Origin of the sequence: Herbidospora cretacea, from assembly GCF_001570605.1 — a bacterium.
Lineage (GTDB): Bacteria > Actinomycetota > Actinomycetes > Streptosporangiales > Streptosporangiaceae > Herbidospora > Herbidospora cretacea.
In genome coordinates, this window is the sequence record NZ_BBXG01000002.1 from 367,129 (window position 1) to 464,471 (window position 97,343).

The 97,343-nt window shown below is 69.7% G+C and carries 103 protein-coding genes and 2 tRNA genes (1 of these 105 running past the window's edge); 59 read left to right on the forward strand and 46 right to left on the reverse strand.

Annotation, left to right across the window (positions count from 1 at the left end):
• Together AW270_RS04280 and AW270_RS04285 are read right to left on the reverse strand one after the other, a co-directional pair.
• Positions 1-534: the 5' end (the start) of a WD40 repeat domain-containing serine/threonine protein kinase gene (locus AW270_RS04280; protein ID WP_061290824.1), read on the reverse strand. 1,443 nt of this gene lie to the left of the window's left edge; only the first 534 of its 1,977 coding nucleotides appear in the window; it begins with the start codon at positions 532-534; the stop codon falls past the left edge of the window.
• 36 nt (positions 535-570) lie between these two features.
• Entirely contained in the window at positions 571-2,535 is a 1,965-nt protein-coding gene (locus AW270_RS04285) for an ATP-binding protein (RefSeq protein ID WP_061290826.1), read from the reverse strand.
• Between the two features lie 124 nt (positions 2,536-2,659).
• On the opposite strand from AW270_RS04285, the gene AW270_RS04290 reads away from it, so the two are divergent.
• The 5 genes from AW270_RS04290 to AW270_RS04310 are packed head-to-tail and all read left to right on the forward strand — an operon-like array spanning position 2,660 to position 6,467.
• Positions 2,660-3,046 (forward strand): rhodanese-like domain-containing protein, encoded by a 387-nt coding sequence (locus AW270_RS04290; protein WP_061290828.1) that lies wholly within the window; start codon positions 2,660-2,662, stop codon positions 3,044-3,046.
• A 15-nt stretch (positions 3,047-3,061) separates the two neighbouring features.
• Entirely contained in the window at positions 3,062-3,277 is a 216-nt protein-coding gene (locus AW270_RS04295; protein ID WP_061290830.1) for a tautomerase family protein, read from the forward strand.
• Between the two features lie 25 nt (positions 3,278-3,302).
• The gene (locus AW270_RS04300) at positions 3,303-5,096 is read left to right on the forward strand and encodes a tetratricopeptide repeat protein (protein ID WP_061290832.1); all 1,794 of its coding nucleotides are present in this window, start codon (positions 3,303-3,305) and stop codon (positions 5,094-5,096) included.
• Between the two features lie 13 nt (positions 5,097-5,109).
• On the forward strand, positions 5,110-5,901 hold the full coding sequence (locus tag AW270_RS04305) for a class I SAM-dependent methyltransferase (RefSeq protein ID WP_061290833.1): 792 nt from the start codon (positions 5,110-5,112) through the stop codon (positions 5,899-5,901).
• The gene (locus AW270_RS04310) at positions 5,901-6,467 is read left to right on the forward strand and encodes a carboxymuconolactone decarboxylase family protein (protein WP_063819089.1); all 567 of its coding nucleotides are present in this window, start codon (positions 5,901-5,903) and stop codon (positions 6,465-6,467) included. Before AW270_RS04305 ends, AW270_RS04310 begins: the two co-directional genes overlap by 1 nt.
• Here the strand turns inward: AW270_RS04310 and AW270_RS04315 are convergent.
• From AW270_RS04315 to AW270_RS04330, 4 genes are all read right to left on the reverse strand, one after another.
• On the reverse strand, positions 6,464-7,747 hold the full coding sequence (locus AW270_RS04315; RefSeq protein WP_061290835.1) for a condensation domain-containing protein: 1,284 nt from the start codon (positions 7,745-7,747) through the stop codon (positions 6,464-6,466). The genes AW270_RS04310 and AW270_RS04315 overlap by 4 nt on opposite strands.
• Before the next feature lie 24 nt (positions 7,748-7,771).
• Entirely contained in the window at positions 7,772-11,458 is a 3,687-nt protein-coding gene (locus AW270_RS04320) for a condensation domain-containing protein (RefSeq protein ID WP_082801290.1), read from the reverse strand.
• Positions 11,455-12,909: a class I adenylate-forming enzyme family protein gene (locus AW270_RS04325; RefSeq protein ID WP_245674560.1), complete on the reverse strand. Its 1,455-nt coding sequence runs from the start codon at positions 12,907-12,909 to the stop codon at positions 11,455-11,457. Before AW270_RS04325 ends, AW270_RS04320 begins: the two co-directional genes overlap by 4 nt.
• Positions 12,910-13,065: 156 nt before the next feature.
• A complete protein-coding gene (locus AW270_RS04330) occupies positions 13,066-13,656 on the reverse strand; it encodes an acyl-CoA-like ligand-binding transcription factor (RefSeq protein WP_245674561.1) in 591 nt (196 codons plus the stop codon).
• 51 nt (positions 13,657-13,707) lie between these two features.
• Between AW270_RS04330 and AW270_RS04335 the strand changes: the two genes are divergently transcribed.
• Complete coding sequence (locus AW270_RS04335) at positions 13,708-15,162, forward strand: MDR family MFS transporter (RefSeq protein WP_061290843.1); 1,455 nt, start codon at positions 13,708-13,710, stop codon at positions 15,160-15,162.
• A gap of 4 nt (positions 15,163-15,166) precedes the next feature.
• Here AW270_RS04335 and AW270_RS04340 read toward each other — a convergent pair whose 3' ends face one another.
• Positions 15,167-16,195 (reverse strand): NAD-dependent epimerase/dehydratase family protein, encoded by a 1,029-nt coding sequence (locus AW270_RS04340; RefSeq protein WP_061290845.1) that lies wholly within the window; start codon positions 16,193-16,195, stop codon positions 15,167-15,169.
• Between the two features lie 33 nt (positions 16,196-16,228).
• Positions 16,229-16,975, reverse strand: coding sequence for an MBL fold metallo-hydrolase (locus AW270_RS04345; RefSeq protein ID WP_061290847.1), 747 nt, complete (start codon positions 16,973-16,975; stop codon positions 16,229-16,231).
• A gap of 80 nt (positions 16,976-17,055) precedes the next feature.
• Between AW270_RS04345 and AW270_RS04350 the strand changes: the two genes are divergently transcribed.
• From AW270_RS04350 to AW270_RS04385, 8 genes are all read left to right on the forward strand, one after another.
• Positions 17,056-17,442 (forward strand): YciI family protein, encoded by a 387-nt coding sequence (locus AW270_RS04350; RefSeq protein WP_061290849.1) that lies wholly within the window; start codon positions 17,056-17,058, stop codon positions 17,440-17,442.
• Positions 17,439-18,629, forward strand: a complete 1,191-nt coding sequence (locus tag AW270_RS04355; protein ID WP_061290851.1) for an RNA polymerase sigma factor — start codon at positions 17,439-17,441, stop codon at positions 18,627-18,629. The genes AW270_RS04350 and AW270_RS04355 overlap by 4 nt, the downstream gene beginning before the upstream one ends.
• A gap of 56 nt (positions 18,630-18,685) precedes the next feature.
• Complete coding sequence (locus AW270_RS04360; RefSeq protein WP_061290853.1) at positions 18,686-19,288, forward strand: DUF998 domain-containing protein; 603 nt, start codon at positions 18,686-18,688, stop codon at positions 19,286-19,288.
• Positions 19,289-19,307: 19 nt separating this feature from the next.
• Positions 19,308-20,129, forward strand: coding sequence for an alpha/beta fold hydrolase (locus tag AW270_RS04365; protein ID WP_061290855.1), 822 nt, complete (start codon positions 19,308-19,310; stop codon positions 20,127-20,129).
• Positions 20,122-20,676 carry a TetR/AcrR family transcriptional regulator gene (locus AW270_RS04370; protein WP_061290857.1) on the forward strand — a complete coding sequence of 185 codons (555 nt, stop codon included), beginning with the start codon at positions 20,122-20,124 and terminating at the stop codon, positions 20,674-20,676. Before AW270_RS04365 ends, AW270_RS04370 begins: the two co-directional genes overlap by 8 nt.
• Positions 20,677-20,688: 12 nt before the next feature.
• The gene (locus AW270_RS04375) at positions 20,689-21,411 is read left to right on the forward strand and encodes a dienelactone hydrolase family protein (RefSeq protein WP_061290859.1); all 723 of its coding nucleotides are present in this window, start codon (positions 20,689-20,691) and stop codon (positions 21,409-21,411) included.
• An 84-nt stretch (positions 21,412-21,495) separates the two neighbouring features.
• Positions 21,496-22,026: an EF-hand domain-containing protein gene (locus AW270_RS04380; RefSeq protein WP_061290860.1), complete on the forward strand. Its 531-nt coding sequence runs from the start codon at positions 21,496-21,498 to the stop codon at positions 22,024-22,026.
• A gap of 18 nt (positions 22,027-22,044) precedes the next feature.
• Positions 22,045-22,689 carry a pentapeptide repeat-containing protein gene (locus tag AW270_RS04385; protein WP_061290862.1) on the forward strand — a complete coding sequence of 215 codons (645 nt, stop codon included), beginning with the start codon at positions 22,045-22,047 and terminating at the stop codon, positions 22,687-22,689.
• Here the strand turns inward: AW270_RS04385 and AW270_RS04390 are convergent.
• The 3 genes from AW270_RS04390 to AW270_RS04400 are packed head-to-tail and all read right to left on the reverse strand — an operon-like array spanning position 22,633 to position 25,142.
• Positions 22,633-23,496 (reverse strand): PrsW family intramembrane metalloprotease, encoded by an 864-nt coding sequence (locus tag AW270_RS04390; RefSeq protein ID WP_061290864.1) that lies wholly within the window; start codon positions 23,494-23,496, stop codon positions 22,633-22,635. The two genes, AW270_RS04385 and AW270_RS04390, sit on opposite strands and share 57 nt — an antisense overlap.
• Positions 23,493-24,050 carry a hypothetical protein gene (locus tag AW270_RS04395; RefSeq protein ID WP_157521689.1) on the reverse strand — a complete coding sequence of 186 codons (558 nt, stop codon included), beginning with the start codon at positions 24,048-24,050 and terminating at the stop codon, positions 23,493-23,495. Before AW270_RS04395 ends, AW270_RS04390 begins: the two co-directional genes overlap by 4 nt.
• Positions 24,051-24,101: 51 nt before the next feature.
• Positions 24,102-25,142 carry an acetate/propionate family kinase gene (locus tag AW270_RS04400; RefSeq protein ID WP_061290868.1) on the reverse strand — a complete coding sequence of 347 codons (1,041 nt, stop codon included), beginning with the start codon at positions 25,140-25,142 and terminating at the stop codon, positions 24,102-24,104.
• Between the two features lie 39 nt (positions 25,143-25,181).
• Between AW270_RS04400 and AW270_RS04405 the strand changes: the two genes are divergently transcribed.
• Complete coding sequence (locus tag AW270_RS04405; protein ID WP_061290870.1) at positions 25,182-27,479, forward strand: phosphoketolase family protein; 2,298 nt, start codon at positions 25,182-25,184, stop codon at positions 27,477-27,479.
• Here AW270_RS04405 and AW270_RS04410 read toward each other — a convergent pair.
• Entirely contained in the window at positions 27,425-28,840 is a 1,416-nt protein-coding gene (locus AW270_RS04410; RefSeq protein WP_245674562.1) for an MFS transporter, read from the reverse strand. The two genes, AW270_RS04405 and AW270_RS04410, sit on opposite strands and share 55 nt — an antisense overlap.
• A gap of 63 nt (positions 28,841-28,903) precedes the next feature.
• On the opposite strand from AW270_RS04410, the gene AW270_RS04415 reads away from it, so the two are divergent.
• On the forward strand, positions 28,904-29,332 hold the full coding sequence (locus AW270_RS04415) for a winged helix-turn-helix transcriptional regulator (protein WP_061290874.1): 429 nt from the start codon (positions 28,904-28,906) through the stop codon (positions 29,330-29,332).
• On the opposite strand, the gene AW270_RS04420 is transcribed toward AW270_RS04415, so the two are convergent.
• Positions 29,310-30,473, reverse strand: a complete 1,164-nt coding sequence (locus AW270_RS04420) for an AbeC-like domain-containing protein (protein ID WP_157521690.1) — start codon at positions 30,471-30,473, stop codon at positions 29,310-29,312. The genes AW270_RS04415 and AW270_RS04420 overlap by 23 nt on opposite strands.
• 101 nt (positions 30,474-30,574) lie before the next feature.
• Here AW270_RS04420 and AW270_RS04425 point away from each other — a divergent pair, with 101 nt between their 5' ends.
• A complete protein-coding gene (locus AW270_RS04425) occupies positions 30,575-31,543 on the forward strand; it encodes a zinc-dependent alcohol dehydrogenase family protein (protein WP_369408973.1) in 969 nt (322 codons plus the stop codon).
• Here the strand turns inward: AW270_RS04425 and AW270_RS38470 are convergent.
• Together AW270_RS38470 and AW270_RS04435 are read right to left on the reverse strand one after the other, a co-directional pair.
• The gene (locus AW270_RS38470) at positions 31,485-32,885 is read right to left on the reverse strand and encodes a hypothetical protein (protein ID WP_061290881.1); all 1,401 of its coding nucleotides are present in this window, start codon (positions 32,883-32,885) and stop codon (positions 31,485-31,487) included. The genes AW270_RS04425 and AW270_RS38470 overlap by 59 nt on opposite strands.
• Positions 32,882-34,246 (reverse strand): hypothetical protein, encoded by a 1,365-nt coding sequence (locus AW270_RS04435; protein WP_157521691.1) that lies wholly within the window; start codon positions 34,244-34,246, stop codon positions 32,882-32,884. The genes AW270_RS38470 and AW270_RS04435 overlap by 4 nt, the downstream gene beginning before the upstream one ends.
• A gap of 187 nt (positions 34,247-34,433) precedes the next feature.
• Here AW270_RS04435 and AW270_RS04440 point away from each other — a divergent pair, with 187 nt between their 5' ends.
• From AW270_RS04440 to AW270_RS04460, 5 genes are all read left to right on the forward strand, one after another.
• The gene (locus AW270_RS04440; protein ID WP_061290884.1) at positions 34,434-35,306 is read left to right on the forward strand and encodes an ABC transporter substrate-binding protein; all 873 of its coding nucleotides are present in this window, start codon (positions 34,434-34,436) and stop codon (positions 35,304-35,306) included.
• Positions 35,267-36,151, forward strand: a complete 885-nt coding sequence (locus AW270_RS04445; protein ID WP_245674563.1) for an amino acid ABC transporter permease — start codon at positions 35,267-35,269, stop codon at positions 36,149-36,151. The genes AW270_RS04440 and AW270_RS04445 overlap by 40 nt, the downstream gene beginning before the upstream one ends.
• Positions 36,148-36,873, forward strand: a complete 726-nt coding sequence (locus tag AW270_RS04450) for an amino acid ABC transporter ATP-binding protein (protein WP_061290885.1) — start codon at positions 36,148-36,150, stop codon at positions 36,871-36,873. Before AW270_RS04445 ends, AW270_RS04450 begins: the two co-directional genes overlap by 4 nt.
• Positions 36,874-36,943: 70 nt before the next feature.
• Positions 36,944-37,471 carry a cysteine hydrolase family protein gene (locus tag AW270_RS04455; RefSeq protein WP_061290888.1) on the forward strand — a complete coding sequence of 176 codons (528 nt, stop codon included), beginning with the start codon at positions 36,944-36,946 and terminating at the stop codon, positions 37,469-37,471.
• Entirely contained in the window at positions 37,468-38,352 is an 885-nt protein-coding gene (locus AW270_RS04460; protein ID WP_061290891.1) for a GlxA family transcriptional regulator, read from the forward strand. The genes AW270_RS04455 and AW270_RS04460 overlap by 4 nt, the downstream gene beginning before the upstream one ends.
• Here the strand turns inward: AW270_RS04460 and AW270_RS04465 are convergent.
• Together AW270_RS04465 and AW270_RS04470 are read right to left on the reverse strand one after the other, a co-directional pair.
• Positions 38,327-38,971 carry a response regulator gene (locus tag AW270_RS04465; RefSeq protein ID WP_061290893.1) on the reverse strand — a complete coding sequence of 215 codons (645 nt, stop codon included), beginning with the start codon at positions 38,969-38,971 and terminating at the stop codon, positions 38,327-38,329. The two genes, AW270_RS04460 and AW270_RS04465, sit on opposite strands and share 26 nt — an antisense overlap.
• On the reverse strand, positions 38,968-39,897 hold the full coding sequence (locus tag AW270_RS04470; protein ID WP_061290895.1) for a sensor histidine kinase: 930 nt from the start codon (positions 39,895-39,897) through the stop codon (positions 38,968-38,970). The genes AW270_RS04465 and AW270_RS04470 overlap by 4 nt, the downstream gene beginning before the upstream one ends.
• A 182-nt stretch (positions 39,898-40,079) precedes the next feature.
• Between AW270_RS04470 and AW270_RS04475 the strand changes: the two genes are divergently transcribed.
• Entirely contained in the window at positions 40,080-40,523 is a 444-nt protein-coding gene (locus AW270_RS04475) for a CBS domain-containing protein (RefSeq protein WP_061290897.1), read from the forward strand.
• A 125-nt stretch (positions 40,524-40,648) separates the two neighbouring features.
• Entirely contained in the window at positions 40,649-41,932 is a 1,284-nt protein-coding gene (locus AW270_RS04480) for an ArsB/NhaD family transporter (protein WP_061291449.1), read from the forward strand.
• Here AW270_RS04480 and AW270_RS04485 read toward each other — a convergent pair.
• The 3 genes from AW270_RS04485 to AW270_RS04495 all read right to left on the reverse strand — a co-directional run bounded on the left by AW270_RS04485 (position 41,923) and on the right by AW270_RS04495 (position 45,195).
• Positions 41,923-43,077, reverse strand: a complete 1,155-nt coding sequence (locus AW270_RS04485; protein ID WP_061290899.1) for an esterase-like activity of phytase family protein — start codon at positions 43,075-43,077, stop codon at positions 41,923-41,925. The genes AW270_RS04480 and AW270_RS04485 overlap by 10 nt on opposite strands.
• Positions 43,078-43,178: 101 nt before the next feature.
• The gene (locus tag AW270_RS04490; RefSeq protein ID WP_174549840.1) at positions 43,179-43,838 is read right to left on the reverse strand and encodes a potassium channel family protein; all 660 of its coding nucleotides are present in this window, start codon (positions 43,836-43,838) and stop codon (positions 43,179-43,181) included.
• Positions 43,831-45,195: a TrkH family potassium uptake protein gene (locus AW270_RS04495; protein WP_061290901.1), complete on the reverse strand. Its 1,365-nt coding sequence runs from the start codon at positions 45,193-45,195 to the stop codon at positions 43,831-43,833. Before AW270_RS04495 ends, AW270_RS04490 begins: the two co-directional genes overlap by 8 nt.
• Before the next feature lie 74 nt (positions 45,196-45,269).
• On the opposite strand from AW270_RS04495, the gene AW270_RS04500 reads away from it, so the two are divergent.
• The gene (locus tag AW270_RS04500) at positions 45,270-45,740 is read left to right on the forward strand and encodes a MarR family winged helix-turn-helix transcriptional regulator (RefSeq protein ID WP_061290903.1); all 471 of its coding nucleotides are present in this window, start codon (positions 45,270-45,272) and stop codon (positions 45,738-45,740) included.
• 10 nt (positions 45,741-45,750) lie between these two features.
• Here AW270_RS04500 and AW270_RS04505 read toward each other — a convergent pair whose 3' ends face one another.
• Positions 45,751-45,975 (reverse strand): hypothetical protein, encoded by a 225-nt coding sequence (locus AW270_RS04505; protein WP_061290905.1) that lies wholly within the window; start codon positions 45,973-45,975, stop codon positions 45,751-45,753.
• Positions 45,976-46,089: 114 nt separating this feature from the next.
• Positions 46,090-46,278, reverse strand: coding sequence for a hypothetical protein (locus AW270_RS04510; protein ID WP_157521693.1), 189 nt, complete (start codon positions 46,276-46,278; stop codon positions 46,090-46,092).
• A gap of 77 nt (positions 46,279-46,355) precedes the next feature.
• Between AW270_RS04510 and AW270_RS04515 the strand changes: the two genes are divergently transcribed.
• Both AW270_RS04515 and AW270_RS04520 read left to right on the forward strand, forming a co-directional pair.
• Complete coding sequence (locus tag AW270_RS04515; RefSeq protein ID WP_061290907.1) at positions 46,356-46,925, forward strand: TetR/AcrR family transcriptional regulator; 570 nt, start codon at positions 46,356-46,358, stop codon at positions 46,923-46,925.
• A 15-nt stretch (positions 46,926-46,940) separates the two neighbouring features.
• The gene (locus AW270_RS04520; protein WP_061290909.1) at positions 46,941-47,879 is read left to right on the forward strand and encodes an AraC-like ligand-binding domain-containing protein; all 939 of its coding nucleotides are present in this window, start codon (positions 46,941-46,943) and stop codon (positions 47,877-47,879) included.
• On the opposite strand, the gene AW270_RS04525 is transcribed toward AW270_RS04520, so the two are convergent.
• On the reverse strand, positions 47,797-50,775 hold the full coding sequence (locus tag AW270_RS04525) for a tetratricopeptide repeat protein (RefSeq protein ID WP_061290911.1): 2,979 nt from the start codon (positions 50,773-50,775) through the stop codon (positions 47,797-47,799). The genes AW270_RS04520 and AW270_RS04525 overlap by 83 nt on opposite strands.
• 1 nt (position 50,776) lies before the next feature.
• The gene (locus AW270_RS04530; protein WP_061290913.1) at positions 50,777-51,196 is read right to left on the reverse strand and encodes a hypothetical protein; all 420 of its coding nucleotides are present in this window, start codon (positions 51,194-51,196) and stop codon (positions 50,777-50,779) included.
• A gap of 79 nt (positions 51,197-51,275) precedes the next feature.
• Between AW270_RS04530 and AW270_RS04535 the strand changes: the two genes are divergently transcribed.
• The 9 genes from AW270_RS04535 (at position 51,276) to AW270_RS04575 (ending at position 55,814) form a co-directional block, all read left to right on the forward strand.
• The gene (locus tag AW270_RS04535; RefSeq protein WP_082801294.1) at positions 51,276-52,223 is read left to right on the forward strand and encodes a BtrH N-terminal domain-containing protein; all 948 of its coding nucleotides are present in this window, start codon (positions 51,276-51,278) and stop codon (positions 52,221-52,223) included.
• Between the two features lie 339 nt (positions 52,224-52,562).
• On the forward strand, positions 52,563-52,979 hold the full coding sequence (gvpJ, locus tag AW270_RS42270; protein WP_245674564.1) for a gas vesicle protein GvpJ: 417 nt from the start codon (positions 52,563-52,565) through the stop codon (positions 52,977-52,979).
• A 1-nt stretch (position 52,980) separates the two neighbouring features.
• On the forward strand, positions 52,981-53,730 hold the full coding sequence (locus AW270_RS04545) for a GvpL/GvpF family gas vesicle protein (RefSeq protein ID WP_245674565.1): 750 nt from the start codon (positions 52,981-52,983) through the stop codon (positions 53,728-53,730).
• Positions 53,730-53,957 (forward strand): gas vesicle protein GvpG, encoded by a 228-nt coding sequence (locus AW270_RS04550; protein ID WP_061290920.1) that lies wholly within the window; start codon positions 53,730-53,732, stop codon positions 53,955-53,957. Before AW270_RS04545 ends, AW270_RS04550 begins: the two co-directional genes overlap by 1 nt.
• A 3-nt stretch (positions 53,958-53,960) precedes the next feature.
• A complete protein-coding gene (gene gvpO / locus AW270_RS04555; protein ID WP_061290922.1) occupies positions 53,961-54,218 on the forward strand; it encodes a gas vesicle protein GvpO in 258 nt (85 codons plus the stop codon).
• A gap of 5 nt (positions 54,219-54,223) precedes the next feature.
• Positions 54,224-54,559 carry a gas vesicle protein gene (locus AW270_RS04560; RefSeq protein WP_061290924.1) on the forward strand — a complete coding sequence of 112 codons (336 nt, stop codon included), beginning with the start codon at positions 54,224-54,226 and terminating at the stop codon, positions 54,557-54,559.
• Positions 54,552-55,316, forward strand: a complete 765-nt coding sequence (locus tag AW270_RS04565; protein WP_061291455.1) for a GvpL/GvpF family gas vesicle protein — start codon at positions 54,552-54,554, stop codon at positions 55,314-55,316. The genes AW270_RS04560 and AW270_RS04565 overlap by 8 nt, the downstream gene beginning before the upstream one ends.
• On the forward strand, positions 55,306-55,521 hold the full coding sequence (locus AW270_RS04570; protein WP_061290927.1) for a gas vesicle protein: 216 nt from the start codon (positions 55,306-55,308) through the stop codon (positions 55,519-55,521). Before AW270_RS04565 ends, AW270_RS04570 begins: the two co-directional genes overlap by 11 nt.
• Positions 55,518-55,814, forward strand: a complete 297-nt coding sequence (locus AW270_RS04575; protein ID WP_061290929.1) for a gas vesicle protein K — start codon at positions 55,518-55,520, stop codon at positions 55,812-55,814. Before AW270_RS04570 ends, AW270_RS04575 begins: the two co-directional genes overlap by 4 nt.
• Here the strand turns inward: AW270_RS04575 and AW270_RS04580 are convergent.
• Positions 55,768-56,691: a LysR family transcriptional regulator gene (locus AW270_RS04580; protein WP_061290931.1), complete on the reverse strand. Its 924-nt coding sequence runs from the start codon at positions 56,689-56,691 to the stop codon at positions 55,768-55,770. The genes AW270_RS04575 and AW270_RS04580 overlap by 47 nt on opposite strands.
• Before the next feature lie 119 nt (positions 56,692-56,810).
• Between AW270_RS04580 and AW270_RS04585 the strand changes: the two genes are divergently transcribed.
• Positions 56,811-57,209, forward strand: coding sequence for a VOC family protein (locus tag AW270_RS04585; RefSeq protein WP_061290933.1), 399 nt, complete (start codon positions 56,811-56,813; stop codon positions 57,207-57,209).
• 189 nt (positions 57,210-57,398) lie between these two features.
• Here the strand turns inward: AW270_RS04585 and AW270_RS04590 are convergent.
• Positions 57,399-57,484: transfer RNA gene (locus AW270_RS04590), tRNA-Leu, on the reverse strand.
• A gap of 131 nt (positions 57,485-57,615) precedes the next feature.
• On the opposite strand from AW270_RS04590, the gene AW270_RS04595 reads away from it, so the two are divergent.
• The 3 genes from AW270_RS04595 (at position 57,616) to AW270_RS04605 (ending at position 61,664) form a co-directional block, all read left to right on the forward strand.
• Complete coding sequence (locus AW270_RS04595; protein ID WP_061290935.1) at positions 57,616-58,914, forward strand: M20/M25/M40 family metallo-hydrolase; 1,299 nt, start codon at positions 57,616-57,618, stop codon at positions 58,912-58,914.
• Positions 58,915-59,143: 229 nt separating this feature from the next.
• Positions 59,144-59,548: a hypothetical protein gene (locus tag AW270_RS04600; RefSeq protein WP_245674566.1), complete on the forward strand. Its 405-nt coding sequence runs from the start codon at positions 59,144-59,146 to the stop codon at positions 59,546-59,548.
• A 196-nt stretch (positions 59,549-59,744) separates the two neighbouring features.
• Positions 59,745-61,664, forward strand: coding sequence for a chaplin family protein (locus tag AW270_RS04605; protein WP_082801295.1), 1,920 nt, complete (start codon positions 59,745-59,747; stop codon positions 61,662-61,664).
• 138 nt (positions 61,665-61,802) lie between these two features.
• On the opposite strand, the gene AW270_RS41015 is transcribed toward AW270_RS04605, so the two are convergent.
• A complete protein-coding gene (locus tag AW270_RS41015) occupies positions 61,803-61,970 on the reverse strand; it encodes a DUF5703 family protein (RefSeq protein ID WP_439649040.1) in 168 nt (55 codons plus the stop codon).
• A gap of 211 nt (positions 61,971-62,181) precedes the next feature.
• On the opposite strand from AW270_RS41015, the gene topA reads away from it, so the two are divergent.
• The 9 genes from topA to AW270_RS04655 all read left to right on the forward strand — a co-directional run bounded on the left by topA (position 62,182) and on the right by AW270_RS04655 (position 74,113).
• Positions 62,182-64,917 (forward strand): type I DNA topoisomerase, encoded by a 2,736-nt coding sequence (gene topA, locus AW270_RS04615; protein WP_061290943.1) that lies wholly within the window; start codon positions 62,182-62,184, stop codon positions 64,915-64,917.
• Between the two features lie 201 nt (positions 64,918-65,118).
• On the forward strand, positions 65,119-66,369 hold the full coding sequence (locus AW270_RS04620) for a metallophosphoesterase (protein ID WP_061290945.1): 1,251 nt from the start codon (positions 65,119-65,121) through the stop codon (positions 66,367-66,369).
• 164 nt (positions 66,370-66,533) lie between these two features.
• The gene (gene tmk / locus AW270_RS04625; RefSeq protein ID WP_061290948.1) at positions 66,534-68,564 is read left to right on the forward strand and encodes a dTMP kinase; all 2,031 of its coding nucleotides are present in this window, start codon (positions 66,534-66,536) and stop codon (positions 68,562-68,564) included.
• A 9-nt stretch (positions 68,565-68,573) separates the two neighbouring features.
• A complete protein-coding gene (locus AW270_RS04630; protein ID WP_061290950.1) occupies positions 68,574-69,755 on the forward strand; it encodes a DNA polymerase III subunit delta' in 1,182 nt (393 codons plus the stop codon).
• A gap of 38 nt (positions 69,756-69,793) precedes the next feature.
• The gene (locus AW270_RS04635; protein ID WP_061290952.1) at positions 69,794-70,321 is read left to right on the forward strand and encodes a SigE family RNA polymerase sigma factor; all 528 of its coding nucleotides are present in this window, start codon (positions 69,794-69,796) and stop codon (positions 70,319-70,321) included.
• Positions 70,318-71,652, forward strand: coding sequence for a hypothetical protein (locus AW270_RS04640; RefSeq protein ID WP_061290953.1), 1,335 nt, complete (start codon positions 70,318-70,320; stop codon positions 71,650-71,652). The genes AW270_RS04635 and AW270_RS04640 overlap by 4 nt, the downstream gene beginning before the upstream one ends.
• A 65-nt stretch (positions 71,653-71,717) precedes the next feature.
• Positions 71,718-72,533, forward strand: coding sequence for a PSP1 domain-containing protein (locus AW270_RS04645; RefSeq protein WP_245674579.1), 816 nt, complete (start codon positions 71,718-71,720; stop codon positions 72,531-72,533).
• The gene (locus AW270_RS04650; RefSeq protein ID WP_245674567.1) at positions 72,530-73,981 is read left to right on the forward strand and encodes an alpha/beta hydrolase; all 1,452 of its coding nucleotides are present in this window, start codon (positions 72,530-72,532) and stop codon (positions 73,979-73,981) included. Before AW270_RS04645 ends, AW270_RS04650 begins: the two co-directional genes overlap by 4 nt.
• 58 nt (positions 73,982-74,039) lie before the next feature.
• Positions 74,040-74,113 (forward strand) — tRNA-Thr (locus AW270_RS04655).
• Positions 74,114-74,189: 76 nt separating this feature from the next.
• Here AW270_RS04655 and AW270_RS04660 read toward each other — a convergent pair.
• From AW270_RS04660 to AW270_RS04685, 7 genes are all read right to left on the reverse strand, one after another.
• On the reverse strand, positions 74,190-75,401 hold the full coding sequence (locus tag AW270_RS04660; protein WP_061290957.1) for a site-specific integrase: 1,212 nt from the start codon (positions 75,399-75,401) through the stop codon (positions 74,190-74,192).
• Entirely contained in the window at positions 75,398-75,583 is a 186-nt protein-coding gene (locus AW270_RS04665) for a helix-turn-helix domain-containing protein (RefSeq protein ID WP_061290959.1), read from the reverse strand. Before AW270_RS04665 ends, AW270_RS04660 begins: the two co-directional genes overlap by 4 nt.
• Positions 75,580-76,953 (reverse strand): replication initiator, encoded by a 1,374-nt coding sequence (locus AW270_RS04670; RefSeq protein WP_061290961.1) that lies wholly within the window; start codon positions 76,951-76,953, stop codon positions 75,580-75,582. Before AW270_RS04670 ends, AW270_RS04665 begins: the two co-directional genes overlap by 4 nt.
• Before the next feature lie 95 nt (positions 76,954-77,048).
• A complete protein-coding gene (locus AW270_RS41720) occupies positions 77,049-77,171 on the reverse strand; it encodes a hypothetical protein (RefSeq protein WP_275477746.1) in 123 nt (40 codons plus the stop codon).
• Between the two features lie 17 nt (positions 77,172-77,188).
• Positions 77,189-77,815: a DUF2637 domain-containing protein gene (locus AW270_RS04675; protein WP_061290963.1), complete on the reverse strand. Its 627-nt coding sequence runs from the start codon at positions 77,813-77,815 to the stop codon at positions 77,189-77,191.
• A gap of 15 nt (positions 77,816-77,830) precedes the next feature.
• On the reverse strand, positions 77,831-79,144 hold the full coding sequence (locus AW270_RS04680; RefSeq protein ID WP_061290965.1) for an FtsK/SpoIIIE domain-containing protein: 1,314 nt from the start codon (positions 79,142-79,144) through the stop codon (positions 77,831-77,833).
• Entirely contained in the window at positions 79,137-79,475 is a 339-nt protein-coding gene (locus AW270_RS04685) for an SCO3933 family regulatory protein (protein ID WP_061290966.1), read from the reverse strand. Before AW270_RS04685 ends, AW270_RS04680 begins: the two co-directional genes overlap by 8 nt.
• A gap of 106 nt (positions 79,476-79,581) precedes the next feature.
• Between AW270_RS04685 and AW270_RS04690 the strand changes: the two genes are divergently transcribed.
• Complete coding sequence (locus AW270_RS04690) at positions 79,582-79,950, forward strand: winged helix-turn-helix domain-containing protein (protein ID WP_061291460.1); 369 nt, start codon at positions 79,582-79,584, stop codon at positions 79,948-79,950.
• Between the two features lie 180 nt (positions 79,951-80,130).
• On the opposite strand, the gene AW270_RS38475 is transcribed toward AW270_RS04690, so the two are convergent.
• The gene (locus AW270_RS38475) at positions 80,131-80,343 is read right to left on the reverse strand and encodes a hypothetical protein (RefSeq protein ID WP_157521694.1); all 213 of its coding nucleotides are present in this window, start codon (positions 80,341-80,343) and stop codon (positions 80,131-80,133) included.
• 150 nt (positions 80,344-80,493) lie between these two features.
• Between AW270_RS38475 and AW270_RS04700 the strand changes: the two genes are divergently transcribed.
• Complete coding sequence (locus AW270_RS04700) at positions 80,494-81,234, forward strand: DUF5919 domain-containing protein (RefSeq protein ID WP_061290969.1); 741 nt, start codon at positions 80,494-80,496, stop codon at positions 81,232-81,234.
• 2 nt (positions 81,235-81,236) lie between these two features.
• Complete coding sequence (locus AW270_RS04705; RefSeq protein WP_061291462.1) at positions 81,237-81,713, forward strand: NUDIX hydrolase; 477 nt, start codon at positions 81,237-81,239, stop codon at positions 81,711-81,713.
• On the opposite strand, the gene AW270_RS04710 is transcribed toward AW270_RS04705, so the two are convergent.
• Genes AW270_RS04710 through AW270_RS04720 form a run of 3 tightly spaced genes read right to left on the reverse strand, consistent with a single transcriptional unit; the run spans position 81,654 to position 83,143 of the window.
• The gene (locus AW270_RS04710; RefSeq protein ID WP_061290971.1) at positions 81,654-82,247 is read right to left on the reverse strand and encodes an HD domain-containing protein; all 594 of its coding nucleotides are present in this window, start codon (positions 82,245-82,247) and stop codon (positions 81,654-81,656) included. The two genes, AW270_RS04705 and AW270_RS04710, sit on opposite strands and share 60 nt — an antisense overlap.
• Positions 82,248-82,302: 55 nt before the next feature.
• Positions 82,303-82,776, reverse strand: a complete 474-nt coding sequence (locus AW270_RS04715) for a GntR family transcriptional regulator (RefSeq protein WP_245674568.1) — start codon at positions 82,774-82,776, stop codon at positions 82,303-82,305.
• 10 nt (positions 82,777-82,786) lie between these two features.
• Positions 82,787-83,143, reverse strand: coding sequence for a hypothetical protein (locus tag AW270_RS04720; protein WP_061290975.1), 357 nt, complete (start codon positions 83,141-83,143; stop codon positions 82,787-82,789).
• A gap of 151 nt (positions 83,144-83,294) precedes the next feature.
• Here AW270_RS04720 and AW270_RS04725 point away from each other — a divergent pair, with 151 nt between their 5' ends.
• The 4 genes from AW270_RS04725 (at position 83,295) to AW270_RS04730 (ending at position 88,152) form a co-directional block, all read left to right on the forward strand.
• Positions 83,295-84,014: a hypothetical protein gene (locus AW270_RS04725; RefSeq protein ID WP_061290977.1), complete on the forward strand. Its 720-nt coding sequence runs from the start codon at positions 83,295-83,297 to the stop codon at positions 84,012-84,014.
• Between the two features lie 278 nt (positions 84,015-84,292).
• Positions 84,293-85,939 (forward strand): DUF262 domain-containing protein, encoded by a 1,647-nt coding sequence (locus tag AW270_RS37490; protein WP_082801297.1) that lies wholly within the window; start codon positions 84,293-84,295, stop codon positions 85,937-85,939.
• Positions 85,926-87,164, forward strand: coding sequence for a type II toxin-antitoxin system HipA family toxin (locus tag AW270_RS37495; RefSeq protein ID WP_082801298.1), 1,239 nt, complete (start codon positions 85,926-85,928; stop codon positions 87,162-87,164). Before AW270_RS37490 ends, AW270_RS37495 begins: the two co-directional genes overlap by 14 nt.
• Before the next feature lie 160 nt (positions 87,165-87,324).
• Positions 87,325-88,152 carry an IS5 family transposase gene (locus tag AW270_RS04730; protein WP_061290979.1) on the forward strand — a complete coding sequence of 276 codons (828 nt, stop codon included), beginning with the start codon at positions 87,325-87,327 and terminating at the stop codon, positions 88,150-88,152.
• A gap of 919 nt (positions 88,153-89,071) precedes the next feature.
• Here the strand turns inward: AW270_RS04730 and AW270_RS04735 are convergent.
• The 3 genes from AW270_RS04735 to AW270_RS38480 form a co-directional block, all read right to left on the reverse strand.
• Positions 89,072-90,124 (reverse strand): fatty acid desaturase family protein, encoded by a 1,053-nt coding sequence (locus tag AW270_RS04735; RefSeq protein ID WP_061290981.1) that lies wholly within the window; start codon positions 90,122-90,124, stop codon positions 89,072-89,074.
• Positions 90,125-91,198: a ferredoxin reductase gene (locus AW270_RS04740; RefSeq protein WP_061290983.1), complete on the reverse strand. Its 1,074-nt coding sequence runs from the start codon at positions 91,196-91,198 to the stop codon at positions 90,125-90,127.
• 88 nt (positions 91,199-91,286) lie between these two features.
• Complete coding sequence (locus tag AW270_RS38480) at positions 91,287-91,496, reverse strand: hypothetical protein (RefSeq protein ID WP_157521695.1); 210 nt, start codon at positions 91,494-91,496, stop codon at positions 91,287-91,289.
• A gap of 1 nt (position 91,497) precedes the next feature.
• On the opposite strand from AW270_RS38480, the gene AW270_RS04745 reads away from it, so the two are divergent.
• The 3 genes from AW270_RS04745 to AW270_RS04755 are packed head-to-tail and all read left to right on the forward strand — an operon-like array spanning position 91,498 to position 93,460.
• The gene (locus AW270_RS04745; RefSeq protein WP_061290985.1) at positions 91,498-91,932 is read left to right on the forward strand and encodes a DUF5994 family protein; all 435 of its coding nucleotides are present in this window, start codon (positions 91,498-91,500) and stop codon (positions 91,930-91,932) included.
• 44 nt (positions 91,933-91,976) lie between these two features.
• Entirely contained in the window at positions 91,977-92,711 is a 735-nt protein-coding gene (locus AW270_RS04750) for an ANTAR domain-containing protein (protein ID WP_157521696.1), read from the forward strand.
• A 14-nt stretch (positions 92,712-92,725) separates the two neighbouring features.
• The gene (locus AW270_RS04755) at positions 92,726-93,460 is read left to right on the forward strand and encodes a GAF and ANTAR domain-containing protein (protein WP_061291464.1); all 735 of its coding nucleotides are present in this window, start codon (positions 92,726-92,728) and stop codon (positions 93,458-93,460) included.
• Here AW270_RS04755 and AW270_RS04760 read toward each other — a convergent pair.
• From AW270_RS04760 to AW270_RS39415, 5 genes are all read right to left on the reverse strand, one after another.
• Positions 93,457-93,831 (reverse strand): STAS domain-containing protein, encoded by a 375-nt coding sequence (locus tag AW270_RS04760; RefSeq protein ID WP_061290989.1) that lies wholly within the window; start codon positions 93,829-93,831, stop codon positions 93,457-93,459. The genes AW270_RS04755 and AW270_RS04760 overlap by 4 nt on opposite strands.
• 146 nt (positions 93,832-93,977) lie before the next feature.
• A complete protein-coding gene (locus AW270_RS04765) occupies positions 93,978-94,976 on the reverse strand; it encodes a sensor histidine kinase (protein ID WP_061290991.1) in 999 nt (332 codons plus the stop codon).
• Positions 94,976-96,448 carry a circadian clock protein KaiC gene (kaiC, locus tag AW270_RS04770; RefSeq protein ID WP_061290993.1) on the reverse strand — a complete coding sequence of 491 codons (1,473 nt, stop codon included), beginning with the start codon at positions 96,446-96,448 and terminating at the stop codon, positions 94,976-94,978. The genes AW270_RS04765 and kaiC overlap by 1 nt, the downstream gene beginning before the upstream one ends.
• The gene (locus AW270_RS04775) at positions 96,445-96,750 is read right to left on the reverse strand and encodes a circadian clock KaiB family protein (protein WP_061290995.1); all 306 of its coding nucleotides are present in this window, start codon (positions 96,748-96,750) and stop codon (positions 96,445-96,447) included. Before AW270_RS04775 ends, kaiC begins: the two co-directional genes overlap by 4 nt.
• 144 nt (positions 96,751-96,894) lie before the next feature.
• On the reverse strand, positions 96,895-97,343 hold a 449-nt coding region (locus AW270_RS39415), incomplete at its 5' end, for a hypothetical protein (RefSeq protein WP_218009084.1).

Here is a 97,343-nt window from a genome sequence, read left to right on the forward strand (position 1 = left end):
GGGGGCCATGTAGCCGGGCGTGCCGATCGAGCCCGACATCGTCGCGGTGTGGTCGAGGGCGCGGGAGATGCCGAAGTCGATCACGACCGGGCCCTCGGGGCCCATCAGCACGTTGCTCGGCTTGAAGTCGCGGTGGACGATCCCGGCCCGGTGGATCGCCGCCAGCGCGGTGGCGGTGGCCACGGCGAGGCGTTCGAGGCCTCCCCCGGTCCTCGGGCCCTCCTTCTGCACGACGTGGTGCAGCGACGCCCCCGGCACGAACTCGCTCACGATGTAGGGCCGGTCGCCGAAGACGCCCACGTCGAGCACGCGGGCGGTGCAGAAGGGGGCCACCCGGCGGGCCAGCTCGACCTCGCGGAGGAACCGCCGCCGGTGATCGGGATCCTTCGACAGCTCGTCGTGGATGACCTTGAGCGCGACCGGGGTGCCGTGGGGGTCCTCGGCGCGGAAGACCGCACCCTGACCGCCGTGTCCGATGCGGTGGAGGATGCGGTAGTCGTCGATCTGCGCCGGTATGCCAGGCTCCGCGTTCACGACATCATGATAGGAGCGGTCCTCGGCCACGCACGGTCACGATTCGGCCAGCCCGCGCCGGCAACGATCGGCACAGCGCAGATCGCCGATCCGCTCGAACTCGGGCAGTAAGCGGGCGTAGGAGGCGCGGGCCCCCTCCGGGTCGAGCAGGGAGGCGCGGAAGACCTGGGCGTGCAGCCGCTCGTGGTCGTTGTCGTTGGCCGCCGCGAGCTTCTCCGCCTCGTCGAGCCACCCGGCGACCTCGTCGAGGCGGACGCCCGACTCGATCGCCCGCAAGGCCATGTGGTTGAGGGAGTTGGCCCGTTTGACCTGGTCGCCGAGGCGGCCGAAGAGCTCGGCCGCCAGGGCGGTCCGGTCGATCGACTGGGCGGCGTGACCTTCGGCGGCCAAGGCCAGGGCGCGGTGCCACGTGTCGCCCGTCTCCGCGTAGCGGGCCGCCGCGTCGGCCAGATGGGGCAGGGCGGCCTCGCGGTCGGCGTACATGAGACACCAGCCCAGACCGAGCGAGGCCAGGGCCCGGTCTTCGGGTGAGACGGCCAGGCCGGCGGCTCGCCGGGCGAAGGCCAGGGCCTTCGGGACGTCCTGGAAGCAGTGGACGATCGCGGCCGTGGTCAGCGCGGGCACCGTCGGGGGCGGGTCGGCGAGCCAGTCGAACAGGTCGGCGCGGGCGCCGATGATCTCCCAGGCGGTGCCCACCCCGGCCAGGAACGGCCAGGGGTCGTCGACGTGCCGGACCGCCTGGCGCAGGTCGGGCCAGTGCTGGTTGAACCAGCGGTGCGCCCTGGCCTGGTCGGCCCCCCGCAGCGCCCCGACCAGCGAGACCGCGTGGGTCAGGTGGAAGGAGGCGTGCCGGTCGCGGGCCTCCCCTGCCCGGTCGCCCAGCCGCGCGGCGGCGAACTGCCGCACGCTGTCGAGCAGCCGGTAGCGGGTCGTCTCGCCCACCCGGCGGCGGGACAGCAGCGAGCGGTCGAGCAGGCGGGGGAACAGCCGGGTCATCGCCGGGCGGTCGAGCGGCGGATAGGCCAGCACTTCGGTGGCGGTGTCGTAGTCGAACTCGCCGGGGAAGACCGACAGGCGGCCCAGCAGCAGGCGTTCGTCGTCGCCCAGCAGGTCGTAGCTCCAGCGCAGCGCCTCTTCGAGGGTGCGGTGGCGGCCGATCGGACCATCGGTGAGCAGGGTGAACCTGCTGTCGAGCAGGCTGACCAGCTCGGCCGGGGTGAACGCGCGCACCCGTGCGGCGGCCAGTTCCAGCGCCAGTGGCAGGCCGTCGAGGCGGCGGCAGACCCTGGCCACGTCGCGGGCGTTGCCGGCGGTGACCGTGAAACCGGGTGAGACCGACGCGGCCCGGTCGGCGAACAGCCGGGTCGCGGCGGCGGCCAGGACCTCCTCCGGCCCGGCCGACTCGGGGGGCAGCGGCAGCGGGGCGATCTCACAGACCCGTTCACCCGGCACGCCCAACGGTCCGTGTGAGGTTGCCAGCACCCGCAGACCGGGCATGGTCCGCAGGAGACCGGTGAGCAGCGGCGCGACCGGGACGTGTTCGCAGTTGTCGACCACCACCGTCCGCGCCCCGGCCCCGCGCAGCACGTCGTCGAAGGCGGCCGTCACGTCGTCGCCGGGTGCCAGCGGCGCGAGGTCGACCAGGACCGCCCGCGGCAGCCCGGCCGCGACGTGCAGGGCCAGCCGGGTCTTGCCGGTGCCGGCCGGGCCGGTCAGGGTGACCAGCCGGTGGGCCGCCAGCAGCTCGCCGACCAGCGCGATCTCGGTCTCGCGGCCCACGAACGACGACAGCGCGGCCGGGAGGTCCTGGCGGGTCAGCCGGTCGGCGTGGGCGATCAGGTCGAGCCGGTTGCCGCCGCCCAGCTTGCGCAGCAGCGCCGACACGTGGCTCTCCACGGTCCGCTCTGACAGGTGGAGGCGGCGGGCGATCTCGCGGTTCTGCAGACGCTCGCCGACGAGCCGGAGGATCTCCAGCTCGCGGGGGGTCGGCTCCGTGGTCATGGCACCGAGTATCTCCGTACTGACCACGGATGTGGGGATCGGCGAAAACGCACACGCTGGTTCACACGGCCCTGCCGAATAGTCGGGGTCGTACGAAGACGACGATGTCCATAGGGGGACAAACATGAGCGAGTCAGTCAAGGAACTGATCGCCCAGGCGCGAGCCGAGATCAGCAACCTGTCGGCCGACGACGTGGCCAAGGCGGTCGAGGCCGGCGACGTCACGCTGGTCGACCTGCGGGAGCCGGGGGAGATCGAGAAGGAGGGCACCATTCCGGGGGCCGTCCTGGCTCCCCGGGGGATGCTGGAGTTCTACGCCGACCCGGGCAGCCCGTACCACCGGGCCGAGTTCGACCCGGCGCGGCCCACCATCCTGTTCTGCGCCTCGGGCGGGCGTTCGGCGCTGGCGGCGCGGACGCTGAAGACGCTCGGCTATCAGGAGGTGGCTCACCTCGACGGTGGGCTCAAGGCCTGGAAGGACGCCGGCCGTCCCACCACCAATCAGAACTGAAGTGGAGCTAGGCCGATGCCACTCATCAATGTGAAAGTGATCGAAGGCGTCTTCTCCGACGAGCAGAAGACGGAGATCGTGAAGTCGCTGACCGAGGCGATGGTGACCATCGAGGGCGAGAACATGCGCCAGGTCACGTGGGTCGTCATCGACGAGGTCAAGAGCGGCGACTGGGCGATCGGCGGTCAGCCGCTGACCACCGACGACGTCCTGCGGCTGGCAGCCGGTTAAAAGGCCGGGAAGGGAGTGCGGGCTCATGGTGTCGATCCGGCTGCTCGGACCGCCCGCCGTCGAAATCGGCGGCGGTCCGGCGAAGCCGCCGCGCGGCCGTAAGGCGTGGGCCCTGCTCGCCTATCTGCTGCTGGCCGAACGGCCGCCCAGCCGTAAACGCCTCGCCGAGCTGCTGTTCGGCGACGCGGACGACCCGCTGGGGGCGCTGCGCTGGACCCTGGCCGAACTGCGCCGCTCCCTGGGCCTCCGTGAGGCCCTCGGGGGCGACCCGGTCAGGACCGATTTCGGGCCCGGCGTCACGGTCGACGTGCGGATCCTCCTCGATCAAGATGGAGATCCCGCGCCGCTGCTCGATCTGGGGGGAGAACTGCTGGAGGGCGTGCACCTGGCGTCCTCGCTGGAGTTCGAGTCGTGGCTGCTGGTGGCCCGCCACCGCGTCTCGTCGATGATCGAGGGCCGGTTACGGCAGGCCGCCGCCCGGCTGCTCGCCGAGGGCCGGGCGAAGGAGGCGGTCCGGTACGCCGCCAGGGCGGTCGAGCACAACCCGCTCGAAGAGGGCAACCACGAGCTGCTGGTCCGCGGCCTCACCATGGCCGGGGACCGGGCCGCCGCGCTGAAACAGGTCGCCGTGTGCGAGGACCTGATGCGGCGGGAGCTGGGCGTGAAGACGTCGCCCGCGCTGCGGGAGGCGGCCATGGTGAGTTCCGACTCGCCGATGCTGCCCCCGCTCAGCGGGCGGGCGGCGGCGATCAGCCAGCTCCACGCCGGGCGGGCCGCCATCGCGGCCGGGGCCGTCGCGGCGGGCGTCCAATGTCTGCGGACGGCGGTCGCCGAGGCGTCCAGGACCGGGGACGCCGCGCTCAAGGCGCGGGCCTACTGCGCGCTCGGCAGCGCGCTGGTGCACGCCCTCCAGGGGCGCGACGAGGAGGGCTCGCTCGCGCTGCACGAGGCGATCGTCATGGCGACCGCCTCGGGTGACCGCTCTGTCGCGGTGACCGCCCACCGGGAGCTCGGCTTCGTCGAGGTCAAGGCGGGCCGCCGGACCGCGGCCACGACGTGGCTGACCAAGGCCGCCGCGATGGCGCAGACCGACGCCGAGATGGCGGCGATCTGCGGCGTGCTCGGCCAGAACACCTCCGACCAGGGCGACTACCGGGCCGCGATCGGCCACCTGGAGGAGTCGGTCGAACGCGCCGCCCGCTGCGGCGACCACAAGCAGCACGCGTGGTCGCTGTCGATCCTGGGGCGCGTCCACCTGATGCGCGACGAGCGCTCGCAGGCCCGCACGGTGCTCAGACGGTCGCTGGAACTGACCGAGGAGCAGCGCTGGATGGCGTTCCTGCCGTGGCCGACCGCGCTGCACGCCGAGATCGACCTGCGGATGGGCGACGTGGACGCCGCCGCCGACGGCCTCGAACGGGCCTGGGTGCTGGCCTGCCAGGTCGAGGACCCGTGCTGGGAGGGGACCGCCGCACGGGGGCTCGGTCTGCTCAGCCGCGACCGGGGCGACCACGCGGCGGCCGACCGCTGGTTCGGCCAGGCGTCCAGCAGCTGCAACCGGCTGCCCGACCGCTACCAGTGGGTGTCGGCCAACGTCCTCGACGCGACGATCACCTGTGCGATCGAGATCGGCGACGACGAGCGGGCCCGACCGCTCGTCGCCACGCTCGCCGCGCTGGCCGCCCGCTGTGACATGCGGGAATGGGTGGTCCGCGCCCATCTGCACAACGCCCGTCTCGGGGACCGGACGGCGCTCGCCTCCGCGCGGCTGCTCGGGGCCGGGATCGACAATCCCGCCCTGGCCGCGCTGCTTCGTTAAGAGATCAGGGGATATGTACGATTCGACGGCCTGGACGCTGGTCGACGAGGGGTGGGGCCGCCGGGCGGTCGACTTCGCGACACTCAGCGAACCGGGGAACTGCAGAGAATACGTCGCGGTGCACCAGCATCTGGGCATCGGCGACGGCGACCGACTGCTGGACATCGCCTGCGGCGCGGGGCTGGCCCTTGAGCTGGCCGCCGCCCGGGGCGCCGAGATCGCCGGGATCGACGCCTCGCCCCGGCTGGTCGCGGTGGCCCGCGACCGCAGCCCCGGCGCGGACATCCGCGTCGGCGACATGCACGACCTGCCCTGGGACGACGCGTCCTTCGACGCCGTGACGAGCTTCCGCGGGGTCTGGGGGACCACGCCGATCGCGCTCCAGGAGATCCACCGGGTGCTCAAGCCCGGTGGACGGGTCGGGCTGACCGTGTGGGGGCACATCAAGAAGTCACCCGGCGCGTGGGCGCTGGGGCCGTTCCGGCTGGCCGCCCCGCCGAAGGTGGACAACCAGCGGGACATGGTCTCCCTCGGGCGTCCCGGCGCGGGGGAGGAACTGCTGGAGAAGTTCGGGTTCACCGGGGTCCGGCGGGTGACCGTGCCGTTCGCGTGGGAGTTCGCCGACCCGGCGACCTACGCGCGGGCGCTGGCCTCCACCGGGCCGGCGTACGAGGCGATCCAGAACATCGGCGAGGACGCCTTCGCCGCCGCCGCGATCGAGGCGGCCACGGAGCGGACGCGCGCGGGCCTGCCCCTGCGGGCGAGCGTCGACGTGGTCGGCTACCTGGCCCGGAAGGAGGCGTGATGCACTTCCTGGAACCCGTCGACGCCACGCCCGAAGAGGCCGAGGTCGACCTCAAGGCGTTCGGCTACGTCATGAACGCCACCCGCTTCTGGGGCTACCGGCCCGAGGTGGCCGAGGCCGTCATCGGGACCTCCCGGCAGATCACGCGCGGGATGCCGCTGCGCCTGCGGGGGATCATGGTGACCGCCTGCGCCGCCGCGTTCGGCAACTCCTACTGCGCGCTGTCGTGGGGGAACCGGCTGTCCGAGTGGTCCGACCCGGCCACGGTCGTGTCGGTGCTCAGGGGCGACGACGCCGAACTGACCGACGACGAGCGCGCCGTGGCCGCCTGGGTACGCAAGATCACGAAGAAGCCCAACTCCACGACCGAGGCCGACGTCGCGAAGCTGCGGGCGGCCGGGTTCACCGACGCGCAGATCTTCGACATCACCGCCTTCGTGGCGCTGCGCATGGCGTTCTCCGTGGTCAACGACGCGCTGGGCCTCCAGCCGGACGCCCAGCTCCGCGCCACCACCCCCCGCGAGATCCTCGGCGCGGTCGACTTCGGCCGGCCGATCGCCGGTTAGACCCGGGCCGACCCGACCAGCAGGGCCTCCACCCCTCGCAGCATCGACTCCGCCTTCTCCCTGGAGAGGTAGGCGGTGTCGGCGATGATGCCGAGCTGGCCTGCGCCGATGGCCGTCCCGACGGTGAAGAAGACCTTGAACCTGACCCCGGGCCAGGCGTTCTCCGTGTACGTCCTGGTCTCCGCCACCGACAGGTCGGCGTCCGGCAGGAGGGCGGGCCAGCCCGGGATCGGGCGGCGGTCGTTGAAGAAGGCGTCGAGGTCGTGCTCCCCGCCTTTCCGCGCGCCGACCTCCCGGCGCATCAGCGTCATCGCGTCCGGGTCGTACTGGGCGTTGCGGTAGGCCTGGAGCGCGGCCCGGTGGGTGGTCAGGCAGAACTCGGGGAAGTCCGGCGAGATCTCCAGGACGATCAGCGCGTCCTGGCCGACCGTGCCGACCATCTCCCGGGTCCTGGCGTCGCGGCGGTTGCTGTGCACGAGCTGCATGACCACCCGGGGCCGCGCGCTGGCCTCCGACAGCGCGGTGGCGCAGGCGGCGAGCAGGACGCTGGTGGTGCTGACCGCGAGCCGCTCCGACAGCCGCAGGGCGGCCACCGCCAGCGCCGTCGACTCCATGCCGACCTCGATGAACCGGGGGTCCTCGGGCTCCCCGGGGGCGTGGTCGAACACGTCGAGCGGGGCCTCCTCCAGCACGCCCCGCCAGTAGGCGATCGACCTGGCCGAGCGGGCCTGCCAGGCGTCCGACGCCTCCAGGCCCGCCTGGTCCCTGGGCTGCCAGGCCACCGGCGGCAGGGCGCCGCCGCGCAGCAGCGTCTTCCACTCCTCGGCCAGCAGCGCGAGGGCCTGGTAGTCAACCGCCAGATGGGTGAAGACGCAGGCCAGCGCGGACGGTCGGCCGTCCTTGACGACCACCGCGCAGCGCAGCGGCAGGTCGGCGGAGTGGTCGAAGACCGTGTGGGCCATCGCGGCGGCCACCCGCTCGGCCACCTGGAGGCCGCGTTCGGCCCCGGCCTCGACCAGCTCGATCTCCAGCACGCCGTCCCGGCTGACCCGCTGGCCGGCGGAGGAGAAGGTCGTCCGGAGGGTCTCGTGGCGTTCGACCAGCACCCGCAGGGCGTCGAGCACCGCCGGGAGCTCCCGGCGGCCGTAGACGGGGAACACGAAGGGGCAGTTGAGGTAGGTCTGGCTGTCGCCCATCAGGTGCACGGCCCGCCACATCAGCCGCTGCCCCCAGGTCAGCGGCGCCTCCCCCTCGGTGGCCCCCTTGAATTCGATCTTCATTTCGGTGCTTTCATTTCAGGGTTTTCATTTCAGTGCCGCGACCAGCGTGTCGACGTCCTCGAACGACGAGAGGTCGCCGCCGAGGTCGATCTCCAGGTCGAAGACGTCCTCGATGGTGTCGATCAGGCTGATGCGGGCCAGCGACGTCAGCCCGAGGGCCGACAGCGTGTACTCCCCCGCCAGGACGTCGGCCTGGCTGATCGCGCCGCCGGACGCGGTCGCGATCATGCCCGCCAGCCGGACCCTGAGTTCCTCGGTCATGCCATCTCCATCAACGTTGGTGATCACGGGCAGGCGGGAGATCGGCTGCCCGGGGTCGTCGGCGATGCCCTCCAGCAGGACGGTGAACTCCCGGGAGAGCTCCTCGACCGTCTCTACGCGCAGCAGCGTCGCGTCGTAGCCGAAGGCCGCCAGCAGCCCGTCTTCCCTCCGCCACGCCTCCAGCGCGAAGCCGAACCTCGCCCGGTGGCAGCCGGCGTCGAACGGCTCCACCCGCAGGTCCCCGACCCGCTCGGGCGGTTCGCCGCCGCCCGAGCGGCCGTGCAGGGCGACCATTGTCCGGAGCAGGTCTCCACCGACCTCCTCCAGTGGCACGGTGCCGTGGGTCCGCGCCGCCCGCACGGCCGTCTTCGCCGCCGTCACCAGGTCGGCGAACACGGGGTCGCCGGTCAGGTCGCCGCGCAGGATCAGCGTGCCGGTGAGACAGCCGATGACCGGCTCCGACCCGGCGTGGTCGCGGCCGGCCCAGGGCGTGCCGACGACGATGTCCCGCTGACCCGACAGGCGGGCCAGGAAGACCTGGTAGGCCGCCGCCAGCACGGTGGACAGCGGGCCGTCGAGCCGTTCGAGCCGCCGGACGACCTCTTCCGGGACGTGGAACCGGTGGAGGGCCCCGACCGGGGTCCCGCCCCCGGGCAGATCGGCCGGCAGCTCCGGCCGGGGCGCGCCCGCGAGCTGGGCCCGCCAGAAGCCGGCCGAGGGCTCCGGCAGCCCCGACGCCACGTCACCGCACTGAAGAGCCAGGTCAGGTGGCTCTTCACCTTGGTAGAGCGCGAACAGGTCGTCCAGCAGAATTCCGAGTGACCACTCGTCGGCGACGATGCGGTGCAGCACGAGGCAGAGCACGTGGTCGTCGGCGCCGAGCTCGACCAGGGTCACCCGGAACGGCGGCTCGGTCAGGTCGAAGGGCGCGTCGATCCGCTCGCCGACCAGGTCCACGTCGCGGGAGTGCTCAATCAGGACCGGGGCGGGGGGACGCACCCGCGCGACCGGCCCGTCGTGGAACGAGGTGCGCAGGCTGTCGTGCCGGGCCACCACCGCGTCCAGCGCGCCCCGGAGCCGGTCGCGGTCGAGCGGCCCGCGTAATCGCAGCGACAGGTGCAGGTGGGACGAGGCGTCCGCCGGATCCGACCGGTGCAGGGACCACAACCGCCGCTGGGCGGGGGTCAGCGGCGGCTCGTCCGGCTCGATCCGGTCGCGGGCCCGTCCGAGGAGCTCGATCGTGCCGTCCTCGTGGTGGCGGGCCAGGTCGCCGGTCCGGTAGAGCCGCTCGCCCGGCGCGCCGAACGGGTCGGCCACGAAGCGTTCGGCCGTCAGCTCCGCCCGCCACCGGTAGCCCGCGGCCACCCCCGCGCCGCCGACGCACAGCTCGCCCGGCGCCCCGATCGGCACCAGCCGGAGGTCCTCGTCGAGCAGGCGGACGCGGGTGTTGGCGATCGGCCGCCCGATGGAGCCGTCGAGGCTGAAGGTGCTCCAGACGGTCGTCTCGGTGTGGCCGTAGACGTTCACCACCGTCGAGAACCGCTGCCGGAGCTCGGCGGGAAGGCCCTCCCCGTCGATCAGGGCCGTCGTCCCGGTGATCCCGCCCGCCAGCAGCGACCGCCACACCGAGGGCGTGGCCTGCACGAACGTCACCTCTTCGGCGGCGGCCAGCGCCGCGAGCGCCGCCGGTCTCCGGACCGCCCCGGACGGCGCGATCACCACCCGGCCGCCGGTGATCAGCGGGAGATACAGCTCCAGCGCCGAGAGGCCGGACGCCGGGGAGGCCAGCGCGAGCCACCCGTCGCCGGGGCCGGACGACAGGAGGTCCCGCATCGACAGCAGCAGGTTGGCCAGGTTGCCGTGGGTGATCTCCACGCCGTCCGCCGAGGTGTAGATCACGCAGGCGAGGTCCTCCGGCGAGATCAGCCGCAGGTAGCCCTCGTGCTCCTCGGTCCGCGCCTCCGTCAGCACCATCTTCGGCTGGGCGTCCGCCACGATCAGGTCGAGGCGCTCGGCCGGATGGTCCGGGTCGAGCGGCAGGTACGCCGCGCCCGCCCGCTGCACCGCCAGCAGCGCGATCAGCAGATCGTCGGAGCGGGGGATGTCGACCGCCACGAGGTCGCCGGGCCCGACCCCGAGCCGCCGCAGCCGCCCGGCCAGCCGCCCGGTGGCCATGTCGAGCTCCGCGTAGGTCAGCGTGCGGTCCCCACAGCGGACGGCGACCGCGTGGGGCGTCGCCCTGACCTGGGCGGCGAACAGCTCCGGCAGGGTGCGGGGCGGGTGGGTGACGTCGGTGTCGTTCCAGGTGACGAGGAGTTTCTCCCGGTCGGCGGCCGGGATGACGTCGAGATCGCCGAGGGCCGTGCCGGGCTCGGCGGCGGCGTGGGCGAGGAGGGCGCCCAGGGCGTCCCAGAACCGGACGACCGTCGCGGGGTCGAGCGCCTCGGGGTCGTAGCGGAGCCAGGTTTCGAGGCCGTCGACCACCTGGAGGTGCAGCGGGCCGCGCACCCCTCCGGCGAACACGGCCGGCTCGACGGTGACCTTGAGCCCGGGGAACTTGGGGGCCGGGCCGCTCCGCCGGTAGCTCAGCGAGACCGGGGTGGCCAGGGCGCGCGTCGGCCGGGCCGTCCGGTCGAGGCCTCTGACCTGGGCGCGGACCTCGCGGGCGAAGTCGTGGAAGGTCAGCGTCTCCCGAGGCCAGGTGACGACCGGGAGTTCGTTCACGTAGGGGCCGATGCGGTCGCGCGCCTCCGGGCCCCGGGTGGTCACCTCGACCAGGACGGCGGGGGTCTCGGCGCCGTACCGGAACAGCAGGGCGTGCACCCCCGCCAGCAGCGCCTCGAAGGTCGTCACCCCGGCCGCCCCGGCCACCGCGGCGGCGGCCGTGAGGACGGCGTCGTCGCCCGCGATCTGGTCGCCCTCGCCGAACCGGCCGGTCGGGCGCTGGCCGGGCAGGCTGAAGTCGATCGCGGGGACCATCAATGGGGTCCCGGTCCGCGGCTCGAAGGGCAGCGGCTCCCAGGAGGCCCCGACGTCGGTGTAGTGGTGGGCGAGGTCGCGGACGAGGACGTCCTTGGACAGCCCGTCGAAGACCAGCCGGTGGGCCACGAACAGCAGCAGATAGCGGCCCGGCCCGGCGGGCGCGAGCGTGAAGCGCGCGAGCGGGCCGTTCACCAGGTCGAAGGGCCGGGTGACCTCCTGCTCGACGAGCGCGGGCGTCGCCCCGTCGGCGACCATGATCGACGGCGACGCCCCCTCGACGATCTCCCCGGCGCTGTCGACCAGCGTCGACAGCACCGGGTGCCGGGCCACCACGGCCGCGCAGGCCGCCAGCAGCGCGGGCACGTCGAGGTCGCCGTCGAACCAGAGCGCCACCGGCAGGTGGTAGGCGGTCCCCGCGCCGAGCTGCGCGGCGGCCCACATGCCCTGCTGGGCGGGTGTCGCCCTCATCGTCGTCCCCGGAAGGTGTCGGCCGGCCCGATCAGGTCGCGCAGGCGGGGCTTCACCACCTTGCCGAGGTGGTTCTTGGGGAGCTCGGCCACGAACACGAGCCTGCTGGGCAGTTCGTGCGGGGCGAGCCGGTCGAGCAGGAAGTTGCGCAGCTCGGCGGGTGTCACCGGGGCGCGGGTCACCACGGCCGCGCCGGTCACCCGGCCGAGCACCGGATGCGGCAGCCCGGTCACGGACGCCTCGGCGATCGCCGGGTGTTCGTGCAGGACCGCCTCGACCTGGATCGTCGACACCTTGTGGGCCCCCGACCTGATGACGTCGCTCTCCCGGTCGACCAGGTAGAGGTAGCCGTCGTCGTCGAGGTAGCCGAGGTCGCCCATCCGGACCCAGCCGTCGCGGAAGACGCGGTCGGTGGCCGTGCGGTCGCCGTAGTAGACGCGGCTTCCGGCGGGGGACCGCAGCCAGACCTCGCCGGTCTCGTTCGCTTGGGCGGGAGTGCCGTCGTGGCGGAGGATGCGCAGGTCGCCGCCTTGCGTGGGGCGTCCGGCCGAGGCGGGGCGGGCCAGGTCGACGACCATCTCGGTCTGCGCGGGGGCCGCCTCGGTGGAGGTGTAGCAGTTGACGATGGTCGCCTTCGGGAACGCCTCGGCCATCCCGGCGGCCACGCAGGGCGGCAGGCTCGCGGCGGTCGAGGCGAGCAGCCGTACCGAGGAGAAGTCGTGCCGTTCGTGCACCGCCGCGTTGAGGAGTTGGATCGCCATCGCCGGGACGACGAAGACGGTCCCGACCTCGTAGATCTCGATGAGCCGGGCGAACCGTCCCGGCGTGAACATCGGCGGGGTGAGCGCGGCCGTGGCGGTGTCGAGGGCGTTGACCAGCATGTTCTGGCCCGCGTTGGAGCCGATCGGGAAGGCGTGCAGGAAGTGGCGGGAGTGGGTGAGCTCGCGGTGGCGCGGGTCGGCGCCGAAGGCCAAATTGGCGTGGGTCGCGCCGACGCCCTTGGCCCGGCCGGTCGTGCCGGAGGTGTAGATGATCTGCGCCAGCGCGTCGGGCCGGAGGTCCCGCCTGACCGGCTCGCCGTCGCCGCGGCCGAGGTGGGCGAGGGTCTCCTTGGAGATCGTGTGGACGACGCCGCAGTCCCGGAGGGCGTGGTCGATCTCCGCCGGGGATAATCGCTCCGAGAGCGGCACCGCCACGCAGCCCGCTCGGAGCACCCCGCACCAGGCGACCGCGTAGTCGATCCAGTCGCGCTCCCCGAAGACCAGGGCCACCCGGTCGCCGGGTGACAGGCCGTGGTCGACGAGGGCACGGGCGGTGGCGTCGGCCCGCCGGTCCCATTCGCCGAACGTGATCTCCCCGACGTCGGCCACCACGATCGCCGTCTTCCCGCCCTGTTCGGCGCCCCGGAGCATGAGCAGGTCGGGGAGCATGAGGTGTCGGTCAGTGCGCACGGCCACCACCGTTCCGAAATATTTCGAGCCACCATGATGCAGGTAAGGCCGGAAGACCTACCAGGCCCGGTAGGTTCAGAAATGTCTCGCATCGGCAGAATAGGCAACCGGGCCACGAAACGACAGAGAAATGTTTGTCTCGTTACCCCGAAACTTTCAACGTGCCGGGGTGAAGTCCTCGCCCATCTCCGCGAGGCTGGCCCGCAGGACCTCGTCCAGGGGGCGTGACTCCCGTTCGTCCAGCCAGACCAGGGTCGCCAGCCGGACCGCCGCCAGGAACGCCGCCGCCAGGATGCGCGGTCGCAGCGCGTCGGCGTCCAGGCCCTCCCGGGACGCCACCTCGACGGCGAGCTCGTGTTCCAGCAGCGCCTGGTTGCCGAGCTGCCGGGCGAGCAGCGCCGGATGCCGGCGGGCCACGCGGGTGCGCATGGCCCACTCGCGGTCGGCCGCGACGCCCTGCTCCTCGTAGAGCTCCAGGGCCGCGCCGCAGAGGGCGGCCCAGCCGGGTTCGCCCGCCGGGCGGCGGCGGATGTGTTCGACCAGCTCCTGGATGCGCTGCTCCTCGCCGTAGAGGACGGCGTCCTCCTTGGCGGCGAAGTAGTTGGAGAAGGTGCGCCGCGAGATGTTGGCGGCGTCGGCGATGGCCTCGACCGTCACGGCGTCGAAGCCCAGCTCGACGGTCAGCCGCAGGGCGGCCTGGTGGACCGCCTGCCGGGTCTCGGCCTTCTTCCGCTCTCTCAGTCCCACAGAGGGCACCCTACTGTGCGCGCAAATTTGCGCAGTGGGTAAAGTTGCCATGTGAGCAAAAATCACCGCCAAATCTTGGAGGCCCTGAGCGGGCTCCTCCTCGTGCTCTTCGTCGCGATGATCAGCAGCACGATCGTCTCGGTCGCGCTCCCGCAGATCATCACCGCCCTGAAGGGGACGCAGTCGCAGTACACCTGGGTGGTCACCGCCTCCCTGCTGACCGCGACCGCCTCCACCCCGATCTGGGGCCGCCTCGCCGACCTCTACAACAAGAAGACCCTTCTCCAGGTCGCCGTCGTGCTCTTCCTGGTCGGCTCGGTGGCCTGCGGATTCGCGCAGAACACCGCCCAGCTGATCGGCTTCCGGGCCGTCCAGGGGCTCGGCATGGGCGCGCTCCAGGTGCTGGTCCAGGTGATCATCGCGGCGATCATCCCGCCCAAGGAGCGGGGCAGGTACAACGGCTACCTCGGCGGCGTGATGGCCGTCGCGACCGTCGGCGGCCCGCTGCTCGGCGGCCTCATCGCCGACACCGACTGGCTCGGCTGGCGCTGGTGCTTCTTCATCTCGGTGCCGTTCTGCGTGGTCGCCTGGGCGCTGCTGTTCAAGACCCTGAAGATCGAGACCGTCCGCCGCGAGGGCGTGGTCATCGACTACGCGGGGGCGACCCTCATCGCGGCCGGGGTCAGCCTGCTGCTGATCTGGATCACCTTCGTCGACAACTCGTTCGCCTGGATCTCCTGGCAGACCGGCGTCATGGTCGGCGGCGTCGTGGTCATCCTGAGCGCGGCCCTGTGGGTCGAGTCGCGGGCCAAGGAGCCGGTCGTCCCGCTCCACGTGATCAGGCAGCGCACGCCCGCGCTGGCCATCCTGGCCAGCCTCGCGGTCGGCATGGCCATGTTCGGCGGCGCGGTGTTCCTCGGGCAGTACTACCAGGTCGGCCGGGGCTTCTCGCCCACCGAGGCCGGGCTGATGACCATCCCGCTGATGGTCGGCGTGCTGCTCTCCTCGACCATCTCGGGCCAGGTCATCTCCCGCACCGGCCGGGTCCGCCCCTGGATCATCGCGGGCGCGGGCATCCTCACCGTCGGCTTCCTGGGCCTGTCGCTGATCGACCACAACACGTCGATCTGGCTGATCATCCCGTCGATGGTCCTGGTCGGCACAGGGGTCGGCATGGCCATGCAGAACCTCGTGCTCGCCATGCAGAACACCGTCGCCCTGCACGACCTGGGCGCGGCCAGCGGCGCGATCACGTTCTTCCGCTCCCTCGGCGGCACCATCGGCGTGTCGATCCTGGGCGCGATCCTGGCCAACCAGGTGGCGGCCGGGGTCCGCGAAGGACACCCGCTCCCCGTGGCGTTCGCCGACGCCACCGGCCACATCTTCCTGGTCTCGGCCGGCATCGCCGCGCTCGGCGTGATCGCCACCCTGTTCTTCCGCCCCGCCCCGCTGCGCGAGACGGTGGAGAAGGAGGACGCCCCGGTCCCCGCCGGGGTCGGCGGCTGAGCGCTCAGGGCCGCTGGCCGATGCCCGTCGTCACCTCGCGGGCGCGGCCCTTCAGGCCCTCCTCCGGTCTGAGGGGCGCGGTGTCCGTTCCCGCCCCCTCACGGAGGCCGGCCACGAACGCGAGGATCGCCTCCTGGGCGTCGTACCGGGGCTTCCAGCCCAGTTCCTCGCGGGCCCGGGAGGTGTCCATGACCGGGATGGTGAGGGCGATCTCCAGCATCCCCGGCGTCATCGGGATCAGCCGGAGCCGGTAGGCGGCGGCCATGAAGGCCCGTGCCAGCGGGGCCGGCACCGGCACCAGCCGTGCTTCGAGCAGGTCGGCCACCATGCGCATGTCGAGCACCGGCTCGGCGGCGATGTTGAAGGCGCCCTTCACCGGGCGGGTGGCCGCCAGGTGGTAGGCCTGGGCGGCGTCCTCGGTGTGCAGGATCTGGAGGTGCAGGCCGTCGATGTCCGGCACGATCGGGATCCGGCCAGGCTGCGGCGCGAACGGGCCGACGAACAGCCGTCGCTGCTGCGTGGAGGCCTCGCGCTTGAAGATGAACCCGGGCCGCATCCGCACCACCCGGATGCCGGGGTGGTCGCGCTCGAAGACGTCCAGCACCCGCTCCAGGTAGGCCTTCTCGCGGCCGTAGGGCGCGCCGGGCCAGCCGTCGGTGGGCCAGTTCTCGTCCACGAGGGCGCCGGGTGAGTAGGCGCCGACGGACGAGGCGTAGACCAGCGCGGGGACCTTCGCCTCGGCGACCGCGTCGAAGACCCGGATCCCGCCCAGGACGTTGTTGCGCCAGGTGCGGACGGGGTTGCGCATCGGGTGGAACAGCCAGCCGAGGTGGATGACGACGTCGGCGCCGGAGAAGATCTCCACCAGGTCGTCGGTGGAGATGTCCGCCGCGCGGTAGGTGGTCTTCTCACCCCGCGATCCGGGCAGCCGCCGGGCCACCCCCACGATCGAGGTGATCTTGGGATCCGATTCCAGCGCCTTGACGACGCTGGTTCCGACGTTGCCGGTCGCCCCTACCACGATTACTCGCATATCGGGCGAATGCCCCAGATGTATGCCGCGAAACTAGACCTCCACCGTCAGCGGCTCGCCCATGGGGAACCAGGTGACCGGCACCCGCGCCTGGACGATCCCCTCCCGGCCGTCCTTGAAGTGCGACCAGCCCTCCCAGTGCACCGCGAACACGTTGGCCGGATCCATGTCGCCGAGCAGGGTCGCCGCGTCGCGCCCGGTCATCGTGTAGCGCAGCGGCCCGGTGATCGGGAACCGCACGCCGCCGAGATGGAGGACGACCGTGCCGGGCTTCAGTCTGCGGGCGGTCTCGCGCACGGGGGCGTACAGGACCGTGTCACCGGTGATCCACAACGGGCCGTGCGTCTGGCCCGGCCATTCGAGGGCGAAGCCGATGACGTCGCCGACGATGGGGTGGCTCAGCGGCGGCCCGTGGCGGCAGGGGGTGGCGGTGATCGTGACGCCGTTCAGGGTGGTCGACCGGCCGGGAGTGAGCCCGGTCCCGCCGATCCGGGTCGCCCCCGAGGCGGTGGTGACGACGAGCGGGACGTCCTTCAGGAAGGCGCGTCCGGCGGCGTCGAGGTTGTCGTCGTGGTGGTCGTGGGTGAGCAGGACCGCGTCGACCGGGCCGATCTCCTCGGGAGAGAGCGCGGGGCCGGCGACCTTGGTCGACGAGGTGCCCCAGCCGAAGTTGTAGGTCCGGCCGGGCGCGTCGAAGGTCGGATCGGTGAGCAACCGGAGACCCTCGAACTCGATGAGTAACGTCGGGCCGCCGACATGGGTGAATGTGACCTCCGTCATGCCCCGTATTTTGTCGTCAGGACGTGTCCGGCGGCAGCCCCCGGCTCCGACGTATCCGGTGAGCGAAGGGAGAACAGATCATGAAATACATGATCATGCTGTACGGCTCACAGCGTGACTTCGACGCCATGGCGACCGGCGGCCCCGAGGTGGCCGAGATGCACGCGTTCATGGAGAAGTGGAACAACGACCTGATCGAGTCGGGCGAGTTCGTCGACGCCAAGGGCCTGTCCGCGCCGGTCCACGCGCGGCGCATCTCGCTGAAGGGCGGGGTTCCTGTCGTCACCGACGGCCCCTATCCGGAGACCCAGGAGGTCCTGGTCGGCTACACGATCGTCGAGACGGCGAGCTTCGACCGGGCCACCGAGATCGCCGCGCGGCTCGCCGACACCCCCGGCCCGGAGGGCGAAGGGCAGTACGTCGACGTGCGGCCGATCATGGAACACTTCGACGACATGGTCGAGTGAGCTCGCCGCGAGACGTGGAGGACCTGCTGCGCGACCACGCGCCGCAGGTCCTCGCCGCCCTGGTGCGCCGGTACGGCCACTTCGACACCGCCGAGGACGCCGTCCAGGAGGCGCTGCTGGCCGCCTCCACGCGGTGGCCCGCCGACGGACTGCCGGACGACCCGAAGGCGTGGCTGATCACGGTCGCGTCCCGGCGGCTGACCGACCTGCTGCGCAGCCAGCAGGCCCGCCGCGAACGCGAGGAGGCGGTGGCCCGCTGGACCCCCGTCCCGGCCGACCCGCCCGCCGCCGGCGACGACACCCTGGTCCTGCTGTTCATGTGCTGCCACCCCTCGCTGTCCCCGGCGTCCCAGATCGCGTTGACGCTGCGCGCGGTCGGCGGCCTGACCACGGCGGAGATCGCCCGCGCCTTCCTGGTGCCCGAGGCGACCATGACCCGCCGCATCACCCGCGCGAAGCAGACCGTCAAGGGCCAGAGTTTCGGCCTCCCCCGCGACCGGGCCGAACGCCTGGGCGCGGTCCTGCACGTCCTCTACCTGATCTTCAACGAGGGCTACGCGACCACCTCGGGCCCCGACCTGCAACGGGTCGAACTGGCCGGGGAGGCGATCCGGCTGGCCCGCATGCTCCGCCGCACCCTCCCGGGCGACGGCGAGGTGGCCGGCCTGCTGTCCCTGATGCTCCTCACCGACGCCCGCCGCCACGCCCGCACCGGGCCGGGCGGGGTCCTGATTCCCATGGACGAACAGGACCGCGCGAAGTGGGACCGCGACCAGATCGCCGAGGGCGTGGCGCTGCTGGAGGAGGCGCTGCCCCGCGGCGACACCGGCCCCTACCAGCTCCAGGCCGCCATCGCCGCCCTCCACGACGAGGCCCCCACGGCGGGGGACACCGACTGGCCCCAGATCCGCGCCCTGTACGACCTGCTCCTCCGGATCGCCCCGACCCCGGTCGTGGCGCTGAACCGGGTGGTGGCGGTGGCCATGAGCGAGGGCGCCGAGGCCGGTCTGGCGGCGCTGGCCTCGATCGAGCCGGTCGACCACCGGGTGACGGGCGTGCGGGCGCACCTGCTGGAGATGGCCGGCGATCTCGCGGCGGCGCGGGCGGCCTACCTGGAAGCGGCGGAGGCCTCGACGAGCCTGCCGCGACAGCGCTACCTCCAGAGCCGGGCCGCCCGCCTGACCTGATGTCCGGTCAGGGGCGGCGGCTCCGACGTCTCCTCCCACTCATCCAAGGAGGAGACATGTCCACCAGAGGACTCCTGATCTGCGGGATCGCCGCCGGGCCGCTGTTCGTCGCGGTCTGCCTGATCCAGGCTGTCACCCGCGAGGGCTACGACCTCGGCAGGCACCCGATCAGCCTGCTCAGCCTGGGCCCGGCGGGCTGGGTCCAGATCGCCAACTTCGTGGTCACCGGCGCGCTCTTCGTCGCCTGCGCGGCCGGCCTGCGCCGGACTTCGGGTGGGACGTGGGGCCCGATCCTGGTCGGCCTGCTCGGCGTCGGCCTGATCATCGGCGGCGTCTTCCCGACCGACGCGGGCGCGGGGTTCCCGCCCGGGGCCCCCGAGGGCGCGCCCGAGATGAGCTGGCACGGCCTGGTCCACACCCTCGGCCCGGTCGTCGCCTTCGGCGCGCTGACCATCGCGTGCCTGGTCCACCTGCGCCGGTTCGCCCGGGAACGGAACCGGCTCGCCGCCGCGACCTGCGCGGGGGCGGCCGTCGCGATCGTGGCGCTGAACGCGTGGCCCGACCCGGCGGGGCTGAGCGTCCGGCTGCTGGCCGCGTCGGCGGTGGCGTTCGCGTTCGTCGGGTGGCTGTCGGTCCGGGCACTTGACTCGGCTGGCTAATGACATTAGCTTTAAAGCTATGAACATTAGCTATGTGGAGCACGACGGCGGCCGGATCGCGTACGAGATCGAGGGCGAGGGCCCCCTGGTGGTGCTGGCCCACGGGATGGGCGACAGCCGCAGGGCCTTCCGGTTCCTGGCGCCGGAGCTGGTCGCGGCCGGATACCGGGTCGCCTCGGTCGACCTGCGCGGACACGGCGACTCGTCGACCGGGTGGGCCTCCTACTCGCGTACGGACACGGCGGGGGACCTGCTCGCGGTCGTCCGCGCGCTCGGCGGCCCGGCCGTGATCGTGGGGCACTCGTTCGCCGGTGGGGCGGCCACCATCGCGGCGGTCGACGCGCCCGACCTGGTCAGGGCGGTCGTGCTGGTCGGGCCGTTCACCCGGGCGCAGAAGGTCGACTTCGGGGCGCTGCTGCGCGACGGCCACCACCGGCGCGGGATGATGCTGCTCATGGGCACCGCCGCCTTCCGCAGCGTGCGCCTGTGGAAGAAGTACCTCGCCCACGCCTACCCGGGCGTGAAGCCCGCCGACTGGCAGGCCTACCTGACTGCGCTGGAGCCGACCCTGCACATGGACGTCGTCGCGAAGATGGGCATGAGCGCGCCCCTGGACGCCGACAAGAAGCTGCCGCTGCTCAAGGCGCCGGCCCTCGTCGTCATGGGCGACCGCGACCCCGACTGGACCGACCCGAGGGCCGAGGCCGACGGCATCGTCGCCACGATCCCCAGTGGGAGCGTCGCCATGATCCCCGGCGCGGGCCACTACCCCCACGCGCAGTTCCCCGGCCTGGTCGCCGACGCCGTGCTGCCGTTCCTCGCGGAGCACACGCGTGGCTAGGGCGGGCCTGACGCCCGAGATCGTCGTCGACCTCGCCCTGGCGATCGTCGACGAGCACGGCCCGGCCGCCGTGACCCTGTCGGCGGTCGCGGCCAGGGCGGGCGTCGCCACGCCCTCGCTCTACAAGCACGTCCGCAACCTGGCCGAGCTCGCCGAGCTGGTGTCGATCAGGGTGATGGGCGAGCTCGCCGACCGGGGCTACGCCGCGGTCGCGGGCCGGTCGGGCGAAGACGCGCTGCGCGCCTTCGCCGACGCCTGGCGCGGCTACGCCCACGAGCACCCCGGCCGGTACGCCGCCATGATCCAGACCGCCTCGCCGAACCTGTCGAAGGCCGGCCAGAGACTCGTCGACATCGCCCTGGCCACGCTGCGCTCCTACGGCCTGGAAGGCGAGCAGGCCATCCACGCCACCCGCGCGCTGCGGGCCGCCATCCACGGTTTCGTCACCCTGGAGGCCGCCGGGGGTTTCGGCCTGCCCTACGGCATCGACGACAGCTTCCACCAGCTGATCGGGATGGTCATCGGCGGCCTGCCGAAACCCGTGTGACAAGATCGCCCCATGTGTCACAGCACCGACAGCAGGCCGCCTGCGCCGCCGGTGGCCGGGGCGGTCGCCTCTCATGAGCAGACCACGCTGACCAGCGAAGACGGCACCCGCGTCCTGGCCTACCGGGCCGAACCGGCCGAGCTCAACGGGCGCTCGATGATCATCCTGCCGGACATCCGCGGGCTCCACCCCTACTACCGGGACCTGGCCGTCCGCTTCGCCGAAGCCGGTTTTCACACCATCGCCATCGACTATTTCGGCCGTACGGCCGAGACCGACGACCGCGGCGAGGACTTCGACTGGCAGCCCCACGTCGCCCAGGTGACGCCTGAGCAGGTCGACATGGACGTCGCCGCCGCCCGCGCGCAGCTGCCCGCGCCCGTCTTCACCACCGGCTTCTGCTTCGGCGGCTCCCACTCGTGGCGGCTGGGCGCCCACGGCAGCGGCCTGGCCGGCGCGATCGGCTTCTACGGCGCGATCCGCCGCGTCGGCGAGGTGCCGGCGACGCCGGGGGCTCCCATCCTGCTGCTGCGCGGCGGCGCCGACACGGCCTCGACCGAAGAGGAGTTCGACGGTTTCACCGCCGCCCTCGACGCGGCGGGCACACCCAACACGTCTGTCATTTATGACGGCGCCCCTCACTCGTTCTTCGACCGCTCGTTCGCCGAATGGGCCGAGGCCTGCGCCGATTCCTGGCGCCAGATCATGGACTTCACCGCGAATCACTCGCAGTAAGAGAACTGTCACTGAGGGTGTCATCGTGGCCGCTCGCCCGGGTTGGTGACCATCAAGGTCCCCCACCCGTGAAGGGAGTGGCCGATGGCTACCAAGTTTCAGTACCGCAAGATCACAGGTGTCTTCCGCGCGATGGACGTCGACGGCGACGGTTTTCTGACCGAGGCCGACTTCGAGGCGCTGGCGAGCCGGTGGGCGGCCATCCAGGGACAGCCGAAGGGACGCATCCACTCGATCATGATGGGCTGGTGGGGCACCCTCCTCACCGCCGACCGCGACGGCGACGGCCGGGTGACCCTCGACGACGTGATGCTGATCGTCGACCGCCTCGACCAGATGCCCCACGCCATGGCGACCACGGCCCTGTCGATGTTCGACGCGGTCGACGTGAACGGCGACGGCCTGATCTCCGCACGGGAGTACAACCAGCTGGTCGTGGGGTGGGCCGGCGTGCCGATCGACACCGACGACGTCTTCGACGAGATCGACGGCGACGGCGACGGCTACCTGTCCCGGACCGAGTTCGGGGAACTGTGGGCGGAGTTCTGGTCGGGCGACAACCCACGGGCGTCGGGCTCGCTGGTCTTCGGACGGCTCGACGTGGTGGCCCGCTGAGGTTGCGAGAATGGCGCGATGCCGCGCGAACTCCGTGATCTGCCCTATGCCGACTACCTCGAACCCCTCACCGGCGAGCTCGGGCGGGAGGGCGACTACGACGGCGTCCACCTCCGCGACGTGACGTTCGACGGGGTCGACACCGTCGGGGCCCGGTTCATGGAGACGGTGTTCCAGCAGGTCACCCTCAACGACAGCCGCATGGACCGGAGCCGTTACAACGACGTCTGGTTCCACACCGTGCGGTGGATCGGGGTGAACCTGGCCGAGACCGACTGGTTCGACGCCGAGATCATCTCCTCGGCCATGTCGGGGGTGCCGATGTTCGGCTCCCGGGTCCACCAGGTCACCTTCCACAACTGCAAGCTCGACTCGGTCAACCTGCGGTCGGCGACGCTCAGGAACGTCACTTTCGAAGACTGCCTGCTCCGCGAGGTCGACTTCGCCGGCGCCACGCTCAAGGAGGTCCGTTTCCCGGGGTCGGAGCTGGAGGACGTCAGGTTCGACAAGGCCCAGCTCACCAAGGTCGACTTCCGGGAGGCGCGCAGCATGGGGATCGCCGACGGCCTCGAATCGCTCAAGGGCGCCACGATCTCGACGCGGCAGCTACTCGACCTGGCCCCACGAATGGCTCACGCGCTGGGGATCTCGGTACGCGACTGACCGCCGGTCGAGGTGCCGGGCCGCGATGAACACCACGATCGCGATGACCAGCAGCGGGACTCCCTTGCCGAAGGTCGAGTCGGGGAGCAGCGGCGAGTCCCACCAGGCGTGCATCAGCATCGCCACCACCCAGGCCGTCACCGCAACCGTCACCCGGGTGCCCAGCGGGCGGTCGGTGCGGGCGATCGCGTAGCCCAGCCCGGCCCCGGCCACCGCCGTCATGGCCCAGTGGCTCCACCAGGCCGAGTAGACCAGCCGGGCGAACAGGGAGGCGATGGTGTCCTCGCCCTGCTGGATGCCGCCGGTCGCGATGATGGTGTTGAAGACGTACAGGAAATCTTCCATGATCTGGAAACCCAGGCCGACGATCGCGCCGTAGCCGAAACCGGCCAGCGCGCCCGTCATGACCCACGGGGCGATCAGCGCGATCAGGGCGACCCCGGCGAGTTTCGCCGTCTCCTCGTCGAGGGGGGCCGCGATGGCGTCGGCCCAGCGGTCGGCGAAGAGCGGGCCGGTCGTCTTGGTGAGGATCGCGCTGAACGCCGTGTTGGCCAGGAACGCCACTCCGAAGGCGGCCAGGCCGCCCCAGGCCAGCGCCATCCACGAATAGCCCGTCGGCGCGGCGCGCACCGGGCGGATCCGGGTGAACAGCCAGAACGCGAGCAGCAGGACCGGCACCAGCACGCCCAGGGCGATCAGGGTCCCGGCGAGGAACACCCGGGCCTGCGGGACCAGCGTCGTCCACACGGTCAGGACGCCGAGCACGACGCCGAGCAGCCAGACCCAGAAGGCGGGGCGGCGGGTCACTGCTTCACCCCGGCGAACTGGATGGACGAGATCATCTGGCTGATGTCGTCGGTGTGCGAGGCGATGGCGCCCGGGGCCCCCGCGACCAGCACGCTGGCCCCCTGGTCGGGAGCGGCGAAGACGGCCTGGGTGCCGATGTGGTCGTCCATGGTGATCATTCCGGCCAGGCCGGGCACGCCCTGCTCGGTGGTGATCGGGGTGGGCTCCTCGGTCACCACGGGGACGCCCTGCGCCTTGAAGATCAGGTGCTGGCCGGTCCAGAGCTGCTGCGGGGTGGCCGCCCGCACGTCGATGACGCCGAGTTGGACCGTCGCGCCACCGCTGACCAGGGTCACCGCCTCCGACAGCGACGACGCGCCCTCGTCGAGCGACCACCCGCCGGGGACCAGCATCGAGACCGGACGGCGGCCGCCGTCGAACTCCTGGCCGACCTGGACGACCGTGCCGGCCTTGAGCGGCACGACGTCGTCGACGAGTCCGGCGTTGGCCAGCGGCAGGCCGATGGCCAGGAAGCCGAGTATCAGCAGGATCGCGATCGATCCGGGCCAGCCCATGCGCGCCATGAGTCCCCTCACCAATTGGGGGGATTCCCGACTCATAACCGCCTACGTCAGAACAAAACCTGCCTCCCGGGCGAGCTGGAGCTCCTCCCGCGTCTCGACGACCAGGACCGGCACGCCGTCCGTGCTGATCACGCCGTCGTCGGCACGGTTCCCGCCCGCCGGCGCCCGCACCCCCAGCAGGCCCAGGCGGCGGCAGACCCCCTCGCGCACCTCCGGCTGGTCCCAGCCGATCTCGCCGGTGAAGACGAGGGCGTCGAGGCGGTCGAGGGAGGTCGCGGCGGCGGCGATCTCCCGGGCCACCCGGTGGCAGTAGACGTCGAGGGTGAAGGTGTCACCGGCCTTGACCAGGTCGCGGGTGTCGCCGGAGAGCCCGTTCGAGAGGCCGAGCAGGCCGGAGTGCCGCTCCAGCCCGTCGCGCAGGTCGGACAGGGAGAGGCGGCCGTCGAGGAGCCACAGCAGCATGCCGGGATCGACGCTGCCCGACCGCTTGCTCATCGGGACGCCCTCCAGAGGGGTGAACCCCATCGAGGTGTCCATCGACCGGCCGTCCCGGACGGCGCAGACCGACGCGCCGCCGCCCAGGTGGCACAGGACCATATGGGAGGCGTCGATCAGTTCACCGGTCCGGCGCAGGGCGTGGGCGTAGGAGAGGCCGTGGAAGCCGTAGCGCCGCAGGCCGAACCGGTCCCGCCAGTCGAGGGGAATCGGGTAGGTCGCGGCGACCTCGGGCATCCCGGCGTGGAACGCGGTGTCGGGGCACAGGACCTGGGGGACGTCCGGCAGCGCCTCCAGCGACGCCCTGACCAGCTTCAGCGCGGGCGGCAGGTGCAGCGGGGCCAGGTCGGAGATCTCCGACAACCGGTCGACCAGCTCGATCGAGGCCCGCACCGGCTCCCGGACGATCGGGCCGCCGTGCACCAGCCGGTGGGCCACCGCGTCGGGCCTCTCGTCGAGGAACTCCAGCAGGGCGTCCGCCGACGTGGGCGCCTGTTCCACGTGGTGGGTGGCGAGGACCTCCTCCCCGCGGACCAGGTTGAGGCGCAGACTCGATGACCCGGCGTTGACCGTCAGAACCTTCACCATCCGGAGACTTCCCCACAAACGGGGGTAGAGACCTCGAATATGGACGCTTTGCAGCAGGTCTCCGCCTACTGGCGCGCCGCCAACTATCTTTCGGCAGGGCAGATCTATCTGCTGGACAACCCGCTGCTGACCGAGCCGCTGCGCCCGGAGCACATCAAGCCGCGCCTGCTCGGCCACTGGGGCACGACCCCGGGCCTCAACTTCCTCTTCGCCCACCTCAACCGGATCATCACCGAGCGCGACCAGGACATGATCTACGTCTGCGGTCCCGGGCACGGCGGCCCGGCCGCGGTGGCGCACGCGTGGCTGGAGGGCACCTACAGCGAGATCTACCCCGAGGTCTCCCAGGACGCCCGGGGCATGCGGCGCCTGTTCCGCCAGTTCTCCTTCCCCGGCGGCATCCCCAGCCACGTCGCCCCGGAGACCCCCGGCTCCATCCACGAGGGCGGTGAACTGGGCTACTCGCTCGCCCACGCCTACGGGGCCGCGTTCGACAACCCCGACCTGGTCGTGGCCTGCGTGATCGGCGACGGCGAGGCCGAGACCGGGCCGCTCGCCGGGAGCTGGCACTCGAACAAGTTCCGCAATCCCCGCAAGGACGGCGTCGTCCTGCCGATCCTCCACCTCAACGGCTACAAGATCGCCAATCCGTCGTTCCTGGCCCGCATCCCGCCGGCCGAGCTGAACCGGCTGATGGAGGGGTACGGCTACCGCCCCTACGTCGTCGAGGGCGACGACCCCGACGAGGTCCACCCGCTGATGGCGAGCACCCTGGACGCCGTCTTCAACGAGATCGCGACCCGCCCCGAACACCTCCCGATGATCATCCTGCGCACCCCGAAGGGGTGGACCGGGCCGAAGGAGGTCGACGGGAAGCCCGTCGAGGGGACGTGGCGGGCCCATCAGGTGCCGCTCTCGGGGGTGCGCGCCAACGCCGAGCATCTGGAGCAGCTCCAGGAGTGGATGCTGTCGTACAAGCCCGAAGAGCTCTTCGACGACCAGGGCAGGCCCTATCCCGAGGTGGTCGGGCTGGTCCCGAAGGGGCCGCGGCGGATGAGCGCCAACCCCCACGCCAACGGCGGGGAACTGCTGCGGCCGCTCGTGCTGCCGGACTTCCGGGACTACGCCGTGCCGATCGGCAAGCCCGGCACGGAGTCGACCGAGCCGACCCGGATCCTCGGCGAGTTCCTGCGCGACGTCATCGCCGCCAACCCCCACACGTTCCGCCTGATGGGCCCCGACGAGACGGCGTCGAACCGGCTCCAGGCGGTCTACGAGGCGTCCGGCAAGGCGTGGCAGGCGGGGGTGCTCCCGGTCGACGAGAACCTCCAGCCCGACGGGCGGGTCATGGAGGTGCTCTCGGAGCACCTGTGCCAGGGCTGGCTGGAGGGCTACCTGCTGACCGGCCGGCACGGGCTGTTCAACTGCTACGAGGCCTTCATCCACATCGTCGACGCCATGTTCAACCAGCACGCCAAGTGGCTCGACACCGCGCGGGAGATCCCGTGGCGGCGGCCGGTGGCCTCGCTCAACTACCTGCTGTCGTCCCACGTCTGGCGGCAGGACCACAACGGGTTCACCCACCAGGACCCGGGCTTCCTCGACGTCGTGCTGAACAAGAAGGCCTCCGTCGTGCGGGTCTACCTGCCGCCGGACGCCAACACGCTGCTCTCGGTCGCCGACCACTGCCTCCGCTCGCGTGACTACGTCAACGTGATCGTCGCCGGGAAGCAGCCGGTCCTCGACCTGTTCGACCGGGACGAGGCGGTCGTCCACTGCACGCGCGGTCTCGGCATCATCGACTGGGCCTCCAGCGACGCCGGGCACGAACCCGACGTGGTGCTGGCCTGCGCGGGCGACGTGCCGACGCTGGAGACGCTCGCCGCCGCCTCGATCCTCCGCGAGAGACTGCCCGACCTGCGGGTACGCGTCATCAACGTCGTCGACCTGATGCGCCTGCAACCGCCGGGGGAGCACCCCCACGGTCTGTCGGACCAGGAGTTCGACGCCCTCTTCACCACCGACAGGCCGGTCATCTTCAACTTCCACGGCTATCCATGGCTGATCCACCGGCTGACCTACAAGAGGACCGGCCACGACAACTTCCACGTGCGCGGCTACCGCGAGGAGGGCACCACCACGACGCCGTTCGACATGGCCATGCTCAACGGCATCGACCGGTTCCACCTGGTCAGAGACGTGATCGACCGGGTGGAGGATCTCGGCGTCCGGTACGCCGGGCTGCGCCAGGAGATGACCGACGCCCGCCTGCGGGCGCGTGCCTACACCCGGGAGACCGGTGAGGACGTCCCCGAGATCCGCGACTGGGTCTGGTAGCCCACCAGGGCGGCGGCCAGCACCGCTCCGGCGACCGGGATCAGCAGCGCGGCCTGGAGCGACCCGGTGGCGTAGACGGCGGTGGCGGCCGAGACGCCCAGCGCCATGCCGAACTGGACGCACGTGTAGAGCAGCCCTCCGGCCAGCCCGTGCTCCCGTTCGGCCACGCCGTCGGTGGCCGCGATCGTGTAGGGCCCGTAGGCCAGCGCGAACGCCACCCCGACCAGCAGCAGCGCGGGCAGCATCACCAGGGCGGCCCGGTCGATCCCGGTCGGCAGGAACAGCAGATAGGCGGCCGCGCCGACGACCGCCCCGGCGAGGATCACCCGGACGGTGCCGTACTTCCTGATCAGCCAGGGCGTCACGGTCGGCCCGAGGATCGCGTCGACGCCCATGGTGGCCATGATCAGCCCGGTCTCCAGCGTCGACCAGCCGCGCTCCTCCTGGAGGTGCAGCGTGACGAGGAACTGGAAGGCCGAGAACGACGCCATGAACAGGGTCGCCGAGACGTTCGTGCGCGAGACCGTCTTCAGCAGCCCGAGCCGGACCAGCGGGTAGGACGCCCGGCGCTCGATGGCCACGAACCCCGCCACCAGGGCGAACCCGGCGGCGAAGATCGGCACCGCCCAAAGGTCGGGGTCCTCCAGCCGGACCACCCCGTAGATCAGCAGCAGCATCGCGGCGGTCACGGTGACCGCCCCGGCCAGGTCGAAGCGGCCCCGGGTGCGTTCGCCGTTGTCGCGGATGAGCGGGATCGCCGCCGCGAGCAGCAGTGCCGCGAAGATCACCGGCGCGAAGAACACCCACCGCCAGCCGAACGAGGTCAGCACGCCCCCGGCGACCATGCCGAGCGAGTATCCGGCCCCGCCGACCGCGCCGTAGATGATCAGGGCCCGGTTGCGCATCGTGCCCTCGGCGAAGTTCGCCGTGATCAGCGACAGCCCGGCCGGGGCGATGAACGCCGCCGCCAGCCCGGTGACGAACCGGGCGAGCAGCAGCATCCACCCCTCGGTGGCCAGCCCGGCCGGGGCGATGAACGCCGCCGCCAGCCCGGTGACGAACCGGGCGAGCAGCAGCATCCACCCCTCGGTGGCCAGCCCGCCCAGCCCGCTGAACAGCACGAAGATCGCCAGCCAGGTCAGGAACATCCGCCGCCGGCCCAGCATGTCGGCCGCCCGCCCGCCGAGCAGGATGAACCCCCCGAACCCGAGCACGTAGGCCGAGACCACCCCGCTCAGCATCGCCGTCGACAGCCCCAGGTCGGCGCGGATGGCGGGCAGGGCGACGTTCAGCAGGGCGACGTCGACGCCCTCCATGAAGATCGTCCCGCATAAGACGAAAAGCACACCCCAGGTGCGCATGTGCAGCCCCCTGTCATGGTTACCCCTTGTAAGCGACTCCATCTTGGGTAACCATCGAGGGCTATGGAAGACGGGACTTTACCGACACCGGGGGACTGCGGGGATACCGGCGCTGACTACGACGTATTCCAGTGGGACAGCAGGGAGGACTGCGAGGTCCGGCAGATCCTCGACCGGATCGCCGACAAGTGGTCGCTGCTGGTGATCGCGCTCCTCGACAACAAGAAGATGCGCTTCACCGAGCTGAAGCGCGAGATCGACGGCATCAGCCAGCGCATGCTCGCCCGCACGCTGCGCCATCTCGAACGCGACGGCCTGGTCAACCGGACCGTGTTCCCGGTCGTCCCGCCCCGGGTCGACTACGAGCTGACCCCGCTCGGCGAGAGCCTCCACGAGACGATCAAGGCCCTGGTGACCTGGACCGAGGCCCACCAGCAGGAGATCGCGAAGGCACGGGAGAGATACGACCTCAGTGGATCTTCTCAGGGATGATCCGGGACAGCCGCGGGCGCTGCTGCAGACGCTCCCTCAGCAGGGTGACCTGCCGCTGCACGTCGAGTTCCTGCAGGCAGGTGAGGGGTCCTGACCCCAGTTCCCGTACGGAGACACGGGCCCCGTAGTCGTAGGTGACCCCCGGCTTCCTGGGTCTCGTCGTGGCGAGGCGGCAGAGCCGGGGGACCGCGAGGAGGACGTCCACGGCGAGATCGGCGCGGCGGACCGACAGCACCCCTTTGGCGATCTTCACCAGGCCTTCCGGCAGCAGGTCGGCCAGCCGGTAGACGTCGGCCACCGGCGGCAGCACGGTCACCACGACCTCGCCGTAACGGCCCTCGGCGCGCAGGAACGCGGTGACGGTGATCTCGTCGTCCTGGAGCACCACCCGGCGGTAGCCGCGCGGCCCCTCGGCGACGGTGATGGCCGGACGGGCGTGGTCGAGCAGCGGGGACGCGGGTTCGAGCACCCCTGACGCCACGAAGACGTCGTCGCCTTCGGGCAGCTCCAGACCGGGCGAGGGCCAGGTCTCGTGGACGTGGCCCGCCCCGATGAACGGCCGCTTCGACAGCGTGAGGTTGCCGTGCTGCGCCCGGCTCAGGTAGTCGAGCCGGGGACTGTCGATCGGGGGCGTCCCGGCGCCGGCCCGCAGGCGCCGGGCCAGGATCGTCCCGGCCCTGACCCGGAAACCGACCACGACGATCAACGTGACCGCGATCGCCGACATCCCGAGCGGTATCGCGCCCAGCTCGACGGGCTGCCCGCTGATCAGCGCCTCCAGCCACGGCACCTTGGTCATCACCAGCACCCCGACGACCATCACGACCACCGGCCCGCCCCGGCGGGAGTGCTGGAACCAGACGAACCCGCCCAGCACGACGAGCCAGCTCACCATCCGCCAGAAGTCGACGACCAGCCCCGCCGCGATCACGAGGGAGACCAGCAGATCCCGGTACGCCATCAGCCGCCGCGCCCGCAGGCAGTGCTGGACCACCGGGACCACGTCGAAGTCGCCCGCCGAGGGGGCCACACCCCGGTAGGGGTCGCGGACCAGTTCCCCGAGCACCGCCTCGCGGAACCGGGTGTCGAGATATCCGGCCGCGCAGAGATAGCGCGTCGTGTTCGACATAGTTGTGGCCACATCATGATGGTAAGGACGCGCTATTTGGTTACCTGTCAGCAAATGCGGCTATTGGCGAGCTTTTATCAATTCCTGGCGGGACGACGCCTATCGTCGGAATCATGGATATGAACGCCTGGGTGGTGGCCCGGCCGGGGACGCTGGAGCTCACCCGACTGCCGGTTCCCATGCCAGGGCCGGGCGAGGTGCTCGTGAAGGTCGAGGTGTGCGGCGTGTGCCGTACCGACCTGCATCTTCTCGCCGGTGAGCTGGAGCCCCACCGGCCCAGGACCGTGCCCGGCCACCAGGCGGTCGGCCGGATCGCCGAGACCGGCGAACGGGTCGGCGTGGCCTGGCTCCGGTCGACGGACGGCACCTGCCAGTACTGCCGGAGGGGCAATGAGAACCTCTGCCCGAATTCGACGTACACCGGCTGGGACGCCGACGGCGGTTACGCCGAATTCATGGTGGCGCCCAGCGATTATGTCTATCCACTGCCCGACGACTATCCGGCGGAGAAACTCGCGCCGCTGCTGTGCGCCGGAATCATCGGCTACCGCTCGCTGCTCCGGGCCGAGGTCCCGCCCGGCGGACGGCTCGGCATCTACGGCTTCGGCGCGTCGGCCCACCTGACCGCCCAGATCGCGATCAAGCGGGGCGCGACCGTCCACGTGCTGACCCGGTCGGAGGAGGCCCGCAAGCTCGCCCTCTCCCTGGGCGCGGCGAGCGCGGGAGGCGCCTACGACCGGCCGCCCGAGAAACTCGACTCCGCGATCCTGTTCGCCCCGGTCGGCGACCTGGTGCCGACCGCCCTGGAAGCCCTCGACCGGGGCGGCACGCTGGCCGTGGCCGGCATCCACCTGACCGACATCCCGGTCCTCAACTACGACACGCACCTGTTCGAGGAGCGCGGCCTCCGGTCGGTGACGGCCAACACCCGCGCCGACGGCCACGCCTTCCTGGAACTCGTCGCCGAACACCCGCTGACGGTCGAGACCACGCCCTACCCCTTCGACCAGGCCGACCGCGCCCTCACGGATCTGGCGAAGGATCGGGTGAACGGGGCGGCGGTTCTCCATATCGCCACGTGACCCAGGCCCCGCCCGCCGCCGCGACCGAGCTGAGCACCACGGCCAGGACGGTGGCCTGCGCGTACGTGGGCACGTAGCCCGCGCGCCAGGCCACGAACGGCAGCATGATCAGCGACCACACGAGCCCGCCGACGGCCCACCCGACGGGCCAGATCCATCGCGGAGGGGCCGCCCGGCCGGCCGAGACCGTCATCACCACGACCGCGGCCGGGATGCCGAGGACGAGCAGCATCGGGAAGTCGAGGTTGACGATGCCGTAGCTCCGGTGGTCCCGCTCCATCAGCACTCCCCAGCAGCCCAGCCAGCCCGCCAGCGAGGCCCAGGCGAAACTGGTCCGGCGCACCCCCACGGTCAGGGCCAGCAGCGCGGCGGCGATGGCGACCAGCAGGGCGTTCTTCGGGAGAACGCCGTCGTAGTCGGCCGTGACGTCCAACGGCAGGGCGTTCTCCTCGCGGAAGCCGTTCTCGCCGAGGCCCACCCGACGCCAGACTCCCGAGGTGTCTCTGACGGCGATGCCGTCGCCGCCGTTCGCGACCACCACGACCCCGTTGACCGCCGCGACGCCCAATGACTCGGTCGCCTCGCGGTCCTCCCGGTACTGCGGCGGGTTGGCGCGCGCCAGCCGGTCCTGCGCCTCGACGGAGACCTCCCAGGCGGTGGTCCAAGCGCCTCCGGTCGACTCCTCGACCGCCAGCCTGCCGGGCACGATCCGGTAGCAGCGATCGCCGTCGCAGTCCGAGGGCGACGGCACGGCCGCCGGGGCGGGGGACAGCACGACGGACCAGGTCCGGCCGTCCGTGGAGACGTAGACGGGTTCGTCCGTGTCCCAGTAGCCCCAGCCGCCGCGGGTGTGGACGACGATCGTCCCGTTCCGTTCCGCCACGTTGTAGGCGCTGTAGGCGTACCAGGTCTGCTCCGCTGAGGTGGCGGTCACCGCCAGCACGGCGGGCGGGATCAGCAGGACGACCACGGTCCGGCCCACCGGCACCGGGTTGCGGGCGGCCCACCAGGCGGCGCACAGGGCGGGAAGGGCGAGCAGGTCGGTGAGGTCGGCGAGGATCACCGACGGCCCCCACACCAGCGACCACGCCTCCGACGCCAGCCACGCCCCGGTCTCGGTGGCCTTGACCAGCGTGAACCCGACGCCGGTGACGGCGATGGAGACCTTCGCGTTCCGGAGCACCAGGTCGAGCAGGGCGGGCGCGACGATCAGCCCGGCGACGTCGCTGAGCTTCCCGGTGACCACCCCGGGCCAGGTGAACTTCAGCAGATGGTCGTTGACGACCAAGACCACCAGGGCCAGCACGGTCAACGGATGGGCGATCCACGAATGCCGGTTCATGCGCTTCTCCCCGCGCTTGCTTTGAACGAGGCGGCCATCCCGGCCAGGGTCACGAGCAGGAAGGCGGTGACCGCCAGGTCCTTCGCGTCGGAGTAGAGCCCGAGCAGGCCGCCGCCCCAGGCGGCGTAGGGGGCCCACGCCACCGCCCCGGCCAGCAGCCCCGCGAGCAGGCTCAGCACCGGCAAGGGCCAGGGCGGCCGGGCCCTGCTGTACCCGAAGCCCAGCAGCCCGGCCCCCGGGAACAGCAGGAAGAGCAGCGCCAGGAACGGCACGGCGAGAAGCGTCGACTCCGCGGTGAGATAGGACAGCCACAGGCCGCCGACCAGCATCGTCCCGCCGATCAGGATCAGGGGTTCGCGGGCGCCCGCGAACAGCACCAGCAGCGCGGCGGCCGCCGCCGCGAACCCGACGGGGGCCGCCACGTCGTAGCGGCCCGGCACGGTCATCGGCAGCGCCCTGGCCGGGTCGAAGCCGTCGGGCCCGAGACCGAGCCGGTGCCAGGTCCCCCGGACGTCCCGCAGGGCGATGCCGTCGGCGCCGTTCGCGACCACCACCAGCCGCTCGGTCACGGCCACGGACATCGACTCCACCGGCTCCTTCGGATCGATGTTGGTCCGGAAGGTGTTCCGCTCGGGATAGGCCCGGAACAGGCGGTCCCGGGTGGCGTCGGAGATCTCCCATGCGGTCGTCCACACCCCGGCCCGGGACTCCTCCACCCGCAGGTGACCCGGGACGATCCGGTAACACGTGGCTCCCCGGCAGGCGTGGGACTCGCCACTGACCCTCTCGTGCTGGATCCACTTGTCCCAGGTGAGCCCGTCACGGGTCCGGTAGACGATCCGGTCGTACCCGTGTCCGTATCCGCCGCTGGTGTGGACGACGATCTCGTCCCCGTCCGACTCGACGGCGTAGGCGGTGTAGGGCCAGTCCCACGGCGCGATGCTCGTCGCCGCCACCGCCAGCACGGTGGGCGGCACGAGCAGGAACACCACCGCCTTGCGCACCGGAACCTGGTGCCGGTAGGCCCACCACGCCACCCAGAGCGCGGGCAGCGCCAGCAGGTCGGCCGGATCGGCGAGCACCACCGACGGCCCCGCGAGGGACGTCAACGCCTCAGAGGCCAGCCACGCACCCGTCGAGGTCGCCTTGACCAGCGTGAACCCGACGCCGGTGACCGCGATCGAGACCACGGCGTTCCGGACCACCAGGTCGAGCAGCGCCGGCAGCAGCACGAGCCCGGCGACATCGCTCAGCTTTCCGGTCACCAACCCGGGCCACGCCTGTTTCAGCACGTGGTCGTTGACGACCAGCACCACCAGGGCCGCCACGGTCAGGGGATGGCCGATCCACGTATGCCGCACACCCCAAGAGAAAGCTCTGTGCGCGCCGATGCCGAGAGTCCGTGATCATCTTGGGATCGGATCGTGCGGCCCCCGACGCCACATCACCTGAATGTGATGACATCGGTACGTCTTTGTGTATTTGCCGAGGTCGGACATTTCCGACATCATCGGGGGGTTGCACCCGCACGACCCCGGAGGCTCTTTCATGCACCGTTCCTCGCTTCTTCTGGCGGCCGGTGTGCTCATCCTCGCGACCGCCTGCGCGCCCCAGGAGACGGCCACGCCTCCGGCGGCGGCGCCCAGCGGATCGGCCTCGGCCGTGGACGCGTGCGCCAAGGAGAGCCTCAAGCTGATCACGCCAGGCAAGCTCACCATCGGGACCGACAAGCCGGCGTACGAGCCGTGGTTCAAGGACGACGACCCCGCCAACGGGCAGGGCTTCGAGGGCGCGGTGGCGGCGGCCGTGGCCAAGGGGCTCGGGTTCGCGCCGGGCGAGATCGTGTGGGAGACGGTGCCGTTCGACTCGTCGTTCGCGCCGGGGCCGAAGAAGTTCGACTTCGACGTCAACCAGATCTCCATCACGCCCGAGCGGGCGAAGGCGGTCGACTTCTCCGACGGCTACTACACGGTCAAGCAGGCCGTCGTCTCGCTCGGCGACTCGGAGTTCGCCTCCGCCGCCAACCTCGCGGCCCTCAAGGGCGCGAAGATCGGCGTACAGGCCGGCACGACCGCGTTCTCGGCGGTGCGGGAAGTGATCCAGCCCGAGGACGACCCGAGCGTGTTCAACCAGCAGATCGACGCCGTCAACGCGCTGAAGAACAAGCAGATCGACGCCATCGTGGTCGACCTGCCGACCGCCTTCTACGTCACCGCCGCGCAGGTCGAGGGGTCGAAGATCGTCGGGCAGTTCGCCGCGTCGGGCGGCGCCCCCGAGGAGTTCGGGCTGCTCTTCGAGAAGGGCAACACCCTCGTGAGCTGTGTCAACAAGGCGCTGGCCGGGCTGAAGTCCTCCGGTGAGCTGGCCGCGATCGAGAAGCAGTGGCTGACCTCGACCGCGGGCGCGCCCGAACTGTCGTGACGACCACCTGGGTCAAGAGCGACCGCCAGAAGGAGCGCGAGAAACTCCTCAAGGCCCAGGGGCGGCGGTCGCTGTCGGCGGCGACGCTCTCGACCGTGGTCGTCATCGTGGTCATCGTGGTGGGGCTGCTCGCCTCGCCGGGGTGGCCGCGCGTGCGGGAGCTGTTCTTCAACTGGGACGCCTTCGTCACGTCGCTGCCCGACGTGCTCCGGGGCTTCCTGCTGAACGTGGCGATCTTCATGGTGGCCGAGCCGATCGTCCTGGTGCTCGGGCTCGGGGTGGCGCTGGTGCGCGGGTTGCGGTCGCCGGTGTTCTTCCCGCTGCGGGCGCTGGCCGTGCTCTACACCGATGTCTTCCGCGGCATCCCGACCATCCTGCTGGTCTACCTGGTCGGGTTCGGCATCCCCGCGCTCCAGCTCCAGGGCACGCCGAGCGATCCGGTCGTGCTCGGCACGATCGCGCTGATCCTGTCGTACACCGCCTACGTCGCCGAGGTGTTCCGATCCGGGATCGACTCCATCCACCCGAGTCAGCGGTCCGCCGCGCGGTCGCTCGGGCTGTCGCACGGGCAGACGATGCGGTACGTCGTCGTCCCGCAGGCCGTCCGCCGGGTGGTTCCACCGTTGCTGAACGACTTCGCCTCGCTCCAGAAGGACACCGCGCTCGTGGCCGCGCTCGGCCCGCTCGAAGCGCTGCGGCAGGCGCAGATCCACGTGGCCAGCCTCTTCAACTACACCCCCTACCTCGTCGCCGCGCTGCTGTTCGTGGCGCTGACGGTGCCGATGGCCCGTTTCGCCGACCACCTGGCCGCCCGCGCGGCACGTCAGCGCGGAGGCGCGTCATGACCCTCCTCACGATCGACGGGGTCTGGAAGCGGTACGGCGACCACGACGTCCTCAAGGGCGTCGACCTCACCGTCGACACCCACGAGGTCGTCTGCCTCATCGGGGCCTCCGGCTCGGGGAAGTCGACCCTGCTGCGCTGCGTGAACCTGCTGGAGACCGTCGACGACGGCGCGATCACCCTCGACGGTGTCGAGATCACCGACGTCCGGGCCGACGCCGACGACGTGCGGAAGCGGATCGGGATCGTCTTCCAGGCCTACAACCTGTTCCCGCACATGACCGTGCTCGACAACATCACCCTCGCGCCCCGCAAGGTGCACGGCGTCGGCCGGGCGAAGGCCGAGGAGCAGGCGGTGGAGCTCCTCACCCGGTTCGGGCTGGAGTCCAAGGCGCGCGACTACCCCGACCGGCTGTCCGGCGGCCAGCAGCAGCGGGTGGCGATCATCCGGGCCATCGCGACGCAGCCCCGGCTGCTGCTGCTCGACGAGGTGACCTCGGCGCTCGACCCGACGCTGGTCAACGAGGTGCTCGGGGTGATCCGCGAGCTCAAGCAGTCGGGCATGACGATGATCCTGGCCACCCACGAGATGGGCTTCGCCCGCGACATCGCCGACACGGTCTGCTTCCTGGCCGACGGGGTGCTGCTGGAGCGCGGGCACCCCGACCAGATCTTCGGGGCGCCGCAGCATCCGCGCACCCGGGAGTTCCTGTCGCGCACGTGACCGGATCGGTCCGGCCCGGGACCCGATCCGGCCTGTTCTCCAGGCGTTCGGCGAGGTCAGACTCAGAGGCATGAGCCGAGCGCTGATCGTCATCGATGTCCAGGAATCCTTCCGCGCCCGCCCCGAGTGGGACCGGATCGGCAACCCCAAGATCGCCGAACCGGTCAACCGGCTGGTCCGGGCCGCCCGGTCGAGAGGTGACCGGGTCGTCTGGGTGCTGCACGCCGAAGAGGGCAGCGGCGGTGTGTTCGACCCCGCGTCCGGCCACGTGAGGTTCCTGGCCGAGCTCGACGAGCCGGTGGCCGGGGAGCCGATCCTGTACAAGTCCTCCCACAACGCGTTCACCACGACCAACCTCCAGCAGCGGCTCGTCGAGGCCGGGGTGCGGGAGCTGGTGGTGTGCGGGATCCGTACCGAGCAGTGCGTGGAGACCACCGCCCGGGTGGCCAGTGACCTGGGCTATCAGGTCGTCTTCGTGACCGAGGCGACCACCACCGAGGGCGTCGGCGGCTTCACCGCCGAGGAGATCACGGCCCGCACCGAGGCCGTGCTCCGCGACCGCTTCGCCCGCATCGCGACGGTGGCCGAACTGGAATGACACTGGTCGTCTTCGCCCTGGTCGACGGGGTGCACCTGCTCGATCTGGCCGGTCCGGCGCAGGTGTTCGACACGGCGGGCTACCGCCTGGCCTACGTCGCCGACCGGCCGCAGGTCATGAGCGCCCAAGGGCTGCCGGTGGTGGCGGGCCAGGTCTGGCCGTCGCCGTCCCCCGGCGACCTGGTGCTGGTGCCCGGCTGGCGCGGCGAGAGAGCTCTGTCCGAGGAACTGCTCGCCCGGCTCAGACGCCACCACGACAGCGGCGGCGTGGTGGCGAGCGTCTGCTCCGGAGCCCGTGCGCTCGGCGCGGCCGGTCTGCTCGACGGCCGCCGCTGCACCACCCACCACGAGCTCCAGGACGACCTGGCCCGCCGCTTCCGCCGGGCGACGGTCGTGAAGGACGTGCTGTTCACCGTCGACGACCGGGTGATGACCTCCGCCGGCATCGCCAGCGGCGTCGACCTCGCCCTGCACGTCGTGGCCACCCGCGAGGGCCCGGCCAGAGCCGCCCAGGTGGCCCGCGAGATGGTCGTCTACGCCCGCCGCAACGGCACGGAGCCGCAGGCCAGCGCCATGCTCAGGCACCGCGACCACCTCGACGACACCGTCCACCAGGTCCAGGACCTGATCGACGCCCGCTTCACCGAACCCCTGCCGCTGACCCGGCTCGCCCTGGCGGCGGGCGTCAGCGAACGCACCCTGACCAGGCTCTTCACCCGCGCGACCGGCCTCACCCCGCTCCGCTACCAGCAGTCGCTCCGGCTGGAGCACGCCGAACACCTCATCGGCCACGGCACGACGGTCGAGGCGGCGGCCCGGGAGGCGGGCTTCGACGACGCCCGGATGCTGCGCCGGCTCAGGGCTCGATCAGGCCGGCCCTGATCGCGTAGCGGGTCAGGTCGAGCCGGTCGCTCATGCCGAGTTTGGCCAGGATGTTGGCGCGGTGGCGGTCGACCGTCTTCGGGCTGATGAACAGGGTCTCGGCGATGGCCTTGGTCGAGTTGCCCTCGGCGATCAGCTTGACGATCTCCTCCTCGCGCGGGGTCAGTATCTGGTCGGGCAGCGGGTCGCCCTGGCGGTGGCGGCGCAGGTAGTCGCGGATCAGCGCGGTGACCGCGCCCGGGTAGAGGAACGGCTCGCCGCGCACCGCCGCCCGGCACGCCTCGATGAGGTCGCGGTCGGCGACCGACTTCAGCACGTATCCCGACGCGCCCGCCTTCAGCGACTCGAAGAAGTACTGCTCGTTGTCGTACATCGAAAGGATCAGGATGCGGATCTCCGGGCGGCGCCTGGAGATCTCCCTGGCGGCCTGGAGGCCGGTCATGCGGGGCATCGCGATGTCGAGGATGGCCAGGTCGACGCTCGCGTCGCGGCAGGCCTCGACCGCCTCGGCCCCGTCGGCGGCCTCGGCGACGACCTCCAGGTCGGGTTCGGCGTCGAGGATCAGGCGCACCCCCCGCCGGACCAGCGCGTGGTCGTCGGCCAGCAGGATGCGGGTCATCTGATCACTCCGGGAATCGTCAGCCTGATCTCGGTCCCCCGCTCCGAGGCGACCCTGAGACGGGCGCCGATCAGCAGCGCCCGTTCCTGCATACCCCGCATTCCGGCCCCTTCGGCGCGGACGCCGCCGATTCCGTCGTCGGCGATCGTCAGCACCAGGTCCCGGCCGGAGGGCCGGAGCGAGAGCTCCACCTTCGTGGCGTTCGCGTGCCGCACCACGTTGGTCAGGCTCTCCTGCGCGATCCGGTAGATGACCAGTTCGGCCTCCGGGGAGAGCGGCGGCAGGGGGTCGATCCGCCGGGTGACCTCCACGGCCGGGGCGATGTCGGCGGTCAGCGCGGTCAGCGCGCTGTGCAGGCCGAGGTCCTCCAGCACGCCGGGACGCAGCCGCCGCGCCACCTGCCGGACCTCGTCGAGGCTGCCCCGGATGGCGTCCCTGACCAGGTCGAGCTCCTCGGCCAGGTCGTCGGGGGCGCGGTCGACCGCCCGTTTCAGGCCTAGCAGCGCGACGGTCAGGCTCTGGCCGATCTCGTCGTGCAGTTCGCGGGCGATGCGCTGGCGTTCGCCCTCCTGGGCGGCGAGGGCGTGCGCGCTGGCGGAGGTGCGCTCGTGTTCCAGGCGCTCCAGCATCGTGTTGAAGCTGTCGATCAGGTGGGTCAGGTCGCCGTTGCCCCGGTCGACCGCGCGGTCGTGGGTGTGCAGGTCGACGCGGTGCATGAGGTCGGTGAGGGTGGTCAGCGGTGCGAGGCTGGTGCGCAGCAGCAGCGCGTTGGTCACCAGGATGATGGCCAGCCCGGCGCCCAGGACGAGGATCTCGCGGAGCAGGACCGGTGAGGACACCGTGGCCGGAGACAGCGCCAGCGCGAGGGTGCCGACGGTGAAGACCGCACCGTTGATCACGCACAGTCGCCAGAACAAGGGTCCCATGTTCCCAGATTGGCAATCTTCGCCTGGTCTGTCCATGCAGGATGTGCGTCACCCAAGATGGGTGTCAGCCCCCATAGCCGGACAAAAGACCAATAGGCAGACTGAAGGAGTTCCCAATCCGGAGGTGACAGGCCGTGACCGAAACCTACGCGACCTACCGTCCGGCGCGAGTGGATGGTGACATGCAAGCGCGCGACATCGCCGCGACCCTGCCGACCGTGACGTCGACCGACTCGGTCGTCCGCGCGGTCCGGATCATGGTCCTGAACCGGCTCCCCGGCCTGATCGTGGTCGACGGGCACGGCCGGCCCTGGACGGTGCTGCCGGGCACCCAGGTGCTCCGGCTGGCGATACCGCTGAGCATCCACGAGGACCCCGCCCTGGCGCGGACGCTGGATGAGATTCACGCCGATGTGTTCTGGCAGGAGATCGGCAACCTGACCGTGGGCGACTGCCTGCCCAAACCCGTGGCCCGACCCGTGACCGTCCCGATGGGGGCGACCCTGCTGGAGATCTCCGCGCTGATGGCGCGGGCCCGCAGCCCGTTGGTGGCGGTGGTCCGCGACGACGGCACACTGCATGGCGCGATCACGCTCGAACGACTGCTGATCAGCCTGTCCATCTGAGGCCTGACCTTTTCTGACTTGGGCGCCGGCGGCCGCGACTGTGCGGGCGGTCCCCGCCGGCGCCCAACCCCTCACCTGCTCGGAGGTCGTTTTCGCATGCCCACGCTTCGATGGGTCAGGCCAGGATGAGTGCGATCCTCGCCGTCGGCGTGTTCGTGATCGCGTTCTTCTTCATCGCCACGGAGAAGGCGAACAAGGTCAAAGTCGTTCTCATCGCCGCCGGGGTCATGACCGTCCTCGGTTTCGCGCCCGGAGCGGAAGTGTTCTTCTCCGAGCACTCCGGCGTCGACTGGAACGTCATCTTCCTGCTGCTCGGCATGATGGTCATCGTCGGAGTGGTCAAACAGACCGGTCTGTTCGACTACCTGGCCATCTGGGCGGCGAAACGCTCGATGGGCCGGCCCTACCGGCTGATGGTGATGCTGATGGCCATCACGGCCGTCGCCTCGCCGTTCCTCGACAACGTCACCACGATCATGCTGGTCGCCCCGGTCACGGTGATGGTCTGCCAGCGGCTGCGGATCCCCGCGCAGCCCTATCTGATCGCCGAGATCATGGCCTCGAACATCGGCGGCGCGGCCACCCTGATCGGCGACCCGCCCAACATCATCATCGGCAGCCGCGCGGGCCTGACCTTCAACGACTTCCTCATCCACATGGCCCCGGCCGTCGTCGTCATCTTCGCGGCGTTCGTGCTGCTCACCTACCCGCTGTTCCGCAAGTCCTTCGAATACCACCCCGAGCACGTCGCGGCCGTCATGGCCCTCCAGGAGAAACGCGCCATCACCGACAAGGGGCTGCTGGTCAAGTCGCTGATCGTGATGGGCGGCGTGGTCGTCGCCTTCGGCCTGCACGCGGTCGTGCACGTCCAGCCGTCGATCATCGCGCTCGTGGGCGCCGGCGTCATGCTGCTGGTCACCAAGGTCGACCTGTCCGACGTGCTCAAAGAGGTCGAATGGCCCACGCTGGTCTTCTTCATGGGCCTGTTCGTGATGGTCGCCGGCCTCACCCACACCGGGGCGATCCGGGCGATCGGCGAGTGGACCGTCGACCTGTTCGGCCAGAACCACTTCGCCGCCGCCACGTCACTGCTGTTCGGCTCGGCCGTGCTCGGGGCGTTCTTCGACAACATCCCGTACGTCGCCACGATGGCCCCCGTCGTCGAGGGCATGGCCGCCGCCGCCCCCGACCCGCAGACCTCGCAGGCCCTCTGGTGGTCGTTCGCCTTCGGCGCCGACTTCGGGGGCAACGGCACGGCCGTCGCGGCCAGCGCCAACGTGGTCGCCATCGGCATCGCCGCCCGGACCGGTAACCCGATCTCCTTCTGGCAGTTCACCCGCTACGGCATCGTGGTCACGCTGCTCAGCACGACCATGGCCTGGGCGTACATCTGGCTGCGTTACTTCTGATCGATCACGCGCGGGCAGCCCTTGGCCGCGTACAGCAGGAAGTGGGTCGACTCCTGCGGCGAGAAGTTGTCGTCGGAGCCGATGACCAGGGTGCACTCGCCCGTCTTCAGCCGCGGACCCCACGCCAGGCTCTCCAGGTTCTGGGTGGGTTCCGGCTGGTTGATGTCGAGGATCAGGTGCTTGCGGACCGGCCGGTAGAACATGCGGGTCATCAGGCTGTCACGGTGCAGGATGTTGGTCGCGCCGCGCAGGTCGATCTCGTAGAGCCGCACCCGGTAGTTGACGCCCTCGATCCACGACCGCTCCAGCGCCAGGTAGCGGTGGTCGTCGATGGCCAGCAGCTCGGACACGCCGCTGTCGGTCGCGCCGGTCGGCGGGATCGGCGCGGCGGGCAGCTTCTCGATCTGGTAGGCGTACTGGGCGCGGACCCGGCCGTTGCGGTTCCACACCGTGATCCGGGCGGGGGCGCCCGCCTCGACGCTCGGCGGGGTGCCGTCCTCGAAACGGGGTCCTTCGACGATCGCGGCGATCCGGTGCTTGGTCAGCGTCAGGCCCTCGATGCCGAAGTTGCGGCGCGGCCCCCGGTTCTCGTTCGTCAACAGCAGGTTGTGGGGCAGGTGGAGGCTCTTGACGTGCTCGCCCTCCCGGTTGGCCCAGCGGATGAACTGCTGCGACATCGGGATGGCGGTGTTCTGCGGGTCGGGCCGGTCACCCTCGCTCGACCAGACGAGCTTGCGGGTCAGGGGGTCCCAGCGGATGCTCTCCGGGTCGGCGGAATCGGGCTGGGCGTACGGAGGATAGGGCGAGCCGTCGGGCCGCTTCAGCGTGTGCACGCCCTTGACGCTCACCCCGCGGAACTCGCCGGTCCGCTTGTTGATGTCGAGTTTGCCGGTGTAGAAGCGGGCCGGCTGGTAGCGCCAGCGGTCGTCGGAGATGAAATACCAGGTCCCGGTGAGCGGGTCGCGGTCGATCCCGGACAGTCCGCCGAGCGTGGTGCCCTCGACCTGGGTCAGGTGCGGCAGCCGCTGGTCACCGAGGAACCGGGTGATCCGGAAGTCCGGCCGGTCGGCGGCCAGCGCGGGCTGGGCGGCCGGCGCCATCGCGGCCAGCGCCACCAGGGCGATGCGGGCAAGATGGTGTCGCACGATTCTCCTCGTCCCCCGAACAATTCGATCGGGGTTCATGAGATCGCTTAAGGCGCTCCGAGTCACGGCTGGCCGGACCTGCCGCGGCACTCATGGGGGAATTATGGGAGTTCGGCGAACCGCTCCACGTCATCGGTTCGCCCGGAGATGAGGATCACGTCGCCGTAGGACAGTTCGGTGTCCGCCGTCGCGTACGTGAAATCCTCGTTCGGGCTCTTCACGGCCACCACCGTGACCCCGTATTTGCGCCGCAGGTTCGACTCGCCCAGCGGGCGGCCCACGTATTCACGCGGCGGCCGGGTCTTGCACAGCGCGAAGTCGTCGTCGACCTGCATGTAGTCGAGCATCCGCCCGCTCACCAGCCGCGCCACCCGCTCGCCCATGTCGTTGTCGGGGAAGACCACGTGGTGGACCCCGATGCGCCGCAGGATCTGGCCGTGCTGCTTGGTGATGGCCTTGGCCCAGATGTCCTCGATCTCCATCTCGACCAGCAGCGACGCGGTCAGGATGCTCGCCTCCAGCCCGGTCCCGATGGCCACGACCGCGCGGTAGAAGTCGGGCACGCCGAGCTGCCTGAGGGCCTCCACGTCGGTCGCGTCGGCGGTCGCGACGTGGGTGATGTGCCCGGCCAGGTGCTGGACCGTCTTGGCATTGCTGTCGATGGCCAGGACCTCGGTCCCGCGCCTGGTCAGTTCGAGAGCCAGCGAGCTGCCGAACCGGCCCAGCCCGATCACCACGACGGCGTCGCTCTTGTCAGCCAACGATCACACGCTCCTCGGGAAGTTCGTAACGGCGGCCGCGTTCCTTCAGCGCCAGCGCCGATCCAAGAGTGAGGGGCCCGATGCGCCCGATGAACATCAGGATCAGCAGCAGCACCTGCCCCGCCTGGGGCAGGTCAGCCGTGATGCCGGTCGACAGCCCGACCACGCCGGTGGCCGACACGACCTCGAAGAGCACCTTCTCCAGGTCGTGCGGGCTGATCAGCAGCAGCAGGTACGTCGACACCACCACCAGCGCCGCGCTCATCGCGGTGATGACGACCGCCTGGCGCTGCACCGGCGACGACAGCCGCCGGTGGCCGACGTTGACGTGGGTCTCGCCGCGCATCTCGGCCCACACGATCAGGATGATCAGCCCGATCGTGGTCACCTTGACGCCCCCGGCCGTGCCGGCGCTGCCGCCGCCGATGAACATCAGCAGCTCGGTCACCAGCCAGCTCGACGGCTCCATCGACGCGATGTCGATGCTGTTGAACCCGCCCGACCTCGGCATCACGGCGGCGAAGAACGCCGCCAGCAGCTTCCCGGGGTCCTCCAGCGCGCCCAGCGTCTTCGGGTTGTGCCATTCGACCGACAGGAAGATGAGCGTCCCCCCGGCCAGCAGCACGGTCGTCATGAACATGGTCACCCGGGTCAGCACCGACCAGCGGCCGGGGTGACGCCACAGCCGGACGAGCTCGAAGATGACCGGGAACCCGAGGCCGCCGATGATGACCGCGACGGCGATGGTCAGGCAGATCCACGGGTCGGCGGCGAACCGGATCAGCCCGTCGGGCCACAGCGCGAAGCCCGCGTTGTTGAACGCCGAGATCGCGTGGAAGAACCCCAGATACGCGGCCCGCCAGAACGTCTCGTCGTAGGCGACGATGAATCGGACGGTCAGAATCGTGCCCGCGACCGTCTCGCAGAGCAGGCTGAACAGCACGACGTTGCGGACCACCCGGCGCACGTCGCTCATGTTCATCGCGCGCGTCTCGACCTGCGCGATCATCTGGGTGCGCAGCTTCAGCCGCCGGGCGATCAGGACCGTGAACAGGGTGGCCAGGGTCATGATCCCGAGGCCGCCGATCTTGATGAGCGCGGCGATCACGATCTCGCCGAACACCGACCAGTGGGCCGCCGTGTCGACCATGACCAGCCCGGTCACACAGGCCGCCGACGTGGCCGTGAACAGGGCGGGCATCAGCCCGGGAGAGGTCCCGGCGGTGGTCGCGACGGGCAGCGACAGCAGCAGGGTGCCGACCAGGATGGCGAACCCGAACCCGCCGACGACGACGCGTGCGGGATGGTGAAATATCGACGGGCGGCGGACACGCCGCGCCGTTAACAACCCTGCCATTGGAGAAACGCCTCCGCGGAGCGCGCGAGATCGGGCCCCACGGTAACAGCAACGGCCGGGTTAGGGTGGATCGCATGGCTCCCCGGCATGCCGCCAATTTCGGCTGGTCCATCAGCATGGTCCTGCGCCGCTGGCAGGAGTTCGCCGAGGAGGCGTTCCGAGACCTCCCTCACGGCAGCCGGGGGTTCCTCCTCCTGTCGGTGGTCGTCCACGAAGACGTGCCGACGCAGGGCGCCCTGGCGACCCGGCTGGCGATCGACCGGACCGTCCTCACCTATGTCATCGACGACCTGGAGAAGGCCGGCCTGATCGAGCGCCGGCCCGACCCCCGCGACCGCCGCGCGCGCCGGATCGTGGCGACCGAGACGGGCCGGAAGGTCCAGGCCGAGGGCGAGAAGCGGATGGCCGACGCCGAGGCGAGCGTGCTCGGCGGCCTCCCGGAAGACCAGCGGGAGGCCTTCCGCGACTACGCCGACCGGGCCGCCGAAGCGATCTTCAAGGCGGCCCCCGGCACCAACCCCTGCATGGCGGTGGAGAGCCTCTAACCCGGGGAGGTCAGGCGTAGAGGAACCAGAACCACTGCTGCCCGCCGTGGGTCTCCCACGAGCAGCGGTAGCTGGTCCACCAGCCCCACTGGATGCCCAGGTTGCCGCCGTTGTAGCAGTCTGACTGCATGTAGTAGGCGTACCGGATGCTGTCGGCCTGCGCGGGGGCGGCGGTGCCGGTGACGGCGAGGAACACGCCGCTCAGGAGAGCGGCGGAGACCAGGAGTTTGCGCACGGCGATCCTCCACGGGAGTCGGGGGTGGCTACCCGGAATATCGCACCGCGCCCGGTTCCCGCCCAGCGCCGCCCGCCGCCTTGGGAGGGCGACCTGCGCCCGCCCGTGAAAGCTTCATGTGCGATTCCTGGCCCCCCATCCCGCCAGGGCGATCCCGGCGATCGTGATCACGACGTAGACCGCGATCCGGGCCGCGAACCCGCCCGGCAGCCACCCCAGCAGCCCCGCGTCGTCGTGGTCGACCAGCATCCGGATCGCCCCCTGTGCCCCCAGGATCAGTAGCACCATGCCGATGATCTTCATGAGCCCCTTCTCACGTTTGTGGTACGACCGCATCATAAACCGAGTTGGTACGATCGAACCACAAAAGAGGGGGGCCGATGCCACGTCAGGTCGACCATGCGCGCCGCCGCCGCCAGATCGCCGAGGCCGTCTGGCGGCTCGCCGGCCGGGGCGGCCTGGAAGAGGTGACCCTGCGCCAGGTCGCGGCCGAGGCCGACGTGTCCGTCCGGCTGGTGCAGTACTACTTCGGCACCCGCGACGACCTCCTCCTGGGCGCCCTGGAGATCATCAACGCCGACGCCGGAGAACGGGCCAGGGAGCGCGTCGAGGCCCAGGGGCCGGGCCTGCGGGAGATCGTCCGGGCGGTCCTGCTGGAGCTGCTCCCGCTCGACGAGGAACGCCGGGCCCGCCATGTCGTGTACGCCGCCTACTTCGTCCGCTTCCTCGCCGACGCCGGCCTGCGGGCGGCGATCCAGGACGACCCCGACGCCCTGGAGACGATGGTGGCCGCGCTGCTCGCGGACGTGACCGAGTCACCCGGCGACGAGGCGGCCTTCCTGGTCGCCGCGGCCGGCGGCCTGCAGGGCCAGATCCTCCTGGGCCACCGCACCGAGGCCGACGCGGTCCGGCTGATCGACCGGCAACTCGACCGCGTCTTCAGGGTGTGACATATCGTCCGAAAGATGCAGACCACCGTCATCACGCTGGACCACTTACCAGCCGATGAGCGCTTCGACTTCTGGTGGGAGGCCGTCGGCCAGTCGGTGGTGTCGGTGGACGCCGCCAGCGACCACGCGGCCGACTTCTGGGCCCGGATGACCGCCGTCGACCTGGGCCTCGTGCAGGTCTCGCGGGTGCGCTCGGCGTCGTTCGAGGCGCGCCGGACCGTCCGGCGCATCCGCCAGTCAGACCCGGAGTTCTACCAGCTCAACTACACCCTCATGGGCAGGTCGGGCCTGGAGCAGAACGGCCGCCAGTGCACCCTGGTCCCCGGCGACTTCACCCTCTACGACACCTCGCGCCCCTTCCACGCGTGGTCGAGCGCCACCCCCGTCGCGGCGGAGGGGATGATCGTCCAGTTCCCCCACCAGGCGCTGCCGCTGCCCGCGAGCACCGTCGGGCCCCTGCTGTCGACGCGGCTCCCCGGCGTCGGCAGCCTCCTCGCCGACCTGCTCCTCCACCTCGCCGAACAGGGCGCCCGACCAGCCCTGACCGCGACCATCCTCGAACTGATCACCGACGTGCTGGCGGCCCACGCCGGGGTCGGCGTGCCCGGCCCGCCGTCGCTGATCCAGATCCAGGCCTTCATCGAAGACCACCTCCACGAACCGGCCCTGTCCCCGGCCGCCGTCGCGCACGCCCACCACGTGTCGCTGCGGCACCTCCAGCGGATGTTCGAACGGCAGGGGCTGAGCGCCGCGACGTGGATCCGCGAGCGGCGGCTGACCCGGGCGCGGCGGGATCTGGCCGACCCGCGCTTCGACGGGCTGGCGGTCCGGGCCATCGGGGCGCGCTGGGGGTTCCACAACGACGCCCACTTCAGCCGGACGTTCCGGACCGCCTTCGGGGAGTCGCCGGGGGCCTACCGGACGGGTCGGAGCCGGAGCGCAGGGCGGCCCTGAGGGCGACCGCCTGGGCGTGGTCCGGGCCGTGGACGGTCTCGGCCAGCGTCAGCGCGCGTTCGAGGAGAGGGACGGCGTCTTCGGGCCGTCCCCGGCCGCGCAGGGCCGCGGCGAGGTTGTTCAGCCGGACCACGACGTCTGGATGGTCGGGGCCGTAGGCGGCTTCGGTGATCGCCAGCGCGCGTTCGAGGAGCGGGACGGCCTCCTCCGCCCGTCCCGCGTCGTTGAGGGTGGTGCCGAGGTTGTTCAGCCGGACGGCGGTGTCCGGGTGGTCGGGACCGCAGGCCTCCTCGGTGATGGCGAGGGCGCGTTCCTGCAACGGCGTCACCTCCTCCAGCCGTCCCAGATCAGCGAGGATCACGGCGAGGTTGGCCAGGTGGACGCCGACGCGTGGGTGGCCGGGCCCGAGGAGGGTCTCGGCGACGGCCAGGGCGCGCCGTTCCATGTCGGCCGCCTCGTCCAGCCGCCCTGTCTCGCGCAGGATCACGGCGAGGTTCCCCAGTTCGCTGGCGTACTGGGGATGGTCCGGCCCGTAGGCGGCCTCGGTGATGCTCAGGCAGCGTTCGAGCAGCGCGAGGGCTTCGGCGGACCGTCCCGTGTCGCGCAGGCCGAGCGCCAGGTTGTCCAGCAGGACGGCCAGGTCGGGGTGGTCGGGGCCGAACGCCTTCTCCGTGACGGCGATGGCCCGCTCGGCGAGGGGGATGGCCTCGCGGGGCCGGCCCAGGGCCAGGAGGCTGTGCGCCCGGTTGTTCAGCCAGGTCGCCATGGCCGGATGGTCCGGGCCGAGGGCGGTCTCGACGATGGCCGACGCACGCTCGAACAGCGGCAGGGCCTCGCCCGGACGTCCGAGGTTGTGCAGCGTGGCGGCGAGGTTGCCCAGGCGCAGGGCCATCTCGGGATGACCGGGACCGAGGGCGGCTTCGACGATGGCCAGCGCGCGCTCCTCCAGCGGGAGGGCCTCGGCCGGCCGGCCCAGACTCGAGAAGCCCAGGGCGAGGTTGCCCAGCCGGGCGGCGACGTGGGGATGGTCGGGCCCGTAGGCGGCCTCGGTGATGGCCAGGGCGCGCTGTTCGAGCGGGAGGACCTCTCCAGGGTGGCCCGCCACGCGGAGGGCGGCGGCGAGATTGCCGAGCGGGGTGGCGGTATCGGGATGGTCGGGGCCGAACGCGCTCTCGCTGACGGCCAGGGCCTGGCGGAACAGCGGGACGGCTTCGGCCGCTCGTCCGAGAGTTTGCAGCGTGACGCCCAGGTTGCTCAGCCGCAGGGCGACGCGAGGGTGGTCGGCCCCGTAGGAGGCCTGGGTGATGGCCAGGGCGCGCCGCGCCAGCGGGACGGCCTCCGCCGACCGGCCGAGGTCATGGAGGATCTGGGCCAGATTGCCCAGGCGGTTGGCGATCTCGGGGTGATCGGGCCGGTGGGCGGCTTCGGCGATGGCCAGCGCGCGTGCTTCCAGGGGGAGGGCCTCTCCGGGCCGGCCGAGATTGCTGAGCGCGCCGGCGAGGTTGCCCAGGAACGTCGCGATGGTGGGGTGGCCGGGGCCGTGGCCGCGTTCGGCGATGGCCAGCGCGCGGACGGCGAGGTCGTGCGCGCGCTCGTGCCGGCCCTGGACCATGAGGAACACCCCCGCCCTGGCGAGGAGCAGGCTGAGATCCGTGTGTTCGTCGCCCTCCCGGCAGCGGGAGGCGAGCGCGTCGATGTGCGGCAGCAGGTCCCGCCAGGCCGCCCAGCTGCTCACATCGGTGGCGGGGTCGCCGGGGAACGCGCCCATCAGGGCCGAGAGCGCGGTTGCCCGCGCCCGCTCCTGGCGCGGATCGTCGTGGTCGAGCCCGTGGCGGATCACCGACTGGAACAGCCGGTGCATGCTGATCGTCTCGGTCTCGTCCCGCCCCGACCGGGTGATCATGCTGTACGAGGCCAGGACCGCCAGGCCGTCGTCCCACGCGTCGCCGAACAGCGACCGGGGCACGTCGTCGGGGGCCAGGCAGGCCAGCACCCGCAGCAGATGTTCGTGCTCGCCCAGCGCGGTGACGTGGTGGTTCCACAGCCGGGCGATGATCCGCTCCGCGTCGCCGCCCTGGGGAGACCGCGCGTGGGCCCGCGCCGGGTCTGCGCGCAGCTCCCGCAGATAGCGGGCGGGGCCACGTCTCTCCTGGCGCATGTACGCCGCCGCCTGCTCCAGCGCCAGCGGCAGATGCCCCAGCTCCGCCGCGATCTCCGCCAGCACCTCGCCGGGCGGCTCCCCGGCGATCGACCGCAGCAGCTCCAGCGCCGCCGGTCCGTCGAGAACCGGCAGGGACAGGGCGGTCAGCCCCGGCCAGAACACGTCCCGCCGGGTCGTGATCACCAGGTGTCCGCAGGAGAGCCGGTCGACGCAGGCCCGCACGTCGGCGGGGTCGTCGACGTTGTCCAGCACCACCAGCCAGCCAGGGTGGGACTGGAGCCAGTCGAGCGCCCAACCGGCGGCCATGGCCGCGTCGCCGACCAGGCCGATCGGCGGATGGAGCGCCGCCGCCAGCCCGGACAGCCCGAGTTCGAGGTTCTGCGGCGAGTCGGCGGTGATCCAGCAGGCGACCGGATATTCGTCGCGGTAGGCGTGGGCGTACTGCCGGACCAGCTCCGACTTCCCCACCCCGGCCATGCCGTGGACGACCTGCCGGACCGCCGGCGCCCGGGTGAGCAGCGCGCGGAGCCCGTCGAGGTCGCGCCCGACGAAGGTCCCGGCCCGGGGAGCCTCCAGCCGGTGGACCGGCGCGTCCGGCGAGACCCGGACCTGCCGGGCGGCCAGCACCTGACCGACCTCGACGCGGACGTCTCCGGTGATCACCGTGCCGCTGACGCCGCCGCCCACCGCCACGGACCGCGCGCCCGGGGCGGCGACGGGCGGCGTGTCGGCCATGTCAGCGCCCGGCGATGAAGGCGTCGTCGCCGGTGGCGATCACCCCGGTGTTGTCCCCGCCGACGGCGACCGAGCGGTCGCCCGACGCGGTGACGGCCGGCCCCTGGGCCCGCGCCTGGTCCAGCATGGCCCGCACGTCCGCCGCCAGTTCGGGATCGGTGCTCAGCAGCCTGCGGATCTGGACCCGCAGCGCCGCCTGAAGATCGGGGTCGTCCGGGTCGGCGGCCAGTTCGGCGACCGCTTCTGGGGTCTCCTCCGGGGCGGTGCCGAAGATGCGCCGCAGCAGCCCGCGGCCCCACCCGACGGTCGCGTCGGCGGCGTCGTCGTTGGCCCTGGCCAGGACCGCCGCCCCATATGCGCTGATCGCCGCCGTGACGTACGGCGACACCTCTTGTGCCAGTTGCGCCAGTTCCGCACTCACCCGCCCGACTCTAATCGTCGTATGCGCGCATGGCGTCGTGATTGGACTCTCTCCCCGTGTGAGACCTCACGCTGGACGCGTGACCATCCTGAACGGCATCGAGCCCCGCGGCACCCACCACTGTGAGACGACGACGCTCGGAGTGCTGTTGCGGCACGAAGGCCTCGACCTGTCCGAGCCCATGCTTTTCGGCCTCGGTTCAGGGCTGTCCTTCGTTTATTGGGAAAGCAGGGCGATGGCGTTCCCTTTTCTCGGCGGCCGGGTCAAGCCGTTCGAGCTCACCAGGAATCTGACGGCCCGGCTCGGCCTCACTCTGCGGGTGGCGGAGACCACGTCCCGGCGCAAGGCCTGGGACAACGCCGCCGCCTCCATCGACGCCGGCCGGCCGGTCGGCCTCCAGCTCGACTGCCACCACCTCGACTACTTCACGACCAAGGTCCACTTCGGCGGCCACGTCGTCGCCATGTACGGCTACGACGAGCATGACGTCCACCTGATCGACACCGCCGGGCAGGGCGGCGCGGTGCGCACCGGCAGGGAGAGCCTGGCCGCGGCCCGGGCCGAACGCGGCCCGATGACCGCCAGGAACCGCTCGTTCACCATCACCCTGCCGGAGCGCGTGCCGCGATGGCAGGACCAGATCGTCCCCGCTATTAGAGAATGCGCCCGGACCTTTCTCACACCGCCTATCGGGAACCTCGGATGTCGCGGCATCGATAAAGCGTCCCTCCGCATCCCGAAATGGCGGCTCCCCGAAGAAGACCTCCGGCGAATCGCCTTCCTGATGGAGAAAGGCGGCACCGGCGGAGCGCTGTTCCGCGCCCTCTATCGCGACTTCCTCGGCGAGTGCGCCGAGCTGGTCGACGACCCCGCCATAAGCACGGCTCACACGCTGTTCACCGAGGCCGCGGCCGGATGGACCGAGGTGGCCGCCCTGGTCGCCGAAACGCGCCTCGCCGAGGCCGGCGCCATTCTTCATGAGCTTTCCATTGTCGAGAAGAACGCAATGATGGCTTTATCTCAGTAAAGATTCCCTCTTGTGTGTGGATATGTGGTTATTCGCCGAGTCGGCGGGGATGGGGGTCGTGTTCGGGAAGGGATGAGCGTGATGGCCACAGGACAGCCCGAAGCAGTGTCACCGCTCCAGCGGCTCGTCCGGGAACTGCGGAACCTCCTGGAGGTTCTCGTCGAACGCGCCGCGCTCCCCGCCGCAGCACCCCCCGTCGTCGTCCGGGAACGGCCGCAGGCCAACGTCGAACGCCCGGTACGGCGCCTACCCCGACCCGAAGGAAGGACCGGCGGAACCGACCATCAGTGAGAGGTACCCATGACGGTGCAACCTGTGGGAAGCCGCGCGGGCGGCGGGATGCAGAAATCGTCCGGGGGAGGCAGCCTGGCCGACGTCATCGACACCATCCTCGACAAGGGGCTCGTCATCGACGCCTACGTCAGCGTGTCGCTGATCGGCATCGAGATCCTCAGCATCGACGCCCGGATCGTCATCGCGAGCGTCGACACCTATCTGCGCTTCGCCGAGGCGACGAACCGGCTCGACCTCACCAAATCCAGGAAGCCCGGACTGCCGGAGGTCGTGCAGACCGCGATGTCGGGCGGCGGAGGCGGCCAGCAGGCGCAGCAGCTCGACCCGGAGCAGATCGAGCAGATCGAACAGCTTCAGCAGACCAAGGAACGCAGCCCACTGGAGGCCGCGGGCGACAAGCTGAACGACTTCTCCGGCGAGCGCGAGCATGCCGCTCCTCGCAAGAACAGCCAGGAGGGCTGACATGAACGAGTCCGCGACCTACATCTACGGAGTCGTCCCCGAGGACATCGAGATCGACGAGAAGGCCGAGGGCGTGGCGGACGCGCCGGTCCTCTCCGTCCGCCACGGCAAGATCGCCGCGCTGGTGAGCGAGATCGTCATGGACCGTCCGCTCGGCACGCCCAAGGACCTGCGCGCCCACGAGCAGCTGCTCAACGCCACCGCCGCCGAGGTGCCCGTGCTGCCGATCCGCTTCGGCGCCGTGCTGGCCACGCGTGACGCCGTGGTGGAGGAGTTCCTGGCCCCGTACCACGACGAGTTCGTCGCCGCGCTGAACGAGCTCGAAGGCCGCGCCCAGTTCGTGATCAAGGGACGCTTCGAGGAGGACGCGGTGCTCGCCGAGATCCTCACCGAGAACGCCGAGGCCGCCCAGCTCCGCGAGGAGATCAGCGCGCTGCCCGAAGAGGCCGCCCGGGACCACAACATCCGGCTGGGCGAGATCATCAACAACTCGATCGAGGCCAAACGCGACGCGGCCACCGCCGCGATGTGGGACGAGGTCGAGCCCATCGCCGTCATGTCGACCGTCCGCCCGCCGTCGCACGAGTGGGACGCCGTGCACATGGCCGTCCTGGTCGAGAACGACCGGCAGGGCGAACTGGAGCAGGCCGTCGAGGGCCTGGCCAAGAAGTGGGCCGACCAGGTCGAGATCCGTCTCCTCGGCCCGATGGCGCCCTACGACTTCATCGTGTCCCAGGAACAGGCGGAGTGATGGGCCTGTTCACCACCCTCCTGGAACTGCCGCTGGCACCGGTCAAAGGGGTCATCCGGCTGGGCGAACTGCTGCGCGACGAGGCGGAGCGCAAGCTGCACGACCCCACGGTGATCAGGCGCGAGCTGGACGAGATAGAAGCGGCCCAGGCGGCGGGCGAGCTCACCGAGGAGGAGGCGGAGGAGGCCATGACCGAGATCCTGCAGCGGATGACGGGAGGCGACTGACCCATGGGCGACCTGACGGCCGTCACCGCCGGCGAGGTCGGGGTGAAGCTCATCGCCGGGCTCACCTCGAAGGACGCGGAGGGCGTCACCCTGGTGGAACCCGCCAAGGACGGCTGGGTGGTGGTCGTCGAGGTCGTCGAGGACCGCCGCATCCCCTCCTCGGGCGACATCCTGGCGCTCTACGAGGCCGATCTCGACGCGGACGGCAACCTTCTTTCGTACCGGAGAAAGGCGCGATACCGGCGAGGCAGCGGAGGTTAGACGACATGACGGACGGCTCACGATACGCACCGGCCGTACGTTCGGGCTCCCCGCCCGCCCAGTCGCGCCGGGAGCCCGCCAACCTCGGCGACATCCTGGAGCGCGTGCTCGACCGGGGCGTGGTGATCGCCGGGGACATCAAGGTCAACCTGCTCGACATCGAACTGCTCACGATCAAGCTGCGCCTGGTGATCGCCTCGGTCGACACGGCCAAGGAGATGGGCATCGACTGGTGGGAGCACGACCCGTGGCTGACCGGCGACAGCAAGGCCCTCCAGGAGGAGAACCGCAGGCTCCGCGCCCGCCTGAACGCCCTGGAAGCGGGTGACCCACGTGACTGACACCGGAACCTACCTGTACGCGGTCACCCAGGAGTCCCCGTCACCCGGCCCCGAGGGCCTGCGCGGCGTCGCCGGCACGGCGGTCCGCACCATCGTGGACGAGGGCCTGGTCGCGTACGTGAGCACCGTCCCGCTCGACGAGTTCGGCGCCGAGCCGCTGCGCCGCTCGATGGAGAACCTCGAATGGCTGGGCGAGACCGCGGGAGCCCACCACAACGTGGTCGAGGAGGTCGCCGAGCAGCGCCCGACCGCGCCGGTGCGGCTGGTCACCGTCTACCGGGGCGACGACCAGGTCAGAGAGCTCCTCCACGAGCGTCATGACGACTTCCTGGACGTCCTGGCCCACATCGCCGGCCGCCGCGAGTGGGGCGTGAAGGCGTACATCGACCTGTCCGTCACCGAAGCCGCCCCGGCCAAGTCGGCGGGCGGCCCCGGAACGGCCTACCTGAAGAAGCGCCAGGCGGGCCTGCGCAGCCGCGAGGAGGCCTGGCGCCAGGCCGCCGCCCGCGCCGAGGAACTCCACGTCACGCTGTCGTCCGTGGCCGCCGCGAGCCACCGCCACCGCGCCCAGGACCCAGAGTTGTCCGGCCGCAAGGAGCCGATGATCCTCAACGGCGCCTACCTCGTCGACGGCGACCGCGACGAGGTCTTCCTCCGCGCCGTCGAGAAGCTCCGGGGCGAAGGGGTGGACGTGGAGCTCACCGGCCCGTGGGCGCCCTACTCGTTCACCGACCTGGAGGTTCGCGGTGACGGTTGAGCACGCACCACGCGGAGCCGCCCTGGCCGAGCAGGGCCGCCTGCCCTCGGAGCGGGTCGCGCTGGTCGACCTGCTCGACCGGCTGCTGGCGGGCGGCGTGGTCGTCAGCGGCGACCTGGTCCTGTCGATCGCCGACATCGACCTCGTCCGCATCTCCCTGCGCGTTTTGATCATGTCCGTACGAGAGAACCTGGGGGAGCCGTGACAGAGCCAGTCCGGACCACCCGGATGCGCATCCAGACCGACCCGGAAGCGATGGAGCGAGACCTGTCGCGGCTGGTCCTGACCCTGGTGGAGCTGGTCCGGCAGTTGGTGGAGAGGCAGGCCATCCGCCGCATGGAACAGACCGACCTGACCGACGACCAGATCGAGACACTCGGCCTGACCCTGATGAGACTGGAGGAGGCGATGACCGAGGTCTGCGAACGCTTCGGCCTGGCCCCCTCCGACCTCAACCTCGACCTGGGCCCCCTGGGGACACTGCTGCCACAGGAGTGACCACGGCGTCCGTCGCCGCCCGGACGAACTCCTGGACGCGGGCGGTCGTCTTCGCCGCCGGCCAGATCGCCCCCCGCTCGATCGGCGGGGCGTCGTGGATCGGCACGTAGACGATGTCGGGCCGGGGGTGGTAGCGCTCCGTCAGCTCGCCCACCGGCAGCACACCCCGGCCCAGCGCGACGAGCGACAGCATCTCCGAGAAGGTGCCGCCGTGCGGTCCCTTGGGAACCGGCCGGCCCGACGGCGTGCGCTCAGGCGTGCGGTCACGCTTGAACTCGGCCGAGGTCACCGCCGGATACTGGACGACCGGATGGTCGCCGAGCGCCTCCAGCGACACCGACTCCCGCTCGGCCAGCGGATTCGTGGCGGCCACGGCCAGCACGCGCCGCTCCACCATCAGCGCGGGTCCGCAAGCCATCCCGTCGAACGGGAACGAGGCGACGAGGAGGTCGATCGAGCCGTCGAGCAGGCTGGCCCGCGAGTTGTACAGCTGCACCTCACGCACCTCGACCTCGCAGTCGGGATGCCGGGCGGTGAACAGGTTGACCGCCTTGAGCAGCACCGGCGCGACGTACTCACCGAGGAACGCGACCCGAAGCCGTCCGGTCACGCCACGGCCGGAGCTGATCGCCCTGCGCAGGGCCGCGTCCATCTGGGCGGCCAGCGGGGCCAGGTCGTCGGCCAGCCGCCGCCCGATGGGCGTGATGCGCACGACCCGGCTGGTGCGCTCGAACAGCGGAGCGCCGATCCGCCGCTCCAACTTCTTGATCACGTGGCTGACCCGGCCGGTGGTCACCCCCAGACGTTCGGCGGTGCGGCCGAAGTGCATCTCCTCGGCGAGCGTCAGGAACGTCTCAAGCTCGTGCCGCTCCAGCATGCCGCCTACCTTTCGTTTAATTTCGGTAAACGATCGTAGTGCGATGACGGCTTGGTCGCCGCCGCCGATTCGCGAATGCTTGTGGAGGTGTCACCGGCTCTGAAACGACAGGAGAAATCATGAAGAAGACGGGTGCCGTGCGGGTCAGGGAGTTCGACCACCTCGTCCTCAACGTCGAAGACGTCGAACGGTCGCTGGCCTTCTACTGCGAAGTGCTCGGCCTCGAACCCGTGCGGGCCGAGGAATGGCGAGCCGGGAAGGTCCCGTTCCCCTCGGTCCGGGTCACCTCTGACACCATCATCGACCTGGTCCGGCGTCCCCGGGGCGAGTCGAACGTCGACCACATCTGCCTGGTGGTCGACCCGCTGGACTGGGACGAGGTCGTCGCGTCCGGTGTGTTCACGGTCTTGGAGGGACCGGTGGGCCGGTTCGGCGCCCGGGGCGAGGCCGTCTCCCTCTACGTCCAGGACCCGGACGGCAACACGGTCGAACTGCGCTGGTATCCGGCGGACGCGTAACCGTGATCGCGGTGGTCACTTCGCGCAGTTCCAGATCGGGCGCGGTTATGACATCGCGAACGTCGTCACGTCCGTGCCGTGGACCATGGCTAGGCACCGCGAGTCCGACGCGGGAGGCCATGCCTGTCCGGACAAAACAAAGTCCTGGTCGCCTTTTCGGCTGACCAGGACTCCATGGGGTAAAGCTTGTGTCCGAGGGGGGACTTGAACCCCCATGCCCATCACTGGGCACTAGCACCTCAAGCTAGCGCGTCTGCCTATTCCGCCACCCGGACCGGTGACCACACGCGGAATTCGTCATCCCGCGTCGGCTGTTAAAGGTTAGCACTCCCCGCCCCGTGGTTCATCCCGAGATGCAAGCGGCAGGATGGGACCCGCAAGCCGAACCCCGCTCTGGAGGAACGCCATGACCGCCGTCACCGGCGAGAACGACGTCGTCACGCTGTGCCAGGAACTGATCCGCATCGACTCCACGAACGCGGGCGACAACCGCGGCCCCGGCGAACGCGCGGCGGCGGAGTACGTGGCGGAGAAGCTGGCGGAGGTCGGGATCGAGGCCACGATCCTGGAAAGCGATTCGAAGCGGGCGAACGTCGTCGCGCGGATCGAGGGCACCGACAGCTCGCGGGACGGGCTGATCCTGCACGGGCACCTCGACGTCGTCCCCTTCCGGGCCGAGGACTGGCGGCATCATCCCCTGTCGGGGGAGATCGCCGACGGCTGCGTCTGGGGGCGGGGGGCGGTGGACATGAAGGACATGGACGCCATGATCCTCGCCACCGTCCGCAAGCGACTCAGTGAGGGCCGGCGGCCCGAACGGGACATCGTCCTCATCTTCACCGCCGACGAGGAGGCCGGGGGCTCCTACGGCGCTCAGTGGCTCGTCGACAAGCACCCGCACGTCTTCGAGGGGGCCACCGAGGCGATCGGGGAGGTGGGCGGGTTCAGTGTCACCGTGGCGGAGAACAAGCGTCTCTACCTCATCGAGGCGGCCGAGAAGGGCATCGCCTGGATGAAGCTGACCGCCACCGGGCGGGCGGGCCACGGGTCGATGCTGAACCACGAGAACGCCATCACCGAGCTGTCGGAGGCCCTCGCGCGTCTCGGCCGCTACGAGTGGCCCATCCGCATCACGCCGACGGTCCGGTCGTTCTTCAAGGAGGCCTTCGACATCGAGATCGAGGCCGAGAGCGCCGAGGCCGCGGTCGCCAAGCTGGGGCCGCTCGCCCGGATGGTCGGGGCCACGCTCCGCAACACCACCAACCCGACGATGCTGGAGTCGGGGTACAAGGCCAACGTCATCCCGCAGACCGCCACGGCCCGGGTCGACGGACGATTTCTGCCCGGCGAGGAAGAGGACTTCTTCCGGACCATCGACGAGCTCCTCGGGCCCAACGTCACCCGCGAGTTCGACTATCACGACATCGCCGTCGAGACCTCGTTCGACGGACGGCTGGTCAAGGCCATGGCCGACGCGCTCGAACAGGAGGATCCGGGCGCGCGGGCCGTTCCCTACATGCTCTCGGGCGGTACGGACCTCAAGGCGTTCACCCGCCTGGGAATTCGCGGATTCGGTTTCGCTCCGCTCAAGCTCCCCGCTGACCTGGACTTCTCTGGGATGTTCCATGGCGTGGACGAGAGGGTGCCGGTCGATTCGCTCCAGTTTGGGGTGCGCGTGCTTGATCGGTTCCTGGACTACTCCTGAGTATCCGGTTGCGATCACTTGGTGTGGCTGTAAAGTTACCCAGCGTTGAGGGGTTGATCCGCACTGGGCGGCTCGACGGCACCTGGGAGGTCGCGTGTTCCGCATGCCGCGTGTTCAGCGAGGGGCGTTCGCGTCCGTCGTTGACCGGCATGAGGGCGCGGCCGTCCCGGCCGGGGGCCGGGAAGCTCGGATGGCGCGGTTCGCGGCCGTTTCCTGGCTGAGTCGCCTGTTGGCCGTCGGTGGTCTGATCACCGTCGGCTGGGTGCTCGGAGTGGTCTTCGGGTTCGCCGGTGAGGCACACGCCTCCACCGGCCCCGCCCCCTCACCTGTCGTCGCCGGGTCGGTGCAGATCGCCGACGGGTTCCCCACGGCGGGCGACGCGCAGGCCATGGCCGGGCGCAATGTCGACGGGCTGACCAGCTCGTCCGCGCCGGTCGCGCCTCCTCCCGCCTCCGCCGAGCATTCTCAGGGCAACGGTCTCGTTCCCCCGAACGGCGGCGGCTCGATCCATTTCGGGGATGTCACACGGTCCTTCGCGGGGCCGCGTCCCGCGGCTCCGCCTGTTCCCCTGGCGGCCGTGGTTCCCCCGGTCGTCCGCACAGCGGCGGACGACCCGTCTTTCTCCCCTGACTGATCCCGCGATCCGGCGATCGGTCTGGCCTGTGTCCTGGCTCTCAGCCGGGCGGGCATCTCTTCTCTCCGCGCTGTAGTCGCGGAATTCCCCAATCCTCGTGACGCTCCGAGGCACCGCTGTGGCACCTCTGTGTCTTCGGCCTGGAGTCCTTCAGTCGCGAGTTGTCAGGTACCCCCAGAACAAATGGAGCTTCATCATGCGAACGTGGACGAAGGGCACTGCCCCCGCGGCACTTCTCGCGGTCGGCGTCATGGCCCTCGGCACGGGCACCGCTGTCGCCGACACCGACGGGCAGAGCTCGGTCGGCGGCGGCAACCAGATCAACCTGCCGGTGTCCCTCCCGATCGACCTGAGCGGCAACGCCGTCGGAGTCGCGGGCGGTTCGACCGCGACGTCCAAGGGTGGCGCGTCGGTCGACAACAGCGGCACCGCCGGCAAGGGCATCCAGGGCAGCACCTCCGGCAAGAGCAGCGTCCTGGGCGGCAACCAGGTGAACGCGCCGGTCAGCGCGCCGATCAACGCCTGTGGCAACGCGATCGCGCTGTTCGGCAACTCCGACGCCGGGTGCAAGGGCGGCTCGGAGGTCAAGACGTCCGGTCAGGGCGGCGCGGGCAAGAACACCACCAGCGGCGCCAACAGCCTGCTGGGCGGCAACCAGGTCACGGCGCCGATCAGCGCCCCCGTCAACGCCTGCGGCAACGCCGTGGCGATCTTCGGTGACGCGGTCGCCGGCTGCAAGGGCGGCGCGGCGGTCAAGAACACCGGAGCCGGCCCCGGCGGCAACAGCACTTCGGGCCGCTCGGCCGCGCTCGGCGGCAACCAGGTCATCGCGCCGGTCAGCGCGCCGATCAACGTCTGCGGGGTCACCGTCGCGGTCTTCGGCGACGCGTTCTCGGGCTGCAAGGGCGGCTCGACCTCGACCAACGGCAACCCCGGTCCGAAATACCAGCACGGCCCCGGCAAGCCCGGCTCGACCGGCAACGACACCGACGGCCGGTTCGGGGCCGGCAGCGGCAACCAGGTGATCGCCCCGGTCAACCTGCCCGTCAACGTCTGCGGCAACGCCATCGGGGGCGCGCTGGCCGGATGCAAGGGCGGCAGCGAGTCCACCAACACCACGCCGGGCACCGGCGCCGGCGGCAACTCCACCGACGGCCGTTCGGGGGTCGTCGCGGGCAACCAGGTCATCGCGCCGATCACCGCGCCGATCAACATCTGCGGCAACGCGGTCGCCCTGTTCGGCGAGGCGTTCGCCGGGTGCAAGGGCGGCGCGTCGGTCAAGAACGGCGGCAAGGGCGCCGGCGGCAACACCACCTCCGGCCGTTCGGGGGTCGTCGCGGGCAACCAGGTCATCGCGCCGATCACCGCGCCGATCAACGCGTGCGGCAACGCCGTCGCCGCCGCGGGGGCGGCCGAGGCCCACTGCACCGGCGAGGTCTCCGCCGACGGCGGGCCCGGGGGCGGCGGCAACCGCACCGATGGGAAGTCCGGCGTGCTCGCCGGGAACCAGGTCATCGCGCCGATCACGGCGCCGATCAACGCCTGCGGCAACGCCGTCGCGGGGCTGGGCGACGCCGCGGCCGGGTGCCTCGGGGGCAGCCGGGTGGGCCGTTCGGTCCACCACACCAGCGGCGACGGCTACGACAACCTCACCAAGAGCTGGGGCAAGGTCGACGCGGCGGAGGCCTCCGGCCCGCTGCCCGCCCTGCCCTCGATGAGCTCGGCCCGCCAGCTCACCAAGATGAGCGCCGCCGGTCTGCCGCTGGTCGGCGACCTGCCCGGCATGCTCGGCCTCCCGGCCCTGCCCGGTCTGCCCGGCGCGCCGGCCGTCCCGGCCGCCACCGGTGGCAAGAAGGCTCCCGGTAAGAACGCGCAGGCCAGCCCGCTCGCCCCGGTCACCGGTGCGGCCCAGGGGCTGCCGGTCGCCGGTTCGCTCGGTTCGGCCGCCTCGGCCCTGCCCGTCGGCGGCCTCGGCCTGATGAGCGCCGCCCAGCCCGACTCGATCACCGGCATGAACTCCGGTTCGCTGGCCGCTCTGCTGCTGGGCGCGATGTTCGCCGCCTCCGCGACCCTGTTCGCCGGCGCCCGCCGCCTGCGGTTCGGCCGTCGCAAGTAGGTCGCTGTAAGAGAACGTGCCGCCGCTGACTGAGCGGCGTGCGATCAGGTGTCTCCCCCAGCCGGGCGGTTCCCGCTGGGGGAGGCGGGAAAGCTTTGCCCGTCTCGGGGGCGCGGCCCGGGGCGGGCAAAGCCATGTTTACAGGGTGCTGACCACGCGTATGATCTTCCGTCGCAGCCAGACCCTGCGGCTGCCGTCGGAATAGAGACGTAGGCGATCGAGTTCCCAATGCCCGTATTCGGCGTGCTCCGTCAGGAGCCGACGAGCCGCTTCACGCGATGTGCCGCGTGGAAGGAACAGCTCCATGTAGGAGTAGTCGAGCACAGCGATTAGTCTCCCGTTGGGGACGGCGGAGTCCGATGGGCTCTATTGTGCGTCCTCGTGGGATAACGGGTCCAGGTGGTTACAGACCGGGGCCCACCCGGGTAGCCCGAGGGGGAGGGCCGCTCGTGACGGGTTACCGTGAAAGGCCCACACCGACGGGGATAAGACAGCGAACAGCGAGGTAGGTAGCAGCGTGCCAGCGAACAACGGCAACGCCGGCGGAACCCGCCTGGTGATCGTCGAGTCGCCCGCGAAGGCGAAGACGATCGCCGGGTACCTCGGGCGCGGTTACGTCGTCGAGTCCAGCATCGGCCACATCCGCGATCTTCCGGGCAAGGGCGACACGATCCCGGAGGAGTACGCGAGCCAGGCCTGGGCCAAGCTCGGCGTGAACGTCGACGACGACTTCGAACCGCTCTACATCGTCAACAGCGACAAGAAGTCGCAGGTCTCGAAGCTGAAGCAGCTCCTGAAAGAGGCCGACGAGCTCTACCTCGCGACGGACGAGGACCGCGAGGGCGAGGCCATCGCGTGGCACCTGCGCGAGGTCCTGAAGCCGAAGGTGCCCGTCCACCGGATGGTGTTCCACGAGATCACCCCGCAGGCGATCCGCGACGCCGTGGCCAACCCCCGCGACCTCAACCTGCGCCTCGTCGACGCGCAGGAGACCCGGCGCATCCTCGACCGTCTCTACGGTTTCGAGGTCAGCCCGGTTCTGTGGAAGAAGGTCAAGCAGGGGCTGTCGGCCGGTCGCGTCCAGTCGGTCGCGACGCGTCTGGTGGTCGAGCGGGAGCGTGACCGCATCGCGTTCACGAGCGCCTCCTACTGGGACCTCTCCGCCGTTTTCGACACCGGGCTGGACAGTGACGATCCCAGCCGGTTCGGTGCGACCCTGCTGTCCGTCGCGGGCAAGCGGGTCGCCCAGGGCCGAGACTTCGGCTCTGACGGCCGTCTGACCAGGCAAGACGTGCTTCACCTCGACCAGGCGGCGGCTACGGCCCTGGCCGGTCGGCTCGACGGGGCCTCTTATTCCGTACGGTCGGTCGAGCGCAGGCCGTACACGAGGAAGCCCTATGCGCCCTTCCGGACGACCACCCTCCAGCAGGAGGCCAGCCGGAAGCTGGGGTTCTCGGCGAAGTTCACCATGCAGGTGGCCCAGAAGCTCTACGAGAACGGGTTCATCACCTACATGCGTACCGACAGCATCACGCTGTCGGAGACCGCCGTGGCCGCGGCGCGCAGCCAGGCGATCAAGCTCTACGGCGCGGCCTACGTGCCCGACAAGCCGAGGGCCTACGCGAGCAAGGTCAAGAACGCGCAGGAGGCCCACGAGGCGATCCGCCCGTCGGGTGAGGAGTTCCGCACCCCCGGCGAGACCGGCCTGTCCGGCGACATGTTCCGCCTCTACGAGCTCATCTGGCAGCGCACCGTCGCCTCCCAGATGAAGGACGCCGAGGGCGAGTCGGTCTCGGTCAAGGTCCTGGCCGACCGCGAGCAGGCCGAGTTCAGCGCGACCGGCCGCACCATCACCTTCTACGGCTTCCTGAAGGCCTACGTCGAAGGCGCCGACGACCCGTCGACCGACCGCGACGACTCCGAGAAGCGGCTGCCCAACCTCGCCGAGGGCCAGGCGGTCAACGTCCTGGAGCTCGCCCCGGCGGGCCACTCGACCAAGCCGCCGGCCCGCTACACCGAGGCGTCGCTGGTCAAGGAGCTGGAAGACCGCGAGATCGGGCGGCCGTCGACCTACGCGTCGATCATCGGGACGATTTTGGAACGCGGCTACGTGTTCAAGAAGGGCACCGCGCTGGTGCCGTCGTTCCTGGCGTTCGCCGTGGTCAACCTGCTGGAGCAACACTTCGGCAACCTGGTCGACTACGACTTCACGGCCGAGATGGAGAAGGTCCTCGACGACATCGCCAACGACCGCGCCGAGCGGGTGCCGGAGCTGCGGCGCTTCTACTTCGGCGACGGCGGCGACGGTGACGAGGGCCTGAAGGACCTGGTCAGCGACCTGGGCAACATCGACGCCAAGGAGATCAGCTCGTTCCCGATCAAGGGAACCGACATCGTGATCCGGGTCGGCCGCTACGGCACCTACCTCGACCGCGAGGGCTCCAAGGTCAACGTGCCGAGCGACGTCACGCCCGACGAGCTGACCGCCGAGAAGGCCGAAGAGCTGTTCGCCCAGCCCTCCAGCGCCCGCGAGCTGGGCGTCGACCCGGTCACCGGCCACTCGATCTGGGTGCGCAACGGGCCCTACGGCCACTACGTGACCGAGGTGCTCCCCGAGGAGCCCCAGCCCGCCGACGGCCCGAAGAAGCGCGTCAAGAAGGCCGACCAGCCGAAGCCGCGCATCAGCTCGCTGTTCAAGACGATGGACCCCGAGGAGATCACCCTCGACGACGCGCTCCGGCTGCTGACGATCCCCCGCGTGGTCGGGGAGATCGACGGCCAGGAGGTCGTCGCCCACAACGGCAAGTTCGGTCCCTACATCAAGAAGGGCACCGACTCCCGGTCGCTGACGACCGAGGAGGAACTGCTCACGATGACGATCGAGCAGGCCAAGGAGGTGTTCGCACAGCCGAAGCAGCGGGGCCGCAGGGCCGCCGCCGCGCCGCTGCGCGAACTGGGCGAGGACCCCGGGTCGAAGAAGCCGGTCGTGGTCAAGGAGGGCCGGTTCGGGCCCTACGTGACCGACGGCGAGACGAACGCGTCGCTGCGCAAGGGCGACACGGTCGAGGAGATCACCATCGAGCGCGCGGCCGAGCTGCTCGCCGAGCGGCGGGAGAAGGCCCCGGTCAAGAAGGCGCCGGCCAAGAAGGCCCCGGCGAAGAAGACCACGGGCACCGCGGCCAAGGCCAAGACGGCGGCGGCGAAGTCGACCACGACCAAGCCGACGGCGCGAGCCAACACGAAGGCGAAGTAGCCGTCTGACGGTACCGGCCGATACCGGCCGGTACCGATCACGACCGGCGGCGGAGCAGGCGTTTTACAGCTTGTCAGCCTGCGCGGTCCGCCGCGCAGGCTGAGGTTGTCCACAGGCGCCAAGTTGTCCACAGGCGGTCTCCCCGGCCGCGCCTCACGAGGTTTTTGCTCGTAGCATGAGCGCGGTCGACAGGGGGTATCCGTGGGTTTTTTCGTCGTCGTGTTCGGTGTGATCCTCGCCGTCCACGTCTACCTCTATCGGCGGCTGGTCCGGCAGACGACGCGGCCGGGGTGGGCCCGGTGGGTGCTGACCGGGGTGCTGGTCCTGCTGCTGGTGCTGCTGCTCGTGGCGCTGGTCGGCAGCCGGATGTCGTCGTCGTGGATCGTCCACGTGCTGGCCTGGCCCGGGTTCATCTGGGTCGCGGTCATGTTCTACCTGACGCTGATCTGCCTGGCGCTGGAGATCCCCCGGCTGATCCTCAACCGCGTCTTCAAGGGTGACCCGGTCAAGGTCGCGCCGCCGCCCAAGGTCGTCCCGGCCACGGTGGGCTCGACGTTCGGGCCGAAGAAGATCGAGATCCACGTCGAAGACGTCGTCGAGCCGCCCAAAAGGCCCGACCGGCGGCTGTTCATCAACCGCACGGCCGCCGTCGTCGCCGGGGTCGGGGCGGGCACGATCGTCGGGTTCGGGATCGAGACGGCCCTGGGCGATCCGGTCCGCGAGTCCGTGAAGATCAAGCTGCCGAACCTCGACCCCCGGGCCAACGGCGTGCGGATCGCCCTGGTCAGCGACATCCATCTCGGCCCGCTGACGGACATCGGCCACACCGAGCGCATCGTCGAGGGGATCAACCGGCTCAACGCCGACATCGTGGCCATCGTGGGCGACCTGGTCGACGGGAGCGTGCGGGAGCTCGGCCGGCTGGCCGCCCCGCTCACCCATATCAAGGCCCATCAGGGCACCTACTTCGTGACCGGCAACCACGAGTACTACATCGAAGACGGCCCCTACGAGTGGATCGAGACCCTGCGCGGCTACGGCATCCGCACTCTGGCCAACGAGCGGCTGTCGGTCTACCGCGACGGCGTCGCGGCGTTCACGCTCGCCGGGGTCAACGACGTCAACGGCGCGACCATGCAGGCGGGGCCCGACCTCAACGCCGCCCTCAACGGCCGCCCTCCGGAGCTGCCGACGGTTCTGCTGGCCCACCAGCCGGTCGTCGGCGTGCAGGCGGCGGAGTGGGGCGTCGACCTCCAGCTCTCCGGCCACACCCACGGCGGCCAGATGGTGCCCTTCGACCGGATCGTGCCGCTCCAGCAGCCCGTGGTCCGCGGTCTCGGCACGATCGGCGAGATGCAGATCTACGTCACCAGAGGCGCCGGTTTCTGGGGGCCGCCGGTCCGGGTCGGGGCGCCGCCCGAGATCACCTTCATCGAGCTGGAACGGGGCTGACGTGGGAGCGCGGCGTCAGGTTGGCGCTCCCGTCCAAGTCGGGGGGAACGCGCATGACTACTGCGGCACCACGCGGTTCGTAATACCCTCAGGCGATGAGCAGCCGGGGCAAACCGGCCCGCTCCACCCCCCACCCGCAGCGAGCACCTGGATACGCTGACACCATGAGCACCCCCGGCCGGGCCCGTAAGCCGTCCCACGTGCTGACCATCGCCCCGTTCCGCCGTTTGTGGACCGCGATGTCAGTCGGCGGGCTGGGTGATTGGCTCGTGCTGATCACGCTGACCGCCCTGGCCGGGACGATCACCCAGGGTGAGGGCTATCCCCGGCAGAGCCTCGCCATCGGCGCGGTGTTCCTGGCCAAGCTGCTTCCGGCCGTGCTGCTCGGGCCGCTGGCCGGACTGCTGGTCTCCAAGGTCGACTGGCGGCTGGCGATGGCCGCCGCCGACGCGGTGCGGTTCGTGGTGATCCTGCTCGCGCTGGTCATCGGCGGCTACCAGTGGCTCGTCCTGGCCATGTTCCTGATCGAGTGCGCGTCCCTGGTGTGGAACGCGGGCCGCGACGCCGCCGTCTCCGGGCTGGTCCCGGCCGAGCGCCGGGCCGACGCCGAGCGGGTGGGCCTGCTGGCCTGGTATGCCATGGCGCCCGTGGCGGCCTTGCTGTTCGCCCTGGTGGCGGGGCTGGTCAACGTCCTGACGGCGATCGCGCCCGGGTTCGGGGGCGCGGGCGGCAAGATCATGATCGTGGTGGCCGGGCTCAGCTACCTCGCGACCGCCGCGCTGGTGTTCACCCTCGATCTGCGCAACGCGGGCGGCGCGCCCAAGCCGTCGGTGCTGACCCAGCTCAGCGCCGGGTGGCGGCTCGCGACGGCGAACAGCGCCGTCAAGCGGCTCTACATCGGCATGATCGGCGTGTTCGCGGCGGTCTCCGTCGTGGTCGCCGTCGGGCGGGCCTACGTCGACGTGCTCCGCGCCGGTGAGGCCGGATACGCCTCGCTCTTCTGCGCCGTGTTCGTCGGGGCGGCCCTGGGCTCCTACTTCGGGCTGCGGTGGCTGAAGGAGCTGTCGCGCAAGCGGTTCTTCGCGCTCGCGATCATCCTGGCCGGGCTGACGCTGGCGGGCATCGCGCTGATCCACAACCTGGTGATCGTGGTCGTGCTGACCTTCGTCGCCGGGGTGTTCGCCGGGGTCGCCTGGATCATCGGCTTCACCATGGTCGAGGTGGAGGCCGAGGGCCGGCCGCCGGTCGACTTCCTCCACGCCGTCTCCCGGGTGGTGTTCCTGGGCGTGGTCGCGGTGGCCGCCCTGGTGGGCGGGTTCTTCGGCGACCACCAGCTGACCGTCAACGGCCTGACCTACGGCTTCAACGGGGCCAACCTGGTGCTGCTCGCCGCGGCCGTGGCGGCCGTGGCGATCGGCGTCGTCTCGCTGCGGCGGATGGACGACCGTCCCGAGGTGCCGCTCCGGGTTGATGTGGTGGCGGCGCTGCGCGGCGAGCCGTTCGGGGCCGAGCCCCCGGCGGAGGTCCCGGGCATGTTCATCGCCTTCGAGGGCGGTGAGGGCTCCGGCAAGACCACCCAGTCGCGGTTGCTCGCGATCTGGCTGCGCGACCAGGGGTTCGACGTCGTCCAGACGCGGGAGCCGGGGTCGACCAAGGTCGGCATGCGGCTGCGGGCCATCCTGCTCGACTCGGCCCACCAGGGGCTGTCGGCCCACGCCGAGACGCTGCTCTACGCCGCCGACCGGGCCGAACACGTCGAGAAGGTCATCCGGCCGGCGCTGACCCGTGGGTCGATGGTCGTCTGTGACCGCTACGTCGACTCGTCGCTGGCCTACCAGGGCGCGGGGCGGGTCCTCGGGGCCGACGAGGTCGCCCAGGTCAACGCCTGGGCCACCGGGGGGCTGGTGCCCCATCTGACCGTGCTGGTCGACGTCCCGCCGTCGGTGGGCCTGCGCCGGCACGCCCACCCGGCCGACCGGATCGAGTCGGAGCCGCTCGACTTCCACGAGCGGGTCCGCAAGGAGTTCCGCGCGCTGGCCGCCCGCGACCCCGAGCGCTACTTCGTCGTCGACGGCACGCTCACCCAGCCCGAGGTGTCACGATTGATTCAGGATCGGGTCCGCGAGGTGCTGCCCGATCCGGTGCCGCTGGAGACCGAGGCCAACACCGGAACGATGCCCGCCATCAAGGACTAGCCTTTCCTGGTGGACGTGTTCGATGACCTCGTCGGCCAGGAACAGGCCGCGACGGTCCTGCGCCAGGCCGCCGCCGCTGCCGCCGACGTGCTCGACGGGGGCCGGGGCGCGGGCATGACCCACGCCTGGCTGTTCACCGGTCCGCCCGGTTCCGGCCGCTTCGACGCCGCCAAGGCCTTCGCCGCCGCCCTGCTCTGCCCCGACCGGGGGTGCGGCCACTGCGACGCGTGCCACCAGGTGATGGTGGGGTCCCATCCCGACCTGGAGTCGGTGCGTCCGCAGGGTCTCTCGTACGGCGTCAAGCAGACCCGCGAGCTCATTCTCCGGGCCGCCGGGCGGTCGACGATGGGCCGCTGGCGGGTGGTCCTGTTCGACGACGCCGACCGGGCCACCGAACAGGCCGCCAACGCCCTGCTGAAGGCCATCGAGGAACCCCCGCCGCGCACGGTCTGGCTGCTCTGCGCCCCCGCGCCCGACGACATGATCATCACCATCCGGTCGCGCTGCCGGGTGGTGACCCTGGTGACGCCGTCGTCCCAGGCCGTCGCCCACGCCCTGATGACCAGGCACGACGTGCCGCCGGGGGTGGCCGAGTCGGTCGCCCGGGCCGCGCAGGGCGATCTGGCTCGGGCCAGACGGCTGGCGCTCGACGAGTCGGCCAGGGGGCGGCGCGAAGCCGTACTGACGATTCCCAAGAGCCTGACCAACGTCGGTGAGTGCATCGCCGCGGCCGAGAAGCTGGTGAAGACCGCCGACGAGGACGCCGAGGCGGCCACCGCCGAGCTCAACGAGTCGGAGATCTCCGCGCTGCGGGCCATCTACGGCGAGGGCTCGACCGGGAAGGGGCTCAACCGGGGGCTGGTGCGCGGCGGCGCGGGCGCGCTGAAGGAGCTGGAGACGGCGCAGAAGTCGCGGGCCACCCGGATCAAGCGCGAGTCGCTCGACACCGCGCTGCTCGACCTCATGGCGTTCTACCGCGACGTGCTGGCGGTGCAGTTCGGGGCGCCGGTCGAGCTGGCCAACGGCGACCGGCGGGCCGAGCTCGAAGCCGTCGCGCGGGCGTCGCGGCCGGAGGACACCCTGAAGCGCACCGACGCGATCATGCGCTGCCGGGAGCGGCTGGCCGCCAACGTGAACCCGCAGATCGCGGTCGAGGCGCTGACGCTCACCCTGTGGAAACCCGGCGGCTGAGCCGAGCAACCTCGGAGGGTCCCGGACGTCTCTGAAGCATGCAGGCCGAAACGGTGGACATCGCGCTCTCCCCCGGCGACCGGGACGAGGCGATCAGCCTCCTCTACGAGGAGCACGCGCTCGGGCTGACCAGGCTCGCCCTGATCATGCTCGGAGACCGGGAGAGCGCGGAGGACGTCGTCCAGGACTCCTTCCTCGGTCTGCACCGCCGGTGGCGGCTGCTGCGTGATCCGGCGGCGGCGCTGCCTTATCTGCGCAGTTCGGTGCTGAACAACGCGCGCAGCACGCTGCGGCGAAGACGGTTGCCGTCGTGGTTCGCGGGGGCCTACGACCCACCCGTCTGGTCGGCCGAGTCGGCCGCGTTGCTCGGGGCGGAGCGCCGGGAGGTGCTGGAGGCCCTGCACCGGCTGCCCCGGCGGCAGCGGGAGGCGCTAGTGCTGCGCTACTACGCCGAGCTGTCCGAGGAGGAGGCCGCCCACGCGATGGGGGTCAGCCGGGGGACCGTCAAATCCACCACTTCCCGGGCGCTCGACGCGCTAGGGCGCATTCTTGGGGAGAACGCATGAACGACGTCATTTCCCGTCTGAAGGACGCGACGGCCGCCGCGGGCGAGACGATCTCCGCCGTGTCCGAGCTCCGCCTGGAGAGGGCCAGGAAGCCGTTCCTGACGCCGGTCGTGGCGGCGCTGGCGGTCGGGGTGGCGATCATCGGGACCGTGGTGGGGACGCGGGGGGCGCTGGACCAGACGGTGGCGACCACGACGGCTCCCCGGTTCATCGTCGAGACGCGGACGCAGTCGGCGCTGATCGTCCGGGGGGTGGCCGACGGCGCGGAGATCGACCGGGTCGGGGCGGACGGCGGGTGGACGTACGGTCAGGTGCACGCCGCTCCCGACAATCGGACCTTCTACGCGACCATGAGCGGCCCCGGGTTCTGCACCAGCAAGATCGTCCGATTCTCCGTGGACGGCGACGGCCAGGCCGGACCGCCGGCCGAGCTGCCCGTCCGTCCACCGGACGGGAACCGGTTCAGCGCCTTCACGGTGAGCGGTGACGGGACGAAGGTCGTCTTCGGCGCGGTGCCCTGCGCGGCCGACGCGACGAGTGCGGGGCTCGTCGTGGTCGCCGACGTCCAGTCGGGGACCGCCCAGACGCTGTCGGCCGGGCCGGCGGCCGGGTTCACGTCGATCTCGACGAACGAGGACGGTTCGAAGATCGCGTATCTGCCCATGACGGCGGGCGGACCCTTCACGATCATCAGCGAGCCGGGTTCGACGGCCGACATCAGGGTGTTCGCCTCGCCGTCTCCGGGCGCGGTGTCGGAGGAAGCGGAGATCGTCCCGTCGCCCGCGTCTCCGCAGGCCGACGCCGAGGTCCGGCCTCCGTCGCCCACGATCGTGCCGTCCGCGCCGCAGGACACACTGCGGAGCTTCAGTTCGTGCCGGTTCCACGCCTCACAGGCCGACGGCCGGATCTCGGACACCCAGTCGTGGACGCTGGACTGTCCCGACTCCTCCGAGGTGTACATGGTCGACACCGCCCGGCCCGGCGCCGCGCCCCGGCGTCTGGAGCTGTCGGCCCAGCTCGACGGGGCGAAGGTCGAGGTCTACGGCGTGCGGATGTCCGCCGACGGCACCCGGTTGATCGCCGGGGTGGGCACCGGGACGGCGCGGCTGGACGATCCCGAGGCCGCGATCATGGCCTTCGACGCGAGTGACGGCTCGCCGGTCGAGACCCTCTATCAGGGCCGTGGGTGGATCCGGCTGCTCGACCTGGCGGCCGGGGGTGCGCAGATGCTCGTCCAGAACGAACTGGAGATCGGCGTCGTGTCCGGGAATGCGTACAGAAAGGTGGTGGACATTCCCGGCCGGGTCATGGACGGAGTGGTTGCCTGGTAAAGAGGGCGCGTAGGGTGGCGTGAGGCGCAACCACACGAGGAGGCCGGGCTCCCTTGGGCATGATGATGGCCGTGAGCTTCACCCGATACGGGCGGTTGTACTACCTCGATCCGGGTGGTCACTCGCCGAAGGTGGGCGACCGGGTCCTCGTGCCGACCGATGCGGGTTTCGAGGTCGCCGAGACGATCTGGGCCCCCCAGTGGGTGTCCGACGAGGTCGAGGGCCTGCCCGTCTGCGGCGGCCCGGCCGGTGAGGAGCACCTCACCCGCGACGAGTCCAACAAGCGCCGCCGCGCGGAGGCCCGGAGCGTGTCCAAGCGCCTGATCAAGCGCCACGAGCTGCCGATGAAGGTCGTCGGCGTCGACTACCTCGACGCCGACAACGTCTACACGGTCTACTTCTCGGCCCCCCACCGGGTCGACTTCCGCGCGCTGGTCCGCGACCTCGCCCGCAACCTCCGGGCCCGGGTGGAACTGCGGCAGATCGGGCCGCGAGACGAGGCCCGGCTCCAGGGCGGGATCGGGCCGTGCGGGCGCGACCTGTGCTGCGCGACCTTCCTGAAGGACTTCGAACCCGTTTCCGTACGTATGGCGAAAGACCAGGACCTTCCGGTCAACCCGCTGCGGATCGCCGGGGCGTGCGGCCGGTTGATGTGCTGCCTGAAGTTCGAACACCCGCTCTACCAGGAGTTCCGCGCCGGAGCGCCACGGGTGGGGCTGGCCGTGGACACGCCGGAGGGCGCCGGGGTGGTGGTCGGGCACAACGTGCCGTCCGACTCGGTGATCGTGCGGCTCAACGACGGCGGCCGGCGCTGCGCGTGCTCCAAGGCGAGCGTCTGCGGGCCGCGCAAGGCGTACGACGAAACCTACGAATCGTCGTGAGGCGCCTGGTCCTGGCGTTGACGCTGCTGGCCGCCGCCTGTTCGGCGCCGGCCGAGCCGCCGGTGGCGTCGTCGTCGGCCGACGATCAGACGCTGTCGTGGACGCCGTGCCTGGAGGGCCTGGAGTGCGCGTCGCTGGCCGTACCGCTCGACTACGACAAGCCCGACGGCCAGAAGATCAAGATCGCCGTCGCGAAGAAGGCGGCCACGGGCGACCGGATCGGGTCACTGCTGGTCAACCCGGGCGGCCCCGGCGGCTCGGGGATCGACTACGTCGGGCAGGCGCCCGTCTCCCAGACGCTGCTGGAGCGGTTCGACCTGATCGGGTTCGACCCCCGGGGCGTGGGAGAGTCGACGCCGGTGCGGTGCCTGTCCGAGGCCGACCTGGAGTCCTACCTGTCTCTCGACATGACGCCGGACACCCCTGAGGAGACGGAGGCGTTCGTCGCGGGGGCCAAGTCGTTCGCGGCCGGGTGTGAGAAGAACGCCGGTTCGCTGCTGCCCCACCTCGGCACGGCCGACGCGGCCCGGGACATGGACCGGCTGCGGGAGGCCCTGGGCGACGAGAAGCTGACCTACCTCGGGAAGTCCTACGGGACCTACCTCGGCGCGGTGTACGCGCAGCTGTTCCCCGACCGGGTGCGGGCGCTCGTCCTCGACGGGGCCGTCGATCCCCGGGTCTCGGCCCTGGAGCTGAACGAGGTGCAGGCCAAGGGGTTCGAGGTCGCGATGCGGGCCTTCGTCGCCGACTGCTTCACCGTCGACGACTGCCCGTTCTCGTCCCGGACCGTCGACGGGGCCCTCGACGAGATCTCCCGGCTGCTGCAGCGGGCCGACCTGCTGCCCCTGCGGAACCAGGCCGACTCGCGGGTGATCAACGACACGTGGGCGGGCTTCGGGGTGATCACTCCGCTCTACGACCGGGGGTCGTGGGAGGTGCTGCGGGGGGCGCTGAAGGAAGCGTTCGCGGGGGACGGGAGCCAGCTGCTGCGGATGGCCGATGTGCTGCTCGGGCGGCGGATGGACGGGTCGTGGACCAACCAGACCGAGGCCAACAAGGCGGTCAACTGCGTTGACCATGCCTTTCCTACCGATGTGGCCGCCTACGAGGCGGCGGCCAAGGGGGCTGCCGAGGTGGCGCCGCGGTTCGGGCCCTTTGTGATGTGGGACAGCTTGGCCTGCGCTTACTGGCCTGCCCGGTCCGACGAGGCCGATCTGCGGATCACCGGGGCGGGGGCGGCGCCCATTCTTGTCGTGGGGACCACCCGGGATCCGGCCACGCCTTATGAGTGGGCTCAGGGGCTGGCGTCCGAGCTGGAGTCGGGGGTTCTGCTGTCGTATGACGGGGACGGGCATACGGCGTACAAGAGCGGGTCCTCCTGTGTGGACAAGGCTGTCGACGCCTACTTCGTGGATCTCACGGTGCCCGCCGAGGGGACCCGGTGTTGATCGTGGGCGCGGACTGGGGGCCGGAGGCTGTACAGTAGGGCATGCCGCTTGTCGGCATGCCGCCTTAGCTCAGTCGGCCAGAGCGACGCACTCGTAATGCGTAGGTCTGGGGTTCGATTCCCCAAGGCGGCTCTTACGAATAAGGCCCTTGACCTGGTATTTCCCGGTCGAGGGCCTTTGTCGTTTCTGGATCTTGCTAACACTGGTGCTAACAGGCTTCGGCGAGGGCCTTGGCGAAGATGTCGGCGGCCGAGGCTTCGGCCTGACGGACGACGTGAGCGTAGACCCGCAAGGTGATCGCGGGGTCGGCGTGGCCGAGGCGGGCAGCCACCACGTGGACGGGGACGCCGGCCAGGAGCAGCGTGGTTGCGTGGATGTGGCGGAGGTCGTGAAGCCGGGCGTGGGGAAGCGGGGTTCCTGCTTCTCTAGACGCCTTGATCAGCTTGGACATGAGAGCCGTGACGGTGTCGGGATAGATCGGCTCGCCCCAGCCGGTCGTGAAGACGTAGTCACCCGTACCGCGCCAGTTCTCTCCCGCCTGGAGTTGATCGGCGGCCTGACGCTTGCGGTGCTCTCGCAGGGCTGTGACCGTCGCCGGGTCGATGCTGACGACTCGGGATCGGCCACTCTTGGTGGTGCCTTCTATGCGCTCGCCTTTGATCATCGTCGCGGAGCCCGTGATGGTGATCTGCATGCCTTCGAGATCGACGTCGGCCCAGCGCAGGTTCAGCAACTCACCGCGACGGGCGCCCGTGTAGGCGGCGAGGTGTAAGAAGGCGAAGAGCCTGTGGACGGCGGCCACGGCGAGGAAGGCGCGGAGTTGCGGTCTGGTCCAGATGGTGCCGGGTTCGGCGTACTCCGCTCTCGGACGCTTGGCGCGGTCGGCGGGGCTGCTGTCGAGAAGCTGGTCGACCTCAACGGCGTCCCGGAATGCCTTACGGAGTACGGCGTGGAGGTGGGTGACCGTGGCGGCGGCCAGGCCGCGACCGGTGCGGCCACCGGTCGTGGACAGGTCCCGGTAGAGCTTGGTCAGGGTGGTCGGGCGGATGGCTTGTAGACGCATGCTTCCGATCCGGGGAGTGACGTACAGCCTGATGCAGTTGCGGTAGTCGTCCAGGGTGCGCGGCTTGATCTCCATGGCGTGCGCGTCCAACCAGTCGGTCAGATACTCGGTGACGGTGATGGTGTTGCGGTCGACGTATTCGCCGCGCCGGGCCTTGACCCGTGCCTCATCCCGGGCTGCTTTGGCGGCGTCCTCGGTCGCGAAGCCGCCGACCCACTTCGGCTTGCTCTCGCCGGTCTCGTTGTCCTTGACGCGGATGACGTAGGACCAGGTCTTTCCGCGCTTGACCACGCCGTCGCGCACCTTCGGGGTGGTCCGCTTGCGGGGCTGCTTGTCGTCCGCCGGGGTCCTAGTCATGCTGCGGTCTCCTTGTCGGTCAGGCTGAGGATGTAGAGGTGGAGGGCTGCGAGGGGAATGCGGCGGCAGCCGTCGATGCGGATGGAGTCGACGGCTCCAGAGGCCATGAGCTGGTAGAGCTTGCTGCGCGAGATGGCCAGGGCTTCGGCCGCCTCGGGCACGGTGAGCAGGAGCGGCGTCATCGGGCACCACGCCGAGCGCGGGAGCCGACGAGGGACGCGGACACCAGGGCATCAGCGGCGGTGAACCCACGGCCGACGTAATGCCAGTCGGCGACTTTGACCACGTCGTCTTCCGGGATGCCCATCAGGTGCTCGCGGGTGCACTCCTCGGTGTGAACGAAGCGCTCTCTCGCCGCTCTGATGTCACCGAGCGTCAGGGAGAAGAGCCGGGATCGAGTCGAGAAGTGGCCCCGATAGCCGAGCATGTGCGCCCACTGGCCGAGCCGCAGGTCAGCCAGTCCATCGAGGTACGCCAGCCGGAGGCACTCGGCGATCAGGCGTCGGGCGTGTGTGCTGACGGGAAGGGCGTCGAGGTCGTCTGTGATGCGTATGGGCCGGTCGAGGGTGCCGACACACTCGGCGGCCTTGGTGGCGTACTTGGCGACGTAACCGGCGACAGCCTGTTCGGTCAGTTCGCCAGCCAATGTGACGGGTCGGATGTCGAGCTGATCGCCCCAGCCCAGCAGGCGGCTCGTCTGATCGGGCGACGATGGGGAGGCTACGTGGACGGCTCGCGCCGCAGCTCTGACAGCTTCGGCCAGGGCGTCTGCGGTGGCCCACATCGGGGGAGGGGTCGAAGGACCATCCGGCCCGTCGAGGCGGATCAGCGCGTGGAGATGGATGACACCACGTCGCTGATACTCAGCGACCTTGGCGAAGGAGACGACGAGTTCGTCTCTCATGGCCTTGATCGTCAGGGCGTGGCCATGGGCGAGATGCCAGCGCAGGGAGTCGGCGAAGCGCTTCCACAGCGTTGAGGCGAGCGCGTTGAAGAGCACGGAGCCGGTGTAGTCGTAGCAGCTCGGGCAGAGCGGTTCGCCGAGTCGACCGTCGTCCGGATGGTGCTTGATCGTGCAGGACATGACGGTGTCGTGCGGGCAAGTCTCAGCGTCACGCCGGGGGTGGCAAGGCCGGGGCTTGCCGTTCATCTGTCGGCGCGCGTGGACGGCGCCGAAGGAGGGGGCGGTGAGAGTGACGAAGAGACACGGGTGGGTGCTCACCGAGGTCGGGACACCTTTGCCGCCGATAAGGCCGGCGCGGATGAGGTGATAGGTGTCCGCTCGATAGGTCTCGGCACAGGCCGCGCAGCGGGAAGCGCGCCGGGTCTTGCACGGCAAGCGCAGGACGCCATCAGGTTCGGTGCGAGTGGTGTAGCGGCGGAGGAGAGCACCAGTGGTGGCGTGCCGGTGGTCGACGCGGCCACGAAGGTGGATGGGCTGGCAACAGCCGCCGGTCCGGCGGATCTGAGCCGCCCAGCGGTCATAGTCCGGAGCGTTCAGGCGGGTGATCGTGCCCGCGATGGCATGGGCGTTCCTTTCGGTTCGAGGCATGATGGAGGCTCCTTTCACTCGTTCGGGTGAGGGGAGGGCCTCCGACCTGGCGCTTGTCTTGGCGGATGTGCGGCCAGGCCGGAGGCGTCGGCGCGTCAGGCGCCGTAGTTGTCGATCCCGGTTCCGTCGCAGTCGTGGCAGCGTTCGCCGTCGCTGGTCAGGCCGGTTCCTGCGCAGGTGCAGCAGCGGTAATGGATCACGGGGAGCGGTTCGTCCACAGAGGCATCACCTCCGTTCACTGGGCGGGTTCGGCGCGTAGGGCGCGTAGCAGGTCTGAGGCGAGTTGGTTGGAGACGCCCAGCCGTCCGCGTAGGACGTCGCGGGTGATGGGCTTGCCGTGTCGGGTCAGGTGTTCGGTGGCGACACGGCGGGCGTAGTCGAGTAGCGCGGCGGACGGTCCGGGACCGGCGGGGGTTTCGTCTTCGGCGGGTTGGTCGTCCGGGACGGCCAGGACGAGGGCGGGTGTCGGTTCGGCGGTCGGGGCGTGGGCGCGGCGTTCGAGCATGGAGACCGCGACGAGGAAGGCGCCGGCGGGTGTGGCGGCGGTGATCCAGCCCCAGGCGGTGGGATCGGCTTGTTGCAGGTTGGCGGCCAGGGACAGGACGATGCCGCCGGTCAGGATGAGGGTTGGCCAGGTGACCCGGCTGTCCTGGGACCGTCCGGTTCGTTTGTCGCGTTGGCGTTCGCGGGCGGCCATGACGCACGTGAGGTCGATGCACACGGCGACGGCCCAGGCCATCCAGCCGGTCTGGCCGTGTTCGACGGCGGTGTCTCGGATGTGGGTGAAGGAGCCCGCTCCGGCGATCAGGGCTAGGACGGCTACGGGGCCGGAGTCCAGCAGCCAGGCGGTGTGTCGTCGCATCGGGTCCTCCCTTCGCTACGGGACGGGGATCGGTTCGGCGTGGATAAGCTGGTTCCAGTCGGGGGTCAGGTGGGCGTAGGTGTGGGCGGCGTGTTCGGCGGCGGCTTCGCTGACGTAGAAGGAGCGGGCGCGGTACCACTGGCCGTCGTCGGAGGCGACGATGGCGACGCCGGGGGTTGAGGCTGGGATGGTTCGGGCCGAGTCGAGTGCGGCCGGGTCCAGGTCGCCGAGGGTCATGTTCGCGGTCTCCGGGTCGTTGACCCGGTGGCAGACGCGTCCGGAGCATTGGGCGCGCAGGGCGGTGACGCCGGGGCCGAGGTCAGCGCCGATGCGCTGACCTGAGCAGAACAGGTAGATGCCGAAGGCGCGGCCGAGTTGGGCGACGCGCAGCAGGGCGGTGGAGATGCGGGCGACGTCGTCTTTCTCGTTCTTGTCGGCCATGAGGTAGAGCTCGGCGAGTTCGTCGACCAGGACGACGACGGGTACGGGCCGGACGGCGGGTGGGAGGTGCCAGATGTTGCGGGCACCGGCCATGCGGCACATGCCCATCCGGTCGATCATCAGGGCGATGATGTCGGCCAGGAGCGCGGTGCACTCGGCGCGTGAGGTGGCCAGGGCCGACAGCCGAGGTGTGTACGGGGTGAACTCGACCCCGCCTTTGAGGTCGAAGCCCACCAGGGCTACCGGCTGGCGAGCCAGTCCGGCGATCAGGGCGTTGGCGAGGTTGGATTTGCCGGATTGGGTGGCTCCGGCGTTGAGCCAGTGCGGGATGAGCCGGAAGTCGACGATCCATGGAGCACCGGTCTCCAACCGGCCCACGGTGACTTTGAGCAGCTCAGTTGAGGCGGGAACGTGGTCGACGGCGACGAGGGGGTCGTGGCGGGTGGCCGAGAGGCGTAAGCGGCCGGGTTTGTCGGACCAGGCACGTACGGCGTGGACGCCCCAGGCGTGGGCGAGAGCGGCGGCCGCTTCGCTGTAGTCCGAGGGAACCTGACCTTCCAGAAGCCGCAGGGTCACGCGCCAGCCGTGCCGGGTCGGGATCGGTAGCCACATCCATGGCTTGGTGTCGACGGCCACTCGACGGAAGCGCCGCCGGACGGACACGTTGCCGGTGGAGACGAGGGCGGATGGGGTGATCGTCCACCAGAAGGAATGGCGTTTCTTGGTCAGGCCGCAGCCGAGGGCGACTTTGCGCCACGTGGCGCGGACGCTGATCGCGGTGGGCAGGTAGGCGATGGCGTACCAGAACGACTGGTAGTGGAGGCATCGCCAGGCCCACAGTCCCAACCCGATCAGGGTCAGGACTGCGAGCCAGGTCCAGTCAGACACCGGTCCTCCCGAAGGCGGGAGCGGCGGGCCGGAAGCCGGTGACGCGGTAGGAGATGCCCCAGCGGCCGGCCAGTTCCCAGACGTAGCCGATCATGTCGACGGGGGTCACCTCGTCGCCGGGGGTGATGGTCGGTTCGCCGGACATGGCGACCTTGACGAGTTCGATGCGGTCGAAGGTGTCTTCGACCGACAGCGTGACCTCGTACACGGTCTGGCCGGTCTTGTCGGTCTTGATCTCGCCTGTCTCCTTGTTGAGCAGGCGGGGACGGGGCGGCTTCACGCAGGTGAAGGTGAGCCGGGCGGCATCGACGGGGATCGGGATCACTCGCATGGTGTAGGACCTCCTTTTTGTCGTCGTGGTCAACATAGTTAACCTAGTCGGCTTGGCTGTCAACATGGTTGGCAATTCGCCAACCTCCGTGGTCTGATGTGCGGTGATGGTCAAGAAGACCGGCCGGGCTGGCTACCTTCAGATCGCCGACGACCTGCGCGAGCAGATCCGAGGCGGGTCTCTTGCGCCCGGAGCGCCGTTGCCGTCGACCGCCCAACTTGCCGAGCAGTACGAGGCGTCGCTGTCGGTGGTGAAGATGGCGGTCGGGATCCTGCGGAACGAGAACCTCGTCGTCGGCCAGCAGGGCAAGGGCGTGTTCGTCCGGGACGACCGGGACGCCGCGCCCGAGGAGGACTTGCGGGCCGAGGTGGTCAAGCTGCGTACGGCCGTCGCCGACTTGACGCGGCGGCTGGAACAGGTCGAAGTGGCGTTGTCTGGCCCTGCCGCGAAGCCTCCGAGGAAGCCCCGCGGCTAGGACCGTCGTCCCGAACGTGGCAGCCGACCACCCGGCGGGCGAAGCCGGCCGACATGGTGGGCGCCTGCACCGGCAGCTTGCGAACTCTGTCCTCCTGGCGCATGCCGACCAGGACGACCACGTAACCGACCGCCACCAGCGCGGCCAGGACCAGAGCGAGGAAGAGCGGGAACGAGCTCATCAGAGCGTCACCCCCGCCGAGTGAGCACGACGCGGACCGTTCGGCGGCCGGCGGGTGGCCGCGCGGCGCTTGGCCCGCTTGGCTCCACGCTCGCGCTTGGCGAAGGTCTCGCGTGCTCGACACTTGCGGCAGACGTCTTGTCCCAGGCCGAGGAGGGCACCGCAGACGCAGCGGTGAGGCTCGTCCGGCGAGGACGTGATCAGGTTTGTCATAGCGTGTCTCCTTCCGGTTGGTGTCGGTCGCTTGCGATACCGAGATTGCGCCGGAAGGGTGGGACGTGATCACTACACGACGGGACGTGTGCAGGACGTCCGGAATAGCATTACCGGGTCCCTGGACGTCCCTCACGATGAGCAGGTGCGATGGCCAACGAGCGACTACGAGCGGCGTTGCTTGAGCGCGGCGTGAGCATCGCCGAGCTGGCGGAGGCCATCGAGGTGGACCCCAAGACCATCGAACGATGGATCACCAAGGGTCGCGAACCGTATCGACGGCATCGCTACGCTGTGGCTTCTCATCTGGGGATGGACGAGGCGTACCTGTGGCCCAACGCTCTCACCCGTGACCAGGTGGTGGCCGCCTCGGAGAGCGAGATCGTCCGGATCTATCCGCATCGCTGGGCGGTGCCTCGGGACGAGTGGGGACGGCTGTTCGCCGAGGCGTCCTCAGAGATCGGCGTCCTCGTGTACAGCGGCCTGTTCCTGTTCGACGATCCAGGCATCATGCGGACCGTCGGGGAGAAGGCTGGCGTCGGAACTCGCGTCCGGATTCTGCTCGGCGACCCCGACAGCGAGCACGTTCGACAGAGGGGCGTAGACGAGGGCATTGACGAAGGCATGGCCGCGCGGATCAAGAACGCGCTCGTTCTTGCCCGGCCGATCAGCCGGTTGCACGGCGTTGAGATCCGCCTTCACTCGACCATTCTCTATAACTCGATCTATCGAGCTGATGAGCAGTTGCTCGTAAACACTCACGTGTACGGCGTTCCGGCCGCCCAAGCGCCGGTGATGCACCTTCGGCACGTGGCCGGGGGCGACATGGTCAGCACGTATATCGAGAGCTTCGAACGGGTCTGGGAGCAGGCCACCCCGATAGAGTCGTGATCATGTCTCGCCGGATCGACTACTACGACGACCCGGACGCGCCAGCGCCCAACAGTCTCGTCCCGTCCGTCAACGTCGTCGTGACCAACGACGCCGACGACATCCTGATGATCCGGCGTACCGACAACGACAACTGGGCCGTCCCCGGTGGGGCGATCGACCTCGGCGAGTCCCTACCTGCGGCCGGGATCCGGGAGACGTTGGAGGAGACCGGTGTCCTGTGTGAGATCACGGGACTGGTCGGCACGTACACCGATCCCAGGCATGTGATCTTCTACACCAGCAACGGAGAAGCGCGGCAGGAGTTCTCCATCGTGCTCACCGGCCGGGCCGTCAGCGGGGAGCCGACGCCGAGTGACGAGTCACGGGAGGTTCGGTGGGTGACTCGCGATGAGGTCGACGGGCTGACGATGGACCGCTCAATGCGTCTGCGGATCGGTCATTTCCTGTCCGCCGCCGGGAAGCCGCACATCGGCTAGAGCCGCGTGGACCGCCGCGACTGAGGCCAGGATGCATGGCGTTGAGGTCGTGATCGAGCGCGAGACTAGGTGGTCGGCCCCGTAGCGTGAGTGGATCTCGGCAAGCCGGTCGTGTACGTCGAGGTGCCGGCCGTCCGGGCCGGTGGTCATGTCGCAGTAGGTCAGGGCGTCAACCAGCTCGGGGCGTTCCTTGTCGAACTCGGATGTGAGTTCGTCAAACAGGGCGCGTTCGGCGGCTTCGTTGACAGCGCACGAGTGGTGGGCGACCAGGCGGCTCAGCCGGTCGTCTGCATTCGCGACGTCGCGGAGGTAGCGCGCTCCGTCCAGCGGGTGGAAGCCCGTGACGACCAGCTTGGGCGCGTACCCGATGTCGTGGAGCAGCGCAGCGGCGACGAGCAAATCAGCCTCCGACCCCAGGATCGGTGCCAGCGAGCGCGCCCGGTCGCCGACGCCCTTAGTGTGCGCCCACCGTGTCGGCAATGCCTCGGCGAGAAGGTCTTTGGCCAGGTCATATGCCCATTTGGAATGCTCCACGCCTTCACCGTACGAAGGCTTCCCTGGTTGCGGCCATGAGGGAGGACCAGACGTCCTAGGACGTCTCGCTCTCTTGGCGCCGGACGAACCAGCCCCGTCCCTGGCGCGGCTCTATCAAGCTCTCGCGCTCCAGGACGCCCAAGGCATGCCGGACGGTGTTCCGTGAGGCGGTGTATCGCTTGCAGAGCGTCGTCTCACTGGGCAGCGCCGTACCCTCGGCCAGATCGCCGCTCTCTATCGAGACGCGCAACTCTTCTGCGATGAGGCGGTACTGGTAGGGAGACTGGACCGGCGGCCGGGCGGAGACGAGACGTCCCTTGGAGGGGATCGTGACGAGCAGTTCCTCCGCCTCCAGGGCTGCCAAGGCCCGGCGTATGGTCGTGCGCGCTATCTTGAACTCCGTGCTCAAGGCGTTCTCGGAGGGCAGCCGGGACCCGGCCGGATAGACCCCGGTGGTGATCCGGTCGCGGAGGACCGCCGTGAGCTTCAGGTGAACGCGACCGCCGGTCAACCATCGCGACTTGTCCACGTGGTCGACGCTATTGGCGGTAAGCATCGGCGATTTTTGACAGGTCCGTCGAGATGTCCCCCTGTTCGCCCTCACGCCAGCCGGCGCGGGCAGCCGCTTCGATTTGGTCGGCGGCCTGGGGTATCTGCAACAGCGAAGCGCGCTCGTCTTTCTCCTCGCCCCAGTAGAACCAACGGAAGGGGAGGTGCGCGTACACCCGCCGAGGGCGGAAGCGGGCGTCCAGGACCTCCAGGGCGGCACGTCCCGTCTGGTCGACGATCAGAACCGTGATGAGCCCGCGAGGTGTCAACTCGGCCGAGAGTTTGGTTAACGCCGCCTTCTGAAGTTCCGTCTCGTGTTCTGCTTTCAGGGCATTTCTGCTCTTCATCGGTCGTGCCCCTCCGTGACGGGGTGGGTTGCCGTACCTGTCGGAAGAGCTTCCGTCGTGAGTAGGGAACCTCTACACCACGACTGAGGGACGTCTAGGGACGTCTCGTGCTAGCGTCATCGGGAGACGATGACCGGTTGGGAGATCTCTGATGAGCGAGAACCTCCGACACGCCCTGTTCCGTGCCCGCCTGCAACCTGTCGATGTGGCAGCCGCATTGGGCGTGGACCCTAAGACGGTAGACCGATGGCTCAAAGGCCGGGTTCCGTATCCGCGTCACCGCTGGGCTGTCGCGGAGCTCGTGAAGGTGAACGAGGCTGACCTCTGGCCTGATGTCATTTCGCGCGGGATGATCGCCGATGAGGTCCAGGCGGTGTATCCGCATCGGTGGGCCGTTCCTCAGGCGGAGTGGCATGAGTTGTTCGCCGCAGCGACATTCAAGATCGACATTCTGACGTACAGTGCGCTGTTCCTTGCCGAGGATGCTCGGATCCTTCGCCGGCTGTCTGAACGTGCCGGGGCGGGCGTCGAAGTCCGCATCCTCGTGGGTCACCCCGATAGCGCGCAGGCAGTTGCCAGAGGAGAGGAAGAGGGCATTGGTGGTGACGTCATGGTGGGACGCATCCGGAACGCGATTAGGCTGTTCGAGCCGCTACGAGCTGTCGAGGGGATCGAGATCCGTCAACACAAGACGACGCTCTACAACTCTCTGTACCGTGCCGATGCGGACCTGATCGTCAACATGCATGCGTATGGTGTCTCGGCGGCGGAGGCACCTGTTCTCCGGCTGACCATCAATGGCGCCGAGGGCGCAGCCTCTACCTACCTTGCGAGCTTCGAGAAGACGTGGGCTACCAGCTCGGCTGTCTGAGCGCGTCAGGCGTACGGAGAGCTTGATCCACAGCAACTTCTCTGTTCGTTATCAAGGTGGCCGCTGCGCGGCCTGCTGGGGCGGCTGCGGCTCTGCGGCCGGTCCACCCCAGCGCAGCATACGGTGTCCTAACGGCACTGTCTCCACGTTGCTCCGTCGAAGACGGGGGCGCCAACGTGTAGACCAGTATCAAAGCTGGCCGCCCGAGTTAAGCGTCCAGCGAGCAACTATGCGCGTCAGATATACTCTAATTAGTTCTTCAGCCGGAAGGCGGCCAAATGGATAAAATGCCCCGCCTCGACACTCATGTCAGCACGTTTGAAGTGCAGCAATTGGTGCATCTCGTCTGGCAAGGCCGTATACGTGTTCCTAGCTATAGTAGGCGCATTGTTTGGAGTCAAAAAGAAGTCGCCCAGCTTTTTGACTCTATAGCAAGAGGTTATCCCGTCGGAACGCTTATGTTTGCGGAGGGCCCCGGCAAAGAAGAGGATCTTCGTCTCGGCCCAATTTCAATTCATGCGCAGGCAGATAATTGGGTCTATTGGGTTATCGATGGCCAGCAGCGGCTTATCAGTTTGGCAAGCGCAATGCACACTGCCAGCCAAAACGACAGTCGGTTCTCGATCTCATACGCTCTTGAGCTCGGAAACTTCGTTCCGACGACGGTGCAACGTCACCCACTTCACCTTCCGCTGCCCGTGCTATTCGATATGAGAAGCCTCCTGCGATGGTTTAAAGAATATCCTCAGGCGGCCGACTATTTGGAAGAAGCCGTGGATATGGCTCGCCGAATCAGTGGATATCAGATGCCGGTATACGTAGTCCGTGGCAGCGATCTTCCAGTAACCGTCGAAATTTTCGAGCGCCTAAATACATCCGGAAAAAGCCTCAGTCGATCGGACCTATTCACAGCTCGGACCATCGCTGTGTCTGATGAGGACGAACCAAGACGAATAGACCTAATTGCGGAACGCATTCATGCAAGTAGGGGTTTCGGGCTGATCGATGAGAGTACCATCCATCGCGCAATTATCGCGTGTAATTCGGTCGATATATCTAAGGATCCAGAGTTCGGGCTGAATGTGTGGCCGGAAATGTATGATGAAGGGGAGGTTGCCCTGCAGAGGGCTGTCACGTTTCTGCAGAGTTATGCACATGTGCCACATATAAGCTTCCTGCCGTATCGGCAGCTACTTATAATTCTGACGCGATTTTTTTCGCGATACAAGGAAATAGAAGCTCGGGATACCGCGTTGCTTAGTAGGTGGGTGTGGAGAGCTGCATCGGCCGGTTCCGAATTGTTTCCCTATGCCAATAACTTTATGCTTCGCGATATACTCTCAATGATTGACGGTGTTGGCGCTTCCGTTAATATCCAGTACCTTCTTTCGGGAGCTCCTCCGTGGCGTAATCGAACTCGAGAGTCTTCACTGTCTAGGCGAGATTCGCCGCGAACGCGTATCATGCTTTGTTCATGGTGGTATAGGCGCCCCAGAAACCTGTGGACAGGAAGCGAATTTTCGTTGATTGATCTGTCGGAATCGCTTGGAGATGCAAATACCGCAGACCCGGCACTTCCGCGAATCGTTCGTACTTCGGGGACCCCTAAAAGTCTGCTAGCTAATCGATTGTTGCATCCAAGTCGCGAACGGCCGGATGAGTCGATTAGAGACGCTCTTATAAATCTTCCCGTCAGATTCGGTCTCGACGAGTTGGCTGAAATCGCCCGCTCTCATGCGCTTTCCAGTCGAGAGATTGGCCTTCTTGCTAAACGAGACGATGGACGTTTTATCGAGCTGCGGCAAGAGCATATCCAGAACGACTGCGAGGTTTTTATAGATCGAGTGTGTGGTTGGGGATTCGAAGACACCCCACCATTGTCCTCGTTGATATTTGACGAAGGAGATGACGATGACACTGATTGAGAAGCGCTACGGGGTGTGGCTTGGAACTCGGCGGGTTGGAATACTCCATCAGCGTGGTGACTACACTTGGTTCACAATAGAGAATGAATATCGGGAAGACCCTTCTAGGCCTGTTTTGGGCCTTCAATTCGAAGAGGATCTTGACGCGCGCCACGCATCTGCCTTGCGCTTGCCGGCTTGGTTCTCGAATTTGTTGCCTGAAGGTGTCTTGAGAGAGTGGATCGCCGATGATCGTGGAGTATCGGTCGATCGTGAAATGGAGCTCCTTGCCCAGGTCGGCCATGACCTGCCGGGTGCTGTCCGAGTGTTGCCCGAAGGAGAAGCGCCAGACTCGGGAGAATGGGATCCCTCTCTACATGTCAAGCCGGAGGAGCCCGCAGGGCAAAATCATGACTGGAGATTCTCCCTCGCAGGAGTCGCCCTTAAGTTCTCAATGCTCTCTGTAGGCGATCGTCTCACGCTCCCAGCGTACGGAGACCGTGGCGACTGGATTGTTAAACTGCCTGACACGACGTATCCCGATGTCCCGCGCAATGAATATGCGATGATGTCACTAGCCTCGGCGGTCGGAATCGATGTGCCGGAGGTAAGGCTCGTTCATAGAGATCAGGTTGAGCGCCTTCCAGAACATATTTGGCCTGCCACAGAGGAATGGGCGTACGCAATTCGACGGTTCGATCGGGATGAAGATCGGAACCTGATCCACATCGAGGATCTGGCACAAGTGCGTGGTTTCTATCCTCATCAGAAATATCGGGGAAATTTTGAGACGATAGCCTCACTTATCTATCGTGGCCGCGACCGGAAAGCGCTCAGAGAGTTTGCGCGCAGACTTGCATTCAGCATCTTGATCTCCAATGGAGATGCGCATCTCAAAAATTGGTCGCTAGTATATTTCGATCAACGGGTTCCCACACTGGCACCTGCTTACGACCTCGTTTCCACCGCAGGATACCGCTCGGATGGGGCTCCAGAAGACCTAGGACTCAAATTTGCTGGGTCTAAACGCTTCGTGAACGCAAGCATAGATGCGTTTGATCACCTGGAAGAGAAGCTCCATGCTCATGGTGCGTTCTTGTCCGATGTAGTAGCGGAGACCATCAACAGGGTGCAATCGGCCTGGCCGGGTATCGCCCATCATCTATCAGCCAATCCGATTATCCGGCGAGCTGTTGACCGAAGTATAGAAGCGCATAGCAAGACTCTAAGTAGGCGCTTGAAGTAGATTGGTATCCGCTTTTTATTGAAAGACTTTGAGTATCCGCAGCCTTAACTGCGCAGGAGTAGCTAGCCTCTGAGAGCGTGTTTGAGAAGTGGTGGTACCAGGCGATAGGGGCCGGAGTGTCGCCTGGTCGTCCGGCGCACGGGTCCCGCAACGTGGCGGGATGCCCCGAGAACGCCGTTACCCCTCTGACCTGACCGATGCTCAATGGGCGCTGATCGAACCTCTGTTACCCGCGCCGAGTACCGGTGGGCGGCCGGAGAAGCACCCACGCCGTGACATCGTCGACGCGATCCTGTACGTGGTGCGGACCGGCTGCGCCTGGCGGCAGCTCCCCTTCGACTTCCCGCCCTGGCAGACCGTGTACTGGTACTTCGCCGCCTGGGAGGAAGCCAAGGTCACCGACCAGATCATGGCCGTCCTGCGGCGCCGGGTCCGCGCCGGGCAGGGCCGTGCCGAGGAACCCACCGCGGGCATCATCGACTCCCAGAGCGTCAAGGGCGCCGACACCGTCGGCCGGGACAGCCGCGGCTATGACGCCGGCAAGAAGATCAACGGCCGCAAGCGATTCATCGCCACCGACACGCTCGGACTCCTGCTGGTCGTGTGCGTGATGGCAGCCTCCGTCCAAGACCGGGACGGAGCCAAGACCACCCTGCTCAGCCTGTACCTGCTCACCCCGGTCCGGCACGTGTTCGCCGACGCCGGCTTCGCCGGGGCCCTGGTCGGCTGGGCGGAACGGATCCTGCGCACCGTGCTGCACATCGTCCGCAAGGCGCCAGGCCAGATCGGATTCGCCGTGATCGAACGACGCTGGGTCGTCGAACGATCCCTGGCCTGGCTCACCGCCCACCGCCGTCTGGCCCGTGACTACGAGCGACGGCCCGCCATCGCCGAGGCCATGATCCGCTGGGCCGCGATCAGCGGAATGACCCGCCGACTCACCCGAGGCCAAGCCGCAATCCGGCAGCAGCGGTACGTCATCACCTGATCGGCGAATCAGCCCTTCTCAAACACGTTCTGAGGGCTGTGGTTCCTCACGGTTTGAACCGCAAGCAGTCGATGGCCTCTGAGCGATATTTCGATGTAGCTCTGATGTTGCCCACCGGCTTTTACAGCGGTTCCAGCGAGCTCGAAGCGGGGGCTTCCCAGCCCCCAGCCCCCCGTGAGCCGGAGCACTCGTCCACGCGATTCCCTCTGTCACGATGTCTCGCCGTTCGCGTGAACGAGCACTTCGGAGCGTGCGCGGGGAGTGAGGATCTTGCTAACACTGCTGCTAACAACAGCTGTACACCTTCATGGACGCACGGAGACGCTCAAGACGTTCCGGCGCTGCTTAGAAGATAGGCGTGGACCTCTGGGGATACCTCTGGTCTGACTCGTAATGCGTAGGTCTGGGGTTCGATTCCCCAAGGCGGCTCTTTCGGAACGGCCCGTGGTTGACGCCCCTTCGGGGCGGTTTTCACGGGCCGTTCCTCGTTTCTACGGGGGGCGACCCCCGGACCCCCGATACGAGAGGGCTGCGCCCCCTCGCGCTCCCCCTGGCCGCTTCGCGTCCTTGCATCGCTGGCGCTCTGGGTCGCTGCGCTCCTGGCGAAGGGCTTCGCCCCTCGCGCTCCCTGATATGGCCTCGCTTCGCTCGGGCTGCGCTCGCTTCGCTCGGGCTGCGCTCGCTTCGCTCGGGCTGCGCTCGCTTCGCTCGGGCTGCGCTCGCTTCGCTCGGGCTGCGCTCGCTTCGCTCGGTTTTGATCTTGGGCGGGCCCGCTTTTACTTCAACGTCAGCGCAGGAGGTGTCCTTGATGGACGACTCAGCTCCACCCCGCACACCACCGGCCCATAGATCGGCAGCCGGCGCCGAGGCCGCCGCATTGGTCGGGGTGAGGGACGGCCCGGCGCCAGCTTCCTCCCTGTCACGGCAGGGCCAGGCGTAGCACGCGCTTCCACACCGAAGCCACCTGCCGCAAAAGGGAATCGGACGTGTAGGCCAGCCCGTATCGCTCGCACAGGGCCCGGACCTGGGGCGCGATCTCGGCGTAGCGGTTGCTGGGCAGGTCGGGGAACAGGTGGTGCTCGATCTGGTGGCCCAGGTTGCCGCTCATGAGGTGGAACAGGCGGCCGCCGTCGATGTTGCAGGAGCCTTGAAGCTGGCGGAGATACCACTCGCCCCGGGTCTCGCCGTCGAGCCGGTCCTCGGTGAAGACCTCGGCGCCGTCGGGGAAGTGACCGCAGAAGATGATGGCGTGCGCCCACACGTTGCGGGTCATGTTCGCGGTCAGGTTGGCCAACAGTACGGGCAGGAAGGCCGGTCCGGCCAGCAGCGGGAAGGCGACGTAGTCCTTGACGATCTGGCGTCGGACCTTGCGAGCGACCATCCGCAACTGGGCCAGCACCTCCACCGCGCTCTTCTCCCCGGACGGGACGCGTTCGAGTTCCAGGTCGTAGATCGCGATGCCGTATTCGAAGAACAGCGCCAGCAGCGCGTTGTAGAACGGCTGGGCGAGGTAGACCGGATGCCAGTCCTGCTCGGGGGTGACGCGCAGCGCCGAGTAGCCGAGGTCCCGGTCCTTGCCGAGCACGTTGGTCCAGGTGTGATGGACGAAGTTGTGCGAGTGCTTCCACATCTCGGCCGGGCAGACCAGGTCCCACTCCCAGGTGGTGGAGTGGATCTTCGGGTCACGCATCCAGTCCCACTGCCCGTGCAGGACGTTGTGGCCGATCTCCATGTTCTCCAGGATCTTCGCGGCGGCCAGCGCCGCCGTGCCGGCGATCCAGGCGGGTGGCAGCCAGGAGGCGAGCAGCACTACCCGGCCGCCCAGTTCCAGCATGCGCTGGGCGGCGATGACGTCGCGGATGTAGCGGGCGTCGCGGTCACCGAGGTCGGCGAGGATCTCCTCCCGGATCTTGTCCAGCTCGCGGCCGAACTTCTCGAGGTCGGCCGGGTTGAGGTGTGACGTGCTGGTCATTCAAAGCTCCAGTTCGACGGGGCCGACTGCGGCTGACACGCAGGTCTGGATCAGGTCGCCGGGTTCGCCGTGGACCAGGCCGGTGCGCAGGTCACGCACCAGGCCGGAGCGCAGGGGCGCCACGCAGCTGTGGCAGACGCCCATGCGGCAGCCGCTGGGCATGAGGACTCCCGCGTCCTCGCCGACATTCAGCAGCGGCGTCGTGCCGTCGGCGCCGGTCTCGCGGCCGGTCGTGGTGAAGCGCACCCGACCTCCCGTCGCGCCGTCGGCCGGGCGGAGGGTCTCGGTGAAGCGTTCGACGTGCAGGTTCTGCGCCGGGCCTGGCCACTCGGCCGCGAGGTCGTCGAGCATCCCGGTCGGCCCGCAGGCCCAGACCGCGCGCCCCGTCCAGTCCGGGCAGAGATCGGCCAGGTCGGCCGGTCCGAGCCGTCCCACGCTCCGCGTGTGCCGTTCATGCAGTTCCATGTACGGTGACCGCGCGGCCAGCCGCCGGAGCCGGTCGCCGAAGATGACGTCCTGTGGCGTGGGCGCCGAATGGATCAGCACCACGTCGGGCGGGATCTCGTCCGACAGCAGGCCGCCCAGCATGGCCATCACGGGGGTGATGCCGCTGCCGGCGGTCAGGAACAGCAGGCGTGGCGGTGGCGGCTCGGGGATGACGAAGGTGCCGTCCGGTCCGGCCAGCCTGACGATCGTCCCGGGGACGGTATGTCGGGCCAGGTGGCGTGAGACGATTCCGTCCGGGTCGGCCTTGACGGTGATCGTGATGCAGCCGTCCGGCCGGTGCGGGGGTGATGACAGGGAGTAGGTCCGCCAGTGCCGCCGCCCGTGGACGTCGACGCCGATCCGGGCCCATTGACCTGGCCGGTGGGGCCGCCAGCCGCGTCCGGGGCGGATCACCAGGGTGACTGCGTCGGCCGTCTCCGGGTGAAGGCGCTCGACCCGGCCGCGCAGTTCCCCGGCGGGCCAGAGCGGGTGCAGCAGGCCCAGGTAGTCGTCGGGCGACAACGGTGTCGACAGCCACCGGCCGGCCTCGGCCAGCGACCGCAGAATCCACGGCAAGGTGACGGTCATGACGCGGTGATCGCCCTTCCAGGTGCGGTGGATTCCGGTGGTCGCGTCCGGATCATTCCCGCCGGTCGATCAAGGGGTTGCCACCGCTTCATCTGTAACCCGTACATTCAGGGTGGGCCCGGTTTTCGCTGAATTCGATAACGGCGGCGATTTCGGTGATGGCATTCATCCCATGAGGCCGGGAAAATAGCGTATAATAGAAATTACCGAGGATATTTCGTGCGTTGGCATTCAGGTTGGCGCCACCCGCGGCGATGCATGCTTCCGGCCCGTGGTCAGGGCCCGACAGGCCAGGCACGATGACGACAGCGCTCCTTTCCGACCTCAGGATCAGCCTGAATCCCCGCCTCGATCGCAGGGGGACCGTCGACGGGGCGTGGTGGCCCGGCACCCGGGACGCCGCGGCCGAACTGCCCGCTCTCGTCTCCGCCGTCGATCAGCGCATCGGCAGGCCCGTTCTGCGCGTGGGCCTGTACAGGGAGGCGTGGGACGACATTCCGCACCGCTTCCCGGCCCCCGGTCGCCAGGTCAAGGTCGGCTGGTTCCTGAGCGGTGACCCACACCTGATCATCCTGAGTTTCGCGGGACCCGAGCCCGTCACCCTGCTCGTGATCCCCGCCGACACCCCGCGCGACGTGGCCGTAGCCGCGCTCGCGGTCGCCGCCGCCGGGACGATCGGTGTCCGGCCCGCTGACATCCTCGCGGGTCCCGAGCCCCTGCGACCCGCCGCCTGACCTGAAAAGTCGCGCTCAGGTGGCACGATGGGCAGCGGAGGGTGATGGAAAAGCAGCGGACGGCACGAGTGTGGGGTCTGATCTTCGCCCATGCCCGCGCGGACGGCCTGCCGATCTCCATCGACACCATCTGTCACGCGTGTGCCGACGCTTTCGGCGCCGCAGGGGTGACGATCGCCCTCACCGGAGACCTGGCGGGGTATGAGCCGGTCTCGGTGACGGGCCCGGCCGCCCACCGGCTCGCCGACCTTCAGGTCACCCTGGGCGAAGGACCGGGCCCGGCCGCGCTGGCCGACCGGCGCACGGTCCTGGTGCCTGAGGTAGACAGGTCGGAGACCGCCACGCGGTGGCCGGTCTTCGCCCCGGCGGCCGTCAAGGCGGGCCTCCGGTCGGTGCATGTCTTCCCGCTGCTGCTGGGGGCGATCGCGGTCGGCGTGCTGGAGATCAGCCACACGGTCACCCGGCTGCTGACACCCGACGAGATCGGCGACGCGCTGATCTTCGCCGACGCCGCCCTGCTGATCCAGACCCATCAGCTCGTCAACCCCGACGCCGGGCCGACGGACCTGCAACTCGGGCAGGTGGAACGGTGGGCGGAGGTACACCAGGCGACCGGCATGGTAGCCGCCCAGATCGACGCCGACCTGACCACCGCGTTCGTCCGGCTCCGCGCCCACGCCTATGTCGCCGGCCGCAGCCTGCGTGAGGTGGCGCACGACGTGGTGGCCCGGACGCTGCGGCTGGAACCGTGGACGCCCAACCTAGAGAGTGAGGACTGAGGCAGGTGACGGAGATGCTCTATCGAAGAACGGCTCAGGTTTTCGTCGAACTGGCCGACACGCTGGTGGCCGGTTTCGACGTCATCGACTTCCTTCAGTCGCTGGCCGAACGGGCCGTCGAGATCTTCGATGTGGACGCCGCCGGGATCGTCCTGGCCGATCCGCGCGGGACCCTCACGCTGGTGGCCGCCTCCAGTGAGGAGGTGCGTCTGCTGGAACTGTTCCAGTTGCAGGAGGAGGAGGGCCCCTGTCTCGACTGCTATCGCAGTGGTGTGGCCGTGACCTGCGCCGATCTGTCGGCCGACCCGTCGCAGTGGCCGAGGTTCTCGGCCGCCGCGCGTGAGCTCGGCTTCTCCGCGGTCCACGCCTTCCCGCTGCGGCTGCGCGACCAAGTGCTCGGCGCGATCGGCCTGTTCAACGCCGCTCCGCGTGAGCTGCCGGAGGACACCACCACCGTGGCCCAGGCGCTCGCCGACGTGGCCACCATCGGCATCCTAAACGAACGCACCCTGCGCGAGCAGCAGGTGGTCACCGAGCAGCTCCATTTCGCGCTCAACAGCCGGGTGCTCCTCGAACAGGCCAAGGGCATGCTCGCCGAACGCGCGCAGATCGACGTCGGCCAGGCCTTCACCGCCCTGCGCAAATACGCCCGCGACCACAACAGGACGCTGTCCTCCGTCGCCCGGGAACTGATCGACAACCGAACAGGAATGACCGACCTCATCGCCGCGGCGAAGCTGATCACTTAGGGGGCCAGGCTCTCCCGGACGCCGGATTCACGCATCGCCAGGCCGATGTCGATGGCGTAGGGCCCCAGCGTGGGCCAGCCGGTGCGGGTGAGGACCCGGTGCAGCCATTCGGACACCACGACGACCTGCACGAGTTCTTTTCTCCGCGCGATGTCCAGGGCGCGCAGGCTCTCCACGTCGATGAACTTGAGGCCGCCCAGGTCGAGACAGGCGGGCCCGCCGTCCCGCCGCACGGCCGACAGCGCCGCCATCACCGTGATCATGCCCCGGTAGTCCAGCTCACCGTCCACTCGGACACCGGGAAGAGCGGTCAGGGGAGTGATGCGCATGGTGTCGTCGTGGTAATTGAGGAGAGACGCCCTGATGTCCATATCCCGTCCTTCGCATGCAGGAAGACCGAGCCGCGGGGACTGGACGGCGTGAACGGCATCGCGGATCCGCCCCGATTGACGGCGCGACGCATTTCAGTAATCAGAGTATGTGTCACATGGGGTCAAATAGCTCTTACTCATCCCAATTATCTGCAATCACCACGGGGCAGGCGTACACAGAAGCAGGCGCCGCCCTGGTCGCGCGGCTCGAAGTAGGCGTCGCCGCCGTTGGCCCGGGCCAGGCTCCGGACGATCCACAGGCCCAGCCCCGACCCTTTGGTCTCCCGCCGGCTGCGTGATTCCCGGCTGAACCGCTCGAACAGGCTCGGACGGAACGCCTCGGGTACGCCGGGCCCGTGGTCGCACACCCGGATCTCCACGTCGCCAGCCCGCTTCGCCACGTGGATCTCGAACGGCGGGGCTCCGTAACGGAAGGCGTTCTCCAGGTAGTTGATCAGCATTTCGGACAGTTCGCTCCGGTCTGACAGCACCCGGATGTGGGGGTCGCAGAAGACGTTCACGTTGGGGCGGTCGGCGAACTCGGCGAGCCGTTCCAGGATCACTTCCAGGACCGTCACCGGCTCCATCGCTACCCGGACGGCCTGTGCGTCGATCTTCGCCACGGTGAGGAGCTTCTTGACCAGCGTCTGGAGGCGGGTCGTGCGATCGGCGATCTGGTCGAGGACGTCGGCGCGCTCCTGATCGGTGAAGTGCTCCTCGGGCTCTCGGAGCATGTCGACCAGCATGCCGATCCCCGTCAGGGGGTTGCGGACCTCGTGGGCGACCACGGCGATCACCATGCTGTGGCGTTCGAGTTCGGCCTCCAACTCCTGTTCGGCCTCGTGCCGGATGGTGACGTCGCGCAGCGCGGCGACGTACAGGGGCTCGCCGAGCACGGTCGCGGTGGTGGCGCGCATCTCGACCACCCGGGTCCGGCCGCCGGGCAGCACCAGGTCGATCTCGGTCGACTCGCCGTTGACGACCGGGTAGCCGAACGGGGTGCCGATGAGGTCGTCCGCCGCACGGCCGAGCAGTTCCTCGGCGGCGGGGTTGCAGATCCGGATCAGACCCGCCTCGTCGACGGCGATGATCCCGTCGGCCAGCGCGGCCATGACCCCGGCGTCGCGTGAGTGTGGCCCGCCCATCAGTCCTCCGGATCGCGTGGCAGTACGGGGGTGTCGGGGAGCAGGTGGAGGATCTCGGGAAAAGGGTCGCCGATGTGCATGCCGTCGCCGTCGATGGTGACCTCGCGGATGGCGTGGTCGTGAGCCGAGCCGCGCGTCTGCAGGACGGCGATGGCCCGCCGGACCTCTCCCGGCCCCTCGACGTCCCGCAGCACGAGCGTCACGTCGGCGATACTGGCCGTCTCCATGATCGGTGTGGTGGACCCACTGGTCGGCGCGGAGGTGAACAGTGTGGTGATCTCGCGCTGCCGGACGACCCCGCCGAGCGCGACGACGATGTCCAGCAGCGTTCGCGGCGTCGCTCTGCGCTCCAGCGCGGACAGGCCGTCGATGACGAGCCGGGCGGGTGCGAACTCGGCGATGTCCCGTCTGATGCGCAGGAAGTGGTCTTCCACCGAGGCCACCTCCGGGTACGTCGCGGTCACCCTGAGCAGCCCCGACGCCTCCATCACGTCCAGGTCGAGATCCCAGCCCGCGGCGTCGCGGCCGAGTTGCCCGCGCGTCACGTCAAAGGCGTGGAACAGGCAGCGCTCCCCGGCCCGGTAGGCCGCGTCGGCGAACTGCAGCGCCGTCAGGGTCTTGCCGCCGCCGTAGGACCCGATGAGCAGGACGACCGCGTCCCGGAAGACACCGCCGCCGACCATCGCGTCGAGTTCGGCGTTGCCGGTGGACACGCGCTCGCGGGAGGCCCGGTCGCGCGGCGCGAGGAACGCGACCGGGATGATGACCAGGCCGTCTTCCGGGTCGATGGTGAACAGCCACTCGCCGGTCCGGTGGGTGGTGCCCCGGAACTTGACGATCTCGATCGTCCGGTGCCGCCGTTCGTCCCGCATGACGCTCCGCAGGATCACCACGTTGTCGAACACGAACTCCTCGACGCCCTGGCGGGTGACGCCGTTGTAGTCGGCGTCGCGTTCGGTGGTCAGGACCGAGGTGACCCCGAGGGAATCCAGGAGCCGGGCGAGCCGATAGAGCTCGCGGCGCACGAGATCCTGGTCGGCGAACCGGGTGAAGACCGAGCCGAGCGAATCCAGGGACACGCGCCTGGCGCCGATGCGCCGCACGGCGTGCTCGATGCGGGCCATGAGTGCGCCCAGGTCGTAGGTCCCGACGGTGGGCGTCTGCTCGCCGGCCTCCAGTGAGGCGTCGACGAACATCCACGTGCCGTCGGCCTCCCAGGTCTCCATGTCGAAGCCCAAAGAGTGCGCGTTGCGGCGGAGGGCGTCGGGGGTCTCGTCGAAGGTGACGTACACCCCGGGGTCGCCGAAGCCGGTGATTCCCCTGGCCAGGAACTCCATGGAGAAGAGGGTCTTGCCGCTGCCGGTCGTCCCGGCGACGAGGGTGGGCCGGCCGGTCGGCAGCCCGCCGATCGCGATGTCGTCGAAGCCGCTGATGCCGGTCGCGGTCCGTTCGACTCCGGCGCCGCGCGTCATAGCGTCTGCCCTTCAGGGGCCGGCCCGTCCACCTCGGGGATGCCGAGCAGGAAGGCGGCCTTGGCGCGATCGGACAGGTCTCCGATGACCCGGTAGCCGGGGAGCGGGCTGGTCCTGATCACGATCGGGGTGGCCAGGACGCGTTCCTCCTCGGCGAGATCCGGCTGTTCGGTGGCGTCGACGACCTCGATCTCGTGGCAGCCGGGAAGGTAGAAGTCACACAGGGCCCGCAGGTTCTCCTCGGCGGCCTGCGACCGCCGGGTGTGCCCGGCCACGTACATCCTGAACGAGTAGTTCGCCATCGGCGTTCAATGCCGCCCCGGCGTCGGGAATCCGGCTTCCACGACTTCCCATCCTGACCTACTGTCATATGTCTAGCGGAGATCAGTGGGTGCCATCCGGGCTTCGGTGGAAGCCCGGGACGGCACCTTCGGTGCGGGAACGCGTCAGCCCGTTGTCCGGAAACCGCCTGCGGACGGCACGGGAGCGGGGGCGAGCGGAACGTCGCCGTAGGCGTCGCCCGGGTTCCGGTAGTCGTCGAGGAAACCGTCGTTCCCGGGGTACTCGCGGTCACCGTCATGGCCGCGGCCACCGAAGTCGCCAAGGTCCCCGAGGTCGCCGGAGTCACCCCGGTCGCCCTCACCGCCGAAGTCGCCTTCGTCGCCCAGGTCGCCCTCATCCCCGAGGTCTTCGCCGAGATCGCCCTCGCCCTCGTCCTCGTCGTCTCCGTTGTCGTCGGGCGGAGTCGGCGTGAAGGTCGGTGTGGCTGTCGGCGTGGGCGTCGGAGTTGGGGTCGGTGTCGGTGTGGGCGTCGGTGTCGGTGTGGGTGTGGGCGTCGGGGTGGGCGTCGGTGTCGGTGTGGGTGTGGGCGTCGGGGTGGGCGTCGGAGTCGGGG

Coding starts and splice junctions, on each gene's coding strand:
- AW270_RS04285 (WP_061290826.1), bottom strand. CDS start 2,535: ATGACCACGGAGCCGACCCCCCGCGAGCTGGAGATCCTCCGGCTCGTC.
- AW270_RS04290 (WP_061290828.1), top strand. CDS start 2,660: ATGAGCGAGTCAGTCAAGGAACTGATCGCCCAGGCGCGAGCCGAGATC.
- AW270_RS04295 (WP_061290830.1), top strand. CDS start 3,062: ATGCCACTCATCAATGTGAAAGTGATCGAAGGCGTCTTCTCCGACGAG.
- AW270_RS04300 (WP_061290832.1), top strand. CDS start 3,303: ATGGTGTCGATCCGGCTGCTCGGACCGCCCGCCGTCGAAATCGGCGGC.
- AW270_RS04305 (WP_061290833.1), top strand. CDS start 5,110: ATGTACGATTCGACGGCCTGGACGCTGGTCGACGAGGGGTGGGGCCGC.
- AW270_RS04310 (WP_063819089.1), top strand. CDS start 5,901: ATGCACTTCCTGGAACCCGTCGACGCCACGCCCGAAGAGGCCGAGGTC.
- AW270_RS04315 (WP_061290835.1), bottom strand. CDS start 7,747: ATGAAGATCGAATTCAAGGGGGCCACCGAGGGGGAGGCGCCGCTGACC.
- AW270_RS04320 (WP_082801290.1), bottom strand. CDS start 11,458: ATGAGGGCGACACCCGCCCAGCAGGGCATGTGGGCCGCCGCGCAGCTC.
- AW270_RS04340 (WP_061290845.1), bottom strand. CDS start 16,195: ATGCGAGTAATCGTGGTAGGGGCGACCGGCAACGTCGGAACCAGCGTC.
- AW270_RS04345 (WP_061290847.1), bottom strand. CDS start 16,975: ATGACGGAGGTCACATTCACCCATGTCGGCGGCCCGACGTTACTCATC.
- AW270_RS04350 (WP_061290849.1), top strand. CDS start 17,056: ATGAAATACATGATCATGCTGTACGGCTCACAGCGTGACTTCGACGCC.
- AW270_RS04360 (WP_061290853.1), top strand. CDS start 18,686: ATGTCCACCAGAGGACTCCTGATCTGCGGGATCGCCGCCGGGCCGCTG.
- AW270_RS04365 (WP_061290855.1), top strand. CDS start 19,308: ATGAACATTAGCTATGTGGAGCACGACGGCGGCCGGATCGCGTACGAG.
- AW270_RS04375 (WP_061290859.1), top strand. CDS start 20,689: ATGTGTCACAGCACCGACAGCAGGCCGCCTGCGCCGCCGGTGGCCGGG.
- AW270_RS04380 (WP_061290860.1), top strand. CDS start 21,496: ATGGCTACCAAGTTTCAGTACCGCAAGATCACAGGTGTCTTCCGCGCG.
- AW270_RS04385 (WP_061290862.1), top strand. CDS start 22,045: ATGCCGCGCGAACTCCGTGATCTGCCCTATGCCGACTACCTCGAACCC.
- AW270_RS04395 (WP_157521689.1), bottom strand. CDS start 24,050: ATGGGCTGGCCCGGATCGATCGCGATCCTGCTGATACTCGGCTTCCTG.
- AW270_RS04400 (WP_061290868.1), bottom strand. CDS start 25,142: ATGGTGAAGGTTCTGACGGTCAACGCCGGGTCATCGAGTCTGCGCCTC.
- AW270_RS04405 (WP_061290870.1), top strand. CDS start 25,182: ATGGACGCTTTGCAGCAGGTCTCCGCCTACTGGCGCGCCGCCAACTAT.
- AW270_RS04410 (WP_245674562.1), bottom strand. CDS start 28,840: ATGCGCACCTGGGGTGTGCTTTTCGTCTTATGCGGGACGATCTTCATG.
- AW270_RS04415 (WP_061290874.1), top strand. CDS start 28,904: ATGGAAGACGGGACTTTACCGACACCGGGGGACTGCGGGGATACCGGC.
- AW270_RS04425 (WP_369408973.1), top strand. CDS start 30,575: ATGGATATGAACGCCTGGGTGGTGGCCCGGCCGGGGACGCTGGAGCTC.
- AW270_RS38470 (WP_061290881.1), bottom strand. CDS start 32,885: ATGAACCGGCATTCGTGGATCGCCCATCCGTTGACCGTGCTGGCCCTG.
- AW270_RS04440 (WP_061290884.1), top strand. CDS start 34,434: ATGCACCGTTCCTCGCTTCTTCTGGCGGCCGGTGTGCTCATCCTCGCG.
- AW270_RS04450 (WP_061290885.1), top strand. CDS start 36,148: ATGACCCTCCTCACGATCGACGGGGTCTGGAAGCGGTACGGCGACCAC.
- AW270_RS04455 (WP_061290888.1), top strand. CDS start 36,944: ATGAGCCGAGCGCTGATCGTCATCGATGTCCAGGAATCCTTCCGCGCC.
- AW270_RS04460 (WP_061290891.1), top strand. CDS start 37,468: ATGACACTGGTCGTCTTCGCCCTGGTCGACGGGGTGCACCTGCTCGAT.
- AW270_RS04465 (WP_061290893.1), bottom strand. CDS start 38,971: ATGACCCGCATCCTGCTGGCCGACGACCACGCGCTGGTCCGGCGGGGG.
- AW270_RS04470 (WP_061290895.1), bottom strand. CDS start 39,897: ATGGGACCCTTGTTCTGGCGACTGTGCGTGATCAACGGTGCGGTCTTC.
- AW270_RS04475 (WP_061290897.1), top strand. CDS start 40,080: ATGCAAGCGCGCGACATCGCCGCGACCCTGCCGACCGTGACGTCGACC.
- AW270_RS04480 (WP_061291449.1), top strand. CDS start 40,649: ATGAGTGCGATCCTCGCCGTCGGCGTGTTCGTGATCGCGTTCTTCTTC.
- AW270_RS04495 (WP_061290901.1), bottom strand. CDS start 45,195: ATGGCAGGGTTGTTAACGGCGCGGCGTGTCCGCCGCCCGTCGATATTT.
- AW270_RS04500 (WP_061290903.1), top strand. CDS start 45,270: ATGGCTCCCCGGCATGCCGCCAATTTCGGCTGGTCCATCAGCATGGTC.
- AW270_RS04510 (WP_157521693.1), bottom strand. CDS start 46,278: ATGAAGATCATCGGCATGGTGCTACTGATCCTGGGGGCACAGGGGGCG.
- AW270_RS04515 (WP_061290907.1), top strand. CDS start 46,356: ATGCCACGTCAGGTCGACCATGCGCGCCGCCGCCGCCAGATCGCCGAG.
- AW270_RS04520 (WP_061290909.1), top strand. CDS start 46,941: ATGCAGACCACCGTCATCACGCTGGACCACTTACCAGCCGATGAGCGC.
- AW270_RS04525 (WP_061290911.1), bottom strand. CDS start 50,775: ATGGCCGACACGCCGCCCGTCGCCGCCCCGGGCGCGCGGTCCGTGGCG.
- gvpJ (WP_245674564.1), top strand. CDS start 52,563: ATGCAGAAATCGTCCGGGGGAGGCAGCCTGGCCGACGTCATCGACACC.
- AW270_RS04545 (WP_245674565.1), top strand. CDS start 52,981: ATGAACGAGTCCGCGACCTACATCTACGGAGTCGTCCCCGAGGACATC.
- AW270_RS04550 (WP_061290920.1), top strand. CDS start 53,730: ATGGGCCTGTTCACCACCCTCCTGGAACTGCCGCTGGCACCGGTCAAA.
- gvpO (WP_061290922.1), top strand. CDS start 53,961: ATGGGCGACCTGACGGCCGTCACCGCCGGCGAGGTCGGGGTGAAGCTC.
- AW270_RS04560 (WP_061290924.1), top strand. CDS start 54,224: ATGACGGACGGCTCACGATACGCACCGGCCGTACGTTCGGGCTCCCCG.
- AW270_RS04580 (WP_061290931.1), bottom strand. CDS start 56,691: ATGCTGGAGCGGCACGAGCTTGAGACGTTCCTGACGCTCGCCGAGGAG.
- AW270_RS04585 (WP_061290933.1), top strand. CDS start 56,811: ATGAAGAAGACGGGTGCCGTGCGGGTCAGGGAGTTCGACCACCTCGTC.
- AW270_RS04595 (WP_061290935.1), top strand. CDS start 57,616: ATGACCGCCGTCACCGGCGAGAACGACGTCGTCACGCTGTGCCAGGAA.
- AW270_RS04605 (WP_082801295.1), top strand. CDS start 59,745: ATGCGAACGTGGACGAAGGGCACTGCCCCCGCGGCACTTCTCGCGGTC.
- AW270_RS41015 (WP_439649040.1), bottom strand. CDS start 61,970: ATGGAGCTGTTCCTTCCACGCGGCACATCGCGTGAAGCGGCTCGTCGG.
- tmk (WP_061290948.1), top strand. CDS start 66,534: ATGAGCACCCCCGGCCGGGCCCGTAAGCCGTCCCACGTGCTGACCATC.
- AW270_RS04635 (WP_061290952.1), top strand. CDS start 69,794: ATGCAGGCCGAAACGGTGGACATCGCGCTCTCCCCCGGCGACCGGGAC.
- AW270_RS04640 (WP_061290953.1), top strand. CDS start 70,318: ATGAACGACGTCATTTCCCGTCTGAAGGACGCGACGGCCGCCGCGGGC.
- AW270_RS04645 (WP_245674579.1), top strand. CDS start 71,718: ATGGCCGTGAGCTTCACCCGATACGGGCGGTTGTACTACCTCGATCCG.
- AW270_RS04660 (WP_061290957.1), bottom strand. CDS start 75,401: ATGACTAGGACCCCGGCGGACGACAAGCAGCCCCGCAAGCGGACCACC.
- AW270_RS04665 (WP_061290959.1), bottom strand. CDS start 75,583: ATGACGCCGCTCCTGCTCACCGTGCCCGAGGCGGCCGAAGCCCTGGCC.
- AW270_RS04670 (WP_061290961.1), bottom strand. CDS start 76,953: ATGCCTCGAACCGAAAGGAACGCCCATGCCATCGCGGGCACGATCACC.
- AW270_RS04675 (WP_061290963.1), bottom strand. CDS start 77,815: ATGCGACGACACACCGCCTGGCTGCTGGACTCCGGCCCCGTAGCCGTC.
- AW270_RS04685 (WP_061290966.1), bottom strand. CDS start 79,475: ATGCGAGTGATCCCGATCCCCGTCGATGCCGCCCGGCTCACCTTCACC.
- AW270_RS04690 (WP_061291460.1), top strand. CDS start 79,582: ATGGTCAAGAAGACCGGCCGGGCTGGCTACCTTCAGATCGCCGACGAC.
- AW270_RS38475 (WP_157521694.1), bottom strand. CDS start 80,343: ATGACAAACCTGATCACGTCCTCGCCGGACGAGCCTCACCGCTGCGTC.
- AW270_RS04700 (WP_061290969.1), top strand. CDS start 80,494: ATGGCCAACGAGCGACTACGAGCGGCGTTGCTTGAGCGCGGCGTGAGC.
- AW270_RS04705 (WP_061291462.1), top strand. CDS start 81,237: ATGTCTCGCCGGATCGACTACTACGACGACCCGGACGCGCCAGCGCCC.
- AW270_RS04720 (WP_061290975.1), bottom strand. CDS start 83,143: ATGAAGAGCAGAAATGCCCTGAAAGCAGAACACGAGACGGAACTTCAG.
- AW270_RS04725 (WP_061290977.1), top strand. CDS start 83,295: ATGAGCGAGAACCTCCGACACGCCCTGTTCCGTGCCCGCCTGCAACCT.
- AW270_RS37490 (WP_082801297.1), top strand. CDS start 84,293: ATGGATAAAATGCCCCGCCTCGACACTCATGTCAGCACGTTTGAAGTG.
- AW270_RS37495 (WP_082801298.1), top strand. CDS start 85,926: ATGACACTGATTGAGAAGCGCTACGGGGTGTGGCTTGGAACTCGGCGG.
- AW270_RS04730 (WP_061290979.1), top strand. CDS start 87,325: ATGCCCCGAGAACGCCGTTACCCCTCTGACCTGACCGATGCTCAATGG.
- AW270_RS04735 (WP_061290981.1), bottom strand. CDS start 90,124: ATGACCAGCACGTCACACCTCAACCCGGCCGACCTCGAGAAGTTCGGC.
- AW270_RS04740 (WP_061290983.1), bottom strand. CDS start 91,198: ATGACCGTCACCTTGCCGTGGATTCTGCGGTCGCTGGCCGAGGCCGGC.
- AW270_RS04745 (WP_061290985.1), top strand. CDS start 91,498: ATGACGACAGCGCTCCTTTCCGACCTCAGGATCAGCCTGAATCCCCGC.
- AW270_RS04750 (WP_157521696.1), top strand. CDS start 91,977: ATGGAAAAGCAGCGGACGGCACGAGTGTGGGGTCTGATCTTCGCCCAT.
- AW270_RS04755 (WP_061291464.1), top strand. CDS start 92,726: ATGCTCTATCGAAGAACGGCTCAGGTTTTCGTCGAACTGGCCGACACG.
- AW270_RS04760 (WP_061290989.1), bottom strand. CDS start 93,831: ATGGACATCAGGGCGTCTCTCCTCAATTACCACGACGACACCATGCGC.
- AW270_RS04765 (WP_061290991.1), bottom strand. CDS start 94,976: ATGGGCGGGCCACACTCACGCGACGCCGGGGTCATGGCCGCGCTGGCC.
- kaiC (WP_061290993.1), bottom strand. CDS start 96,448: ATGACGCGCGGCGCCGGAGTCGAACGGACCGCGACCGGCATCAGCGGC.
- AW270_RS04775 (WP_061290995.1), bottom strand. CDS start 96,750: ATGGCGAACTACTCGTTCAGGATGTACGTGGCCGGGCACACCCGGCGG.